This is a genomic window from Fibrella musci (assembly GCF_041321105.1).
In the GTDB taxonomy this organism is placed as follows: Bacteria; Bacteroidota; Bacteroidia; order Cytophagales; family Spirosomataceae; genus Fibrella; species Fibrella musci.
In genome coordinates this window covers 1-115,343 of the sequence record NZ_JBGGWD010000003.1, presented here as the reverse complement: position 1 = coordinate 115,343, position 115,343 = coordinate 1, and the positions used below count along the sequence as shown (strand labels likewise).

Genomic DNA, 115,343 nt, shown 5'->3' with positions numbered 1-115,343 from the left:
GCGAAGCCGTTGGCCTGGGGTCGCTGATGTTTGCGATCATGGGCCTGCTCGATACTACGTTTTCTCAGTTTTACCAGGCGTTTATCGACCCGAACCTGATTGCAAAGACGTTGCAACAAACCCGCGACTTCATGGAGGCGCAGGGTGTTCCCGACGAAGCCCTCGAAAAATTCGACGATCAGATGGGGGAACTGGAAGCGCAGCAGCGTAAAAAAGGGGCGTCGGGTGGCGCTTTCCTGATCAGCATACTCTGGTGGACGTTTGCCGGTACCATTGTAACATTAATTGTGTCGCTCTTTATGCGTCGTCGTAAAGACAATCCGTTTGATTGATGTGGTAGCTATTTTCCGAAAAGAAATCAATCAATTTTTTGGGTCAGCCATCGCCTACATCATCATGGGTACGTTCCTGACGGTGGTGGGGTTGCTGCTGTGGGTGTTTCCGCAAACCAACCTGCTCGACTACGGGTACGCCGATCTGGGGCAGTTTTTCGTGCTGACGCCCTACGTGCTGGTGTTGCTGGCCCCGGCCATTACCATGCGTTCCATTGCCGACGAACGACGGGCCGGTACGCTCGAATGGCTGCTTACCAAACCCGTGGGCCGCTGGGGGATTGTGCTGGGTAAATTCGGAGCCAACTGGCTGCTGGTAGCCTTGACGATCGCTCCCACGCTGCTCTACGCCTATTCGCTTTATCAGCTCGGCAACCCGGTTGGTACAATCGATCTGGCCGTGGTGGCGGGGTCGTATGTGGGGCTACTGCTGCTGGCCGGTGTGTTTGTGGCGGTGGGGCTGTGGGCATCGTCACTCAACGACAATCAGGTCGTGGCGTTTGTAGTCGGGGCGGTGGCCTGCCTGCTGTTGTACGCTGGCTTGAGCACGCTGAGTACTCTGTTCGGTACCACCGATCTGGCCTACTGGCTCGAATACTTCAGCCTCGACCAACAGTACAGCGCGCTGGGACGGGGGCTGCTCGATACGCGCAATATTATCTATCTCGTCTGCCTGGCCGTGCTGTTTCTGGCCCTTGCTGAACGGCGGCTTCAACGGATATAATGCAGTCTCTCGAATCAATGCTGGCTTACCTTGGCCTGAACGGGTATCAGGCAGTAGCAGCAGCCGTCGTTTTTGTTGCGTTTCTGGTTATGTGGCTCGTCGCCCATGTTCGTTGGCAGCGCGCCGCGGCCATTGCCTGGTCGATTGCCATTTTTGCTGGTTTATCCCTGCCCACTGATGTAGCTCCCGACGTCGGGGGAAGCGACAAAAATGTCCACACCATCATCTTCGCTGGCTTTGCGTTTTTGTGGCGCTGGGCGGGCCTCTCGGAGCGCCGCACACTAGCGTGGGGTGTGGCCTACGCCGTACTGTCGGAAGTCTACCAGGCCGTAATGCCGATTGGTCGTTCGGGCGATTGGCAAGACGCGCTGGCCGATATGATTGGGTTGTTGATTGGCTTACTACTCGCTCGTCTGCTGGCTAAGGTGATCACAGTTCCCGCCAGGAAAGACTAGTTCATCTGATCAAACAAAAAGGCCCGGCGCTGAATGAGCCGGGCCTTCTGCAATTGGAACTTGAGGCTAACGTGCGCTCTTATTACACCGTTCGGTGATGATTTTGTAGGCTTGTACATAACCCAGTTCGCCTGAACGGCTCAGGTCGGCGCAGCCGCTCACTTCATCGCCGGTATCGTAGCGAATGAGACCGCGCAGGTAGTAGGCTTCGGCATGGCGTGGGTTCAGCCGGACCGTGCTGTTACAGTCGATCATGGCCCCTTTCTGGTCGCCAAGCGACGAGCGGATAATACCCCGGATGAAGTACGACTCGGCACTCGTTGGGTTCAGTTCGACGGCGCGGTTCAGGTCGAGGAGGGCCGGTTTGCTGTCGCCGTTGGCGTTTTTAAGCATACCCCGGACAATGTAAGCGTCGGCCCGGTCATCGCCGAGTTCAGCCACTTTATACCGCTCCTGCACCACCGTAGCGAAGAGAGGCAGCATGTTTTGGGTGATAAACTCGCTGTAATAGGCTTTGGCCTGGATCGAGCGGTTATCCATTTCGATCGACTTATCGAGGTCGCCGAGTGCCACCTTAGCGTTGCCTGTGCGGCTGCGGCAGAAACCCCGGCTGAAGTAGGCCTTGAAGTGATTGGGGTTCAGTTCAAGTGTTTTGTTGTAATCCACAACGGCATTGTCGAACTCACCCATACGGGTTTTGACCAGACCACGCTTGTAGAACAGGTCGGCATCAGTTGGAGCCAACTCGATTGCCCGCGAGAAATCGGCCAGTGCACCTTTGTAGTCTTCCAGCTTGAAGCGCGAGTACCCCCGACCGGCGAGGGCCGTTGTTTTGTTTGGTGACTTTTCCAGCGCCAGACCAAAATCGGCCAGTGCCCCGCGGAAATCGCTCAGACCATTCTTGCAGTTACCCCGTGCCGTCAGGATGTTGGCATCGTTGGGTGAAAGCGACGACGCCCGGTTAAAGTCGTTCAGCGCCGCTGCCGAGTAACCCAGCTGAAGTTTGCAAAGGCCCCGGTTGTAATACAGGAAACCGTCGTTGGGGCTTAGCTCAACGGCGCGGTTGAAATCCTGCATGGCGCCCCGGTTGTCTTCCAGCTTTGAGCGGCTGATACCCCGGTAAAGATACGCATTCGCTTCCTGCGGATTTAGCTCAATTGCCTGATCGAGATCCGACACGGCTCCTTGTATGTCGTTAAGGCTCGTTTTGGCCAATGCCCGGTTGTAATAACTGGGGGCATTTTCGGGATTCATGATGATGGCAGTAGTGAACGCCTGAAGCGCACCCGTAAAGTCTTTCGCGTTACTCTTCTGGATGCCTTCATTGAAAAAATCAACGGCTGTCTGCTGACTGAAGGCCCCCGTCGACGTCAGCAGGGCCAGGCTGACAGCAAAAAGGGATGCATAAAATTTCTTCATTGAAGCTGATTTATGGTAGTTAAAAGTTCTGTTAGGCACTCAAAACTAGGCCCCTAACTGCTTGTGCGCAAGCCGCTACCTGCAAAAGATGAAAAATGTTTCGTAACCAGTTGTTGACTACTAAATCTATAGGAAATCCACCAAATATTTCTACTTATATGATGCTGTTTTTGTACGATTTGACTGCCAGTCATTTAACAAAGCATTGTGAGGCTTGGGTAAGTGATAAAGTAACTGTTTTTTGAATGTGATTTACCGTAACTATCTACCTACCGCTGCGTAAGCAAAACGCAGGTCAGTATAGCTAACACGGCCATCCAGCTGCTGCACAGCGTCGGTGAGGCTCGCGGGGCGGGTAGGGCCGAGGGTGTTATAAATAAGGGCAAGTTTTTCGGCACTCAACACCGCTTCAACGGGGAGCAGGCCGAGGTTGATGCAGCGGCTGAGGTGGTTCTCGATCGTCTGCTCCGTGACGCCACGTTGCTCGGCAATGGCACCGATTGATTTACCCAGCAGGAATAGCTTTAGCGTTGCTTCATACACCGGTTCCTTATCGGCCTTTGCCGCTTTTTTGGCGGGCGCTTCACTCGCCCGGGCATAGACATTGACCTTAGGCGGCGGTGGTCCGGCCGGGCGGCCGTCGGGTGGGTTTTGTTCGATGATTGCCAGTATCTCGTCGCCGATGCGCTTGGCTTTAGCCTTACCAACGCCTTTGATCTTGGTCAGCGCCTCCATGGTTTCGGGGCGTTTGGTCGCAATGTCCGTCACGGTTTGCTGGCTCATAATAAAATAAGCCGGGCTGTTGTGCTCTTCGGCCATGCGGCTGCGCCATTTCAACAGTTCGAAATACAGGCTGCTGGGCCGGTTACCGCGGTCGCCTGCTTTGGAGGCCTTGTCGGGTTGGCTGGTGGCCGTGGCGCGCTCCACCTTTTTACGGTTGGGCATGAAAGCCAGCTCGGCCTGGTTACGTACCTGCAAATACGCCAGGGCGTCGAACCCCTCGGCGCAACGCGTAAACAGGGCCAGCTTGGTGGCCAGTTCGCGTTCCAGTTCGTCGAGGGCTTCGAGCAAATCGGTACGTACCTGCTTATTGTCGGTATCGGTGGGCGCGTCATATACCAGCGGGAGCAACTCATCGGCGAGCAGGGCCTTGAAATAAGCGCCCGCTTTCTGGATGCGTGGTTGCAGGTCGGTGTTGGCTTCGGGCAGTGGTTCCTGACCGAAGTAGTCGGGCAATTGTTTTCGGAATCGATGCCCCACCACCCGCGCTTTGTCGGTCAGGGTGGTCTGGAGTTCATTTAACTGCTCGATCAAGGGGGCGGGCAGGGTACGGACGTTTTCGTCGACCACTTTGCGCACACGGCTTAGCAGATACGCCGCCCGTTCGAAGGCAAACAGGTCGTGCAGCAACTGCTCCTGATTGGCCCGTTTGGCATCGTGCAGGTGTTGCTCGGTGGGCGTCTTGGTCTGTACATCTTCGTGAAAACGCTCCAGATCGACCTCGGTTTTGATGCTGCTGGCCGGAATGGGCGTGCGCAGCACTAGGCCGTCGAGGGTTTTACAGCGGCTAAGGGCCACATACACCTGCCCATGCGCGAAGGCCCGGCCTGCGTCGATGATGGCCCGCTCGAAGGTGAGCCCCTGGCTTTTATGGATGGTGATGGCCCAGGCTAACCGCAGCGGATACTGCGTGAACGTACCAATCACTTCGCTCAGAATCTCGCCGGTTTTGGCGTCGAGGCTGTAGCGGATGTTCTGCCACTCGACCGGCCCGGTCACGATGGGTACAAACTCGCCCGCGCATTTCACGCTCACGTAGTCGGAGCCCAACTCGGCGATCTGACCAATCTTACCATTGTAATACTGCTTATCGGGCGAGCTATCGTTTTTGACAAACATCACCTGCGCCCCAACCTTCAGCTCCAGCGAAAACTCGGCTGGGTACATGGGCTCGGGAAAATCGTCGGTCACGACGGCTTCGTAGGTGTGCAGGCGGGTGGTCAGGTCGGCGAGTTTCTGGCTGTTGATCTGCTGGGCGGTCTGGTTGTGGGTGGCCAGCGTGATGTAGCCCTCGCGGTCGTCGGGAGTAAAGTCAGGTACGTAGCGCTGGTTGAGGTCGGTGAGACCCTCGGCCGTGATCGTCTTCTCGCGAATGCCGTTGAGCAGGTTGATAAAACGCCGGTCGGCCTGCCGGTAAATGTGCGTCAGTTCGATCGATACATAAGGCGTTTCGCGCAGGGCGTGGCTGCTGAAAAAATAACCCGTTTCGTAGTAGGGGCGGAGCAACGCCCAGTCGTCGTCGCGGATTACGGGCGGCAACTGCTGCATGTCGCCGATGAGCAGCAGTTGCACGCCGCCAAACGGTTCCTGGCTGTAGCGATAACGCCGCAGCACCTCATCGATACCGTCGAGCACATCGGCCCGGACCATGCTGATTTCGTCGATAACGAGCAGATCGAGTGTACGGATCAGGCGAATTTTTTCGCGCGAAAACTTACGATTTTCCTGTTTGGCCCCCGGAATAATGGGGCCGAACGGAAGCTGAAACAGGGAGTGGATGGTGACGCCGCCCGCGTTGATGGCCGCCACGCCCGTTGGGGCCACGACAACCAGCCGTTTGGCTGATAACTGCTTGATCTGGTGGAGAAAGGTGGTCTTGCCCGTACCCGCTTTACCGGTCAGAAACACATTCTGATTCGTATGCAGGACGTAGCTATGCGCCAGTTCAAGGCGTTGGTTGATGGGGGAAGCGGAATTCAACGGACGGCAGGCTCAAATTGCTCCGCAAAGGTACGACGGAATGAGCGACAGGCCACGGCCTTTCAGGCGTTGCGCGGCGGGTTGATGGCCAGCTTGTAGAGGTTTTCCACAAGCCGGAAACAGCACCAGATGGCAATAAGTCCGATGATGATGATGATCAGATCATGCACCAGAAAGCCATACAGCGGATTGGTTGCCAGGGAGCGGTAGAGGAATAACTTCAGGATGGCCAGCCCGGCCCGGTATACAACCCAGATGGCGACGGCCAGGCCCAGCAGGTTGAGCAATAATTTTCCGAGCCAGGTCAGTTGGGCGTTTGTCATGGAAGAATTGGCCAGAACGGACAAAGTTTTACTTTTAGCCGCAAAAATACCGAACCGATGCCTCGCCTGTACTTGCTTCTGTTGCCTTTCTGCCTGTGGTCTGGACTGGTCCGGGCCGATGCTCCACTGAGTCCGCGTATTGCCAGTTACCAAATCGATGTGCGGCTCAATTCGGCAACCAAACGCCTCGACGGGCGGCAGACGCTGACCTGGCGCAACACCTCGACCGACCGAATCAGTGAACTCTGGTTTCATCTGTACCTCAATGCATTTCGCGACGAAAAGTCGACGTTTATGCGCGAATCGGGCGGGCAGCTACGGGGCGATCAGATGGACAAATCGGAGCGCGCCAACTATGGCTGGACGAAGGTGACGGCCCTGACCGACCGCCGCACCGGCGAACGCCTGACGGGCGCGATGCGCTTTGCTCAGCCTGATGACTTCAATTCAGACGACCAGACGGTGATGCGGGTGCCGCTGAGCCGCCCCGTTGGCCCTGGCGAGACCATCGTGCTCGATATGGCCTTCGAGGCCAAGCTGCCGAAGATCTTCGCCCGGACGGGTTTCAGCCGCGATTTCTTTCTGGTTGGGCAGTGGTTTCCCAAGATTGCCGTCTACGAAGCGGCGGGCGTTCGGAGACCCGGCCAAAGCGGGACAGGCTCCCCACAGGGCGGCTGGAACTGCCACCAATTCCACGCGCATTCGGAGTTTTACGCCGACTACGGCAATTACGACGTGTCGATTACGACCGCCAGGAACCTGGAAATTGGCGCGACGGGGCAGTTGCTGCGCGAAACCGTGAACCGCGACGGTACCAAAACCCAGCGCTGGCAGGCTACTGATGTGGTCGATTTTGCCTGGACGGCCTCGCCCCGTTTCGAGGTAGTCACCGATGCCTGGACAGGGCGTTCGGGTCGTCAGGTACGTATCCGGCTGTTGATGCAACCCGAACACAGCGCGCAGGCCCAACGCCACGTCGACGCCGCCAAAACGGCGCTGACCTATTTCGACCGACACCTGGGTACGTATCCCTATAACACGCTGACGATCGTGGACCCGCCCCTGCACGCCTCCGGAGCCGCCGGTATGGAATACCCCACGTTCATCACGGCCGGCACGAGCTGGGGCCTGCCCGACGGGGCGCGTTTTCCGGAACTGGTTACGGTGCACGAGTTTGGCCACCAGTATTTTATGCAACTGCTGGCCAGTAATGAGTTTGAAGAGGCCTGGCTCGATGAGGGTTTCAATCAGTATTACGAGGGCCGGATCATGGACGAATGGTACGGCCCGCGCCAAAGTCAGATCGACTGGTTCGGGTTCCGGATGGGCGATCTGGAAGCGTCGCGCGATGGGTACGCTCATCTCGATAATCCGGCGATTGGTCCGGCCTATGGCAATGTGTGGCAGCTACCGGCGGGCTATTACGGCGCACTGACGTACCAGAAAACGGCCACCTGGCTGCGCACGCTGGAGGGGCTGGTGGGCCGCCCGCTCATGGACGAGATCATGCAGACGTACTTTCTGCGCTGGCGATTCAAACACCCCAATGCGCAGAGCTTCATCGACGTGGTGAATGAACTGGTACCGCGGCGGCTGGGCGCTACCTATGGCCCCGACATGAACTGGTTTTTTGATCAGGTGCTCTTCGGCGATCAGGTTTGCGACTACAAGCTGGCCAATATCCGCAACGGTAGCTCGCCAACGGTGCGCGTCGATCGGCTGGGCGACATGCAACTGCCCGTTGAACTGCTGGTTCACTTCGCCGACGGCAAGGAACAGACCCTGCGCTGGGATGGAAAGGCGCGTACCCACACTTTCGCGGTGTCGGGCAAAGGGCGCATCGAATGGGCCGAAGTCGACCCAAAGCAGAAGCTGTATATGGATACCGATTTTACGAACAACAGCCTCACGTTAAAGCCCTCATCGGCCCCTGCCGCCAAATTTGCCGCCAAATTTCTGTTCTGGCTCGAATGGCTGATGATGGCGTAAAAACAAATTATGAGCTATGAAATATGGAACATGACTTGACCGACCTACCCTTGATCGCTTTCCTAAAAAACTGCGAATTACAAAGCCCCACCCTTGACGCGACTTTGGCTAGCGAAGCCAATTCATACTCCATAATTCCTATTTCATCAGTACGCTATGTTCCGTCTTCCTGCGCCCCGCATCTGGCTACTTCTCTACGGCATTGCTTTGTTGCTGGCTCTACCGGGTACGTATGCCCTGTTTGTAAGCCTGAACGAGGTGGCCGGTAGCTCACGGGCACCGTTGCAGTTGCTCGCTGGCTTCGACTACACCGTTTTCAGCGACTTCATGCAGCATAACGAAAAGGCCATTAGCCCGGCCCTGCGGGCTGGGGTGCTTACATCACTGCTGTTTGTACTGGTCTGGACCTGGGCTTCGGGCGGGCTGATGTACAGCTTTCAGCTAACGGCGCCAATACCGCTGCCGTCGTTCTGGCAGGCGGGGACGCACTACCTGGCCAGGTACGTTCGGCTGCTGGGCGTGACGGCGCTGTTTACGATGGCTGTGTTTCTGGTGCCTTTCCTGATCGGCATTTTGCTGGCTACGGCCTTTTCCGATTCGCTCACCGAGCGGGGGCTGTTCTGGCTCGGCTTCGGCGGGTTTGCCGTGGGCGGGCTGGGTACGTTGCTTATCTGGTGCATCGCCGACTACGCCAAGGTGCATATGTTCCGCACCGACGAGCAGGGTGCCTTCCGGGCATTTGGGCAGGCAGGTCGGTTTGTGCTGAGCCACCTGCGGGCTACGTTTGGCCGCTACCTGCTGCTGGTGGCCCTGGTGGCAGGGCTGATGGGCCTGTACCTGCTGATCGACGACCTGCTCCCGATGCGCAACTGGCCGCTGATTTTGCTGATGGTGGTGGTGCAACAGACCATCATGGTGGGGCGTCTGCTGCTAAAAATTGTGACGCTGCGGGTGGCTTATACGGTGAGCGTTCAACCGATTGGTTCGGTGCGCCTTGCGGGTTAATGGGCTTCTTACTTGTCTGTCTACCAGAAAAGGCCTTTCCTTTGTAAACTTGCCCTATGCAATCCTCCCTTACCTCTAAATCTGTACAGACAACGGGCTTGTTCAGCCTACCCGTTATTGTGGCCGCCCTGGGCTACTTTGTCGATATCTACGATTTACTACTCTTCGGCATCGTGCGGGTGCCCAGCCTGCAATCGCTGGGCCTGACCGCCGAGCAGATTTCGACCGACGGCACGCTCATTTTCAACTGGCAGATGATTGGCCTCCTGCTGGGCGGCATTCTATGGGGGATTCTGGGCGATAAGCGCGGCCGGCTGTCGGTGTTGTTTGGTTCGATTATCACCTATTCGCTGGCCAACATTGCCTGCGGCTTTATCCCGTCGATCACCTTCATGGACAAAGTCACCTACTACGCGCTGATGCGGTTTGTGGCGGGTGTGGGGCTGGCCGGCGAATTGGGCGCGGGTATCACGCTCGTCAGCGAGGTGTTGCCCACGCGGCTGCGGGCCATAGGTACGTCGCTGGTGGCGGGTATCGGCCTGTTTGGAGCGGTAGTGGCCTATTTCACCGTCAAACTTTTCGACTGGAACATCGCCTATTTCATCGGCGGTGGCATGGGCATCGGCTTACTGCTGTTGCGCGTTGGCGTGGTGGAATCGGGCATGTACAAAAACGTGTCGGCGAACCACGCTGTGAACAAGGGGAATTTCTTCGCCTTTTTCACCAACGCCGACCGCTTCAGTCGCTACATGAAATGCATCGGGCTGGGCATTCCCACCTGGTTTGTGATCGGCATTCTGGCGACGTTCTCCAACGAGTTTGGTACGGCGCTCGGCATCACGCAGGAAGTGAAACCGGGGCTGGCCATTATGTGGTGTTACGTAGGCCTGTCGACGGGCGATCTGGCGAGCGGATTCATTAGTCAGGCGCTGGCGTCGCGCCGGAAGGCCGTTCTCGGTCTGATGCTCTTTACGCTGGCCGCCAGCGTGGTGTATCTGTTCGGCGGGCTACAGTCCGACACGGCGCTCTACATGGCGTGTCTGGCGCTGGGCTTCGGTATTGGTTATTGGGCGATGTTCGTAACCATCGGGGCCGAACAGTTTGGTACGAACCTGCGTGCCACGGCTGCCACCACCGTACCCAACATGGTGCGCGGGCTTGTTTTCCCGATGACCACGCTCTACCAGACCGTAAAGCCTACCCAGGGCGTCATCACGGCAGGGGCTATCGTGGGCGTCATCGCCTTTGCCATCGGCATCTACAGCGTGCTGACCATTCCCGAAACCCACGGTAAGGAGATGGATTTCCTGGAAGAGTAGGGGGGAGGAATGAATAATGTACAATGGGCCTTGCGGCGGATCGCTAACGTCAGAGTAAGACGCGCCAGCCATTGTACATCGTACATTATTCATTGTACATTTTCATCCGTATAGCACCATTCATTAGCTGGTAAAAATGCCTCAGCGCCCCTACGTTACCTTGTTTTCGCTGCCCGTGATTGTGTCGGCGCTTGGGTTCTTTGTCGACGTGTACGACATGCTCATTTTCAGCATTGTGCGGGTACCTAGCCTGCAATCGCTGGCGTTGAGCAAAGCCGACGTATCGAGCGTGGGCGCATTCATCCTCAATTGTCAGCAGGCGGGGCTGCTTGTTGGCGGTATCCTGTGGGGCATTGTCGGCGACCGGCGGGGGCGGATGTCGGTGCTGTTCGGCTCGATCATCATGTACTCGCTGGCTAACATTGCCTGCGGATTTGTGCCGGTCGTTCGGTTTATGGCACCCACCGATTATTACGCGCTGATGCGGTTTGTGGCGGGTGTGGGGCTGTCGGGCGAGATTGGCGCGGCGATGGTGCTGGTGTCTGAGATTCTGCCCAAGGCGATTCGCGGGTTTGGTACGTCGGTAGTGGCCGGGACGGGCTATCTGGGCGCCGGGATGGCCTACATCATCAACAGTTTGTTCGATTGGCAAACGGCATTTTTTGTGGGCGGCATCATGGGTCTACTGCTCCTGCTACTGCGGGTCAGCGTGTTTGAATCGGGCCTGTTTACTAATCTGAAGCAGGAGCGCCACGAAGTCGATCGGGGTAATTTTCTGCATTTTTTCAGCAGCAGACGGCAGGCCGTCAAATACTTGCGTTGCGTGGCGTTGGGGCTACCGACCTGGTTTGTGGTGGGTATTCTGGCCACCTTTGCCAACGAATTTGGCGAAGCGATGGCGATTGGCACAACGATTGATCCGGGGCGGTGCGTAATGCTGCTCTACGTGGGGCTGGCCGTGGGCGATCTGTTGTCGGGGCCAATCAGCCAATGGCTTCGGTCGCGCAAACGAGCCGTAACTGGCCTGTTGTTAACCAGTCTGACACTCTGCGGCATCTACCTGTTTGGCGGGCTTAAGACGCCAGGTACGTTGTATGTCGTGATGGCGCTGCTCGGTTTTTGCACGGGGTATATTGCCATGTATCTGACGATGGTGGCCGAGCAATACGGCACTAACCTACGCGCCACCGCCACGACCTCGGTGCCGAGTATTGTGCGGGGTATGCTGATCCCGATGACGCTGGCGTTCAAGGCCATGAAACCAGGCCTGGGTACGTTGGGCGCGGCGGGCGTGCTAGGCGCTGTCATTTTCGCGCTGGCGTTCTGGTCGCTGAGTCGTATGGAAGAAACCTTTGCCAAAGACCTCGATTTTGTGGAAGCCTGACGGAAGAAACTGGACGGTCCAACCTTTTGTGGGCGGCGTGGGTCTTATACGAAAATCAACACATGGCTATGACTCGCTGGATCTTTGTATTTCTCCTGACATCGCTGTTGAGCTGTACCAATAAGACGACACTCAACCCGGAGGGAGGCGACGTGCTGGAAAGTAGCGCTACTCTGCGTGGCGACAACCTGCCCGTTGATGGGTGTAATGCACACCTATGGCTCATGACGGATGGTACCTCCTCTGACTCACGTACCTACATCCGCCTGCCGACGCCAGCTACCCGCCCGTTGATGGATCGGCTAATTCAGGCCGAGGTGGCCGCATCGGGCAATGGCTACTGGATGGGTAGCAAAGACGTGACAATCCGGTATCGTGAAACGGGCCAAACCACCACACTGCAATGCGGCTGGGGTGCTACGCAGCAGGTGAAAACGATTGAGCTGCTTGATATCCGGTAAGAACCAAATTAATTAGTAAGTTGCTGACGATGAGCATAATAGAAGGTTCATTGTCAGCAACTTTTTTTTGCGTCATAGCCACAAGCTTGGGTTTTACATCAGGTCGGGGGCCTTACTACAGACCTACTCGTTGACCTGAATGGAATGAATGCGGTATTTGCCTGGAGCTGTTTGGCGCATCAGCACATTGACGCGAAACGCTTGTGAGCCAGACCAATAGGTGCCGGTGGTATACCGCAGGTGAGGAGTTAGCCCCTGATCTGACGGTTGGAAATGGCGGGGCGGGTATTTTTTGAAAAACGACCGCATGATTAACTCCGCCTGACTGGCCCGAACCGACGGGTAATCAACCCCAAACGGATCAATGCGTAACTCAAGATTTGCGTCAAAATAAGAGGCCAACCGATTGGCTTCGCCCAGCCGCATTGAGTCGCCGATCGCCTGTGTCGGGTTGGCTTCCGACGAAAAACACGACATACTAACCCAGAGCAGACAACTGATGAGCCATAGACAATACGACTTCATAAACGCTTTGGAAAACTGTATTGACTAGGAAGTGAATGGTGATGTACTGACTAGCTAGTAGGCGAAAACTGTGCCAGAATCCTATTACCAATTAGCGGCGATGGTAACATATGAAAACATGTGATAATCGGCGAATACAATCGATATCCTGATCGTAGGGGCGAAATCCAGCGTCTTTATAGTACAATTGCAGCTTAATTCTGGCTTTTGGCCTATCCTTTGTATGGCAGTGACTCCTATTCTGACCGCGACGCAGATTCAACAGAAAATCCGGCGTATTGCCAGTCAGCTTTACGAAACCAATTTTGACGAGAAGGCGCTGGTGTTGGCGGGCGTCGCGGGCGAAGGCTACGAACTGGCCCGGCGGCTGGCCGAAGAACTCCGGCAGATTGCCCCCTTTGCGGTATCGCTGGTGCAACTGACGATCGATAAAACGCAGACGACACAACCCGAGATGACCCTGCCCGACCCGGTAGCGGATTACAGCAATAAAGTAGTGGTGCTGATTGACGACGTGCTCTACTCAGGCCGGACGCTGGCCTTCAGCCTGCAACCGTTCCTGTCGGTGCCGGTTCGGAAAATTCAGGTGGCGGTGCTGGTCAACCGGAACCACCCGCGCTACCCCATTGCCGCCGATTTCATTGGCCTCGAACTGGCCACAACGCTCAACGAACACATCGAAGTGATCCTGAGTGACAAAGAGCGGGAAGGGGTCTATTTGAGGTAATCTAAAGTTCAATGTCCAAGGTTCAAAGTTCAAAGTTGGCTGGCACCAGAGTAGTACGCGCCAGCCAACTTTGAACCTTGGACATTGGACATTGAACCTACTTTACACTTCCTCCAGTAGCGTACGAAAGGAGGTGTAGCGGTTGGTGTAGCGGTCGGCGACTTGTTGTTGCAGGGCGGGCTGGTAGCGGCTCTGGTAAGTCAGGAAGTCTTCCATCGTCTGAAACCAGTACTGGAAGGTGTAGGTTGCGCCGCCATTGTCGATTTCGGTGAGCAGCTTCAGTACGTTGTTGTTGATGGGCAGGCCCGTATTCATGACGTCGGGTACGTGTACGTCTTTCATCCAGCGTAAAAACTCCCGTTCAATCCGCAGATCGACGTTCATTGTGATGTTGTAGAGAATCATTGTCGTTTCTTTGCACCCAGTTCACATTAGCTCACATTACACCATGTATTCTGGATTAGTTCACGCCCATTCCGGGCTTCGCTGGGTAGCCCTGCTGCTGTTGGTGGCGGCCGTTTTTGTATCGGTAAGCCGCTGGATGGGGAATCAGTCGTTTACCGACGGCAACCGGAAATTGTACCTGTTTACCCTCATTTCCGTTCACCTCCAACTGGTATTGGGCCTGATTCTGTACTTCATCAGCCCTAAAGTCAACTTCGACGGCATGAGTGACCGCATCGTACGGTTTTACTCAGTCGAGCACATCACCATCATGCTGCTGGCCATCGCGCTGATCACGGTCGGCTACTCGCGCTCGAAACGCGCCACCAACGACACGCAGAAGCACCGCCTCGTGGGCATCTTCTACGGCATCGGCCTCGCCCTTATTCTGGCCGGTATCCCCTGGGCCTTCCGTAACCTCGGCGCGGGTAATTTTTAATGAATAATGTACGATGTACAATGTACAATGTACAATGGCTGACGCGTCTTACTCTGGCGTTAGCGATCCGCCGCAAGGCCTATTGTACATTGTGCATCGTACATTATTCATCATACATCATACATCATACATCATACATCATACATCATACATCATACATCATTCATTCCTCTTCACCTCATGGCTCGACACCCAGTCGAGGGAGGAGATGGCGGCGGCTAGCGATAGCTCGCCTGCTGCGACGACACCCGCCACGATTTCGGCGAATTTCATGACCTGCCCCGGTCCGTAGCAGTCCATCAGTTCGAGGCATTCGCGCTGAGTGGGCAGCCCCGTACCGCCACCGTGCGTGGCCACAATCAGCGAGGGCAAGGTTACCGACCCATACAGATCGCCGTTGGACAGAATCTCGGAATAGGCGATGGCCGCCGATGATTCGGCCAGACACGCCACATCCTGACCCGTGGCGATAAACAGCGCCGCCAGCCCGTTGACCGAGTGCAGGCCGTTGTTGTTGGTGCCAGCCAGCCACGCACCCACCTGCCCCACGCGGGCGTGCCGGTGGAGCTGCTCCGGTTCAACCTGTAACTCCCGGATCAATAAAGCACGCGGGATCGTGATCTCCGCCGTAACCCGTTTGCCGCGTGTCCGCAGCACGTTGATCTGCGACGGCTTCTTGTCGGTTGCCATGTTCGATTCCAGAAAAAAGTGCTGAATCTGGCCTTCGGGGTACTGCTCCAGAATGTAGTTGCAGGCCGCGAGCGTAGCTTTCGTCACCATATTCTGGCCCGCCGCATCACCGGTGGTGTAGCCAAAGCGCAGAAACGCCAGTTTGCCGTTCAGGTACGTATCTACGTAGCGGAGTTTGGCGTAGCTGGACGTCGTCTGGGCTTCGGCGGCTAGTTGGGGCTGCCGCGCTTCGATCCAGCGCACAAAGTCGCGGGCGGCGCGGGCGTTGGCAAACTCGAAGACGGGTGCCCGTTGCATGGCGTCGTCCTGAACGGTGCAGGTAACGCCGCCGCTGCCGTTGATGAGCTTGATGCCCCGGTTGTAGCTTGCCACCAGGGTGCCTTCGGTTGTCGCCATCGGAATCAGGAAGTCGCCCTGGGCGAATTCGCCGTTCACGCGCAACGGCCCGGCCAGCCCGATGGGCACCTGCGCAACGCCAACAAAATTTTCGATGTTCCGCCGCACGGTGTCGGGCACAAACGATGCCTTGAACAGGTGCTGCGGCTGTGTCTGGGTACGTTCCGCCAGGAATCGTTGCCGCTCGGCGACCGCATCGGGCGTGTAATCGTCGGCCTGCCGGGGAATGCCCAGCGTTGCGGGGGCGGTCGGCGCGTCGGTCTCGCCAAAGAGGCCGGGCTGTAATTCGTCGTCGACGCGCAGCGTAATGGTGCCGAACGGTTTGGTGTGCAGCGTGATTTCGAGTTGATGCCTGCCGGGCGACAGCTGAGCGGCCTGCGCCACCACCCGCACCGATTTGCGCAGTGGAAAGGGGAGGGGTTGAGCTGGGGTAATGGCGGCAACCGGGACGGCCTCACCCGTATCGGGAATGAGCTGGAACGTATCGGCTGGGTAGTCGATGCCGTCGATACGGGCGCGTTGCAGGCCGGTAAACTGGGCGTCGGCCAGTCGGTTTTTAAGGGTGAACGTAAAGCCCGTTGGCGTGTTTTGTAAGCTACTGCGTGTGTACAGCTGTTTAAGCAACACGCCCGGTATAAATTGAAACATGGTGTCTGTATCGATTATCATTCCTACGCTTAATGAGGCGGCCGATTTGCCCCGCACCCTGCGTTTAGTGCGCCAACTCTGCCCCGAGCCCGTCGATGTGTGGGTAGCCGACGGGGGGAGCACCGACCAGACACTGGCGCTTGTCCATGCGGCCCAGGCTGATTGGCCCAACCTGCACCTGCTTTGCTGCGACCGGTTGGGGCGAGCTACGCAGATGAACCAGGCGGCGCAGCGCGCGCAGGGCGATTTACTCTGTTTCCTGCACGCCGACACTACGTTGCCCGACGATGCGCTGGACGTGATTGGACAGACGCTAGCTTGCCCAAAAGTGGCGGCGGGCGGCTTCATCTCCATCATGCGTGGCCCCACGCAAACCCGCTGGCTGACGTCGTTGCACAATTTCCTGAAAACCTACTACGCCCCGCTGCTGTTCAGGCCGCACCTGTTTTTCTTTCGTGGGGCACGGTTGCTCTTCGGCGATCAGGCCATCTTTTGCCGCCGTGCGCAGTTCCTGGCCATCGGGGGCTACGCCGACGATATGCCTATTATGGAGGAGGCCGATCTGCTGCTCAAGCTGGTGCGGTACGGGCGCGTGCGGCAGGTAAGCCGGCTGGTCGAATCGTCGGACCGGCGTGTGGCGAAGTGGGGTTTCTGGAAAGCCAACGCCATCTACCTGACCATCGGCTTTCTGTGGGGCATTGGCTACCCGCCCGCCAAACTAAAGCGCTGGTACGCCGATGTGCGGTGAGGACCACCCCACCCCCTGCCCCTCCCCTTAAAGGAAGGGGAGGGGGGATGCCTGACGGCTACTATGAGATTACTCTACCAGTAGTTTGACTTCGCCGCCGAGTTCGATTTGATCGCCGGGGACGAGCAGGTAGCCGACGCCGGGCATATCGGCCCGTTCGAGGGTATCGTTGGCATGCAGAATCTTGGTTTTGTTGCCGTTGGTGGGTAGCCCGCCGGGGTCGACGTAGAGGCGGTAACGGCGCGCGGTCTCGTCGAATTTGATGGTGGCGTGCTGGCGGCTCACCACCTGATTGACCTCGCCCCGGCGCGGGTCGAAGGCGGGCTCTTCGGGATCGACGAACACAATGTCGTTGGTTCGGATGCGCCCCGATGCGGTCTCAACGGTGGCCCCTCGCCCTACGCAATACGTTAGTTTCTGCGAGGGATCGAGCAGGTAATCGGTCTCGGCGGTTTGGCCCGTGAGGGCGCGTAGCCGAAGCTGGGTAGGATGCACCGCCGTCGCTACGGGTTTGAATACGACCATCAGCCCAAAATTACCCTGATGATAGGTACAGTCGGCGGGGAGTTCGTCGGTGACCAGTTGCCATTCGAAGAGCCAGTTGGGGGCCAGCGCAATGTAGTGGTTGGCCAGGTGGCGGCTCAGTTCTTCCTGAAAGCGGCCCGGCTGATTGGCATACAGCACGACCTGCATGAGCTGCACCTCGTCGGGCGTGGGGCAACGTACCCAGAGTCGCAGGCCCAGCGGTGCGTTATCGGTTTCGTTGGCGTAGGGCGTCAGCTTTTCGATCAGAAACCGGAACAGTTCCTCGCGGCGCTGTGGGGCCGGGGGCGGTTTGGGGGCCGATGTGGTCGCAGGAGCGGGCGGCGGTGTGGCCCGGGGCCGGTTGACAGGCTCGTCGGGCATTGGTGGGGTAGCGGCGGGTGGTGCCCCGAGGCCGAAAAGCTGCTTGAGTTTGTCCGAAAAAGCCATGTTCACATCCGTTGAATCGTTGTTCTGTTTGTCTGCTGACCAAAAATAGGTGCAGCCCGACGAATAGAAAGCGATAACGGCCAAAAGTTAGGCTGCCGGATGGGAGCGTGGTGTCAGCCCGGAACGTCAGACCGTCCCAACCTGACACCACCTATCTAATGACAACTAATTCGTCAGACGTTGACCGTCTTTGAGTAAAACGGCTTTCAGCTTGTCGTATGGCAGGCGCTGCGGCGACACTTTGTTGTCGATAGACAGCACCGCCGCCGTGGCTGCCGACTGCCCCAGAATCATGAAGACCGGCTCCATCCGGATCGACCCGTAGGCGATATGGCTGGCCGACACGCAAACCGGCACTAGCAGGTTGCTGCATTCAGCTTCTTTAGGCAGAATCGACCCGTAAGCGATGGAATAGGGCTTGTCGGGGTGCACGCCGATGTCGCCTTCGTTCTGCACGTACCCGTCGGCTTTTACGTACCGCTGCGCCTGATGTGCATCGAGTGTGTAAGAGCCCATCCCGATGGGGTTGGGTACCTGCGTTTTGCCCAACGCGTCGGCTTCTTTCATCACGAACGTACCCAGCATGCGCCGGGCTTCGCGGATGTAAAGCTGGTGCGGCCAGCCGCCGTTGTCGGTAAACTCGTCTTTCGGCAGGCCCCATTGTTGCATGGCTTCGTGCACATCGGCAGGTACGTGTGGGTCGTTTTGCAGAAAATACATCAGCCCCTTCTGGTACCGTTCATGATCGCGGATGATGGCGCGGCGGCGTTCGTAGGTGGCCTCGGGGTAATCGTAGTTTTTGCCGATGTAATCCGTGCTGAATGGCCCGTGGTTGTTGGTGTCGGTTTTACGGTTCGGAATGGGGTCATACTTGGCAAATGTCTCGCGCCAGCCCGATGCAAACACCCGCGTCAGTAGTTCGTAACGGGCCGGGTCGTAGCCGTCTGGTTTCGGAAAAGGAATGCGGTTGTCGGGGTGATTGCTGAGGCACATCCGGAAGCAATACGCCTGAATGCGCTTGTCGCCTGCGCCTTTTTCGCCCGGTGGGTCTGCCGACACTTCGGGCAGCAGGCCGCTCGTGGGGTCACCCGCGATTTTATACGGGCTGATGTTCATCATGAAATGGTGGCGGTGGTGAAACACCTCGGTTTCAATGCCGTTGTGCTCTTCGCCGTAGACGCTGTTGGCCTCGCGCCCGACGTGGTAGCCTACGCCCGCGGCTGCCATCAGGTCGCCTTCATAGGTGGCGTCGATAAACATCTTACCCCGGTATTCGTGGCCGCTCAGCGTGCGGAACGACTGGATGGCGTTGCCTTTTTTAGATATACCTGTCGCGGCTCGGTCGAGCCATTCGTCGCGGTAGATGGTGAGTTTGTTTTCCCGGACAAAATCCTCAAAGACACGCTCGGCCGCGTGGGGTTCGAAGATCCACATCGTCCGGTTGGTGCCGTCGATGGCGGGGGTTCCCTGCCCTTTGTTGCCATACTCACCTGGCTTTTGCCATCTCCACGAGTCGGCGTTTTGGTAGTGCGTATACAGCCGCTGGTAAAACTGGCGCGACAGCCCGCCGATTACTTCCTTATTGCCCGTATCTGTGAAGCCCAGCCCGCCCGCCGACAGCCCGCCGAGGTGTTTGTCGGGCGAAACGATGATGACCGTTTTGCCCATCTTTTTCACCTGCACCGCTGCCGTGACCGCCGCCGAGGTGCCGCCGTAGATGATGACATCGGCCTGCCGAACAGCCGGTTGCGCCCGTATATGGCTCATAGACAAACTGTAGAAGGCCGCCAGAAGAAAACGCTTACGCGATAAGGAAATCATACGATTGAGTTTAGAGTCAAAACGAAAAGAGAGCGGCCGCCTACCCGGCAATCAGCCGCTGTAGGTAGGCTGGGTACGTTTGGTCGTCGGCATCGCCTTTGGTGATGCTGTCGCCGAAGCACACGATTCGGTTTCTGAGCAATTGCCGTTGGGTCAGGAAGGTGTACACTGTAACGGCCATGAGCCGGTAGCCGTCGGGGGTAGGATGAACGCCGTCGGTTTTGCCGCTGTTGGCCTCGTTCTTCAGCAGGCTGCTCCGGTCGAGGCCGATGTTGCCCACTGTGGCAAAGACACGGTGCATATCGAGGCAGGGCAACCCAAACGACGTGGCCGTGTCGCGGATCAGCTGGTTTAGCTGCTTTGTGCGGGCGGGGTGTCCTTCGGGCTTGTAAAAATTGGGGTCGTGGCGTGTCATCAGGTAAGGTTCGTATACCGGCAAAATGGTCATCAGCACGACCTCGCTGCGGGCGGCTTTGAGTTTGGTGCAGAGCTGCCGTAGGTTTTGCCCGTAGGCGCCGATAGGTACGTGCTTCCGACTGTTGACATCGTTGGTGCCAATCATCAGGATGGTCAGCTCGGGGTGTTGCGCCAGACAGTCGGCATCGATGCGTGCGAGCAGGTCGACGGTGTTGTTGCCGCCCACGCCCGCGTTGAAAACCACCGCGTTATCGGTGGGTTGGTGCGTGAAAGGACCAACTGCCCCGGCACCATACGGCGCCAAGGCGAGGGTGGTTTGTAGAAAAGTCCGGCGTTTCATGAATCAATCCGTGGGTACGTGCGCCCGTCAGTCGCGATTAATAACCCGGGTTCTGGGTCAGGGCGGGGTTGACGTCGCGTTCGGTTTGGGGAATGGGCAGCAGGTAGTGCCGGTCTTCGACCAGAATGCTGGGGTTCTGGGCTTTCATGGCGCTGATGAGCCGTTTGGTCCGGACCAGATCATACCACCGGTGCCCCTCGAAAGCCAGTTCGAGGCGCCGTTCCAGCAGTACGGCCTCGCGGAAATCCGCCTGCGTCAGTCCCGACAGATCGGCTAGCCCGGCCCGGCGGCGAATCCGGTTAAGGGCTGCATAGGCCTCGGCATTGCCCGCGCCCTGCTCGTTCAGCGCTTCGGCATACATCAGCAGCACGTCGGCGTAGCGGATGATGGGGAAGTTGTTGCTGCCTTCGCCGTTGGCCGTGGCCGACGGGTCGAGGTATTTGTAAACGTACCCAGGAAAGAGCACGCTGGCGGGCGCCGCCGGGTTTGTCGTGGCCGAATACAGCTTGATGGTGACGTCGCGGCGTTTGTCGGCGGCGCTGTATGTTTTGTACAGGTTTTCCGTGGCGGGGTCATCGCCAAAACCCGCTACGCCGTTGACTCGGTCGAAATTGGGGCGCATGTAGCCCTGCATCCAACTGCCTTCGCCTACGCCGCCACCGAGTGCCTGCATCTCGAAGACAGCTTCTTTGCCGTTTTTGTTGGCGATCAGAAACGCTTCACCGAAGGTAGCCCACAGATCGTATACACCCAGGTCGATTACCTCCTTGGCTTTGGCCGCGGCGCGGGGCCAATCCTGCCGGGTAAGGTACACTTTGGCCAGAAACGCCTTGGCGGCGCCCTGCGTAGCCCGGCCCCGGTCGGCACCGCTGTAGGTGGTTGGCAACACGGCTTCGGCTTCCGTAAAGTCCTGAACCACCTGCTTATACACATCATCGACGGATGCCCGCGCTACGTTCAGGTTGTCGAGCGAGGTGGTTTCGGTGAGTTGCAGCGGCACGCCGCCAAACAGCCGCACCAGTGTGAAGTAGTAGAAACCCCGCATGAATTTGGCCTCGGCAATAAACCGGTTTTTTAGCGCGTCGTCCATCGGGATGGCGGGCACCCTAGCAATGACCGTGTTGGCCCGGTTGATGGCCTGATACACCGTGCTCCAGACCGACTGAAACGTGCTGGTAGCGGGCGTAAACGTGTATTTGTCGAGGTCGTTCTTCGGCTGGTTGGCCGTCGACCGGCCGTTGCCCCACTCGGCATCGTCGGTCGCCTGGTCCTGGATAATCCACATCACCTGTGCGTACAGGTTCGACGAACCCAACGGGTCGTAGATGGTGCTGACGGCAGCGCGGGCGTCGTCGGCGTTGCGGTAAAAATTGGCGGGCGTGAAGGTGGCTTCAGGGGTTTGTTCCAGTACCTCACAGGCGGTCAGCGAGACCAGCAGACACAGAATAGAGAGAATCTTTTTCATGGTTTTGTGGGGTATTCGTTTAGAATCCGACGTTCAGACCAAACAGAATCGTTTTGGCGGCGGGGTAGCTGGCGTAGTCGAAGCCCTGACTACGGCCGTCTTGCCCAAACCGGTTCACTTCGGGGTCGTAGCCCGAATAGTTTGTGAAGGTCAGGTAGTTCTGGGCGGCCACATACACCCGCAGCGACTGGATACTCAGCGCCCGCAGCGCCGCCGATGGCAGGTTGTAGGCCAGCTGAATGTTCTTCAGCCGCAGGTACGAACCGTCTTCGATCTGCCGGGTCGAGATGCGGTTGGCGGGGCGGGTGGTCGAGGCGCGGGGTACGTCGGTATTCGTGTTGGTAGGTGTCCAGCGGTTCAGGATGTCGCGGGTCTGGTTGGTGGTGGCGTTGAGGTATTCCAACTCGAACCGGTTGGCGTTCAGGATGCTGTTGCCATATACGCCCTGGAAGAAGACGGTCAGTTCGAGTCCCTTATAGCTGAAGGTGTTGTTCAGGCCACCCACCAGCTTGGGTTGCGCCCGGCCAATGATGGTGCGGTCGTTGTCGTCGATCTTTTTGTCGCCGTTCAGGTCGGCGTATTTGCGGTCGCCGGGTTTGCGGGCCTGCGGATCGGCCAGCGCCGTCAGCTCGTCGGGTGTTTGGTAAAGGCCGTCGGTAACGTACCCGAAGAACGACCCCAGTGGCTCGCCGACGCGGATAATGCCCGAGTTAAGGTTTTGCCCGATGTTGGCTACCTGTCCGGCGAAAATCTGCGGCGCTCCGCCAATGTCCAGCACCTTGTTCCGGTTCATGGCCAGGTTCAGGTCGGTATTCCACTTAAACGCCTTGTCGACGTTGCGCGACGAAATGCCCAACTCAAACCCCTTGTTCTCGACCCTGCCCAAGTTCTTGATTGCGCTCGAATAGCCCGACGTGCTTGGGATGGTCACGCTCAGCAGCAGGTTTTTCGTCTGCTTCCAATAAGCATCAGCGGTGATGGTGATGCGGTTATTGAACAACCCCAGATCGATGCCCAGGTCGGCCTGCGTGGTGGTTTCCCAGCCTAGGTCGGGGTTAGCAATCTGCGCCGGTCCAATGCCCGTGGCGACGGCATTGCCGAAAACGTAGTTCTGCGTGCCCAACAGCGAATAGGCCGGGTAGTTGCCAATACCATCCTGGTTGCCGGTTGAGCCGTAGGTGGCCCGGAGCTTCAAATCACTCAGGGCGCGGGCGTTTTTGAGGAAGGCTTCCTCGCTCACCCGCCACGCCAGCGCCGCCGACGGGAAATAGCCGTACCGCTTGTTGGCCCCAAAGCGCGACGACCCATCGGCCCGGATGCTGGCCGTGAGCAGGTATTTGTCTTTATAGCCGTAGTTGACCCGCGCCAGATACGACTGCAACCCCCAGGTGCCGATACCCGACGAGGGCGACAGCGGCACCGCTGCCGAGCCCAGGTTACCCGAACTGAGGTTATCGTTGACGAAGCTCCGTGCCGCCGCCGTGCTGCTCTCCGAGCGGTTGGCCTGCTGCGTGAAACCGACCAGTGCCCCGACGCTGTGCACTGTGTTGATGGTGCGGTTGTAGGTCAGCAGGTTTTCGTTGAGCCAGGTAATGGCCTGCCCGTTGAAGATAGACCCAGACCCGCCCTGCGCCAGCCCACTCGACACCGAGCGGGGCAGGTAGTTGTCCTGTTTCTGCAAAATGGCATCGACACCCAGCAGCACCCGCAGGTTCAGCCCGTCGATGATCTGGTAATCGCCGAAGACATTGCCAAAGGCCCGGAAGGCGGTGTTGCGGTTGCGGCTCTCGCGGGCCAGCGCCACCGGGTTGTCGGCTGTGAAGTTCGACGCTCCGAGCAGGTAGCTGCCATCGGCATTGTAAACGGGCAGGATGGGCGGGAATTGCAGCGCCGCGATGGTTACCAGCCCCGCACTACCCAGGTCACCGTCGGTGCGCGACTGATTCGTGACGGTCCGGTTGATCGTCAGGCTGTTGCCGATCTTGATGCGGTTGGTCAGCTTCCGGTCCAGGTTGACACGAAACGAATACCGGTCGAAATCGGAGTTGACGACCACGCCGCCCTGCCTGAAATAGCCGCCGCCAATGGCATACTGGGTACGTTCGTCGCCCCCGCTGAACGAGAGCTGGTAGTTCTGAATGGGTGCCTGCCTGAATAACTCGTTTTGCCAGTCGGTGCCCTCGCCAAAGGCGTCGACCTGCGCCTGCGTGTAAACCGGCGCGCGCCCTTCATTGGTGTTGGCGTCGTTGACAAACTGAGCGTATTCGCGACCGTTCAATACGGGGTATTTCCGCCGCACGGTCTGAACGCCGTAATAAACGTCGAGGTTAATGGTCGATTTGCCAGCTTTGCCCCGTTTCGTCGTGATGATCACCACGCCGTTGGCCCCGCGCGAGCCGTAGATGGCCGTCGAGGAGGCGTCTTTCAGGACCGAAATGCTTTCGATGTCGTTGGGATTAAGCGTGCTGAGTACGTTGAAGCTGGAGCCGCTGCCCGCCCCGTCGTTTTTGAACGGAATGCCGTCGATCACGTACAGCGGTTCATTGTCGCCCTGAATGGAGTTGCCGCCCCGGATCCGGATGGTGGTTGAGCCGCCCGGCGCGCCCGAATTCTGAGTGATCTGTACCCCGGCGGCCCGGCCCTGCAACGACTGATCGAGCGAGGTAACGGCTACTTTCCGAATTTCATCGACCGGCACCGTCGCCACTGAGCCCGTCAGGTCGCTTTTCTTTACCTGCCCGTAGCCGACTACCACCACTTCATTGAGCGTTTTGTCGCTCACCGCCAGCGCGACGTTGAGGGTCGTCTGGTTACCGACGGCCACTTCCTGGCGCTCGTAGCCTACAAAGCTAAAGACCAGTGTTGTGTTCTGGTCGGGGACGCCGAGCTGAAAAGATCCGTTGCCGTCGGTGGTGGTGCCGCGCAGACTGCCTTTGATGACCACACTGACGCCGGGTAGCGCTTCGCCTTTTTCAGCGTCGGTCACCCGCCCCCGCACGATGATCTCCGCCGCCCGGTCGACCTGTTTGAGGGCCAGCTGACCAATCTCGCCGAAGTTGCTACGCTCCGTTTGGGAAGCTAGTGGGTCGGCTTCGGGCTGCGGTTGGCCGTCGGGAAATCGGGCGCCGACCTTCGGTGTTTTGCGTTCGGTAACCAGGTACGTTCCTGCCTTTACTTTTTTGTACCGCAGCCCCGTTTGTTGCAGGGCCAGATCGAGGTTGCGTTCCAGCGCCGCCGACCAGTCGAGCCGTTGTGACACCGTCAGGCCGTTTACCAGCCGGTCGGCAAAGAGAATATCGACGTTGTAGTGCGATTTCAGTTCGATCAGTACGTCTTTCAACTGGCGGGACGCCGTCATCTGTTGCGCCGAAAACGCCATCGAATTGGCCGATACGGTATGCATGCGGGCCATCGCCTGCGCCATTCCCGGCGACCCGTTCAGGAGCCAGAGCGCAGCCATCGGACAAACCAGCCGGAGTGAGTAAATGAATCGGTTCATGGTACTGGGGTTTATGCGTTGTTATCGTTAAGGACTACCTGCTGGTCGTGGCGCACCACGTTGATACCCAGCACATCGGAAATCGCCTGAAGCAATTCGTCGGCATTTTCGGCGTGGAACGAGCCGGTAATGGTCTGGCGGGCCAGGTCGTCGCCCACGATACGTACCTGGAGGCCGTAATTGTCGGTGAGCAGCTGTCCCACGTCGCGCAGGGAGGTGTTGTTGAAAATGAATTCGTGCCGTTGCCAGGCCGCGTAGTCGCGGGGTTTGGGCGTGGTGGCGCGTTGGAGCCGCCCGCCGCTGTCGAGGGCTACTACGTCGCCGGGCTTGAGCGTCAGCTGTTCCGTTCTCCGGGCCGAGGTGGGGTAGTTCACCAGCACTTTACCCTTGGCCAGCACCACTTTGGTTTCGCGGGGGCGGGCAAACACCGTAAACTCCGTGCCCAGCACCACCACGTCGAGCCCTTTGGCCGTGTGCACCACAAACCGCTGATCGTCGGGTGTGTGGACGACGGCAAAATTGGCTTCGCCCGTCAGCTGAACGTGGCGGCTTTTTTCGCCCCAGATCGCCTTCCCGAACCCAAACCGGGGCACCCGCAACGACGAATTGGCATTGAGCACCACCGTGCTGCCATCGGCCAGTTGCAGCGACCGGGTTTCGCCGTAGGCCGTCTGGATAGTTTGATACAGCAGGTGGTCGCGCAGGAGCCAGCCGCTCGCCAGTAGCACCAGCGTCAGGGAGGCGGCGATGAGGCCGTTGCGGGAAAACCAACTACGCCGAACAGCCTGAAACGGAGCCGTTGGCGCTACAGCCTCCGGGACCACAGCGGCGGCTGGGGGCTGTGTCTGCTCCAGAAAGGCGCGGTAGGTAGGGAGCGCGTCGGTCAGGTTGGCGATGTACTGGGGCTTGCGGCGTTCCCATTCGTCGAGGCAGCGGTAGAAGGTTTCTTCGTTGGCGGGGTCGCGAAGCCAGTCGGCAATCGTTTCCCGTTGCAGGGCCGTCACCCGCCCGGCGAAGTAGTCGAACAGAAGCTCGTGGCTGACAGTCGTGTTCATACAGAGAGCGTTAACAGGGTGAGGATCGACAGCGTCCACTTGGTCCGCAGCAGGTCGCGCAGAAAATGACTGGCTTTCCGAATCTGGGATTCAACCGTTTTGGGGGCCAGGTGCAGCTCATCGGCGATTTCGCCGTACTTCTTCCCCTCGAAGCGGTGCATGAGGTAGATTTTCCGTCGTTGCATCGGCAGCGAATTGATGGCCGCCTCCACGTCCTGATACAATTCTTCGTACTGGGTTACGTTGTCGGGCTGCTGCGATTCACCCGTCGAAAAGCCTTCGGCCGAGGCGAGGTCGGCTTGCCGGCTCACCTCCCAGCGGAGGTAGTTGTAGGCCTGATGCCGAACGGTTTTGTAGAGGTAAGCCCGGTAGGAAGTGGTGATGTTGGCAAACACCTGATTCGTATAAAACCGGCAGAAAACCTCCGACACCAGATCCTGCGCCACGTCGCGCGCGCCCACAAACCGAACGGCGTGGCTGCACAGGGGCTGGTAGTAGAGCCGAAACAGCAACTCGCAGCCCAGGCGAGGGTCGGTGGCAAAGGTGTTTCTGATGAACACCTCTGAGTCTGGCGTACCGGTCGCATCGGAGGCATCCTCCGCTATGCGTATAGGGACCGGTCTGCCCTGTCGATCTGCCTGATTCGTCGCCATCGCCCTCCTGTGAATTGGTCTATTTTTCCATAGACAAGTACTATGGAGCAAAACCATTACTGCTTTGGCCTATTTTTTTCTATTTAGTTAACTGGTGGTTTCGGCGGGCGAGATAGGCGGTTTAATCAATTTTAAACATAGAGAACCAGAAGGATCTAAGGTGGCTATGTAATCGTAGGTTTATTTAGCAGAAACATTTACTCGACTTTAGCAGCCTGAATGAAACAGTTTTATCGTCGGTCGATTATTCAGTTCATATTTTTTTGGTGGGTCGGATTCCTTAGTCTGGCGGCTCAGGCGCAACGCATCGGGCCGGTCACGTTCCACCAACTGCCCCAGCCCTACCAGCTTTACCCGCGCAATGCCCAGAGTATGGCGCTCATTCCCGTAGCGGGGCGAGTCGAAGAAGCGGGTTGGGAAGCCATTTCGGTACGGCTCTTTCGCAACAAGCAACCAATGGCCACCCGGCGGGTGCCGCTGATCTACGCCGGTAACGGCGCGGCGTTCCAGATCGACCCGTTGCCTATCCGGGCCGAAAAAGCCGAGTATGACGTCAGCGTAACGCTGTGGAAAGGGGGCGATTCGCTCAACGTTACGACGCGCGCCAACATCGTGGCAGGTGACGTGTTTGTCCTGGCAGGGCAGTCGAATGCCGGGGCGTTTTTCCGCGATACGCGCACCAACGAGTTCTGCCGCACCTTCGGCGTTATCAGCGAGAACTACGGCAAAGGTGTGTATAACCCGGCCGATACGGCCTGGGCCCTGTCGAATCAGACGCTCTACACGCAGAACGTGGGTAACCTCGGTTTTGGCATTCAGCAATACATTCTGGAGAAATACGGCATTCCCACCTGCCTCATCAACGGAGCCATGCACTGGTCGTCGATGTATGAGCAGGCGCAGCGCACGGCTACGAACCCCGCTGATCTGAACACGGGCTACGGGCGGCTGCTTTACCGGCTGCAAAAAGCGGGCGTGGCCAACGCCGTTACGGCCTGGGTCTACCGGCAGGGCGAAACCGAAGGCTATGGCGAAAGCTCCGATTGGCTCAACTGGTTTGGGCGCTATTACCAACAGCTAAAAACCGATGTGCCCTCGGTGAAGCAGTTTTACGTGTACCAGATCGATATCATCGACCCGGCGGTGGCGGCGGCGCCGTTCGTGCGTGAGTCGCAACGGACGTTACCACGTACCTACCCTGATATTCAGGTGGTGGCCTCGGTGGGCACGGAGGGTTTCGACGGGCTGCATTACTCCGACGCCGGTTACGACCAGAATGCCCAGGAAGTGGCCCGCCTGATTGGCCGCGATTTTTACGGCGATCCCGATCAGGATAACATCGACGCGCCCAACCTGCGGCAGGCTTATTTCTCGACCGCCGCCCGCGACGAAATCACGCTGCAATTCAATCCCGGCCAGCGCATGAACTGGACCGACGCGCGGGGAAGCCTGCAACTAAAGCAGTTTCTGTACCTCGACGGGCAGGCAGGCAGCGTACAGAGCGGCCGGGCCGAAGAGAACCGGATCATCCTGAAACTGAACGGCCCCTCGGGTGCCAGTAAGGTAACGTACCTGCCCGCAACCTACACCAGCCAACAGCCCGATTACCCGTATCGCGGCCCTTACCTGACCAACAAACGGGGTTTGCGGGCGCTGTCGTTTCTGGACATACCTATCGCCGCCAACGGGCCCGCCGACATCTCATCCGTGGCTACACCATCGCTGTCGGCGTCGGTAGTGTCGGCGGCCTCGGTGCGGCTTACCTGGTCGACCGTGGTGGGGGCGACTGGCTACGTGCTCGAAGCAAAAGGCCCCTCGGCCTCTTCATTTGCTGTGCTGGCCCAACTGACCCGCGACCAACAGGCATTTGTGGTAGATGACCTGCCGCCCGGTGCTGCCTATGCGTTTCGCATCAAAGCCATTCGGCGCGACGATGAATCGGCCTACGCGCAGGTCGACGTGCAGACGCCAGCGGTGCTAACAACACCCGAGTTGCAGGCCATTGGCACCTATGCTACCGCCATCCGTATCAACTGGCAAGCCATTGCCGGCGCCCAAAGCTATCGTCTCGAACGGCGGGCCCCGGCCGAAACCAGCTTCACGGCCGTGGCCACGCTCCCGCCCGCGACGCTCTCGTTTTCTGATAGTTTGTTGATGGCTGGGCAGCGCTATACCTACCGGCTCAAAGCAACCGGTCGTTTCACCGACTCACCGTATGCGGAGGTAACGGTGCAAACGCCTGCCTATCTGCCCACCCCCGAACTGGCTGTAGCGCCCCAATTCAACGACGCACTACAGGTAAGCTGGAAGCCCGTTGCCAACGCCACCCGTTACGAGTTGGGGCGCAAAACCGGTACGTCGGCGCTGGTCGCGCTGGGTACGTTCGAGGCGTCGGTAACGGCCGTGAGCGACGCCGGTTTGCAGCCGGGCACTACATATACCTATCAGCTACAGGCCTATGGCGACCGTACCGAATCACCCATTGTGCGCGTCGACGCCCAGACGCCCGGCCTGCTCGCTACGCCAACCATGAGCAGCACGGTTGTGTATACCAACGCCATTCGGCTGGCCTGGACGGCCGTACCCACGGCGACCACCTATCAGCTCGAACGCATGACCGACGGACAGTCCTACCGCGTGATCGGTTCGTATGGCTCCGCCGTGACTACGCTGGTCGATACGGCGCTGGCACCGGGAACGGCCTATGCCTATCGGGTGAAGGCGAAAAGTGCGCTGTCTGAATCGGTCTATGGGGTGACGAGCGCGACGACCACTACGCTGCTGAGCACACCCGTGCTGTCGGTAACGGTGCTGTACAATAATGCCCTGCGTCTGGGGTGGGCGTCGGTGCCCGCGGCGACGGCGTATCAACTCGAGCGCATGGCCGCCGGGCAGTCATTTCAGACGGTAGGTACGTATGGGGCGGGCGTCAGTACCGTTCGCGACACGCTTTTGACACCCGGCACCCGTTACACCTATCGGCTCCGGGCGCTGGGCGACCGTACCGAATCGCCCTACGGCACGCAGACCGCCCAAACGCCTGCGCTGCTCGCCGCCTCCGCGTTGAGTGTCACAGCCGTGGCTTTCGATACGCTGCGGCTGAACTGGGAACCCGTACCCAGTGCGGCCTATTACTGGCTCGAACGCCGCAAAACAGGCGAAGCGACCTATAGTTATACAATACGCTTCGAGGCCGGTATGACGCAGTACGTCGATGCGGGTTTGTCGCCCAGTACCACCTATCAATACCGCCTGACGGCCTTTGGCGACAAAACCCAGTCGGCGGCGGCAACGGCGTCGGGCACCACGCTCGTGTTGTTGGCCACCCACCCCGAACCGGCGGCCAAATTCAGGCTATGGCCCAACCCTGCCCACGGGCAGGTGACGCTTCAGTTTGCCCAGCCTACCACCGGAACCGTGCAACTAATCGACTTGCGGGGGCTTGTTCACAAGCGGCAAACCGTACAACAGGCGACCGAAGCACCGCTGCTATTGCCCGAAGCGCCCACCGGAACGTACCTGATTCGGGTGGAAAGTGGCACCGACGTATACGTGCAGAAACTGTTGATTGAGTAGCTTTGGCCCAGATTCGTCGCTACAGTTTCTCCTCAACCCTTCCACGTCTCGTGACTACGCCTGTAAATACGCCTCTGCGTTTGCTCAGCCTGCTTGGCTGTTGGTTGATCGTTTTGGTTGGCTATGCCCAGCCCGCCACCACCAAAGACCTGTACCAGAAGTACGAATACCAGATTCCCATGCGCGATGGCGTGAAGCTGTTCACGATCGTCTACGTCCCGCGCGACGCCTCGGCTGCCAACACATACCCGATGGTGATGCAACGTACCTGTTACAGCGTGGCCCCCTACGGCCCCGATGCCTACCGTCCGCTCATTAGTCCGTCAGCCACGATGATGCGCGAGAAGTACATTGTGGTGTATCAGGACGTGCGCGGACGCTGGATGAGCGAAGGCACCTGGACCAACATGACGCCCAACGTACCCGACGCGGTGGCGGCCCCAGCTGCTTCCAAAAAGAGAAAAGCGAACAGCAAGACCACTAGTCCGGCGAGTTTGTCGGTAGATGAAAGCTCGGATACCTACGATACCATCGAGTGGCTGCTGAAGAACGTACCCAACAACAACGGGCGTGTAGGTATGTGGGGCATCAGCTATCCCGGTTTCTACACCGCCGCCGCCCTGCCCGATGCCCACCCGGCCCTGAAAGCCTCGTCGCCACAGGCCCCCGTCAGCGACTTTTTCTTCGACGATTTCCACCACAACGGCGCGTTCATTCAGGCCTATCTGTTCACATTCCCGGTTTTTGGTGTGCAGCACCCGGCCCCCACGACCAAATCGTGGTACGACGATCAGATGATCAAAACCGGCACCCGCGATGGCTACCAGTGGCAGCTGGACCTGGGGCCGCTGAAAAACGCCGACCGGTACTACAAAGACAATTTCTACTGGCAGGAAACGATGGCGCATCCCAACTACGATGCGTTCTGGCAGCAACGGAGCATCCTGCCTCATCTGAAAGGGGTAAAACACGCCGTGATGACCGTGGGCGGCTGGTTCGATGCCGAAGACCTCTACGGCCCGCTGAACATCTACAAAACGCTGGAGCGAAACAACCCCACCATGGCCGCCAACACGCTGGTGATGGGGCCTTTCGGGCACGGGCGCTGGTCGGCCGAGACGGGCCACACGCTGCACAGCAACATCTACTTTGGCGATAGCATCGCTACGTTCTACCAGCGAAACATTGAGGCTAAATTCTTCCGGGCGCACCTCAAAGGCGACGGCAAAAGCGACCTGCCCGAAGCCTACCTGTTCGATACGGGCCGGAAAGAGTGGAAAACGTTCGACAAGTGGCCCGCCGCCAATGCCGAGACGCAGACGTTCTACCTCGCCGCCAACGGTAGCCTGACCAAACAGGCCGCTACGCTGGCTGCTTCCGAATTCGTGAGCGACCCCAACAAGCCGGTGCCTTACACGGAAGACAACACCACGACCGCAAACTTTACGCCCTTCAACTATATGTCGGAAGATCAGCGGTTTGCCGGTCGCCGGCCCGACGTGCTGACCTTCCAGACCGACGTACTGACGGAAGACCTGACGCTGGGCGGCGAGATCACGGCCAAGCTGAATGTGAGCACCACCGGTACTGACGCCGACTGGGTTGTCAAACTCATCGACGTGTACCCCGGCGATGAACCCAACCACCCGTACATGCATAACAAAAACATCATTCTGAGCGGCTACCAGCAGATGGTACGTTCGGAAGCCATGCGCGGGCGGTTTCGTAATTCCTTCTCGGCACCCGAGGCGTTCAAGCCCAACGAGCCCACCAGCGTGACCTTCCGGCTACAGGATGTGCTGCACACGTTCAAAAAAGGCCACCGGCTGATGATTCAGGTTCAGAGCACCTGGTTCCCGCTCATCGACCGTAACCCGCAGACCTTCGTACCCAATATATTCCTGGCTAATCCTACTGATTTCCAGAAGCAAACGCACCGGGTCTATGGCAACTCGGCTATTGAGGTGCAGGTGCTAAAGTAAAGCGTCTGCACCCGCCACTCGGCTGTGCTCTCTCGTCGCCTCTTTTCAATTTACCGCTTATCGTTTTCCTATTTTTTATGATCAATCCCAATCAACTCCGCCCCCTTATTTCGGCCCTGTATGGCCTGGTTGCCACTGTTATGCTCATGCTGGCACTCGTTGTCGTGATGGTTTTTCTGATGCCTACTGAGACGCCCGCGATGGCCGACGCCGGTGGGGCGGCTAGTTCGGGCGCAACTGGAGAACCCGCGCCAACCGCGCCTAAAACGATGTCGGCCGATGCCGTGGCGGGTAAGGATATTTTCAACAATAACTGTGCTGCCTGCCACAGCGCCGGGGCTGACAAACTGGTAGGGCCGGGCCTGAAAGGCGTGCGGCAACGTACCCCCGGCGAGGCGTGGCTCCAGAAATGGATTCGTAACTCATCGGCCCTGATTGCCGCCGGCGACGCCTACGCCGTGAAGGTGTTCAACGACAACGGGCAGGTGCAGATGACCTCGTTCGCCAGCCTCACCGATCAGCAGATCAAACAGATTCTGGACTACGTAGACGCCAGCAATTAAATTAGTTGATCGGTTATCTATTTTACTGGGGAATTTGTGACATTTGGTCTGCACAACGGGCGTGCGCTGTTGCCCTTAACCGTTACCAGACCAACTGTCATGAAGAAAGGTTTTTTCGTCCCGCTGATGCTCGGGGCAGCGCTACTGTTTGGCTTCGATCAGCCCATTAAAATTGTACGTACCTCAACCGACGCTGATATTCGGGCTGCGGAACAGGAGGTGGTCAAACGCTACAAAAACAAAGTGGTCGTTACGGTTTTTAATCGCAACGCCCAGCAGGAAATTACGAACATCAAGGCCCAGCGCTACTACCCGGCCGAAAACCAAATCGGCGGCTCCTGCAAGTCAGATAATTTTGGCGAAATGATAATTGGCGCGACCAGTTTTTCGATCAAAGACTACGGCGCGAAGTAAGCTACTATACTGTTAAACAGATTGTAAAATCTTGTACGTATTGCCGATTCTGATTGGCTATGAGTTAACTGCATGTATGGGTTGACTTGTAGCTAATTAGTGTGTTTAGGGGGTAGACGTAGGAAAAGCATTAACCTTTTTTATAAGGGACGTTTTATGACTTTGTCTAGGTTTCGTATTGTCTGACGCTGATTACTTTTCCGTTGCTAAATTCTACTTCCAAAACATCAGGGTCAATATTAGCTAGGCCTGGCTTCATCCCAAGTTGATAGACCCAGTGGTTGCTTTCGTTAGCATTACCTGCGTTACCAAGTAATTGCCTGACTTCTGATTTTGTCTTACCAATGAGCAGCTTACGCTCAATAATATCTTCTGAAAGTTCGTAGCGCTTGTCTTTATTAGTAAACCATTTTTCCTTGTCAAAATCATAGGTCGGATGATAGCTTAAACTGAAAAGCCAAAGCATGACAAGACCAATGTACAATAACGGTGTTGACACAATTGTGGCTACCCATATTGTAATATGTCTTAGTTTATCAGCCTTAATAAACTTGTTAAGAAGCCAACGCCAGACAAAAAAGGTTGGTATGCCAAGAAGTAAGAGGATAAGATAAACCTCAATGCTCAAGCCAAAAAAGGATGGTAAGTAAAGTAGCGTTGTCATTCTGTTTGCCAACCAGTTGCCAGCAGCCCAAGTGCGTCACTAATTGATGAAATATAGACGTACCTGAGGTGCTGTTTTTGCTCTGTCGGGGCGCTACTAGCCTAGTGTATGTGTAATCTACTGCCCACAACAAGCCTGTACGAAGCCGGGCTACGAAAAGAAATAGAGCAGTGTAAAGCCAGCTACGAACGGGCTCCACCAAAGTAACAAACTCAAGGCTGCCCATGCAAAATAGCTACGAGGTATAAACTCGCCTTCTGTTCGTCGCAGACGAAGTCGTAATTCATCGAGGCTCAGTTTATACATTTCCTGCTTGGCTAACCTGCTAGTGAAGGCATTCTTCATGTGTAGTCCTGCCTGAAAAGCCCGGTAACTGTGACGGGGATATAGCATAACGCCAACGGCCATCGCCCACAGCGTTAGCAACCAGGGGAAATACAGCCGTCCCCAGCCACCCGTCGCTATCTCCCAACTTGATACGGAGCTTTCGCCTACCCAAGATACATCATACCCGGTCACTAAATGGCTGATATCGTGCAGGTAAATGTTTGTCCGTCGAGACTCAAGATTTGGTAACGGAAGCGCGATGGGGCCAAATTTGATCATGTCCCATTTCTTATTGATACCGCCCTCCTCGCCGTAGCCGTGTTGGCCGTAAAAGTTGTTTAAGGCTTGTTCAATGTTCATTTTTCGGAAACGAATGTACCAGCGTAAGACCTCCCGTTTTGCCAGAAGTAACGCTGAGTTAGCGCTAATGCCTGTGTCATCTCGGCATTGAAGCCAGGCTCTTTGATTGTTTCTTAACGTTACAAAAGAGATCAGAATAGTTGGGCATACGACGCATGGCAACGTACCTGATTGCTTTCAGTAGCGTACATGCGCCGATTGGAAGGCGTCTGCGCCACTTGCTGATCGGTTCACTTAACCAGCATAAGCAGTGGGATTGGGCGAGGGCTTAATCCAATAAGTACGTACCTGGATATGTACGTACTTATTGGATTTTCTTCTGCCTTTTATCGGGTTGTTCTTACTCCAATAAATTATGTTGTTTGAGGTGATCAAAAATTAATTTATCAACTCCAGCAACTTGATCTTTATCGGCGTAGTTGAACCATTTAATTGCCTCGATTTCAGAACTGGCGCATAGTTCTCCAGAATAACCTCCTGAGTAGCATGTCATTTTTACGAAAACACCTTCTGGTTGTCCGTGGGCCTGAGCCTCGAAGACTCCCATAAATGTTAATGTATTCTTGTCAATACGAACGCTCAGCTCTTCCTCAATTTCTCGGGTTAAGGCTTGCTCGTCTGTTTCGCCAGTCTCTCTTTTGCCACCTGGTATATAATAAATGTCTTTACCGTAACTTTTTGTCAATAGAACCGATTTGTCTTTAAGCTCTATCCAGGCAAGTTTGTCAATTAGTTTCATGCATTGTGCAGTTTAGATGGATCGTTGGTAGGCTATGCTGCTGAGTAGGGCGTCGGTATAGCGCTGATCATACAGCGCTTGGCAAGTAACTGCTTAAATTCAACTTAGCCAATAGCCTGTGATACTGCAAAAGGCTAGTCGTTTCTGGAAGTTGGCGTTTTGATTTCAGCGGCCATTTGCCGGGTACGTGTTATGTTCGGGGCGCACTATGTTTCGTAACGATGATTGACGCTACTGTACTTATCATCCCCGGTTTGGGCAACTCGGGGGAGCAACACTGGCAAACGCGCTGGGAACAGCGCTTTCCCGCCTTTCAACGGGTCAATCAGCAGGATTGGGAAACGCCCGTCCGGCACGACTGGGTCGAGCAGATCGACCGGGCCGTGATGGCACACGATCCGGCCAACGTGATTCTGGTGGGGCACAGTCTTGCCTGCACCACCATTGCGTATTGGGCCGATACCTACGACCGGCGAATCAAAGGCGCTTTGCTTGTGGCGCCCAGCGATTCCGAAGCCCCTACATACCCACCCGGCACTACGGGCTTCGCGCCGATGAAGCTGGTTCCGTTGCCATTCCCCTCTATCGTGGTTACCAGCACTGACGACTACTACGTGACGCTGGAACGGGCCACCGCGTTTGCGAATGCCTGGGGCAGTGAGTTGGTCAACATAGGTCCGGCGGGCCACATCAACGCCGCTTCGAATCTCGGCGATTGGGAGGCGGGTCTGGCGCTGCTGACCCGCTTGGCTAACCGTGACGCTTAGTAAAGCCCATTAGTCGATTTAGGCTTAGGCTGGCGTTTAGCGGGCAGCACGAGCCAGAGCAGGCATGCCCCGGCGATGGTGGCCACGAACAGGCCAATGGTCGGGGCTGATACGTAGCGCTGGGCGTGGCCCGACACAAACGCACCAATGACATCCGACAGGTTGATCAGCGCCATGTAGGTCGTGAACTGCGACCCCTCGACGTCGGGGCGGCAGAGTGCCATCAGAATCGGGATGGCGGCCACGCTCAGGCTGGGGTCCATCATGTTCCAGCAAACGGCACCCAGCGAGGCAACGGTCGGGTTGGTCCAGTAGGGGGCGAGCAGGTTGATCGTCAGCAGGTACGTTACATGGAAACCAACGATGTACGGCAAGAGGCGTCTGGCCCCGACACGGTCGCTTAGCCAGCCGCCGAGCAGAATAACCACCACCACGATGGCCACGCCATAGCTACCCGTTAGACCCGACAGCGCCGTATCGCGCCAGCCTAATTGCTGAATCAGGTGCACGTTGTAGGCGCGAATAAACGCGTTCTGGCACGAATACACCAGCAGGATAGGCAAAAACCAGCGCAGGCTCTCGCGCGAGCTTAATCCCCGAAACAACTCCCGGAACAGCCAACCGAGGCTATGCTGATGTTGCTCATGCGCGCGGACGGCGGTTGTCGACATAGCCTGACCGGGAAAGAGCGCATCGGTGGCTTTTTCACGAATGAAAAAAGTAACCACCGTCAGGGCCAACAGGAAAGCCGATTGGGTCAATACTGCCGTGTGGAAGCCCGCGTGCCGCAGTACGTAGGCTAGTCCTGCTGCGCCCAGTCCCGTCCCGACCAGAAAGCCACCCCGCATGAACGCGTTGATTCGCCCGCGCTCGGCTTCCGGAATGGTCGAGATCGCCATGGCATCCACGCTCGCATCCTGCACCGACGCCACGGTGCTGTGAATAAAAAAGGCAATGCCCAGCAGTGTGACGTTGCTTACGGGATCGTCGACGACCAGCATCCCCAACGACGCGACTACCGCCAGACTCTGTGCGGCCAGTACCCATGGTCGCCGCCGACCCAGCCGCGACCCCTGAAATTTGTCGATAAACGGCCCCCAGACGAACTGGAACGTCCAGGGAAGGCCCTGCATCGCCACGAACGTACCGATGCGATCGGAGCGGAGCCCCTCGGCGGCGAGGTAGTTGGCCAAGGCCGTGGTCGCAAAGCCAGCCGGAACGCCCTGCATCACGTAGAGGTAAAAAAAGGCAACAAAACGCAGCGGCTTATTCTGGCTCAGAATGAGCGTGGGGCCGCCGGGGGGAGTCGACGAGAAAGTCGTCGAAAGCGAATTTTCCATGTTACTGGAAATCTACAGATTGTATAATCGTAGTTTGTCCCACCCGATAAGATGTTATGAGCAGATAAGCATGACTCAGGCTAACTGGTGGTACTAGTTTTTGTTCATATAAGCGTGTTTCGTCATGCAAAATGGCCGTACATTTATCCTGTGAGAAAAGTAAGTAGAAGTGACATTTGTGAATAGCATGTATGGCTACCAAAGGGTTTATTAACTAATGCAGACGGATTCGGTTGAGGAGATTTACTCGCCCTTGTGGGGCAGTGGCGAAATGGCGCAGCTGATGCGGCAGAAAGACTGGTCGCAGTCGTTGTTGGGTCGGCCCGACACGTGGCCGCAGAGTTTGCGCACGGCGCTCACGATTCTGCTGCGCTCACGCTTCCCGATGTTTATTTTCTGGGGGCCAGACCTGCTCTGCTTTTACAACGATGCCTACCGCCCCAGTCTGGGCAATAACGGCAAGCATCCCACCGCACTAGGCGAACCGGCCGAGGAGGTATGGCCTGAAATCTGGGCTGTGATCAAACCCGTGATCGACCAGATCATGACGGGGGGCGATTCGGCCTGGGGCGAAGATCAACTTGTTCCGATCTACCGGAACGGCCAACTCGAAGACGTATACTGGACGTTTAGCTACAGCCCCATTGGCAACGAGGTGGGTCAGATCATCGGCGTATTTGTTACCTGCCTGGAGACCACGAAGGAGATACAGGACCGGCAGCGCATCGCCGAAAACACGATTCGACTCAATCTGGCGCTCGAGGCGGCTAAGCTGGGCGTGTGGGAAGTTGATCTGGTTCGTAACAAAAGCATTCGATCGCTGCGGCACGACGAAATTTTTGGCTACACGCGCCCTCAGACGGCCTGGGAGAAAGAAGAGTTTTTTAGCCACATTCCGGTGGCCGACCACGGCCGCGTAGAAGCGGCTTTCGGGCATGCGTTTCAGGAAGGTATGCTCAACGTACAAACGCGCATCATCAAGGTCGACGGGTCGTTGGCCTGGATTGAGCTGCGGGGCCAGACGATCTTAGGCGAAACTGGCCAACCCATTCGGCTGCTGGGGACCATTGCCGACATTACCGAACAGAAACTGGCTGCCGAACACCTGGAAGCCTTGGTGGCCGAACGGACGGAATCGCTACGACAGGCCAATCAGGCCCTCGAACGCTCGAACCTCGATCTGATGCAGTTTGCGTCGGTAGCGAGCCACGACCTGAAAGAACCCCTGCGCAAGGTGCAGACCTTTGGCACCCGCCTGACCGACTTGATAGCCGACCGCCTGACGGCCACCGAAGCCGACCTGTTTCAGCGCATGATCAGCGCTACGGGGCGCATGCAGACGCTGGTTAACGACGTGTTACAGCTTTCCCAACTGTCGGATCAGACGATTCGCTTCGAACCGGTGCCCCTCAACGACATCATCGACCAGATTCGGGATGACCTGGAACTGGTGATTCAGGAGCAGCAGGCGACCCTGATAGCCACGGATCTGCCGACGGTATGGGGTGCTACCGGGCAAATGCACCAACTGTTTCTGAACCTGATCGGTAATGCGCTCAAATTCCGGGATGGCCGTCCGCCCGTTATCAGCCTGTCGGCAGTGGCGGCGTCGGCAATGCCCGCGCAGCGCTTGCCCTTATGTGCCGATCAGTATGCGGTGATTGCGCTGAGCGACAACGGCATTGGGTTCGACACGAAGCACAAAGACCGCATCTTCGGGATGTTTCAGCGGCTGCATAATCGGGGGCAGTATGCCGGCACGGGCATTGGCCTCACCATCGTCAAGAAGATTATCGATAACCACAAGGGACTGATCGACGTACAGAGCGAACCGGGCGTTGGTACTACGTTCTGGGTGACGCTTCCCCTACAGGCCCCCAATTAACCCGGTATTATTTCCGGCTAACGAACCGATTGCCCTGCACGTAATACCGGTAGGGAAGGTCGACGCCCTGCGTAATACCGATGCGCGTGGTCGTGACCATCTCGAAATCGGTGAGCACCCGGGGGCGAATGTAGACGGAACCGCTGACCAGCGAGGTGCCATTGTGTTCGGTCCGGCTGATTCCCAGTGAAATAACCAGCTTGCCGGGGCCGTTGCAGAGGTTTCGGAAGCCATCGGCCGTGTTGCTGTCGATGGTATTCTGGCGATAGCGGGCAAACCCAGTTTTAAAGGCTTCGTTGCGGCGCAGGGTCATCAGGTCGCTGCCCTCGGTGGGTTGCAGGGCGCGAATCAGTACGGCTTCCCCCACGCCTGCCGGACCCGTCACCACGTTGATGCAGTTGTAGTGGTTGTAAATCTGATAGACATACAACGTACCTGCGGGGCCAAACATGGCGGCATTTCGTTTTGTCTCGCGGCGGTAGGCGTGGCAGGCGGGGTCGCCGGTCAGATAGCCCTCTGTTTCGACGATGATGCCCGCCGTCAACCCGTCGGGCGATTCGTGGACGAGCTCGCAGCCCAGCAGCCCTTGCGACAGTGTAAGGGTGTCGTGGTTTTCGTAGTAGGAGAGAGGCAGTTTGTCGGGCATGGTTGGCTGTTGGTGAGGCATCGCGCCAGGTACGTTGGTTGAGGCTCGTGTTGTGCAATGGACACGGTCTAATTTCCTACCTTCAACCCTATGAAAGCACTATTGTTCTGCCTGCTGCTTGCGCCGATTGTGGCATCGGCACAACGTCACGGTTCGTCCCCGACCCTGACCAACCGCCGGGGTACGTTGCACGTATCGGCCATTTCGCGGGGTGTCTACCAGTATGTGCTCACCGATCTGACCACGAACGTCAGGTACGTACCCACCAACCTGACTGACTCCCTGAAGCAGACGGCGATGGCCTACAACACCGCCCAACGGGCCCCGCTACCGGTTGTGTTCTCGGGCGTTGTGGGGACAAAAAGCAGTTCGATCTATGAACCCGGCCCCACCGACGTACCCAACGCTACCGCTAAAGCCAAATCACTACGACTGACGGCCATACGCAAAGAATAAGCGTTTCGGCCTAACTTGGGCATCAGTTTGCCGATGGCTTTACGCCTGATGAACCGGCAACCAATGTTCTCATGACAGCACTCATTACCGGCGCCTCGTCGGGTATTGGCTGGGCCACCGCCGAAGCGTTTGCCCGCCTGGGCTACCGCCTTATCCTTTGTGGCCGCCGGGCCGATAAACTGGCCGAACTGGTGGCCTCACTGGGCGATCAGGTGGAGACCTATACGCTCACGTTTGATGTCCGCGACAGCCGGGCCGTAGCCGACGCCATTGCCTCGCTGCCCGACGCCTGGCAGGCCATTGATATTCTGATTAACAACGCGGGAAATGCCCACGGCATGTCGGCCATTCAGGACGGTGACTTGGCCGATTGGGACGCCATGATCGACGGCAATGTGCAGGGTGTTCTGTATGTCTCGAAAGCCGTCATGCCCGGTATGGTGGCGCGGCAACGGGGGCATATCGTAAACCTCAGCAGCATCGCCGGTAAGCAGACCTACGCCAACGGGGCCGTTTATTGCGCCAGCAAAGCAGCCGTTGAAGCTCTGAGCACGGGGATGCGCCTCGACCTGACGCAGCACGGCATTAAAGTGACCAACATTGCGCCCGGTGCCGTCGAAACCGATTTTTCGGTGGTCCGCTTTAAGGGCGACGCCAGCCGGGCCGCGCAGGTGTATGCCGGTTTCGATCCCCTACAGGCCGCCGACATTGCCGACACGATCGTGTATGCGGTTACGGCCCCGGCCCACGTAACCATCGCCGACATCACCATTCTAGCCGCCGCCCAGGCCGCCGCCACAACGATTTATCGAAAATGAGTTTTACTGTTCACTGTCCTCAGTTCACTGTTTTCTGTTGGCTGACGCCGGAATAGGTTTGCGTCAGCCAACAGAAAACAGCGAACTGAGGACAGTGAACAGGTAACAGAAGGCACCATCGACTATGAACATAAACGGACCGGGTAAAGCGCAGCAGACCTACGACGCGATCGTGATCGGATCGGGCATTAGTGGTGGCTGGGCGGCCAAAGAGCTTTGTGAAAAAGGCCTGCGAACGCTGGTGCTGGAGCGGGGCCGCGACGTGAAGCACGTGGAAGATTACCCCACGGCGATGAACAATCCCTGGGATTTTGAGCACCGCAACCGCATGCCGCTGGCCTTCGACGAAGCCAACCCCATTGCTACCAAATGCTATGCACTCGACGAAGACACGCAGCATTTTTTCGTCAAAGACGCCCATCACCCCTACGTGCAGGAAAAGCCCTTCGACTGGATTCGGGGTTACCAGGTGGGCGGCAAGTCGCTGATCTGGGCGCGACAAACGCAGCGGTGGAGTACATACGACTTTGAGGCCAACGCCCGCGATGGGGCCGCCATCGACTGGCCCATTCGCTACGACGACATTGCCCCCTGGTATAGCCATGTTGAGCGATTTGCAGGCATCAGCGGCAATAAAGACGGCCTCGACGTGCTGCCCGACGGTGAATTTCTGACGCCCTGGGAACTGAACTGCGTGGAGAAGCAGGTCCAGAAAACGGTGGCGTCGCTCTACAAAGACCGGCACGTGATCATCGGCCGTTGCGCGCACCTGACCTCGCCTAAAGACGTCCACCGGGCGCAGGGGCGGGCGCAGTGTCAGGCGCGGCATCTGTGTTACCGGGGCTGCCCATTCGGGGCTTATTTCAGCAGTAATTCGAGCACGTTGCCCTGGGCAGCCAAAACCGGCAAACTCACGCTGCGGCCCTTCTCGGTGGTGGAGTCGATCCTGTACGACGAGCAGAAAGGCAAGGCCACGGGCGTGCGCGTGATCGACACCAATACCAAGCAGGTGACCGAGTATTTCGCCCGGATCATCTTCGTGAACGCAGCCTGCCTGAATACCAATCTGCTGCTGTTGAACTCTACGTCGCGGCGGTTTCCGAATGGGCTAGGCAACGATAACGGACTGATGGGCAGGTACGTTGCTTTCCACAACTACCGGGGCTCGATCAGCGCTACCTACGAAGGCTTCGAAAACGACTATTACTACGGCCGGCGGCCTACCACGGCCTTTATGCCCAACTTCCGCAACGTGCACCGGCAGGAAATGGATTTTCTGCGCGGGTACATGGTGGCGTTTAGTTCGGGGCGGGGGCAGGGCGTGCCCGGCGAGGCTACGTTTGGCGCTGATTTCAAGGAAAACCTGACCAAGCCCGGCCCGTGGCACACCTACATGATGATGCAGGGCGAAACCGTGCCGCGCTACGAAAATCACGTCCGGCTCAGCCGCGATCAGAAAGATCAGTGGGGTATTCCGCAACTCGTTACGTCGGTCGACTACACGGATAACGACGAGAAAATGAGCCGCGATTTTCTGGAACAGGGGGCATACATGCTCGAAAAGTCAGGGCATACGAACATCCATCCCGACTTCGACAAGCGCAATCCCGGTCTCGACATCCATGAGATGGGCGGCGTCAGGATGGGCCGCGACCCGAAAACGTCGCTACTCAACGCGCACAACCAATTGCATCAGGTCAAGAACGTGTTCGTGACCGACGGCGCCGCCATGACCAGCACCGGCTCGCAAAACCCGTCGATTACGTTCATGGCCCTCACCGCCCGCGCCGTCAGCTTTGCCGTAGCCGAGATGAAGCGGAAGCAGTTATGAATGAATAGTGAATAATGTACGATGCACAATGAACGATCAGCCTGTTGGAATAGAAACGTCGGCAGTTTTAAGAGTTGCAACCGCAACTTGACGGCCCTGAACGGGTTATGTTTAAGTACGAACAGGGTACCGTTTACCCCAGGTCAACATCAAGCAGATGGCCAACGAGGATCAGTACGAGAACACCCATATCCCCTGCTGACTGGCCGTCGGGACAACGCTGACTGATCGATGAACGAAAGAGCGTGATCTTAGTGGAGATGTCCAAAATCAACAAACGCCATCGCCCGTGCCAGCACAAAAAGCTCGATCGTTTCCTGGCCACCTTCCCATCAAATCATCCCTGTGCGGCGTGAAGTTATACCTGTGCGCCAAGGAATTATTACCCGCTAAACGAGGTCGTCTGGAAAAGTGATCTAGCCCTGTAATAGTCAAAAATTGTACCATTGCCATATTAATTTATCTTTATCTTGCTTTAAGTATTTATATTCGCGGTGTTCCCTGAGGTAATAGGTAAAAAATGAGTTCCGTGAATGAACAGGATAAGCTACTTTGGCAGGCATTTCGGGAAGGGGACCGGCAAGCCTTTGAGACGCTTCTGCATAGATACTATAGACCTTTGTTCCAGTATGGAACCAAATTCCTGAAAGACACGGATTTAATAAACGATTGTGTTCAGGATCTATTTGTCGACCTCTGGGAACGCCGGATTTTTTTGAGTGAAGCCCGCGACTTGAAACTTTACCTCTTCTCGGCCTTACGAAACTTAATTTTCAAAGAAAAGAAGCGACTTACCAGTCAGGATGAGTTGCCTGATGAATGGGAAGAAGCAGATACATATGTTGAAAACCGTATTATAGATCAGGAAACAGATCAGGAGAAACAAGTAAGGGTTCAAAAAACGCTCATTCGGTTAACCAAGCGTCAGCAGGAAATTTTGCATCTTAAATTCTATGAGGCATTGACCAATGATCAAATTGCGGAGATACTCAGCATTTCTCGTCCTGCCGTTGCCAACCTGCTGTTTCAGGCTATTCGAGCTTTTCGGACCCAATGGTTCCCTCCTTCTCTGGTCTTATATTGCCTCTTCAGTTAGTTTATTTAGCAATTGCCTTAATTGCCTTGTCATCCGTATATCATAGCGTGAATCAAGAGTAGAAATACGGCAAACGTACCCAGCACTGCCTTTCCAACGCCAGCAGTAATAACTACTGTCTGGACTTCGCTGACCGGGAACTATTGGCGATTCATTTATTCGGTCTACTCTGCAAACGGCCAACGCTTAGGCAGACCTACGACTATATCGTTTGACCGACTGGGTCGGCTCCCCTCGCCAGAGTAAGTGCAGCTCACCGCCTGCCTCGGTCGATGACCTAACCTCCCTGCACCAGCAACCGCCCGTTATGGTCGGCGTGAGCCTAATAGCTGGCTAGGCATCTTAGCCCCTTGATTACAGAAACAACTCACTATTGAGTCGGTTGCTCCGCTACATACACCAATTAAGAAGGCCAAAGGAGCCAAGCAGATAGACGTTGCCGACAAACTCTACTCGACGTGTGTGAATCAGCTTAGACAGCCAGTTAAGCGTCTGTTTAAGTAGTTTATCGATCAGGCTGGCCGACAACATGGCAGCCGGATTGGGCCGGAGAAAGGGATGCCCTACACGACTTGTGTCAATTGGCTGTTGCTCCTTATCGCTTGTTCCTCAGGCCTTTATTCACATATGTTGTAAAAAATGTAAAAATTTATTGATAATTTTTGATTATTCTCTCCCCTTTTTTTGCCCTTCCTTATAGAAGCCGATACAAATGGTGTTTGACCATGGATAAATATAAGGATTACATAGCTGAGGATTTCTTGCTGGACGATGATTTTCTGGATTGGGCAAAAGCGGGCTATCCCCAATCTGGAACGGTATGGAATGATTTTTTGCTAGCGCATCCAGAGAAAAAAGATGACGTCAACCAGGCAAAGGCATTCATAGAATACCAACGGACGGGAGCCAACTTACCTGATTTATCTGACGCTGACTTAAAACAGCACATTGGTAAGATACTAGCCAGAACGAACGTCGATCAGACTCCGGTACGGCGGCTGATTAACGTCTCAACCTGGTGGCGTGTGGCAGCAGCCATTACTCTGCTCATTGGGCTGGGCTGGCGTATTTTTTACTGGAAGCCGACCCCAGCCTTTGCTTACGAGAAGCTCGTCAAGGCCTCTGCTGCTCCCTTAACGGAAATTGTTAATACCAATCAACCAGCTAAATCCGTAACCCTACCCGATGGCAGCCATATCACCTTAACGCGTAACGCCCGAATCAGCTATTCGACTCAGATGGCCAAAGAGCCCTCTCGATCCGTTTATTTAAGTGGTGAAGCGTTTTTTGAGGTGACCAAAGATCCAAACCATCCGTTTTTCGTCTATGCAGATGGGTTAGTGACCCGTGTTGTGGGCACCAGCTTTACCATTAAAACGACTGAAAAGCAGGTATCCGTCGTCGTTCGGTCGGGTCAAGTAGCTGTATATGCGATGAAAGAGGAGGGCGCCGTAGAGCAGGCAGAAGAGAAACTAATGCTGACTCCGAATCAACAGGCGACGTTTGTCGCCGATGAAAATCAACTGACTCGAACCATAGCCAGCCAGCCTGTGAGCCTGAGTATGGCTGATCAGGTAACTACCCAGCGATTTGATAATACGCACATAGCCGATGTATTTGCCCAACTGGAGCAAACATATGGTATACCGATTCAGTATGATGCCGTTAAGATGAAAAACTGTTTTCTGACGTCAACCCTGACGAATGAGTCTTTCTATTCGAAGTTGGCCATTATCTGCCAAACCATCGGTGCCAGTTACAGAGTGCAGGGTACCCAAGTTGTAATTGAAAGCACTGGCTGTGAATAACTGAAAACGCTAAACATTAACCCTCCATTCACTTAATTCTAAACCCATGCATTAATCCCAATCTCCTTTCAAGAAAAAGCCGCCGGGCTTATAAATTGATCATGATTGGCCCCATAATCAATTCTGCCCCGCGGCTTAAGTAATCCCCTACTGTTTTAGCGAACATATCTCCTTCAGAAAGGAGCTAGGGGGGCTTTTGTTTTATTGAAATTTAAACCCGTTGGTAAATTATGAAAAAAAGCACTACCAAACGCAATTGCATTGCGCTGATTATGAAAGCCAGTATTCCCTTAATGCTGACCCTTCTGCTGAGCAGTTTAACGTATGGCCGGGATGGTTTCGCGCAGGAAGTATTAAGCAGACCAGTTACAATCGAAGTTGATCAGCAGGACTTGACTGTTGTTTTGAAACGGATAGAAAAATCAACTAAGGCACGATTCTCCTACGTTCCATCGCTGGTTTTGAACCGTAAAGTGAGTCTGAAGGCGCATAATGAGCGGCTAAACGATGTACTGGAGAAATTACTTAGTCCGTTTCAGATTCAGTTTTCCGTTTCAGGAGAGAACATCATCCTCAATAAACAGCCGGCTCCATCCGAAAAAAATCAAACCAGCCAAGGGTTGATATCGACTACCGAAAGCCTGGCCGAACTCTCCCCGAAAATACAGGACAATACGATTACGGGTACGGTCACCGACGAAAAAGGGGAAGGACTTCCCGGTGTTAGCATCGTATTGAAAGGAACAGCGCGGGGGACCAATACCGACGCTAATGGCCAGTTCAAGCTTACTATTCCGACTGGCAACGCCGTGCTGATTGTCAGCTTTGTGGGCTATGTACGGCAGGAGATCGAGGTAAATAATCGTTCGGCTATTACCGTCCAGCTAAAGAACGACGATAAGGCGTTGGATGAGGTCGTTGTGGTGGGGTATGGTACCCAGAAAAAAGTCAATCTGACGGGTGCCGTATCGACGGTAGATGCCAAAACACTCCAGTACCGGCCAACCGCTACGCTGGCAAACGCTCTTCAAGGCGTTACACCGGGCCTGACGATTACGCGCCAGAGTGGGCAGCCGGGTAGCCAGGGGCTGAGGCTTCAGATTCGTGGGGTTACGTCGGCCAACGGAAACGTTGATCCGCTTGTAATGCTCGATGGGGTTAGCGTACCCATTGAAACCATGACAACCCTGAACCCGAATGATATCGAAAGTATCAGCGTACTGAAAGATGCTGCCGCAGCCGCTATTTACGGTGCTCAGGCCGCGGGTGGGGTTGTGTTGATCACAACCAAAAAAGGGAAGGCAGGAAAAGTCACCTTCGATTATCTGGCACAATACGGAGTTGACTGGGCCATTAACGTACCTGGCCGATTAAGCCTGCTGGATGAAGCGTTGTATTCAAATCTGTCCCGAAAAAATTCGGGAAGTGCGGCAGAATATTCCGAGGACGATCTTCAGCGAATTCGGGATGGTATCCCCTACGTCGTAAATCCGGCCGATACGAGCACGTATCTGTACTACAACCAGCAGTCGCTTACCGACCAGTTGCTCCGCCGGTACACCTCCACTAAAACGCATAATTTTACAGCACGCGGTGGTTCCGATAAGCTGAACTTCCTGCTTTCTGCCGGCTACTACGAAAAGCAGGGCGTGTTCAAGGTTGGTCCCGACAACGCAAAGCGCTATAACCTGCGCTTAAACCTGGGCACTCAGTTAACAAAGCACCTTTCCTTCGACACCCGCCTATCCTACACCCTGGAGCGTATTCAGCAATCCTCGATCGGAACAGACGGGGAGGGGCTGCTGTATCAGGCCTATCGACTACGAACCCGGACCCCGTTCTTTACGCCGGAAGGGCGCTACAACGGGGCGGGGTCAGCCGCTACATCTTATGGCCTTCTTGAATCGGGCGGTTATAATAATTACAACAAGCGGCAGTTTGATGGCGTGGCCAATTTGCAGGCGGCAAATTTCGTGAAAGGATTAACCTTACGGGCGGTGGCTGGGGTACAATACCGGCCGGCCAATCGGGCCCTATTTGCCCGTACCGTACCCCTCTGGGGCAGATCCCGAATACTGAGTTATGCCAATAACCCGAATTATTATGAGGTCCGTAATGATTTGATCCGCAATACCAACCTCCAGTTTCTGGCAACCTATGACCTTACGGTGGGAGACAAACACAATTTTACCCTGCTGGGCGGCTATCAGTGGGAAGACTATCGGGAGGAAGGTGTAACAACAAGATCGACCAATCTGGTCAGTAACGATTTGCCAACGCTAAATCTGGGCGACGACAAAACAAAGAGCAACAGCGAATACGTATATACCCGAGCGTTTCAGTCTGTATTTGCTCGCTTCAACTACAATTATGATGGAAAATACCTCTTCGAAGCCACTGTCCGTCAAGATGAAAGCTCGAAGTTAGCCTCCGGCTTGCGGACCAAGGTATTCCCGTCGGTTTCGGCTGGCTGGAACCTACAGCGCGAAGAGTGGTTTGCACAGGCGTTGCCCATGTTCACCGAGTTTAAACTTCGTGGATCGTGGGGACGCCTGGGTGGTGCCCTGGGCGATAACATCGGCTACTATGATTACCTGAGCCAGTTAAGCCGGGGCTCTGGCTTGGTCCTGGGCGATTCAAGAGCTTCGTATATCTACCAGAATTCAATTCCATCGGCCGCGCTTTCGTGGGAAACCATTGAAACCAGTGACCTGGGCATCGACCTGGGCTTCTTCCAGAACAAGCTTCAGTTTACGGGCGATTATTACGTAAAGTATAATCGCAATATGCTTACGCCGTTGCAGTTGCCTGCTACGATTGGTATCGGTACCCCCAAAAAAAATAACGGCGAACTCAAATCCTGGGGCTGGGAAACCGAAGTTCGATATCGTGGTCAGGTCGGTAAGGACTTCACCTATTCGGTTTCGGCCAACTTTTCCGACAACAACAATAAACTGTTGAGCTACTCAGGTAGTACAATTGTTGGCGCCGGAACGAACAACCTGATCGAAGGTTATCCAATCAATACAATCTGGGGTTACCAGACAGCCGGGTATTTCCAAACGGCCGACGAAGTCAAAAGCTGGGCTTTCCAGGATAATCGGTCTGGGGCAGGCGATGTAAAATACATTGACCAAAACGGCGACGGACGGATTACCGTTGGCAAGGGGTCGGTAGCCGATCACGGCGATCTGCTGCTGCTTGGAACCACTACCCCCCGCTACCAGTACGGGCTTACGTTAAGTGCCCAATGGAAAGGGTTTGACCTGACTGTTTTTGTGCAGGGGGTTGGCAAACGCAACATCCGTCCATTACCGGAATCTGTAGCACCACTGCTCGTTACCTGGAAACAGGCCCTGACCATTCATAGCGATTACTGGACACCCGAAAACCCCGATGCGCTGTTCCCTCGTCCCTATGTAGGGGCGACGCATAACTACCTGGCTTCAGACAAGTGGACGTTCAACGCTAATTACATCCGCATGAAGAACCTTCAGTTTGGCTATACGATTCCCGCTGCCCTGACCCGCAAAGCGCACATCAACCAGGCACGGTTCTTCTTCTCGGGGCAGGATTTATTCACCCTTTCGGGCCTGAAAGCCTTCCAGGGTTACTATGATCCCGAAACACGCGACGGGGTACAGAACGACTATCCGTTTTTTGCTACGGCCTCCATGGGTCTGAACGTCTCATTTTAACCGATTGCTACTCGGAGAACGAAATCGAAAAATCAATGAAAAAAATACTTCAATACACCGCTGTGTCATTGGGCATGCTGGCAGGTTTACCGGCTTGTGAAGTGGAGCGGCTTCCCGAAACAACCATCAGCGATCAGACTTTCTGGCGCTCGGAAAGTGATCTTAAGTTTTCGGCCAATTACCTGTATACGTACCTGCCAACCTACGGGACACTGACTCCACAGGGGTATCCGAACAATGCGTTATACAATGTTACTACCCACGCCATAGAGGATGTGTGGTCGGACGATGCGTTTGGATTGGCTTCCAATAGTATTAGTGATGGTTCCCGTCTGGCACCCGCTACGGATGCCAATTACACGGATAACTATTTATTGATCCGGGCCGCCAACAACATTATCGAAAAAGCACCCCGAACGGCAACGAATACGGCTCCGGCGGTCATTGATCGGTACGTTGCCGAAGCGCGATTTTTTCGGGCCTTTGGGTATTTTAATCTGGTTCAACGATATGGCGAAGTACCACTGATTCTGAAAACCTTGGACGAAACCTCGCCTGAATTAACCGCCCCGGCTAGTTCACGGGCTGCCCTTTTCGATCAGATTTATCAGGATCTGGATTTTGCCGTACAGAAACTGCCAGCACCCAGTGCCATTGCAGCGGCTGATTACGGCCGCATTAGTACTACGGCGGCTCTGGCGTTTAAGGCGCGGGTGGCTTTGTTTGAGGGTACCCGCTCAAAATACCATACTTATGGAGAGCCAATCAAACACCTCAAAGTGGCTGTCGATGCTGCTAAAGCCGTAATCGACAGCAAGCAACACGATCTCTTTACCGGCTCTTACTTCGATTTATGGCAACAGCCAGGCGAAGGGCGGCAGAATCGGGAGAACATTATGGTCAGACAGTTTGGCCTTTCCATCACGGATCGGGTCATAACGCATAATTATTTCCGAGGGTTTTTAGAAACGGGCAGCATGAATCCAACCAAAAGTCTGGCCGATGCCTACCTCTACAAAGATGGACTGCCCATTACCAAATCACCGTTGGCTAAAACGCCGGTTGTCTCGACGGATGTATTTGCGAATCGGGATACACGGATGAGTGATACATTCCTGAAAAAAGGTGATCCCTATATTGCCACCAAGCCAGTCTTCGATATTGCGGCTCTAGCTTTCAACAAAACTGGATTCACGTTCCGCAAATCGGCCAATATCGAAGACTGGAACACGCAGGCCTCCAGCACCGACAGGCCCCTGCTACGGTATGCCGAAGTGCTCATTACCTATGCCGAAGCCTTGTATGAGTTGAACGGTTCTATCAGCGATGCCGATCTGGACCTGACCGTGAATCGACTGCGGCAGCGGGGTGGAGTTGCCAAACTGACGAACGAATTTGCTACGGCAAATGGCCTGAACGTGCGGGATGAAATCCGGCGGGAACGCCGGGTCGAACTGGCGCAGGAGGGCTTCCGGTACTGGGATCTGATTCGCTGGAAAACCGCTGAGGTAGAATTGCCAAAACCCGTGTTGGGCAACTATTTCTTCAAGGCAGAATTCGGAACGGTGGCTGCGGTACGGTTAACACCCGATAATTATATTCTGGTGCAGGAGGCCGCTTTCCGCAAGTTTGACCCGGCCAAAGATTACCTCTGGCCGTTGCCCATCAACGAAGTTGCCCTGAATCCGGCCCTAAAACAGAATCCTGGCTGGTAAATCCTTCAAATGCTTTTCCAACAACCCGGCTCTGGGCGGTTGTAATGGTTTTACGAAATGTCCGGCCCATGTTTTGGCCTTGACATTCATTGTAGGTTGGTTACCTGTTCCCCTGGCGATCCTGTTGCCGGGGGACTTATGCCCTCTATTGACCAGAAAACGCGCTACCGCTCTCTGCTGCTACCTAAGGGGATCATCAATGATCATCAATCCGAATGGCAGCCTGAATCCTTTTCAACTGTATAAACAGAAAAGCTATGAAAAATTTTTTCACGTTGCTCCTTATCCTGCTGGCTAATACGGGACTGGCCCAAACGGATTTTGAAAAGATTATCAGTAATGTAACCGCCGAATTAAAGAAAAATAGTAACGGAACGGCCATCAGCAATACGGCCAGTACCTATATGAGTAACCAAAATGCGAATGGTTCCTGGCCAGATATTGCTTACGCCAGTGGAGCCGCCGGTGATTGGCCGTTTAAGGACCACCTCAATAGGATGTATCTCTATTCGCTGGCCTATACGCTTAGTACCAGTCCGTTGCAGGGCGATACAACGCTCTACAATCACCTTTCGTTAGCCCTTCAGTACTGGAACAGTCATATCCATGATGCGGCTAACTGGTATCAGGACCAGATAGGCTACCCATTAGTTATTGGGCAAACACTGGTGCTGATGCGGGGTGGCAGTCAGCAACTGGCTACCACCGACTATACCAATGCCATGAACTATCTGGCCACACGGCAAAATCCGTCGGCTCAGGCTGGCGCTAACCGAATCGATGTTGCCCTTCACTGGCTCTACCGGGGTGCTCTGACTGCCAATGCCAGTGTAGTTACTACGGCGGTTACCCAGGCAGGTACTACGGTAAATTATGTTTCTAGCGGCAGCGAAGGACTTAACTACGATAATGCCTTTCTACAGCATGGGCCTGAATTATACACCCAGCATTATGGCGCTGTGTGGATATCGGACGTCTATACCATGGCCGCTTACATAAGAGGTACCGCTTATAGCTTTAGTGCCGCGCAATTGCAAAACGCCTATACCATGCTGCACCATAGTTATAATGGGGGATTGAGGGGCCGATATAAGGATTTTAACCTGATTGGAAGAGGGCTTTCCGGTACCAACAATCTGTTGCAGGATGCTAACACTACGGCGTTGGCTATGCAGGCCGATCCGGCTCACTATGCTTCCCTGCGCGATGATTCGTTACGGATTTCTGGGGCACAACCCGCCAGTTACAACATCGCGACGCCTTATAATATCCATTACTGGACGGGCGACTATACGCTTCACAACCGCCCTGATTACGCCTTCTCAGTACGCAACGTATCGACTCGTACCAACAGGTCTGAAGTAGTCAATGGCGAAAATTTGCTGGGCACCTTTCTGACCGATGGCGCTACCGATATTCGGGTAAATGGTAATGAATATTACAATATTTTTCCGGTTTGGGACTGGAACCAAATCCCCGGTGTAACCATGCGCCAGTTTGCCACACCGCAGCAAAACCCCCACAATTGTTGCAGCACAGCCGATAGGGGTAACGAGGGGTATGTGGGAGGGGTATCAGACAGCACTTACGGGTGCTCTGCCAACACGGTAAACTATTACAACGTAGCGGCTAAAAAAGCCTGGTTCTTTTTTGATAAAGAAATCGTTTGCCTGGGCGCTGGCATCACCAGTACATCGGCCGAAAATGTGGGGACCAACGTAAACCAATGCCTGCTCGACGGGACTGTATCGGTTAGCAGTGGTGGCACTCAATCAACCGTAGGTATACATACACAAACAACCTTTAGCGGCAACCTGCAATGGGCACTCCATGATAGTGTTGGTTATTTTTTTCCAGCGGGCGGCAATGTGAAGCTGAGCAATCAGGCCCAGACGGGCAATTGGAAGCTCATAAAATCAACCTCCTCAGCCAGTACCATCACCAAAGATGTTTTCAAGCTCTGGATAGACCACGGTGCAGCGCCAACCAATGGAACCTACGCCTACATTGTTGCCCCAAACCTGACCACTACGGCCCAAATGAACGCCTACAATCAGGCTGCTATTAAAATCCTCAGCAATACGGTTTCCTGCCAGGCTGTAAAGCACGACGGACTCAATATCCTTCAGGTCGTGGCCAGAGCCACGGCAGGGGTGAGTGTCACCGATCCTACCACTGGAATCAAGCTTGACGTAGATAAGCCATGCGCCGTATTGCTGAAAAATATCGGCAGCAGTTCGGTTCGGGTCAGCCTGGCCGATCCAGCCCAATCGACAACCATTATAAGCGTTAGTATTACATTTCCTGGCAGCAATCAGCCTATAGTTACTGCGGTAACCATGCCCACGGGTAATTACAAAGGATCAACCAAAACATTTTTGGTGAGGAATACGCTCCCGGTAAGTATTGCTGCCGTGGCCGATGCGTATGTGCGTGATGGTACCTACGCCAACGCCAACTATGGTACTGATACCATCTTGGTGGTTAAAGGAGATAATTCGGTGAATTACGAGCGGGAAACCTTCCTGAAATTCGATGTATCAGGCATCAATACAAGTATCACGTCGGCCAAGTTGCGGATGAGCATTAAATCGACCAATGTCAATGTGAGCACAGCTCGCTGGCAATTGGCTTACGTACCCACCGATACCTGGACCGAAACGGGGCTGACCTGGAGCAACAAACCCGCCAGCACCAGCATGGCCAGTACCCAGTTAGGTGTCTCGAGCGGGTATGTCGAGTGGGACATAAAAGGCATTCTCCAGCAGGAACTGGCCAGTGGCAATAATCAACTTTCGCTTAGACTCATCAACACCGTCAGTAACGCTCAGGGGGATGTCGCGTTTTATTCCCGAGAAGCCACTACGGCCATCGATCGGCCTACTCTCGTGATCAATGGTAGCGGTTCGGGCGCCCGCCTTGCGGCTGAGGGCAACCGCGAAATCCCATCGGGCGAAGCATCACTGTTGGGCTATCCCAACCCGTTTGATACCGAACTGCTGGTGAAACTGAATGAGGGCGATAGTAGGATTGAAGTATTCAACATCCTAGGCCAGCCTATCCTATCGACTTCGTTGAGTAACCAGTCCAGTATACGGCTCCCGACGAGTTCGTGGGACAGTGGCCGCTATTACCTGCGGGTATGGAACGCCACCGGGGTCCGGGCCAGTAAGCAACTCATCAAGAAGTGATCCCTGGTTTCAGAAAACCTTATTGTTGCGCTATGAGCACAAAGTCCAGCACTGGGTAGCTCTCTACTGGTTGACCTTCAGTGTACAGTTTATCCGACGATTCCATAAGAAAGATTGCTTTAAACAGGCACAATGCATAGTGATGTAGCCTGTAGCGATTTGTGCATCATACATCGTACATTATTCAGTATACAGTGTTCATTATTCAGTCAATCCGCTTTTATTAAACAACACCCCTTCGGTTGCTTGTTAGTAGTTGTACACCTCTTGCCACTCGCATGACAGACTACTCCATTACGCGCCCACAATTGCTCTTCAATACCTTTTGGTGGGCCGGTTACGAGTGCACCGATCAACAGAATGCATTCGGTAACCGCGTCGACTTTCTCCCGCTGACGGGCCACCTCGATCGCCTCGACGACGACTATCGCGATATTGCCGGAGTGAACATCCGTACGGTGCGTGAAGGCATCCGCTGGAGTCAGGTCGAGAAACGGGCCTATACCTACGACTGGTCGGTGGTGCGCCACATGCTGCAACGGGGCAAGGCGCTGGGCATTCAGCAGATCTGGGACATTTGCCATTTTGGCTACCCCGACGACCTGACGCCCCTGCACCCCATGTTTGCCCGCCGGTTTGCGGCGATTTGTCGGGCGTTTGTCCCCATTTACCGCGAGACGTACCCAGACGCCCCGCTGATCGTAACGCCCATCAACGAGGTGAGTTTCATCTCCTGGCTGGGCGGCGACGCCTGCGGTACGTCGCCCTACTGCACCAAACAGGGTGTTGAAGTGAAAATCGGCCTCATGCGTGCCTACATCGAAGGCATAGCGGCCATGCGCGAAATCGATAGCAACGTGGTGGTGCTGACCACCGAGCCGCTGGTGAATATGGTGCCCCTGCTGAACGCCACACGCCGGGAGATCACGGAAGCCCGCACCCGGCATTTTGCGCAGTATCAGGCAGTCGACATCCTGATGGGGCGTGAACATCCCGAACTGGGAGGCGCCCCTCATATGGTCGATATTATTGGCCTGAATTTTTACTACAACAACCAGTGGGTATACCCCACATTTGAACTGCTGCCCTGGGCCAACGAGGGTCGCGACCCGCGCTTCCGCCCATTGCACCGGCTCTTTGCCGAGGTATACGAACGATACAATAAGCCCATCGCCCTCACCGAAACGAGCCATCCCGGCATCGACCGGCCCAATTGGGTCAGGATGGTCGCCCACGAATGCGCCCTGACCCGGCAGATGGGTATTCCGCTGGAAGGCGTTTGTCTGTACCCGATTATCGACCGTCCCGATTGGGATCACCTCACGCCCTGGCATCGTTCGGGGTTATGGGATGCCCGCCCTGAGGGTGTCGACATGGCGACGGGTGACGTACCTGGCCGTTATCTGCATCAGCCCTACGCGCAGGCGTTGCAACAAGCGCAGATGATCGTGGAAGAAACCGTCAGCAGCGAACTGCTCCAGTAAACAACAAGGCCCGAATTCGCTGAAATCGGGCCTTGTTGTGAACCACATTCCAGGTACGTTTAGCGATTGGGGGCGGTGTATAGCCGTTCGCCATTGACCCAGGTTTGCAGCACCTTCGTGTCGCGCAGTTGCTCGGCAGGCGCGGTCATGATGTCGCGGTCGAGCACCACAAAATCAGCAAACTTCCGTTTCTCCAACGTACCCCGCACCAAATCTTCCCGGCAGGCGTAAGCTGCCCAGCGTGTCATGGCCTTCAGCGCGTCGCGGCGCGATACGGCGTTTTCGGGCTGATAACCGCCTTTGGGGAAATTTTTGGCGTCTTGCCGGGCCACCGCCGCGTGAAAGCCATACAACGGATTGACCGCCTCGACAGGAAAATCGCTGCCAAAGGTGATGTAGTGGTTTTGCTTCAGCAGATCGTTGAAGGCGTAAGCACCCTTCACCCGCTCAGAACCGAGCCGCTCGGCGGCCCAGTACATATCAGAGGTGGCGTGGGTGGGTTGTACGGATGGAATGATGCTGTATTTGTAAAACTTCGACAAGTCCTCGGGCGATACCACCTGTGCGTGTTCGATGCGCCAGCGCCGGGTGTTGAGGCCTTTCAGGTATTTGCCATACAGGTCCAGAATGAGGTGATTGGCCGAATCGCCGATGCAGTGCGTGTTGGCCTGAAAGCCGCTGTTGGCCAGTAGTTTGATGACCCGCTCCAGCTCGGCGGGGCTGAGCAGCAGGAACCCGCTGGTTTCGGGGCGGTCGCTGTAAGGTTTGCGCAGGCAGGCTCCGCGAGAACCCAGCGCACCGTCGGCATAGAGCTTAAACGAGGTCACCGACAGGCGGTCGGTCTGGTAGGGGCCACGTTTGAGGTAATACTCCAGATTGGGCTCGCCCAGGCTGATCATGGCGTAATCGCGGATTTTTAGCTTTTTCTCCTGATGCAGCCGGTCAATCAGGTCGATGTCGTCGCGGTTCAGGCCAGCGTCGGAAACGGTAGTCAGACCGAGCGACAGACAAACGCGCTCGGCGGCCTGCAACATGCGGGTTTTGGCGTCGGCGTCGGGCTGTGGAATCACGCGGCGCACCATCTGCATGGCATTATCGACCAGCACGCCCGACGGCTGCCCGCCGTTCAGCACCACCTCACCGCCTGTCATGGCCGTTTTTCCCGAAATCTGCGCCAGCCGAAGCGCTTTATCGTTTACCAGCAGCGCGTGCCCGTCGATCCGCGTCAGGGCGACAGGTACGTTCGGAAAGGCCTCGTTGAGCTGCGCGTTGGTCGGAAAGCCCCGCACGGGCGAGTCGGTGGCGGGCCAGTCGTTCTGATCCCAGCCGCGCCCGATGAGCCACAGGGCGTCGGGGTGTTTCTGCTGGAAGGCCTTCAGGCGGGCAATCACGTCGGCGTAAGATGTAGCCCCCACCAGATCGGCTTGATCGAGCATTTGGCCCAACCCCAGAAAATGGCTGTGTGGATCGTAGAAACCCGGATAAACGGGCTTGCCGTTCAGGTCGATAATGCTGTCGGAACGGTAGTGGTCGAGGATGGTGGCCGTGGAGCCCAGGTCCAGGATGCGGCCTTTCTCGACGGCGAAGGCCTGCACCACCGAGTCGCCCTCATTGACGGTGTAGACGGTGGCATTGGTGATGATATAATCGGCGGGGCGGCGCGTTGAACAGGCTGTTATGGTTAACAGGCCGACCAGCCAAAGGAGGTAATAGTTTCGATGCATAGGGTAAACTTATAGCTAGTTTGTGATTTGTGGAGTAGTGTTTGTGGCCGAGCCGACAGAAGCTGCCGCAACAAATCGCAAACTAACCCTAAGTTTGTTATCCAATTCGTCATTCGTCAATTTATATACCGATGCGTTTTATCGCCGCTTTTCTTTTTCTACTGCCATCAACGTACCTGATTGCCCAACAAAAACCGGCACCGGCGCCTGCCCAGACCCCGGTGCAGCGGGCGCTACGAAACGCCTTCATCGTGCAGCAGGGTGAACAACTCCTGCTTCAGGATGCCATCGCGACGGCTTTGGGCCGCAATTATCAGATCAAAGGCCTGCAAACGCAGGAGCAAATTGCCCGCAACGAACGCATCCCCGCCAACGCCGGTTTCTATCCGCTCATCACCGGCAACGTGAGTACCAACGGCAGTCGGCAATCGGTCAATCAGACCTTCGTCGATAACATTCGTCCACCGCAGGTGCTGAATGGCATCTCTAACCGCACAACACAGGCAGGTGTCAACCTGAACTGGACTGTCTTCAACGGCCTGGCCAACTTTGCCACGTACGAGCGTCTGGGCGAACTGGTACGGCTGAGCCAGGTCAATACCCGGGCCAGCGTTGAGCAGACGATTGCCGACGTTGCAACGGCCTATTATAACGTGGTGCAGCAGTTGCAACAGTTGCTGGCCTTCCGGCAGGCCCTCGACATCTCGCGCGACCGGCTTGAACTGGCCCGTGCCAACTACGAAGTCGGCACCCGCTCGAAAGTCGATTTTCTGACGGCTCAGGTCGATTACAACGCCGATAGCGTGACGCTGCTGACGCAGGAGCAAAATGTGCAACAGGCCAAAATACAGCTGAACACGTTGCTGGTGCGTGATCCGTTTACGCCCTTCGCCATCCGCGATACCATCATCGTGCGGCCCGATCTGAATGTCGACCAACTACGGCAGAGCATGCTCACCAACAGTCCGTTGCTGGCGGCGGCGGTGCTCAACCAGAAGGTGGCCGACATCAATATCCGGCTGGCCCGCGCCCAACGGCAGCCTACCGTCAGCCTGCAAACGGGGTATAACTTCACCTTTATCAATAACGAAGGTGGATTTGGGGTCGCAGATGCGCGTAACCGGGGGCTTACCTACGCCGTAACAGCTTCGGTGCCGATTTTCAACGGGGGTAACATCCGGCGGCTCGAAGCCAACGCCCGGGCCAACGCTCTGGCTGCCGAGTACCAGCGGGCCGATCAGGAAGTGCAACTCCAACAGGCAATTGCCCAGTCGTTTGCCCAGTACCAGAACAGCCTTGCGCTGCTTAACGTGGAGCAACAGAACTACAAGATCGCGCTCGAAAACATCGACATCGCCTACGACCGGTACCGGGTGGGTAACTCCACCGCCGTTGAGTTTCGGGATGTACAACGCAACGCCATTGCCGCACAGGCCCGTTTGTTCAACGCCGAGTTCAACGCTAAAGCTGCTGAGGTTGAACTGCTTCGCCTGAGTAGTACCATCAGCCAGCAGTTTTTGCCCGCCGGCACCGAAACATCGGCGAAGTAGGCCGTTCAGGCGAACAGGAGGTCCGTTTGGGTGCGTCATCAGTTTAGCTGGAAACCAAACGGACAAACCGATGCCTTACTCAAAAACGGATTACCCGGTCTCGCTGAAGAATTTCATGGCGCCCGTTCGGAACAAAGCCATCGAGATCATCAACGCCTTGCTCAACGAAGGCAACGACGAACAGAAAGCCATCGCCATCGGGACGGCACAGGCCGAGAAGTGGGCCGAAAGCCACAACAAGCCGATCAGGAAAAAAGGAAAATAAACCAACCGGAATCAGCCCGCTTTCACAGGCTGATTCCGGTTTTTTGTGTTCATTGGTGCGGAAAAATCCTCGCTATGCACACAATCGACGATGTCATCGATCGCCTGACGGCCATTGTCCATACGGCCGAGCAGCAACAATCGCCGATGGGCTATTTTGCGGCCCTGTATCGGTGCATGACCATCGCCGTCAGAGACGGTATCCGGCAGGGGCGTTTCGATGATGCCCGGCGCATGGAAGCGCTCGACGTGTGCTTCGCCAAACGCTACATCGACGCCTACAATACGTACCTGGCGGGACGAAAACCCACGCAGGCCTGGCAGCAGGCTTTCGCCAGCACCACCAACAGCCAGATCACGGTTATTCAGCACCTGATGCTGGGTATCAATGCCCACATCAATCTGGATCTGGCCATTGCGGCGGCCGAAACCGCCCCCGGCGCGGCCATTCATGGGCTGCAAGCCGATTTCAACCGCATCAACGCCATGATCGCCGAACTGACTGAACAGGTGCAGGATAAACTAGCCGACATCTGGTTGCCGTTTCGCCTGCTCGACGATGCACTTAAAACCGACGACGAAGGGATGATCAACTTCAGCATCCGGGTAGCCCGCACGTTCTCCTGGTCGGCGGCCGTAGCCCTTGCGCCAATGACCGACGTTCAGAAACGCACGAAAATCGGCGAGATGGACCGACAGGTGGCGCTCCTGGCCGAACGCATCATCCGGCCGGGTTGGCTGTTATCGTCGGCTCTGCGCGTGATTCGGCTGGGCGAAAGCGGCAGCGTTACCGAGAAAATCAGGCTGCTGGGTAGCGCCGTGACGCTCGACAAGCTGGTGAATCAGGCCTGACGCCACATTTCCCGGCTCCAGAATCGCCGGTAGGGCCAATGGCGGTTTTGCAGGGCAAAAGGTCGGTAGGCATGCGCTTCCTTGATCGTTTGCTGGAAATACTGATCGTCGTCGGTCAGTACCAGCCCCTCGTAAACCACGGGTTCGTCGCCATGAATGGTAAGGTCGGCAAAGGGGAGTTCGGGGCGCCAGTTGGCGTGGGCCTGCGCCAGTTTATCCTTCAGCAACGTACCTGAGCTGGCCTGTAGGCCCACCACTCGCTTCGGCTGCGGCCTGAACCGCCCTTCCGACACGTCGAGTGCGTAGTGCAGATACTGTTTGAGCAGTTTCGGGCCGTCGTTGGCCGTGGCGTCCACGTTTAGCTGGGCGGGCAACAGGCTCGTGATCACGTAGATGCGCTCGCGGGCGCGGGTGATGGCCACGTTGAGCCGGTTTTCGCCCCCGCCCGCATTCAGGCTGCCAAACTGAGCCGACAGTCGCCCTCGTTCGTCGGGCGCGTAACCAACGGAAAAAATAATGACGTCGCACTCGTCGCCCTGCACGTTCTCGATGTTTTTGACGAAACGTACCGCCGTGGGCAGCGCCTCGCTCTGTTCCTGCCCTAACTCCTGAATCAACTGCTGTTGCTGGAAATTGAAGGTCACGACGCCGATACTGCGGCCCGGCAGCTCGGTCTGCAATTGACTCACCAGCGACAGCACGGCCTGCGCCTCGACTGGGTTGGTGCGGTCGGTCGGTTGCCATTGCCCCGGCACATGGAGGTACCGAATACCCGGTTCGCGGCGGTTGGCTTCGGCAAAATCGGGCAGGAGCGTGAGCGTTTCGTTGTAAAAATGTGCGTTCGAAAAGGCGATCAGGTCGAGGCTACGGCTGCGATAATGCCCCATGAGCGACACCTGCGGCAGGTACTGAGCCGTCAGATCGAGTAGCGATTCAACTTCCAGCGCCACGGCCTCGTCGGCGGTGTCGGCGTTGGTTGCGTCGTCCTCGATACGAGCGCGGTACAAGTCGCTGGGCCGAAGCTGTCTGCTGTCGCCAGCCACCACCGCCTGCTTGCCGCGCAGCAGGGCGGGCAGGCCATTTTCGGCAAAACACTGCGAGGCCTCGTCGAAGATAACGAGGTCAAACAAGCCGCGCTCCATGGGAAACAGTGTCGATACCGATTCGGGCGAGGCCATCCAGCAGGGCATCAATCGGAACACTTCATCGGCATACTGGCTCATGACCTGGCGAATGGGCCACACGTTCCGTTTCTTGGTAACCTGATGCCGTAACTCCCGGAAACTGACCACGTTGTTAAGCCGGTTGATGACCAGATCGCGGTAGGTCTGTTCGCGTAGCTTGAGCAGCAGAATGTCGCGGGTTAGCTGCTGTTGTCGCCGGATACTGTGCTGCAAAGCGGCCTCCTGCTGCTCCATTTTCAACGACGACACGCTCCGCAGTTCGGGATGTAGCTGTTCGAGGTGGTCGATCCAGGCCAGCCGCAGGGCGTTGTCAAACGCGGCCACCGAACGTACCTGATCGGCTACAGTGCGTTCGGGCGTGGTAAAGGTATCGCGCAACCGATCCATCTCGATGAGGTTATCGGCATCGGTTCGCAGGGCCGTTTGCAGCGCGTTGGCCTGCTCAGTAGGGTTAGCCGCCAACGCCGTCAGTTGGCTGGCTGTCAGGTACGTTTGCCAGCGAAGATGGCTCAGGTGCATCTCGTCGAGCAACTGACGTAACCCGGTCAGCACCTGCCCAAACGAGCCGCCGCTAAGTTGTTGCGCAATGACGCCCTCCAGTTCCGGAAACGTACTGCGAATGGTCTGCCAGACTGACTCGGCCCGCGCCACCGTTTGCTGCAACGTACCCAGCATCTGTTTGGTCTGCGCGGGCTGATGGTTCATGTCGGGCGTGCCAGACCACGACGTACCCGCAAACTGCTGCCCCGTCTCCTGAGCCCGCGCCTCCCACGACTGCCGGTTTACCCATCGGCTTTCGAGCGTTCGCAAATCGGCCAGCGACGTACCCAGCCCATTGGTCTGCGCCAGTTCGTTCAGGTAAGCTTTGTCGCTGTAAAAGAGCCACTTCACCATCGATTGCCGCGCGTCGATTCCCTGCCGGAGCCGATCGCTCAATCCGTTGGGCGCATCGCCGACCAGTAAGCCGCGTGCCTCGATAGCGGCCAGGGCGGCGAGGTCGTTGGCCAGTGTGTCGGTGGGCGAGTCGGGCAACGACCCCGCCGCCACCCGGCTCAGTACCGACCAAACCAGTGGGTCAGACACGGTTGCGGCGAGCATATCGAGCGTGGCCCGCTCGGGTACGTATCGGTCGATCACATCGGGCCAGGTGAGCCACGTACCCGGCGCCGGTTCACCCAGCAACGTACCTGCGTGCTGCACGAAAGTCGGCAGGTACGTGGCGGCTTCCGTGATTATCTGACGTAAGCTGGCGATGTCGGTACCTGTAAAATGAGCAAAACTAACCCGGTCGGCAAACGGATGTTCATCGCTCAGCCGCTGTTGGTAAGCCAGATAATTGGTCAGCCGATCCCGAAAATCCGCTACCGTATCGAACTGAAAATGGCGGTAGACTGCACTCAAATCGGTTGCATCGGCTTCGGTTTGAGGCGTGCTGGTGAGGTACAGCTCCTTGGCCGAAACCCCGCAAACCGAGGTGTCGAACAGGGCGGTTTTGAACGCCTGTAACTCGCGCACCAGCCCGTCGATGCGCCGCGATTCGGTAGCAAACTCGCGTTCAAGCAGCACCGCGTCGAGGCTTCGGTTTTGAGCCCGGTAGGCGTCGATGGCGTCGATCTGATCGGCGAGTTGGGCGTAAAGCGGTTTGCGGTCGTCCTGAAAGTCATGGACCAGCGCCACGAAGGGAGCCATGCCTACGTCGGTCAGCCGCTGATGCACCACGTCGAGCGCGGCCCGTTTCTGGCAAACCAGCAACACCCGCTGCCCCCGTGCGGCGGCATCGGCCATGAGGTTGGCAATCAGCTGCGACTTGCCCGTGCCCGGCGGCCCCTGCACCACCACCGACTGCCCCGACCGCACGGCCAGCACGGCTGTCTCCTGCGAGGCATCGATGGGGAGCGGCAGCAGAGCAGGAATCGCCCCCCGGCCCCCTCCTTCCCAAGGAGGGGGAGAGGTCAAGATCAGTTCCTGCTCCCCCTCCTCGGGAAGAAGGGGGCCGGGGGCGGTCCGACGGCTCGGCGGTTCACTCAACAACTCGTCATAGTCGGGTACCAGAAACGAACCCGCCTGTGGAAAAATGCCCAGTACAGCCTCCGAAAGGAGTTTTAACTCGCCAACGCCGTCCAGCTCGGTTATCGATTTCGCCGTTTGCCGGTCGAAGGGTAACAACGTATTGGTAAACGTGTCGGGGTTGAAATTGATGTCCAGCGGGCTGGCTTTCAGCCATTCGTAGAGCTGTGTGCGGAACACCAGCGGATCTTTGTCGAAGCTGTCCAGATCGGGCGAAAGCCAGTCGTCGGGCAGTTTGATCCCGTTGAAATAGCCATACGCCAGCAGCATCGACTGGTTGATGACGGCATTTTCATCGCCCCGACGTACCAGCCGCCACTGGTTGCCTTCAGTAGCCAGATGTACCGGGAAGAAGAGGAGCGGGCCGTGTACGGGCGTGCCGTCGTTGAAGCGGCCGCGTACAAAGGGCCAACCTACGTAGAGGTCTTCGGTGCCGCGCTCGGCTTCGATGAAGGCATCGGTACGTTGCAGGCGGCGCAGGCGTTTGCTCAGCGTATTGCTGCGTTCGTCGCGCGGGTCGGTGATGGCGCAAACAGGTACGTTCGCCTTGCGGGCAATCAGGGCGGCAATTAGGTCAAACGACGCTTTGTTAAGCCGGAAGTCGGCCTCGTGCAGATCGACAAACTGATCGGCGGGCAGGCTACTGAGTAACAACGACCGGTTGCGGCTACTCAGGTTGGTCAGGCGGCGACGGTACGTTTTAAGAACGGTGGCAGAAAACTGCATCGGTAGTTTATAATTTCCAGTTTAACGTCTAACGTTAACGGGTGCGGCCTAAAGCTTGCGCCAGCCAACGTTAGACGTTAAACTGGAAACGTCAAACTACTTAATGTACCGGAAATCTTCATCGCCTTTCAGCGCTAGTAGTACATCGTACATGAGCCGGATGACGCCCTGCACATCTTCCTGATGCACCGTCTCCACGGTGGTATGCATGTATTTCAGCGGCAGCGAAATCAGTGCCGACGCCACACCTTCGGCCGCGTAGGCAAACGAATCGGTGTCGGTACCCGTCGACCGGCTCACGGCCTGCCGCTGAAAGGCAATGCCTTGTTGGTTGGCCACGTCGATCATGAAATCGAGCAGGTTGTTCTGCACGGCGGGGCCGTAGCAGAGTACCGGGCCGTCGCCGCATTTGAGGTCGCCCTGCTCTTTCTTGTCGTACTTCGGCGATTGGGTGTCGTGGGTTACGTCGGTACAAATCGCCAGATCGGGGCGCAGGCGGCGGGCGATCATTTCGGCCCCGCGCAGGCCAATTTCTTCCTGCACCGCATTGACGATATACAGCGTGTAGGGGAGTCGAATGCCGTTTTCTTTGAGCTGTCGCGCTACTTCGGCGATCATGAAGCCACCCATGCGGTTGTCGAGCGCACGGCCCACGAAATAACGCCCGTTCATCTCGGTGAGACCATCGACAAAGGTGCAGACCGTTCCCACGTGAATGCCCATGTCGAGCACTTCCTGCTTGGTAGCGGCACCCACGTCGATGAAAAGGTCGGTTACTTTAGGGGCTGTGTCTTTGGCCAGATCACGCACGTGGATAGCGGGCCAGCCAAAGACGCCTTCAACGACGCCCTGTTTCGTATGCAGGTTGACGCGCATCGAGGGGGCAATGACAGCGTCGGAACCCCCATTGCGGCGAACAAAGAGATAGCCATCGTCGGAGATGTAGTTCACAAACCATGAAATCTCGTCGGAATGGGCTTCGATCACCACTTTATAGGCCTTGTTGGGTGAATCGTCGGCACCGTGAATAATGCCAACGGCAGTACCGTAGGTATCTACGATGTATTCGTCGATGTAGGGCTTCAGGTAATCAAGCCAAATCTGCTGCCCCGACGACTCAAAGCCGGTAGGGGAGGCATTGTTCAGGTATTGATACAAAAAGGTTTTGCTGTGTTCGGTCATAGGATGGATCAATTCATCGGTGATCGTTTATCTGGCCTGATGGCTAGTAGAAGCCATTGGTTGATGGACTACAAATTAAAAATACGGCAAAAGTCATCGGCTCGATTAGCGACCGAAAACTGACTGGCATGCGCCTGACTCGTGGCCGCCGAAACGGGCAGCGAACCATCCATGATGTCCCGCATCAGCCGGGCCAGATCGGCCGGGTTGAAACTGGCTACGACACCACCCATACCCGGCTGCACAAACTCCGTTACGCCACCCGAATCGAAGGCAGCAATGGGCTTACCCAGCGCCGCCGCCTCGATCATCACCACCGGGTGCGGATCTTCGCGCGAGGTCAGCACGAAGCCGTCGGCAATGTTGAGGTAGTCGAAGTAATCGCTGGAATGCTCACCCAGCGCCAGATAGCGCAGGTTTTCGTGCTTAACCCGCTGCTCGACATAGACCCGCAGGGCACTATCGCGGGGTTTGCCCAGCCACACGAGGTACGCGTTAGCGGGTAGATTGGTCAGAATGTCGGGCACCAGATCGTAGCCTTTCCGTAGCGATTCGGTCCCCGACATCAGCCAGACGAAGGCGTCGTCGGGCAGGCCTACTTGCCGTCGTAGCGCCATCCGGTCCTGACGTACCTGAATCTTGCTGTGGTCGACAAAGCTGTTGAGGAGTGCCGCCCCCGGAAATCCAATCTGAGCAATCCGCTGTTGTACTATGTTTGAACAGCCAATGAGCCGGGTCGCGCCCGATAGCATCGCCAGAAATTCGTCGGCTTTCTGTTCGTCGAAGGTAGAGGTAAGCTCCTGGAAGTGAACGACGTAAGGGACACCCAATTTACGGGCGATGCCCGCTACGTCAGCCTGAATAGCAGTGTTCAGGTACCAGAGGTCAGGTTTGATTTCGCGGTGGTAGCGTAGCAGGGCCTCGTAGACCGGAAGCGTACCGGTGGCTTTAACGTAGACACCCTCGTAAAATGAGTTGAGAAACGACTGCTTTTGGGGGAAAAACTGGTTGGGAAAGCTCACTTCCTGCTGTTGCTGCTTCAAGGCACCCGCTTTTCGGGAAAACCAGGCTACGGATTTGCCGCGCTTGTGAAGCTCCTGCATCAATTGCCAGATCAGAATTTCTGAGCCGGTAAAACCACCATGCGGCGTGATAAAAAGTATTTTCATGTAGGACGTTACACTTTGTAAAAGCCGGGGCGGTTGAACAGAATCTTCCAGAAAAAGCGTGAAAAGATCCCCACCTGTTTGGCAAAGGCTGTTTGATTACTTAACTCACTAAAAGGCGGTTTGCGCTGTTTCAGGTTGACGCTAATTTTCCAGATGTACAGAATCGGAACGAGCGTATAGTAATGAGCCATCAACAACAAAAACGAGCCAACGCCATACTGTTTCCGTATCCAAAGTAGATTGGAAAGTTGTAGCTGCGTCTTGAATCGGTTGATATAACTCAGTTCCTGTACCTGGTAGCTTTCCGAACTGCCATACTCCAGGTGCACGAAAAAGCCATCGCGCAGCACCAGCATGCGCCCCTGTTTGCCCAGTCGGTAACTCCATTCCACGTCTTCACCGTAGAGGAAGAAGTTTTCATCCATTTTACCCGCTTTGTCGATGGTACTCCGGCGGGTCATCAGAAAAGCACCGATAATCCAGTCGACCTGGTTGGGATCGTCGAAATGCGGGTCGGGGAGGCGGCGTTTGAGCCAGCCCTGTAGTTTTTGCGGAACGATGTAGCTAAATCGGAGCAGGTCGTTGAACCAGCAGTACATCTGGTCGTGAACCTTTCCCTCCCGGTTGATCTGCATGGCCCCCACTGCGGCTACGTCGGCCTGCTCATCAAGAATGCGCACAGCTCGTCCAATGAGGTTATCGATCAGGAGCGTGTCGGAATTGAGTAACAGGATGTGCCGCCCCCGGGCATTGTCGATGCCTAAGTTGTTGGCCCGGCTGAAACCGGCGTTATAGCCCATGTCAAACCAGCGAATGGCTGGAAACCGTTCGGCTGGGTACGTTGCCCGCACAATCGCTTCACTATTATCCTCCGACTGGTTGTCGATAATCAGCACCTCAAACTGCACGTCACGCGTGTGTTCGTACACCGAACGCAGGCAGTCGACAATAAGATGGGGCGTTTTGTAATTGACAATCAGAATCGACAGGTCGGGAGCGACGTTGGGCATAGCTAGCAACAAATGACCGCAAAAGTAGGTCCATCAGCCGGAAGCGCCAAGTCAGAGTCCGAGGCCCTTACACTTCGCAGGCTACAGTGTTGGTGGCGGTAGGGGCCGTTGACCAGCTTGCCAGAATCTTTTCCTGCCATGGGCCAATCTGCGCGTTGACGCTGTATCCGTCGCTTTGGCTGATGAGCAGTTCCTGATCATAGGCGTCGGGGTGATCCATAACGCGCTGCATGGCCTCAATAAAATGCTGAGGGGTGCTTAATGACACAAGTTCGCCCATACCCGGCTGAATAAACTCAACCGCACCGACTTCTTCGGAGGCCACAATGGGCTTGGCCAGACTGGCAGCCTCAATCATAACAAGGGGGAAGGGGTCTTCGCGAGAGCAAAGCAGAAAGCCATCCGACAACTGAATGTAGTTGTGGTAATCGGTTGTTTGCGGTGTCAGCAGCGTTACGTTAGAAAGTTCGGCCAACTGTTTCTCTACCAGGTACGTAAGCCCCGAATAGCGGGTATAGCCCATCCAGATAAAATGGCAGGGCTGATGCTGAAAATGCCGGGCAATGGTCGGCAGAAAATCGAACCCTTTCCGGTGCGTAGGGGTACCGATCATCAGCCAGACGAACGTGTTGGGGGCTAAGCCGAGGTTGGCTCGTAGCTTATGGGCTCGGTTTAGACTGACGTGTTCGCGACTGGGATTGATAAGGCATTTCTGCCGGACCACGTTGGTGGCCCCCATAGTCCGGGCCAGTTTGCAGATCTTGTCGGTCACGCCAATGACCAGGTCGGCCTGCTGCATGGCCAGGGCCATATCCTCATACGAACTGGCCTCATAGATGGAGTTGAGTTCGTGAATGTGCACCACCGTTTTGACCCCTAACTTTTTAGCCAGCGGGATCAGGTAAAACATCAGGATGGTATTGAGGTACCAGCAATCCGGCTGCACCTGACGGTGCATCTTAAGGATAGCCTGCTCATTGGAATATAAGCCAATCTGCCGGACGGCTTTGTGGGTCAACCCTTTTAATCCACCTTGCAGAAAGGGCGATGTATAACTGGCAATATCGGCAGGAACAGACGACAACAGTGGGCCCGAACGTTCGCAGTAAAGGGCTGCCTTCAACTGCTGACGATCAAAGTTTTTTAAAAAACTCCATAAGAGTACCTCCGAGCCGGTCAGTGTACCATGTGGCGTGAAGAAGAGAATTTTTTTCATAACAGCGATACACGCCAATGTAAATTCAATGCAAAAATATAAGCATAGATAGGCAGAGTATTGATGAAGTAAGCATATAGACGTTCATAAATTTGACTTTTCTTGGTCATATTCACCGTTCCCCAACTGTTCGAGCCATGCACACTCAGCCAATTGCCGACCCACTTGTCCAGTATGATGCCATTGTTGTCGGGTCAGGGATCAGCGGTGGCTGGTCGGCAAAAGAGTTGACTCAGAAGGGATTGCGCGTGCTGATGCTGGAGCGGGGGCGGATGATTGAGCACGTGAAAGATTACCACACGGCGACGATGACGCCCTGGGAGTTTCCGCACCGGGATCGACAGATGCCCGCCGACCTGCTCAAACATTATCCGGTTCAAAACCGCACGGGCTTCACCATTACGGAGTCGACACATCACCATTTCGTCAATGATCTGGAGAATCCATACGTCGAGGAAAAACCCTTCGACTGGATTCGGGGCTATCATGTGGGGGGTAAATCGTTGATGTGGGGGCGGTATTCGTTCCGCTTCTCCGACCTCGATTTTGAAGCCAATCTGCGTGACGGGATTGCGGTCGACTGGCCCATTCGGTACAAAGACCTGGCCCCCTGGTATGATTACGTTGAGCGCTTTGCCGGGATCGCCGGTAACCGCGATGGGCTGCCCCACCTGCCCGATGGTCAGTTTCAACCGCCCTTGCCCGACGCCTGCATCGACGCGCACTTCCGGCAATCGGTCAACAGCCAGTTTTCGGACCGGAAGGTGATTTCAGCGCGGGCGGCTCACCTCACGGCCCCCACCAAAGAGCAGCAGGCACTGGGGCGGGCCAAATGCCAGTTTCGGAATCTATGCATGCGGGGCTGCCCATTCGGCGCCTATTTCAGCACGCAGTCGGCTACGTTGCCCGCCGCTCGAAATACAGGCCGACTCACGGTGCGACCGCATTCGATCGTCAATTCGATCATTTACGACGAACGTACCCGCAAGGCCACCGGGGTACGTGTCATCGACGCGCAGACTAACGAGTGGATCGACTTCAAAGCCAAGCTGATTTTCCTGAACGCGTCGGCACTGGGCTCAACCTTCATTCTTCTTAACTCCAAATCGAACCGGTTTCCCAACGGCATGGACGATAGCGGGCAACTAGGCCACAACCTCATGGATCACCATTTCCATGTGGGGGCGTCGGCGGTCTGGAATGATGCTGCCGACAAAGCCTATTTCGGGCGGCACCCGGCGGGGTTGTACATTCCGCGTTTCCGCAACGTAGGAGCCGACAAACAGGCATTCAAGCGGGGCTATGGCTTCGAGGTCTATACAGGTCGGCAAAATTGGGAGCACAGCTTCGGCGACGAGGGATTTGGGGCCGATTTCAAAGCAAAAGCTACTCAGTTTGGCCCCTGGACCATCACACTCGATGCGTTCGGTGAGTGCATGCCGTATTACGACAACCGAACGTACCTGACCGACGAGGTCAACGACAAATGGGGGCAGCCCGTGCTGAAAATGGATGTGCATTACCGCGACAACGAGCGCCTCATGCGGAAAGACGCCCAGGAACAGGCGTTATTGATGCTCGAAAAAGCGGGTTTTTCCAACATCGAAGGGTTTGATGCGCCTGCGCACCCTGGCCTGAGCATCCATGAGATGGGTACGGCCCGTATGGGGCGTGATCCTAAAACGTCGGTCTTCAACGGGCACAATCAGCATCATGTAGTCAAAAACGTGTTCAATACCGACGGAGCCTGTATGACTTCATCGCCCTGCCAGAACCCATCGCTTACCTACATGGCCATGAGCGCCCGCGCCGCCGATTATGCTGTGCGCGAGTTGAAAGCCGGTCGATTATAGAAGATTGGCTTAAAATCGTCTATTGGCGAGAAGATTTCTCATAAACGGACGATTTTGCGTACTTCTGCGTTACTTGCACACAATCAAGAGCGGAGTTATGCTGATCGAGTTTAGTGTAGGAAATTACTTGTCGATAAAAGACAAGCAGACGTTACGGATGGATGCCTCGTCCATTACGGAATACCAGGACCGCCTGATCGACGCGGGGCGTTACAAACTGTTACGCTCCGCGGTGATTTATGGGGCCAACGCCAGCGGTAAATCAAACGTACTGAAGGCAATGGCGACCATGCGGCAGATCATCACGACCTCCGCTGCTCAATCGTCCACGGCTACGATTCCAGTCGAACCCTTCTTGCTCAGCACAGAAACTGAACACGCCCCTAGTTACTTCGAAATGCTGTTCCTGCTCGACGGGGTACGTTACCGGTATGGGTTTGAAGCCGACGCCGAGCGCGTTCATGCTGAGTGGCTATTCGAACAGAGAAAGCTGAAAGAGAAAGCTTTATTCGTTCGTGAAGGCGAATCAATAGAAGTAAGTACATCTTTCAAGGAAGGTAAAGGGCTAGAAGGGCGTACCCGCGATAATGCTTTATTTCTAGCTATATGCGACCAGTTTAACGGGGAAAAATCTACTGAAATTATCATGTACATATCAATGATTTTTTCTTTGTCCGGAACCAAACATGAACACTACAGAAAACTCCTAGCCAAACTTTTAGAGATCGAAGAATATAAAAAAATATTTATACAAATTATGCAGTATTCTAATTTTGGATTTAAGGGAATGAAGTTTAAGGTTTCCAAAGACAAAATTGAAAGTAAAGTCAAGGTAGATATAGAACGGCAATCTGAAAATAATCCTGATGGGATTGACTTTGATGATTTTATGTCAACTATTGAAACTGTTCATGAGAAATTTGATAACAATAAAGTGAAGATAAGTAGTATATTATTTGATCTACACAATAATGAATCAGAGGGAACAAAAAAGTTTATAGATATATTGTCAAATATAGTAATATGCTTGTTAGATGGATACCTTGCAATCGTAGATGAATTGGATGCCAAAATGCATCCTTTATTGACAAGTAAGATAGTAAACCTATTCAATGATCCTGAAACTAACCCTAAAGGGAGTCAACTTATTTTTGCCACTCATGATACCAATCTGCTGAGTTACGGACAGTTTAGGCGAGATCAGATTTATTTTACGGAAAAAGATAAATACGGGGTGACAAGCCTATATTCATTAGTCGATTACAAAGAAGAAGACGGCTCGACGGTGAGGAAGGATCGGTCCTTTGAGAAGGATTATATTCAGGGTCGTTATGGCGCGATTCCATACATTGGTGATTTCTCAAAACTGTTTTCGTAATGGCTCGGAAATCTACGATCAATACGAGCCGATTCGCCAGGCAGGAAACACCACGTGGGAAAGCAACTAAGTCGATACGAAAGTTTTTCCTGATCGTCTGCGAAGGGGCTAAAACGGAACCTAATTATTTTGAAGGTATCAAGAAAGATCTGCCGCCAAACGTAGTTCGTGTCGCCGATTTCAAAGCAGCCGGAACGGGTAAGAATACGCTGTCAGTCATTGATGAAGCAGAACGACTTTTAGAGCAACATAAAAAATCAGGTTCGACACAGCCGATTGACGAAGTGTGGGTTGTCTTTGATCGGGATAGCTTTCCGAAGCAGCACATAAATGCTGCAATCACACAAGCTGTGCAGAAAGGTATGCACTGTGCCTGGACCAATGAGGCATTTGAGCTTTGGTATATTCTGCATTTCCAGCTTGTTGAGCATGCCATGAGTCGAAATCAGTATCAGAAAGTTATTGAACGAGAGTTGACACGCTGCCTGGGTAAACCTTATAAATACCAGAAAAATAGCGAAGCGATGTTCGCGCTGTTGATGCAACATGGGGACATTGAACAAGCCATCAAGCGGGCGGAACGACTAGCAGAATCATTTGGTGATCGTACCGATTATGCTGACCACAACCCTAGGACAGAGGTGCATCGCCTGATCAAGAAGCTACTTCAGTTTAAGTGATTGGGCCGATTATAGCATGATTGAATGGGGGCGGGTTACTCCCCTTTCCCGGTAAAAATTCGTACCTTTGCGGCCTGAATTCAGCCACAACGTATACGAATGGTATCAGTATCGAACGTCTCGCTGCGCTACGGCAAGCGCGTGCTCTTCGACGACGTCAACATAAAATTTGCCCCCGGCAACTGCTACGGCGTGATCGGGGCCAACGGAGCCGGTAAATCAACCTTTTTGAAAATCCTGTCGGGCGAAATTGAACCGCAGACGGGCAACGTCAGCATTGGCACCGGCGAGCGGATGTCGGTGCTGAAACAGAATCAGTTTGCCTTCGATGAATTCCCCGTGTTACAAACGGTGATCATGGGCAATCAGCGCCTGTACGACATCATGCAGGAGAAAGACGTGCTGTATGCCAAAGCCGATTTCTCCGACGCCGACGGCGAACGGGCGGCCGAGCTGGAAGCCGAATTTGCCGAGATGAACGGCTGGGACGCTGAGTCAGACGCCGCCTCATTGCTGTCGGGACTGGGTATCCGCGAAGACCTGCACTACACGCTCATGGGTGACCTCAACGCCTCCGAAAAGGTGCGCGTGCTGTTGGCGCAGGCCTTGTTTGGCGACCCCGACATTCTGCTGCTCGACGAACCGACCAACAACCTCGACGTTGAATCAAGCATTTGGCTGGAAGGGTTCCTGGCCAATTTCAAGAACACCGTGATCGTGGTATCCCACGACCGTCACTTCCTCGATCAGGTGTGTACGCACATCGTGGACATCGACTTCGCGAAGGTGAAGATGTATGCCGGTAACTACACGTTCTGGTACGAGTCGAGCCAATTGGCCCTGCGTCAGCGTCAGGATCAGAACAAGAAGGTCGAAGACAAGCGGAAAGAACTGGAAGAATTTATCCGGCGCTTCTCGGCCAACGCGTCGAAGTCGAAGCAGGCAACAAGCCGGGCCAAGTTGCTCGAAAAACTCACGATCGACGATATTCAGCCGTCGTCGCGGAAGTACCCGTACATCCACTTCAAACCCGAACGCGAACCAGGCGATCAGATCCTGACGGTTGAAAACCTGACGTATACGGGCGAGGATGGGCAGAAGCTGTTCGAAAACGTGTCGTTCTCGATGGGGCGGCAGGATAAAATCTTCCTGTACAGCCGCGACAGCCTGGCCGTTACGGCCCTGCTCGATATTCTGGCGGGTGTGAAACAGCCCGACTCAGGTACGTTCAAATGGGGCGTTACGATCACGAACTCGTACTTCCCCAACGATACAGGCCGCGATGCCTATTTCCAGGATGTCGACCTGAATCTGGTCGATTGGCTGCGTCAGTTCTCGGTTGAAAAAGACGAGAGCTTCATTCGTGGCTTCCTGGGCCGTATGCTGTTCTCGGGCGAAGAGTCGCTAAAGAAAGCCACGGTACTGTCGGGGGGCGAGAAGGTACGTTGTATGCTGTCGAAAATGATGCTGTCGGGCGCCAACGCCCTGCTGCTCGACGAGCCAACCAACCACCTTGACCTCGAATCGATCGAAGCCGAAAACCGGGGGCTGATCGAGTTCAAAGGCCCAGTGCTGTTCTCGTCGCATGACCATCAGTTTGTGCAGACGATTGCCAACCGCATCATCGAGCTGGCCCCGAACGGTATGCTCGACAAACTTATGACCTACGACGAGTTCATCTCCGACCCGCGTGTAAAACAGCAACGCGAAGAACTCTACGGACAAACTGTTTAACTAAAATTCGTTTGACGTTTCGGGTTTAAGGTCTGATGTTTCTGATACACGAACATGCCGCGTCAGCAACGTCAAACCTTAAACCCGAAACGTCAAACTTCCTTCTATGAAAGCAATAATGAACACCGACCGGGGCTCGATGACCATCGAATTCTTCGAGAAAGATGCACCTGGTACTGTTGCCAACTTTGTTAAGCTAGCCAAGTCGGGCTTTTACGATGGCGTGTTGTTTCACCGCGTCATTCCGAATTTCATGATTCAGGGCGGCGACCCCACCGGTACGGGCGCGGGTGGCCCCGGCTACAGCATTCCTTGTGAACTGACCGGCGACAACCAATACCACGACCGGGGTGTGCTGAGCATGGCGCATCGGGGCCGCAATACGGGTGGCTCGCAGTTTTTCATCTGCCACAACCGTCAGAATACCGCCCACCTCGACCGGAACCACACGGTGTTTGGCAAGGTGACGGACGGTATCGACGTAATTGATCAGATCAAACAGGGCGATAAAATCCAGTCGATCCAGATCACGGAAGAAGCCGCAGCCTAGGTACGTTGTTCTAGCCAATAAAAAAGGGATACAGCCTGGCTGTATCCCTTTTTTATTGCTGGGTACGTTGCCGGTGTGTACCGGTTAGCTGGTTTGGTTTGCCTGCGGCAACGTACCTGAAGTTGCCTATGCAATAAATAGAAAGGGTTCAGTTAAAAAGAAAGAGCCAGATCATTGACCTGGCTCTTTACTGACTATTCCTAAACCCTTAACCTTTTCTACATGAAAAACTAACTTAAACCCTTTCTTGTTCCAAGAACCCAACTAAATCAGTAGAATTTTTAACTACTCATTGTCAGGCAGTTGCGGCTGATCGGCGCTCACTGTCCAGAAATAAGTAAGTATCCGGACGGTATTGTTCGCTTGGGCCAGCCACTGTGTGGCGGTTGCGTCGGTTAGCTTAGCCAACTGACCCGTCACCTTAGACGAAGCTTTCAAAAAGTTGTCACGCTCGGCAGCTGATAAGCTCAGTACCGATACCGGATTCTGGTTGTACATCGACACGACGTTCATGTACGTTTGCCATTCCGGCTGACGAGTAATCCGGTAGGCCTTCTGCTCGATAAACGACGCAAACGACTTTTCCGAACCATTAACTAGCAGCGTTCCCGCCGCCTTGCTAGCAGCTGGGCTATCATCAAAAATGGTGGTAGCCGCGCTTGCCGATGCTGTGATTCCTAATCCTAGAATCAACGATGCAAAGATAACACGCGTTTTCATTGTATTGTTCTATTTTCCTTTTGGTTAAAGAACACACAAAGATCTATCGAAGTTTGAAAATTACAAAATCCCAATAGGTGCGTAGTAGAATATTGTTCTGAAATAAGCTACTGTTCAGGCTGGTAAAGAGTTATTTTTTGTCTAAAATAGCTGTTAAGGTAAAATATTATATGGGTCATTTAAAAATGTTCATGTGGTTTGTACTTTTTCAAGAAAATCGAAAGTTCTTTATTAAGTACAATCATTGGTTGTAATTATTCATCGTCTGCTGTATGCCCATAGTACAAAAACTCACGGCCATTTCGCCAGCTCGGTCCAAAACCGCCGGAAGTTCGCTTAACTCAGGCTCAGGAAACTCCCCCAACACAAAGTCGACCTGGCGGCCACGGGCAAAATCATTGCCGATGCCGAAGCGAAGCCGGGCATATTGTTGGGTGCCCAACACCTCATCGATATGGCGCAGGCCGTTGTGCCCGCCGGGCGAGCCTTTGGGTTTGAGGCGCAGCTTGCCGAAGGGTAAGTCTTTGTCGTCGGTGACGATGAGTACGTTTTCCAGCGGAATGTTTTCCTGTTTCATGTAATAGGAAACCGCCTTGCCGCTGAGGTTCATGAACGTGGTGGGCTTAATCAGGAACAACTGCTTGCCCTTATAACTCCACTTGGCCGTGTAGGCCAGCCGGTTCATGGTAAAGGAAAAACCATGCTGGGCAGCTAGCCGATCCAAAACCATAAAGCCCGCATTGTGCCGGGTAAGTGCATATTCGGGGCCGATGTTGCCCAGGCCCACAATCAGGAATTTCATAGCAGCTTGTCAAAAAAGCGCTGACCGTAGCGTCCTGCGTCTGGCGGCGGACGTTACGGTTAGCGGTCTCTTGGTCTTATTTACCCTGCAAATTTCTACTTTTAAAGCATGAATCAGAAACGTCTTGTACTTGCCAGCCCACTGCTCGAAATTGTTATTAGTCGCCTTAGTCAGGAACTGATTGAAAATCACACCGATTTTGCCAATTCTGTGGTGCTGGGCCTGCAACCGCGTGGTATCTACTTCGCTGAGCGGGTAGTGCGCGAACTGAACCGGACGCTGGGGAAGGACGTACCCCTGGGTTATCTGGATGCGACCTTTTACCGCGATGATTTCCGTCGCCGCGATTCACCGTTGCGGCCTAATACAACGCACGTGCCTTTTTTGCTGGAAGGCAAACGGGTGATTCTGGTCGATGACGTGATGGCGACGGGTCGGATGGTACGCGCTGCGCTTGATGCCATGACGGCCTTCGGACGACCCGCCAAAGTAGAGCTGATGGTCCTGATCGACCGGCAATATAACCGCGACCTACCCATTACACCCGATTACATCGGCCAACGGGTGCACACGCTCGATACGCAGCGGGTGCTGGTGGAATGGACCGAACAGGGCGCCGAGCAGGATCGGATCTGGCTCATCGACCCGCAATAAAAAAGGCAACCGTCAGTCGACGGTTGCCTTGGTTAATAGATCCGGCAACTGATGCCGGATGGGTACTTAGGCAATGGTGATTTGCTTCACCTCGGGTTTCTGCTCTTCCATTTTGGGCAATTCAACCGCCAGAATACCATCGGTATAGGTGGCTTTGATGCCTTCGGCGTTCACCGTTTTGGGCAACCGGAAGCTCCGCTCGAACGACTGGAACGCAAACTCTTTGCGAACGTAATTGTCCTTGGTTTCTTCCGTATTCTGTTCGTGCTTGAAGCTGATCGTCAGAACGTTCTGGTTCAGCGACAAACCGAAGTCTTCTTTTTTAGCACCCGGAGCAGCCACTTCAATCTGATAGGCAGCTTCCGTATCTTTTACGTTAACGGCGGGCGTAGTCAGCGTAGGCTGAGCGTAGCGGGTTACGTAAGGGCGAGTCATCAATGAAGGACCGAAAAAAGTGTCGAGCAAAGTCGGCATATTGTTTACGCGAGCTAAGGTGTTCATAGTTGTGTTGGTTAACTGCATTTAGAAGCAGGATAACCTCCCTTATTCAAATCATATACCATTTGTGTTTGACTGTCAAAATGGCTGTGTTTTTCGTGTTTTAGTCATTATATGAGTCAAAATGGCAGCGTCGGGTATGTCAATTGGATCAGAATAGGCGCTGGAGAAAGAAGATAGACGGATTTGCTGATTACTTATACTTAGAATTACCCGGGGTTTTCCCGCCAAATTATACATGAACCATTTGGGCAACACGGTCGTAACGCGTACTTTTAGAGGTCATTAACTAATAAAAGTCTACCTTCTTCTCAAAGATCTTGTAACCCATGAAAATTTTTACTAGGCTGGTGGCGGGCTTGCTCCTTTGTGTGTCGCTACCAAGCTGGGCACAGCAAACGGCTGTTGATTATTTTGAAAGTGGCGTGACCAAAAGCCGTTCGGGTGATTTCACGGGTGCCTTGCAGGCGTTCAGCATGGCGATTACGATGAATCCCGAGAATTCGGCTAGCTATTACAACCGCGGTTTAGCCAAGGCAAATCTGAAAGACCACCGGGGCGCCGTGCTCGATTATGACCGGGCCATTGACCTGAACCCCAAAGATGCCCTGGCCTTTCTGAGTCGCGGGGTTAGTAAAAGCAAGCAGGACGACCACCGTTCGGCGCTGCTCGACTTCAACCGGGCCATTGAACTCAATCCCGATGATCCGCAGGCGTATTACAACCGGGGCGCTAGCCGCAGCCGGTTGGATCAGAACCGGGGTGCCTTGCAGGACTTCTCCCGCACGCTCGAACTGGACCCCAACAATCAGGCGGCTCTCTATGCGCGGGGCATTACCCGGCAGCGTCTGGCGGAATATACCAGCAGTCTGGCCGATTTCACCCGGCTGATCGAACTGAACCCCAAGCGGGCGCAGGCCTACGCGTCCCGGGCGGCTTCGCGGCTGGAATTGAATGACTTTGCGGGTGTAATTACGGATTGCAATAAAGCCATCGAACTGAACCCCGACGATAGTGAGTCGTTGCTGAACCGGGGCTATGCCAAAAGCAAGTTGGAAGATTATAAGGGAGCCAACGCCGATTACGACAAAGCCGTTACGCTCGATGCGAACAGCTTCCGGGGCTACTACGGCCGTGGTTTTTGCCGCAGCAAACTGGGTGATCAGAAGGGGGCCATTGCCGACTTTAACCAGGCGATTGAGGTGAAAAACAGCAATGTTGAAACGAAGGTGTTTTACACGGGTCGCATCAGCCACGACAAGCTGGACGAATTGCGGGGCGTTGTGCAGGAGAAGAACAAAATCAACGAGCTGTCGGCTGAACGCTCAGAAGCTTACTTTAGCCGCGCCGTGAGCCGTAATAAACAGGGCGACGTGAGAAATGCCATCGCCGACCTGAATCGCTCGATCGAGTTGAACCCGACGTATTCGGAAGCGTATTTTACGCGGGGCATGATCAAATCGGCGCAGAACGATCAGAAAGGTGCCGTGCAGGATTGCAACAGCGCCATCAAGCTGAATCCGCGCTATGCCGAGGCCTATTACATCCGGGGTGTGATTAAGCACGCGCTTGGCGATGAAAACAGCGGTTGTCTCGACCTGTCGAAAGCGGGTGAACTGGGTTATACACCCGCCTATAAGGTGATCAGCGACTTCTGTAATTAATTGGGTTCACCACAGAGCCACGGAGGGCACAAAGAGAAGAAAAGGAGCTGTTGCCTCTTAACTGTTTCTCTTTGTGCCCTCCGTAGTTCTGTGGTGAACTACTCTTTTACTCGAACCGCAAGTGCTTTACCGATTCACCGGATGAGGCCAGTTCGTTGAGAGAGTCGATGCCGATTTGCAGGTGCTTCTCGACGAAATTGGCCGTCACACGCTTGTCGCTTTCTTCGGTTTTCACGCCTTCGGGCACCATGGGGTTGTCGGATACCAGCAGCAAGGCCCCGTGTGGGATGGCGTTGACAAAGCCTACCGAAAAAATGGTGGCCGTCTCCATGTCGATCGCCATTGCCCGGGTTTCGCGCAGGTATTCCTTGAAAGCTTCATCGTGCTCCCAGATGCGCCGGTTGGTGGTGTACACCGTGCCGGTCCAGTAGTCGAGTTCGTGGCGTTTGATCATCGACGACACGGCCCGTTGTAGCCGGAACGAAGGCAGGGCCGGAATCTCGGGTCGCATGTAGTCGTTGCTCGTCCCCTCGCCGCGAATGGCCGCAATGGGCAGGATCAGGTCGCCGAGCTGGGTACGTCGTTTCAGGCCACCACATTTGCCCAAGAAGAGCACGGCCTTGGGGCTAACGGCCGCCAGCAAGTCCATAACAGTAGCCGCCATGGCACTACCCATCCCGAAATTGATGATGGTGATGTTATTGGCCGTTGCCGTTTGCATCGCCCTGCCCATGCCGTAAATCTCGACGTTGTGCATCTGAGCAAACAGCTCGACGTAGTTGATAAAGTTGGTCAGCAGGATATACTCACCAAACTGCTCGATGGGCGTACCCGTATAACGGGGGAGCCAATTCTGAACGATTTCGTCTTTGGTTTTCATGAAGTGGGAGTCAGGGGGTATCTTCGTGTATGGACGCGCTGAACCTGCCCGAATTTGACTGTAAACTTACGCAGATCGACGGCAAACCCTATGTTTTCGATTTGTTACGCCGTAAGTACGTCCGGCTGACGCCCGAAGAATGGGTACGTCAGCACGTCATCAATTTGCTGGTTGTGCACTACCGGTACCCGAAGGCGCTGATCCGGTCGGAGGGGGGGCTGTCGTTGAACGCGACCCAGAAACGCACCGACTTGCTGGCTTTTTCGCGCGATGGTAAACCGTATCTGCTGGTGGAGTGCAAAGCCTCGCATGTTGACCTGACGCAGGCCGTCTTCGATCAGGCAACGCGCTACAACCACGTGCATCAGGCCCCCTACATTGTGGTGACCAACGGCCTGACACACTACTGCTGTCAGGTGTGCCACCAAACGGCTTCGATTAACTTCCTCGACGATTTCCCGTTTTATGATCAGTAGGGTGCAGACCGGGCGGCTGTTTAGTTGCTTGGTCTGGGTCTTGTCCAAAAAAATAGACACAAAATGACAGGACAACCCCTTATTTTACCGATCAACGCATAACCAAAAGAGTATCCGTGGAAGAAAAATACGAATCGCTCGCGCTGGAGCAAGCGGAAGGCGTGCTGACGCTCACGCTGCTGGGACCGGGTAAAGGCAACGCTATGGGCCCGGCATTTTGGGAGGAATTGCCCCGTGCTGTTGATGCCATTTCGGCAATGGACGAGGTTCGGGTGGTGGTCATTCGCGGTAGCGGCGACCATTTCTCATATGGCCTCGATCTGAATCAGATGATGCCGCGCATGGCCGCTATGATCGGCGATCCTGAACAGAAGACCGATCGTCGACAGGAAATAGTGGACATGATCCGGCAGATGCAGTCGGGTTTCCAGAAAATTCACGAGTCGCCGAAGCCGTTCATTGCGGCGGTTCATGGCTGGTGCATCGGTGGTGGACTCAACCTGATTTCGGCGGCCGACATCCGGCTGTGTTCAACTGAAGCCAAATTCAGCCTGCGCGAAGCTAAACTGGCGATCACGCCCGACATTGGCGGGCTGCAATGGCTACCCCGGATTGTGGGCGAAGGTATCACGCGCGAAATGGCCTTCACCGCTGCCGACTACGACGCTGCGTTTGCGTTACGCACGGGGCTGGTCAATCACGTGTTTGATTCGCCGGAGCAACTTTTCCGTGAGGCGCAGACGATGGCGCAAACCATCGCTGAAAACGCCGCCTCAGCCGTACAGGGTGCCAAAAACGTGCTGAACTACGGACTGGGCAAAGGCATTGACGAGGGCCTGCAATACGTGGCCGACCTGAACTCATCGCAACTACAACTGCCTGACTTCTCGGAAGCGATGCAGGCCACCGCCGAACGCCGCAAGGCCGCCTTCAACAAAAAAATTAGCAGAGGGTATTGAATGAATAATGTACAATGAATGATGTATAATGGACAATGCGGTACGCCAACGCAAGCCATTATACATCGTGCATCATACATTATTCATTCAGTATATCCCATACATTCATGAACACGACAGGCATGCTGCGCGACGATGCGCTGAAAGGGAAAACCATTATTGTTACAGGCGGTGGTACGGGCCTGGGTAAATCGATGACCCGCTACTTTTTGCAACTAGGGGCCAACGTCACGATCTGTAGCCGCCGACAGGCTGTACTCGACCAAACGGCTGCGGAGCTGACCGCCGAAATGAGTAACCATGCAGGAGGGGGACAAATCCTAGCGGTGGCCTGCGATGTGCGCGACCCGATGGCGATCGAGAACGTAATCGCCAGGACGGTTGAGCAGTTTGGGCAGATCGATGGGTTGCTCAACAATTCGGCCGGGAATTTTATCAGCCCAACAGAACGGCTATCGTATAAGGCGTTCGACGTGGTGGTCGACATTGTGCTGCGGGGTACGTATTACTTCACGTTGGCCGTTGGCAAATACTGGATCGAAAAAGGCATCAAAGGCACGGTGCTGAACATCTCCACCACCTACGCCACCACCGGATCTGGGTACGTTGTGCCGTCGGCGGTGGCCAAAGGCGGGGCGCTGATCATGATGAAATCGCTGGCTGCCGAGTGGGGCCGCTACGGCATCCGGCTCAACGCCATTGCGCCGGGTCCGTTCCCGACCAAAGGCGCCTGGGAGCGGCTCTTCCCCGAACCGCTGATGAAACTGATGGACCCCACCAGCCGGATTCCGCTGAAGCGCGTGGGCGATCATCAGGAACTGGCCAATCTGGCCGCTTACCTGCTCTCGGATTTCTCTGGGTACGTTACGGGCGAATGCATCACCATCGACGGCGGCGAAGTGCTCTCAGCCGGGGAGTTTAGCCATCTGGAGCAGGTCACGCCCGAACAGTGGGACATGATCGGCGAGAGCATCAAACAGGCCAACCGCGAAAGCAAGAAAGAAGGCCAGAACTCATAGCCATCGTCAGAAAAGCGAAGCGGCGTTGGGCCAACGCAGGTACGTACCTACGTCGGGTCCAGCGCCGCTTTTGCCGTTGAAGCGCTAGGTTAACTTTTCACGCGGCCCTGTTCGGCTTCGGCGCCGCCGGTTTTGCGCGGGGCCAGCGTTTTCCCGTTGTTGAACCGGTAGGAGAGCGCCACCGTCGCCACGCGGCTGTCGAGCAGGCTATACCAGCGGGCGGTTGAGTTGGCGATGCTCAGGATGGTGCCTCCGGGCTGATTGGTGTAGAACAGATCGCTTACCGACATTTTGAGCGTGCCTTTTTCGGCCCACAACCGCTTGGATGCTCCCACCCGAACACTACCCACGGGAATGAGCACAAACTGCCCCGTGTACACTTTTGTCTGATAGGTGCCGGCCACCTCAGCGCTCCACGACTTGCTCAACTGGAAGAGGTTGGTCGGTGCTACGTACCAGTAGGCGCCGGAATTATTGAGAACCTGATTGTAAAGCGTGGCCTGAAATTCGTTGTGCGTCACTTCCGAATACAGTTGCAGCGTCCACCATTTCGCGGGCTGGAAACTACCGTTTACGGCCACACCGTAGCTCGTAAGTTCACCAATATTGCCGGGTCGGCTATAGAAGATGTTGTTCCCCTGCGCGTTGACGCCCTGTTCGATGGTTTCCGTTACCACATCGCGTGTGCGGCTGTAGCGGAGCACCGTCGTCAGCTTGTTGTTATAGGCGTGGTACAGCTCCAGATTGTTGGAAAACGTGGGTCGGAGAAACGGATTGCCGCCGTACAGTGTGAACAGGTCGAGTGGGTACGTAAACGGGTTTAGGCTCTGGTAATCAGGTCGGTCGATGCGCCGCCCGTAGTTGACGCTAATCAGGTGCTTGCCTGCTTTGTCGAGCTTGTAATTGGCATAGAACGTCGGGAACAGGCTGTTGTAGGTACGTGTAAACGACGAGTCGCGGCGAGTGATGTTGCCGGTTTGATCGCCCCGAATGGCCGTGTTCTCGAACCGCAGACCCGCCTGCACCGAAAACCGTCCCTGACTGAGGGCGTAGTTCAGATAGGCGGCATTGATGGTTTCGTGGTAGGCAAAGCTGTTGGTGAAGGTGTAATTGGGCTGTCGGTTGCCGTCGACCACATCGAAGAATTCGGCTACGTTGCTGGTTTCGATCTGACTGCGTTTGGCACCGGCTTCAAACCGTTCGCCCGCCCGGAGTGGGTGCGTGTAATCGAGTTTGGCCGTCTGAATCGTGATGTTGGTCGGCAGAGTCGACTCCAGCAGGCTTTGCCCCACGGGCTGGCCGGGCGTAAAAATCGTGTTGCTCAACGACTGATTGAGCATGGAGCGATACGTAATCAGGTCGACGTTGCCCGACAACTCGCGTCCGGTGCTGTCGAAGCGGTGGGTGAAGTTCAGGTTGACGCTGCCGTTGCGCAGGATCAGATCGCGGTTGGCCAGCGCCTCCACGCGCCCCGTTACGGCATCGGTAGGGCTGGTGATGGTCGCGTTGTTGGTGATGGGCGTCAGGTTGCGGTTGCGGAAACCGCTCAGCACCACACCCAGCGTCGTTTTATCCGATACGTACCAATCGACACCGACCTTCAGATTGGCGCTGTTCTGCTCGCGCTTGAAATACGAATTCTGCGTGAAGTTGGACTGTAACTGACGGGTCGGCGTAAAGTAAGACCGCCAGATGGTCAGGTCCTGATAGGTGCGGTTGGTGTTGACACTGCCGTTGGTAAAAAAATTGACCTTGTTGACACGGTAGTTCAGGTTGGCGCTGTTGTTACTGCGCAGGTAACGCCCCTGCCCGTAGGCCACGCTTGCGCCTCCGTTCAGCCCTTTCACCGTCGTTTTCTTCAGCCGGATATTGATCACCCCCGCGTTGCCGGCTGCGTCGTACCGGGCGGGCGGGTTGGTCATGATTTCGATACTGGCTACCGCCCCCGACGACAGCGAACGCAGGTAATTGGCCAGATCGTCGGCTGATAGGTACGTTGGTTTGTCGTCGATAAAGACCACTACCCCCGACCGGCCCCGCAAACTGATTACGCCATTGGCATCGACCTGGATACCGGGCGATTTTTCAAGCACATCGAGCAGGTTGGTACCGGCATTGGTAATGAGTGCGTCGGGGTTGACAACCAGCCGGTCGAGGCGCTGTTCGACAAACGGTTTCTTCGCCACGATCGTCACCTCGTTCAGCGTTTGGTCGGCGGTGCGGAGCGTGATCGGCGGGAGTGTCTGCGGGCGCAGAGCCGTGTCGATGGTGATTGGCGAACTGCGATACGGCTGGTAACCGACATGGCTAATGGCCAGCCGGAACGTACCTGGCTTCAGTCCCGTGAGCACAAACGTACCGTTGGCTTCCGTAACAGCCGCTTTGACAAAGGTCGAATCGGCGGCGCGCACCATCGTCACAACGGCCCCCTCGAGGGGCTTCTGGTCGGCTGTTTGCAACGTACCTGAGAGGCTGCTTCGCTGGGCCTGCGCCTGCGTCGATAGGCCTACTGCCAGCAGGGCCAGCAAGCTGAGTAAACGGGTGGTCATGAGTTGGCTGGATTTGATAGTCCAGCGAAATACCGTCTTGATTTACACCCGTTTATCGACAGATACGGAAACGGTCAGAATCGGCGATGAATGGCGACCGACCCGATCGCTGCCGTTCTAGAAACGCTCTAGTGTCATGGTGGTGCCGTCGAAAACGCCGTAGGTGCGGGCACTGACCCATTCGCCGAGATTAATGTACCGGCTGCTGGGTGTCACGGCCAGGTCGAGCGGGAGGTGGCGGTGGCCAAAAATGTAATAGTCGTGGTGTTGCTGGCTTTCAACAGCCTGGCAATAATGCCACAGCCACTCACGCTCTTCGCCCAGAAACTGCTCCTCGCCTTTCTTGCTGTTGCTCACCCGGCTTCGGCGCGACCACGCCTGGGCCAGTCCGACGCCCAGATCGGGGTGGAGCCAACGGAACGCCTGCCGGGCCAGCGGGTTCTCAAATACTTTCTTCAACTGCTTATAGACATGATCGCCGGGACCGAGACCGTCGCCATGACCGATCAGAAACCGCTTGTCGCCAAACTGGTAGGAGCGGGGTTGCCGAAACACCGGAATGCCTAGCTCATCGGTAAAATAACGGTTCATCCACATATCGTGGTTGCCGGTAAACAGCGTGATCGGGATGCCCGCGTCGGCCAGTTCGGCCAGCTTGCCCTGAAACCGGATGAATCCCTTGGGGATGGCATGTTTGTATTCAAACCAGAAATCAAACACGTCGCCCACCAGAAAAATGGCGGCGGCATCGGGCCGAATCTGGTCGAGCCAACGCACGATTGCCTGTTCGCGCTCCCGGCTGTGCTCAACAGGAAACGCGCCCAGATGAAAATCCGATGCGAAATAGATGCGCTGTCCCGGCGCAAGTGGAAGATGGTCTACGGCGTTCATGCCCCACAAAGGTAAGCGTCGGGCAGGCCGCATGCAGTAAACTGTAAACAGTAAACGCCCGAATCGGGTTGATAACCCTGTTACAGGTTATGTTATGAAAAACTCCATTCTCCCGCTTTCACTGGCCCTATTGGCCCTGGCTTCGTGCCGCCCCAGTACTCAGGATAACGCCAATGACGCTGGCGGAACAGCCAATGCCAAACTGGCCCGCGAGGTTGTTGGCGTGCGCATGCTCTCCAACGACGCGAACTACGACGAACCCTGCAATTACCTGGCTGAAGAGTTTGTTCGGAACACCTTCAAGCTGGGTGCCACTACGGAAGTGGAAAAAGTAGACGGGCCGCGCGGCTGTACGTTTAGCTGGGAAAACAACCAGGTAACCGTCTCGTTTGGCTCGGTGAAACCCTACCCGTCGATTTATCACGCCGAATATGTATTCAATAAGCTGTATCAGCCCGGCGTAAAACAGCCCATGGCAATGACCGACGAGAAACCCGCCCTGAGCGGCCCCGAACCAGAAGGTACGGCGGCTGAGCAACCGGCCGAATCGGCTACGGGTTCCATCGCCAAGCGCGACACGTCGGCAGCCAACGACACGGCTAATACCACATCGCGGGTGACGGCCGCCGCCGCAAAACTCACAACGCCAGCGGCCAGCACAGGCCGTTTTCTGGCCTATCCGGGGCTGGGCGACAAGGCCGTTTGGGAGCCTACTGCCCGCGTGATGCACGTCTTGCTGAACAACCACATTCTGAACGTACAGGTGAAGAGCAGCGCCAAACCAGCACAGGCGCAGGCCCAGGCCGCGATCCTGGCTAACGTAATTTTCAACGAAGTGGTTGGCGAACATTTTACCGAAGTTGGTCGGTAAACGGCCCTTCTGAAACCATACTTGCCAACGGCTTCGACGCCCCTTCCACACGAAGGGGCGTTTTGTTTATGCATCGATTTAGGTAGGTAATATCAAGTAAAAAATAGAGGTACAGAGGCCGCAAAATCCCTGACTTTGTTGCATTTATGGGGAACAGGCCTATTTTTGGCCGACTAACCTCCTGTCATACGTTGGCACCCTTGTTTAGTGCTGACGGGCGGGGGCACCGGCCCTAATTAACCACCCTTATGTTCACGAACAAAACCCCTTGGATTGTCCTGCTTCTGCTCTGGATGGGCGGTTCGACCTGGTGGCACGTCTGCAAGATCAAGCAGCTATGCGGCGACGCTCCACCCAGTGCTACCGCCCCTGCTTCTCCTGCATCGGCTGTCATGCCGTCGCTGATTGTCGTAGATGGTGATAAACTGAACTGGAACGTACCTGGTAATTTCAGCTTTGCCAAATCAGGTGCCGTAGCCAACGACGCCGCTGTGGGCAATACCCTGCAAACGGTAGCCGATTATCTCAAAGCCAATCCGGGGCGGTTGCTGACCCTGACGGGCTATTACCACGCCGACGAGCAGAACACAACCACCTTTGGCAATCTGGGTATAGCCCGGGCCGAGGGTATCAAAGCCAAACTGGTGGCGCTCGGTGTACCGGCCGCGCAACTGGCAACGCGGGGTGTGCAGGCGGCGGATACCAGTCAAATGCCCTACAACGCGCAGGGCGATTCGCTCTATGGGGGGCTGGCGTTTGCGTTTGATGCCCTGAAAGTCGAGACTGCGGAAGCCGATACGACACAGGCAGAGAAACCCAAAACCGAAGAAGCGCTGGCCGAAGCCCAGAAGTTTACGTCGGTATTTGAACCCATCGACCTGTATTTCAAACTGGGGCAGTCGAACTACATTCAGACCGACGACACTAAAAAGTTCTTCAAAGAAGCCGAAACGTACCTGAAAGAGCATTCCGACAAAAAACTGGTGCTGACCGGCCATACCGACGATCGGGGACCGGAAGGGGTTAACCTGGAACTGTCGAAAGCGCGGGCCAATACTGTGAAAAAACGGCTGACCCAGGCAGGCATCAAAACGGCTCAGATTGAAGTAGCCGCCAAGGGTGAAACCGAACCCAAAGAGTCGAACGCCACTATGGAAGGCCGCAAAGCCAACCGCCGCGTAACCGTTGTCGTTCAATAAGCGCATCCATCACCTCTTTTCTTGTACAGCTATGTTTGAGATGAACCCTTTAAACCTACCCGATGCGACCCTTCAGCACTGGATTATGCTGTTTGTGGCGGGCACGCTCGGGTTTATTATTGGCTATATATCCCGCAAGGGGCTGATTGCCCAACTGGAAGGTGACCTGGCCAACACCGAACGCGAACTGGCCGACTGCCAGCGCGTGCCGGTGGCCCCCACCGATCAGGAGGCCCTGATACTGAGCCGGGTACGAGCGCGGGCCGGTGAGCTCGATTTTGGGCGCATTGGTGTTGCCTCTGCCGCCGAGGCCGATGATCTGAAAGACATTGTGGGCGTGGGGCCGTTTCTGGAAAAGAAACTGCATGCCGTCGGGATCTACACATTCCGGCAGATTGCCAACTTCACCAAAGAAGACGTCGATAAAGTGAACGACATCATCGAGTTCTTCCCCGGTCGGATCGAGCGCGACGATTGGGTGGGCCAATCGGCAGAATTTGAGCGTAAAAAACGAATGTAGACCGCCTAAACCGCACAAGAAACATGTTTGGATTCGATCCGTTTAGCCGCCCCGTTGCCGTTACCGAGATTCTCCTGCTGCTGTCGTTGGCCGCTTTTATTGGCTGGCTATTGGGCCGCCTTGTTCTGAATGGCCGGGTCAACGCCCTTCAGGCCGACATCGCCCAGAAAGAGAGCGAACTCGAGAACTGCCGTCGGCGCAAAGTGAACAAACCCGTCGCCCCGATACAGACCGTTCGCCCCACGCCAACCCCGGTCGATATGCCAGCGGCCATCCCGGTGGTCGATCCCATTACGGCGCCACCCGTGGTGCCCGTCATGGCGGCCCCTGTACTCGACGTGCCGGTTGAGATAGCGCCGGTGGTGGCCGTTTCCGACGTACCCACGGCCAATGTTGCCCCCGTGGTGCCGCCCCCAACAACGGGCAGCAGCGAAGATGCCGTCCTGAATCGCATTGCTGCCCGGGCCAGCGAAATCAACTTCGACCGCATTGGCCGGGCTACCGCTGCCGACGCCGACGATCTGAAAGACATCGTGGGGGTTGGGCCGTTTCTGGAACGCAAACTGCATAGTCTGGGCATCTACACCTTCCGGCAGGTAGCCAACTTTACGAAGGAAGACATCGACAAGGTCAACGAAATTATCGAGTTTTTCCCCGGCCGTATTGAGCGCGACAATTGGGTGAGCCAGTCGCAGGTCTTCTACGAAAAAAAATACGGCGGCAAAGCTTAGAACGTACCTGAGCAGGACCGAAGGGGTAGCAACGAGCGTTGTTACCCCTTCGGTTTTTTTAGGGGTGTACTGGCTAGAAGCATCGTCTTCCCCGATTTCAGGTAATCGCACTCAGAGGCAAGCACGCACGCTTCGCAACGCGGATTATACCAGGTGCAGACGCGTTGACCATGCCAGTAAAAATGCTTGTGAAAATTGAACAGCACCCCCGCGTCGGCGGGCAGGTAACTGAGCAGCAGCTCATGCGCTTTGGCGGCACTGACTTTCGGGCCGATAGCGCCGATGCGCTGCGTCACCCGATGTACGTGCGTATCAACGGGCAGCACGGGTTTCTGAAACGTGAATAGGAGCAGTAAGGTGGCCGTTTTCGGGCCAATGCCGGGCAAATTCGTGAGCCACTGCATCGCCTCGTCGGTCGACAGGTCGCGCAGAAAGTCGATGTTGGCGGTGCCTCGTTCAGCAATCAGCACCCGCAGCACATTCTGAATATAGGGCGCTTTTATCTCGGGATAATTGGCCGTCTGGATGGCGTCGATCAGGTCGGACAGCGGCGCATCCCGAACGGCCTCCCAGGTGGGAAATCGCTCGCGCATGGTGCGGTAGGCCGTCACTTCGTTAGCGTGCGTGGTCCGGTGCGACAGAATCGTGCCAATCAGCTCGTGCATCGGGTCTTTACGTCCGCGAACCGGCTGAATACCGTAGGCTTCGTTGAGCCGTTCGTGCGCCACTACCGTTTTCTCCTGTTGGGTCATGTAGGCTATAACCTCAACACGCCAGCGAAGGGTTTAAAATGTCGCTGTCAGGCCAAACATCGGCGCCTGCTCCCCTCTGATTCGGGTGTAACGGCGGCTATTTGACAGCCGTATGAGACCGCTACCAGCCGCTTTCTTTTTCATGGCAAAAAAAGGCGACAAGAGACTATCGGTTCTCTTTTTTCCCGAGCTCAGCCGCCCAAACTGGTTGTCTTCGAGTTGATGGAAACGCCCTGCTGGGTCAACGTACCCAATTAGCTCGATAGCCACCCAGGCACCTGTTTCGGGAAAGGCAACCAACTGACCCGGGCTGGCCGTAATTGCGCGAGCATTGGGTGCGATCATCACCACCGTATTCGTCAGCAGGAGGTCACGGCCGGGATAGTGTTCGCTCGATTGCGTAAGACTATCCGCAAAAATGTGTAAACGACCCACGTAGGCTGTCAGGATGGCCGATCGGTTCGGCGCCAGCCTACAGCTGATGGTCTGAATCGTACCCACCTGCCCGCTGGAATTAGCCACGTAAGCGGCAATCGTACAGGCCGTGTTCGGACTAAAATTAAAGATTGGGGGTATACGTACCGACCGGTAAAAGCCAAAAGACTGAGTACGGCCGGTTGCCTTGCCACGTACAACCACCTCGGAAAGCTCAATCGGCTGGGGAGCTAGTGTAAGCCGCATTGAGGTGGCGCGGGTTTTGGCCCGCAGAGAACGAAACCCCAGCGCCGAGACTTGCACACTGTCAGCGCAAAAGGGGAGTTCAAAGGTGCCGTTCTGGTCGGCGTATCGCCCATGCTGCCCATCGACCGATGTAATTGTGGCGAAGGGAACGGGCGTACCATCGGCGGAAACGATCTGCCCACTGTATCGACAGTTCTGGGCGTGAGCAACACCAAAGACAATTGATAACCAAAAAAAGCAGAACGACGCTTTCCGATGATCAAACATGGGGGAGAGTAAACAAGCTGATAAACGCAACGACGACCTTAATGTACGTCAGAATGTCGTTGCTTCCGCCAAAAGCTGATCGGCCAGTTGGGTAAGGCCCGTGCTCGCGGGTTCACCAATGAGGGTCAGGTTCGGTCGGCGACGTACCTCCGGCAAATTCGGGTCGACGACGTAAATGGGTACGGTATTCGGGATATAATCAACCAAGCCGGCTGCCGGGTACACCACCAGCGACGTACCCACGACGATAAATATGTCGGCGGCAATCGCAATGTCGACGGCTTCTTCCATCATCGGCACAGCCTCGCCAAACCACACAATGTGCGGGCGCAGTTGTGAGCCTTTGTCACACGTGTCGCCCAGTTTAATCTCCCAACCGTCGATTTCGTAGATAAGCGATTCATCCACCGAACTCCGCGCTTTCGACAATTCGCCGTGCAGGTGCAGCACATGCGACGAACCGGCCTTTTCGTGGAGCCCGTCGACGTTCTGGGTAATGATGGTCACGTCGTAAGCCTCTTCCAGTCTGACCAAGGCGTAATGCCCGGCGTTCGGCTCGACGGTCAGGGCCTGTTTACGGCGTTGGTTATAAAAATCGAGCACCAGCTCCCGGTTCCGTCGCCAGGCTTCGGGCGTGGCTACGTCTTCGATGCGGTGATTTTCCCAGAGTCCGTTTGAGTCACGGAAGGTGGCGATACCGCTTTCGGCACTGATGCCCGCTCCCGACAAGACGACGATTTTTTTACGCGTTTTCATACAAACAAGATACGCAGTTTCAGGGTCGCCTGTAATGCCGAAGCTCCCGTTTCGGCAGGCTTGGGGCACCAATCGTATCCCATTCAGCCTACCGAAGCTGGAGCTTCGGTATTACGATTAACCTTATTTTTTCTTGGCAACAGCTTTCTTCGCCGGCGCTTTGGCGGCGGGTTTAGCCGCTGCTTTCTTGGCCGGAGCCGCTTTCTTAGCTGCCGGTTCTGCCTTGGGATCTTCGCCCGCCAGTTCGAGGCATTTTTCCAGCGTCAGTTCGGCGGGGTCGATGTCTTTCGGCAGGCGCACGTTGCGTTTGCCCACTGCCAGATACGGCCCATACATCCCGTTGACTACCTTCACCTCCGGACGTTCGGGGAACTCCTTGATGTATTTATTGGCCTCGGCGTTGCGCTTCTGCTGAATCAGTTCGATAGCCCGTTCGAGCGTCAGACCCGCCAACTGTTCGCCTTTGGCCAACGAAATGTATTTGTCTTCGAACTTCACATATGGGCCAAAACGACCTTTGCCCGTAACAACGGGTTTGCCTTCAAACTCACCCAGCGTGTCGCTGACGGCTTCGGCCCGTTTCTGCTGAATCAGTTCGATAGCTCGCTCCGCCGTGATGGTATACGGGTCATCTTCCTTCGTGAGCGACACGTACTTGCCGTCGTGCTTCACGTAGGGGCCAAATTTACCGATGCCGATGGTGAGCGCCTGATCTTCGAAGAAACCCACTTCACGTGGCAGGGCAAACAGGCTTAGCGCGTCGTCGATCGAGATGGTCTCAATCAGCTGACCATCGCGCAGGTTGGCGTACTGCGGTTTTTCGTCGTCGGTCGATTCGCCAATCTGCACGTAGGCGCCGTATTTACCCAACCGGGCCGATACCCTCTTGCCTGTTTTGGGGTCGATACCCAGCTCGCGCGCACCCGTCTTGAACGAGGCCACGTTGGAACCCTGTATCTCTTCGACGTTCTTGTGGAAATCACCGTAAAAGGCTTCCAGCATCCGCTGCCACTCGAGCTTGCCACCTGCCACCAGGTCAAATTCCTGCTCGACGTTGGCCGTAAACTTATAATCGACAATGTCGGGGAAATATTCGACCAGGAAGTCGTTCACCACGATACCCGTATTAGTTGGGAAGAGTTTAGCTTTCTCGGAACCGTAGGTTTCTTTGCCAACCTTCTCCGTCAGGGCGTCGCGTTCCAGCGTGATTTCGCGGAAAGCGCGTTCCTGACCGGGTTTATCCTGTTTGGTAACGTACCCACGGTTAATGATCGTCGAAATGGTCGGGGCGTAGGTCGACGGGCGACCAATGCCCATTTCTTCCAGTTTCTTCACCAGCGAGGCTTCGGCGTAGCGGGGCTGCGGGCGCGTAAATTTCTCCGCCGCTTTCATCTGGCTCAAGTCCAGTTCCTGCCCAATCGTGAGCGGCGGCAACATCCCCTTGGCATCTTCGTCGTCCTCATCATCTTTCGATTCGAGGTATACTTTCAGGAACCCGTCGAATTTGATCACTTCGCCCTGCGCGATGAGGTCGCTGGGGAAGTTCTCTGTCGGGCGGCCGGTTGTGCGGATATTGATCGTAACGGTGGTGCGTTCGAGCTGGGCGTCGGCCATCTGCGAGGCAATGGCCCGTTTCCAGATCAGCTCATACAGCCGCTTCTGATCACGATCGGCACCCGCGCTATGGTCGCTGAAATTGGTCGGCCTGATGGCTTCGTGGGCTTCCTGTGCCGACTCATTTTTATTCTTGAAATGCCGTTGATGGACGTATCGCTCGTCGAACGCAGCTCTGATCTCAGTGGTCGCTTTCTCAACGGCTTCCTCCGAAAGATTCAGCGAATCGGTCCGCATGTAGGAGATCTTACCGGCTTCATACAGGTTCTGGGCGATCCGCATCGTGCGGTCAACCGAATAACCGAGTTTGCGGGAAGCTTCCTGTTGAAGGGTAGAGGTCGTAAACGGGGGAGCCGGTGATTTTTTGGCCGGTTTGACTTCCAGATTACTGATCGTAAAGGTGGCGCCAATGCACTGCTGCAAAAAACTGCGGGCTTCCTCAATCGTAGCGAAGTTTTTGGGTAGTTCGGCGTTCAGGATCTTACCCCCATCGACCAGAAACTGCGCCGTCACCTTATAGCTCGATTTGGCGTTGTGCTTATCGATTTCGCGCTCGCGTTCAACCACGAGCCGTAATGCTACCGACTGTACCCGCCCCGCCGACAGGCCCGTACTGCCGCCTTTGATCTTACGCCACAGCACCGGCGAGAGCTCATACCCCACCAGCCGGTCGAGCACCCGGCGCGCCTGTTGGGCGTTTACCAGATCGAGGTCAATGGTGCGGGGTTGCTGGATGGCTTTCTGGATCGCGTTTTTCGTGATCTCGCGAAAGACGATCCGCTTGGTATTGGATTTCAGGCCCAGCGCTTCCTTCAAATGCCACGAAATGGCTTCGCCTTCGCGGTCATCATCCGTTGCGAGCCATACTTCGTCGGCGTCTTTGGCCAATCGTTTTAATTCGCTCACCAACTGCTTTTTGTCGGGCGAAATCTGGTAAGAAGGGGCAAAGCCGTTCTTTACGTCGACGGCAAGGCCATCTTTGGGCAGGTCACGAATATGACCAAAACTCGACCGCACAGTAAAGTCGTGGCCCAGGTAGCCCTCGATTGTTTTTGCCTTCGCGGGCGATTCGACAATGACTAGGTTCTTCGACATAAAGTGTCTTTCAGTTGATGATATGGAGTACAACTTCGCGTTTCATACGTCGGGTAAATACAGGCCAAAAGGGTAGGTTGCGGCCAAATATAGACGCAAACCGAGCATATCGCGCCAACGACGCAAGCAGTGATGGGCAGTAAAACGGTAGGAGGTGGTATATATAGCCAACAACCAGATGCCACCGAACGTTCGGTTTGGCGCGATTACAGACCCGGTCTATGTGCCTGTTTTGTAGTGAACTATGGCCAGCTAGCGCCGCGAATATTGCTTATAACGTTGCAAGAGCGCAAACGTCAAATCGTACTCGCTGGATTGCAACACAAAGTCGTCGTTGAAGTTGCAATAATCGCGAAACTGTTCGATGGCTTCGCCCTGCAGGTCGGTGGCGCGCTGCGCAATCAACTCCACGCGGTAGTTGGCCAGCATCCGTTTGCGATGTTGCTGACTGATCACGGCGGCTTTCCGGCTGGCCCGCGCCTGCTTGCTGAACAGTTCGTAGAGCAACGTGATAGGCGATTGCGCCAGACTAAACGCCTCCTCAACCGACAGGTTTTTGCGCGCCTCGGGTTCCCGAAGAATCTGTTCTAGCTCTTTGCGTACTTCGGCCTCCCGCTTACCCCGCACGGTCAGGGTCGGCAGGTTCACCACGTCGTCGGAGAGCTGCCGTTTCATAGCGAGTTGTGGCTCTTTTGTCAGGCCGTCCCATTTGAGGCCCGCCCGCCCGTGGCTGGGACTGGTCACGATCACCGAGTCGCCGGGTTTCACTTCGAGATAAAAAGCCCCCAACGCATTGGTGCGCCCGATGGCCTGGGTACGTGGGTTGATCACCGTCGCGTTGTTGACGCCTTTCCCGTTTTCCTGATCGAATACTTTCCCAATAATGAACCGGGGCGTCTGGGCCAGGGCCGTTAGTTGAGTAAGCAGGAAGAGGCAGGCGACAAGAAGAAAACGAATGCTCACGGTTACGAAAGATGGATGGCTAGGTAACGAAGGCCGGATAGGGTTGGTGCTGTCTTTAGGATTTTTTAAGACGAACCGGGAAGGAAACGGTCATAGCCGGTTTGGATTAATCACACGTAGCCCTTTTATGCTACTGAAGTCCCGCTCGTTATCGGTAATCAACTGAAAACCGTTGACGAGCGCGGTAGCAGCTATAATCGCGTCAGGGGTTTTAATCCGATGCTTGCGCCGCAACCGAATGGTTTCTGCGACCACAGAAGGGGTTAGTTCAAACACCGTTGAATCGTCGATGTAGATAGTAATCTTCTCTCCCAATTCAGCGGCGGGCGGTTGCCATGTCAGCAACTCAATCTGTGTGATTACAGAAATGTTGCTCTCAATGGCAAACACGTTGTCCATAAACAGTAATCCGCTTTCAGGCATTCGCGCTTCGAGATACTGGCTAACGGCCGAACTATCAATCAGATAGCGATTTACCATTCGTTGCGAACTGTCTGTAAATGGGCATTCAGACTATTGGCAGCGGCCCCTTTCAAGCTACCCCGCAAGGATTGAATTCGGTTTTTCTTGGGAGACTCGTTTTCTAGTCTGTCGGCGGGCAGAATAATCAGTTGTACCCGCCGTGCCTCAAATCCTTCGGGCAGGGTGTAGTGCAGTTCTGGACCGTCAAGATCGATAATTTCACTGATTGCCTGCATATGATTAGGATTTACGAATCGGGAAGCTGCTCAAAAGTACGAATAGATAACGCAGAATGAGACCGATCCGTTGCTCATGGCTAGTCAACGCTTTCCCCATTGTTGCTGCTCGGTTTCGGTCCAGAGATTGGGGAAGAAGCGGCGTTGCTGCTGAACAGGCGGCAGGTACGTTTGCCAGTTGGTGCCGCCCGTAGCTTTGATCTGTTCCGGCTCCTTATGCAGGTACGTTACCGCCGACCGTAGATGCGCCAGTTTCCAGCGCACATTTACCCGATCGTCATAGTCGCGTAGTTGCGCTGTGAGCTTATCCAACGGTTGCCCGGTTGCCACCAGGCGCTGATAACATTGCCAGAGGTTGGCGGTTTGGGCATGCTGCGCCAGCCGAATCAGCGCGTCGCCGTATTCCTGCTCAAATTGCCGGAGCGTCAGCGTTTTCTGGTTGGTAGCCAGTTCGGTAGCTCCCTGTTTCCAGTATAACCAATCGTACTGCGCAGCGATCGGGGCGTCGGGTGGGAGCGGGTGGTTTGGAGCCAGCAGGTTCACGAAATCCGTAGACAGAATTTCGATCTGTCGAAACTGCACCGACTGAAAGCCGCTCGACGGGAGCAGGGCCATACGAAATTTCAAAAACTGCTCACGATCCATGCCTTCGATCATGACCGCAAACGATCGTTCGAGAATATCGAAGTACCGGTTGACGCGCACCATGCGCTGCTCGAAAAAGTCGGGCGTCAGCGCCGGGTGGTCGATGATCTGCCGGACCTCGTGCTGAACGAGCTTGAAATACAGCTCGGTGATCTGATGATAGGTGATGAAAATCAGCTCGTCGGGGTAGGCGGTGCGGGGGTGTTGCAACGACAGCAACGTGTCGAGGTGCACATAATCCCAATACGTCAGGTAGTCGGCCTGAAGTAACCCGTCGAGATACGAGGCCATATCCTGCCCCATGGCGGCATATTTCTGCTCGAGCCGTTTGAGTTTGTCGCTTAAATCCGTTGATGAAGTGGTATGCATACGCTTATGAATCGGACTGTTCTTAAAGCATTCGAACAAAACAATCAGGAGCGGGCAGGCAGCTTCGCCAGGGCCCAGGCCAGGAACACTACCAGCAGACAACCCAGCACGTTGAGCCAGAGGAACGCGATCAGGTCGAACCAGTAGAACGCCACCACCACGGCCTCGGCAATCACGGCCGCCCAGAATGTGGCGCGCCCGCCTACCGATTTAACGTAGAAAGCGACGCAGAAAACGCCCAGAATGACGCCGTAAAATAATGAGCCGAGAATATTGACGGCCTCGATCATGCTGCCCAGTCGGTTGGCAAATTGCGCGACCACGATGCAAAACACACCCCAGCCAACGGTAATCCAGCGCGACAGGGCCACGTCGTCCAACGTACCCACGGGCCAGATGCGTTTGTACACGTCGACCACCGTGGTCGAGGCCAGTGAACTGTAGGCCGAGGCAATCGACCCCATCGACGCCACAAACATGACGGCGATGAGCAGGCCAATCAGGCCATGGGGCAGGTAGTCGAGCACAAAGCGCAGAAAGACGTAGTTGACCTCTTTCGTGTCGGCAGCCGGGTTATGTTGTTTAATCAGATCACCCACCTTGCTGTGCAGATCGGCAATGGCTTTGTCGGTCGTTTTCAGCTTCGCCCCCGCTTTGTCGGTCTGCGCATCGTCGTCGCCTTGCAGGGCGGTGTGCAGGGCTTCTACATCGGTGCGCCGCTGAATGGTGAGCGCCTCATGCTGCGTTTCGAGTTGTTGGAACGTACCTGCCAGCGGACTGTTCCGCAGGGCGTCGGCTTCCTGTTTGTTGAAAAAGATAGGCGAGGCGTTGTATTGGTAAAAGACAAACACCAGTACTCCCACCAGCACGATCAGGAACTGCATGGGCACTTTCAGCAGCCCGTTCATCAGCAGGCCCATTCGGCTTTGCGCCACCGTATCGCCAGTGAGATAGCGCCCCACCTGCGACTGGTCCGTCCCGAAATACGATAGTTGCAGGAAGAACCCGCCGATCAGCCCCGACCAGATGTTGTAGCGGTTCTGAATGTCGAATTTGGTGTCGATGAGGTTCATCCGGCCTGCTTTGCCGGCGACGTGCAGGGCTTCGCTGAGACCCACCGAATCGGGGAGAAGCCTGACCGTGAGCCAGCCCGCCAGTCCCATCGCCACCGTCACGATGAGCATCTGGGTCAGGTGCGTGTGCGAGATGGCTTTGGTGCCACCCGTGACTGTGTAGAGCAGTACCAGCCCGCCCATGATGGTGTTGGTCCAGTAGATGTTCCAGCCTAGAATCGTCGACAGGATAATCGACGGAGCGTAGATGGAGAGTCCTGTCGACAGCCCTCGTTGCAGCAAAAACAGCCCCGCCGTGAGCGAACGTACCCGGCCATCGAAGCGGTTTTCAAGAAATTCGTAGGCGGTATAAACCTTTAATCGGTGAAAAATAGGCACGAACGTGACCGATAACACGATCATCGCCAGCGGCAGCCCGAAGTAAAACTGTACGAACCGCATGCCATCGGAAAAGCCTTGTCCGGGCGCCGACAGAAAGGTGATGGCACTTGCCTGCGTGGCCATCACCGACAGCCCGACGTGATACCAGGGCAGCGATTGCCCGGCCAGCATATAATCGTCGAAGTTCTGTTTGCCCCAGCTCCGATACAGGCCATACACCACCAGTACGACCAACGTACCTGCCAGCACCCACCAGTCCAGCTCACTCATGAAAACCAGCGCATTAGGCCGTAGAACAGCACAATTTCGAGCAGCAACGCACCCAGCACGACGGCGTAGGCGCGGTTCCAGGAGCCAAAAAGCGGCGAGTCGGGGGTTTGAGGCATAGGGTGAGGGCTTAGGACAACGGGCATGGGGTGGGCAATCTTATGTCACGCCCCTTGTTCCAGGCCCTTTGTTTTTACTACTATCTTTCGTCAAAACTACGAGTCTACAAAACCAGAACAAACCAATGACATCCCCCCAACCTGAAAAGGCTATTTTCGACCTGACCAATAAAGTGGCCATCATCACCGGTGCCAGCAAAGGTATTGGCGAAGACATCGCCCGTATGTACGCCAAATTTGGTGCCAAAGTGGTCGTGAGCAGCCGCAAGCAGGAGGCCTGCGATGCCCTCGCCGCCGAGATCAACGCCGACGGGGGCGAGGCTACCGGCATTGCGGCGCACGTGGGTGATATGGCACAGCTGCAACAGCTTGTCGACAAAACGCTGGCAACCTATGGCGGGGTGGATATTCTGGTAAATAACGCGGCCTCGAACCCTGTATTCGGGCCATCGCTGGAGGCCGATGGCGGCGCTTTCGACAAAATCATGCAGGCCAACGTAAAAGCACCTTTCGAGTTGAGCAAACTCGTGTATCCCAGCATGAAGGAGCGGGGCGGCGGTAGCATCATCATGATGAGCAGCATCGCCGGCCACACACCCGACCCGGGCCTGGGCCTCTACAGCGTGAGCAAAGCGGCGATGAACATGCTCACGAAAGTGCTGGCGAAGGAATGGGGTCCCGATGGTATCCGCGTCAATGCCATCTGCCCCGGCCTCATCAAAACCAAATTCAGTCAGGCCCTGTGGCAGGACGAGAAAATCCTGGCGCACTTCACCAAACGCCTCCCGATTGCCCGCATGGGCACTACCGACGAAATCAGTCCAATGGCCCTGTTCTTGGCGTCGTCAGCCTCCTCATACTGCACCGGCAGCCTCTTCTACGCCGACGGCGGAACGGTGATCTGAATGAATAATGAATGATGCACAATGTACAATGACTTCGTAGCTTGATGGCATTGTGCATCATTCATTATTCATTCAAAAAGCCCATCAGCGCGTCGACGAAGGCGGCGGGTTGTTCGGCCTGCACCCAATGGCCCGCGTCTGGTATGCTGATAAGCTGGGCGTTGGGGAAAAGGCGCAGAATGGCGGGCCAATCGCTGTCAAGGATATAAGGCGACCGTTCACCACGGATAAACAGCGTTGGGGCCGTAACAGCATGCGTGTCAGTCAGTTCTTCGCCCACGCCGTGAATCTCCCGGCTGATAACCGGCAAGTTGAGCCGCCACGCAAACTGCGACGTGCCGTTGACCGTTTCGCGATACAGGTTCTTGAGCAAGAATTGCCGCACCGTTGGCGATGGCTCGTAGGCGCTCAATATGTCGTCGGCTTCATTGCGAGTGCGGATGGCGGTCAGGTCGATCGCCGCCAGACCGCGCAAAATGTCGCTGTGGTGTACGGGGTAAAATTTGGGTGCAATATCCACAACAACCAGCGCCCGGAACGTACCCGGATACCGCATGACATACTGCATCATGGTTTTGCCACCCATCGAATGCCCCACCAGAATGGGGTTATCCAGCTTCAGGTCCTGAATCAGTTCGTGGATGTCGTCGGCCAGGTACGTATACGAAAAGTCATCGCTGCGGGGCGATTGGCCGTGGTTGCGCTGATCGGGCAGAATGACGCGGTAGCCCCGCTCGGCAATGGTTTTGCTGATCGTCAGCCAGTTATCCGACGAGCCAAAAATGCCGTGGACGATGAGAAGAGGGGTAGCGGATGGGTCGCCCACCTCACGGTAATAAAGCTTCATGATAGTTTCGAACGCAAAGGCGCAAAGGGATCGCGAAGAACGCAATGTATCTGAAAAACTTTGCGCTCTTTGCGATCCCTTTGCGCCTTTGCGTTCACCGTTTAGTTCACATACACGACTTTGTCCCGCTTTGTTACCAGCTCCCCGAATGATTGCAGCGTAAAACCGTTCTCGGCTGCTACGCGCTCAAATTCGGTTGTGCTGTTGGGATCAACGGCGATCAGCAGCCCGCCCGACGTTTGTGGGTCGGCCAGCACGAAGCGTTGCTGATCGGTCAGGTCGGCAATTTTGTGGCCATAGCTGTCCCAGTTTCGGTGCGTACCGCCGGGAATGCTATTCTGCGCCAGGTACGTGTCGATAACGGCCAGTCTGGGTACGTCGTCGAAGGCGACCGTAGCGCTCAACCCACTTCCCTCGGCCATCTCGACCAGGTGCCCCAGCAGGCCAAAACCTGTCACATCGGTGAGGGCTTTCACGTAGGGCAACGTACCCAGCACGGCCCCAAACGAATTGAGTTGAGCCATTTGGCGAGGAGCCAGATCGGCATGTTCGGGTTGAAGAATCCCTTTTTTCTGAGCCGTCGTCAGGATACCCACGCCCAGTGGCTTGGTCAGATAGAGGCGGCAGCCTTCAGTGGCCGTATTGTTCTGCTTCAGCTGATCGATTCGCACCCGACCCGTTACGGCCAGCCCGAATACCGGTTCGGGGCAATCGATACTGTGCCCACCAGCCAGCGGAATACCCGCTTCGGCGCAAATTGCCCGGCTGCCTGCAATCACCTGCCCGGCTATTTCGGGAGCTAGTTTGTCAATGGGCCAGCCGAGAATAGCAATAGCCATAATCGGCTGCCCGCCCATGGCATACACATCGCTGATCGCATTGGCTGAGGCGATACGCCCGAAATCGAACGCATCGTCAACAATCGGCATAAAAAAATCGGTGGTGCTGATGATGGCGTCCCCGTTGCCAATATCCATCACGGCGGCATCGTCGCGGGCGTCGTTACCCACCAGCAGCGTGCTAAAAGCCTGATTGTGGGAAGCTGGCCCCGCTGTCTGAGCGTGTAGAATTCGGTCGAGCACTTTGGGGGCAATTTTACAGCCACAGCCCGCGCCATGGCTATACTGGGTTAGTCGTATTGGATGAGTTGTCGTCATAAACTAGCGTTGGGCTCCTGGCTGAGCAAAAGCGGGTCAGGAGAGGTTTTGGGTACTTAACAAAAACATAACAATGGCCAACCTGCCTGATTGGAAGAGGAATATGGAATTTTTAAAGAAAATAGCCGTATGCTAACACTTTTATATGACTTTTTGGAGAATCGCCACTTGGCGGTCCCGAAAAGTTGTGTGACATTTGTATTGGAAACAACCTAGTGTCCAGTTGTATGGACCAGACTGCATTAACAATCAAACCAAACACTTCTATGTTTAAAAAGCTACTGCACTTCCGGGCAGCCTTCTTACTGCTTGGCAGTATGTTGTTGTCTGTGGGTTTCGGCAGTGAAGCCCTAGCACAGGTAACCAGCGGTGCCATCAATGGTATCGTAACCGATGCGAAGGGAGAGGGTCTTCCGGGCGCAACTGTTGTCGCGGTTCATGAACCTTCAGGAACGCGCTACGGTATAACGACGAATGCTTCAGGTCGCTACACGTTGCCAACCGTACGTGTTGGTGGGCCATATACCATTACGGCTACGTTTGTAGGTTATCAGGAGCAGAAACTGTCTGATATTGCTGTAAACCTCGGTACGGCAACCAATGCCAATTTCCGATTAGCAGATGTAAGCACTAGCTTAAATGAAGTGGTAATCACCACCAACCGCTCTGATATCTTCAGCTCAGACCGTACGGGGGCTGCTTCTTCATTTGGTCGTGAAACCATCAACACGACTCCCACAATCGGTCGGACGATTAATGACATTACCAAATACAATCCGTATGGTAATGGACAGTCATTTGCTGGTCAGGATAGCCGTTTCAACAACATCACCATTGATGGTGCCGTATTCAACAACGGCTTTGGCCTAGGCTCATCAGCATCTGCGGGTGGTCGTACGGGTACAACGGCCGTATCGCTCGATGCCTTGGATCAGGTACAGGTTAACGTTGCTCCTTACGATGTTCGTCAGTCAGGCTTTACTGGAGCCGGTATTAACGCTGTAACCCGTTCAGGTACGAACGAATTTTCGGGGTCTGCTTACACCCTGTTCCGTTCTGATAAAATTGTCGGCAAAACGGTAGACGGCGTAACGATCACACCGGCTCCTAACTTGAGTGAAACAACGTATGGCTTCCGGTTGGGTGGCCCGATCATCAAAAATAAACTGTTCTTCTTCGTCAATGGTGAGCAATTCACTAGCAGCACACCTGCCTTGACGTTTTCACTGAACAGAGGAACAGCTGGTAGCAACGTCTCTCGTCTGACGCTGGAACAAGCTAATGACCTGACACAGTTTATGCAAACAAACTTCAACCGGACATTGGGGCCATTCGATGGTTTCAATAACCAGGTTAAGAGTTTAAAGGGGTTGGCGCGTATCGATTATAACATCAATGACAATCACAAATTGTCAGTACGTTACTCGCACCACGATTCACAGTCGGATCAAATCATCAGCAACAGTAGTAGCAGTAACACGGCTGGTAACGGCAACCGGACTAACCTGCGCGATGCCTTATCGCCTGAAAGTTCTGGCTATATCATTGCCGATAACACACGTTCTATTGCGGCGGAATTGACGTCGACGTTTAGCAATAAAATGTCGAATGATCTGATCGTTACATACAACAAGCAGATTGAAGACAGAACGTACAAGACTGGGTTGTTCCCAACGATCGATATTCTGAATGGTGTTGGTGGCAGCACGTTGACCTCGATTGGTTTTGATCCGTTTACCCCCAACAACAAGCTGAATTACTCGACCTTTAATATTACCGACAATTTCAGCTACTATGCGGGTAAGCATACGGTGACAGCTGGCCTGGTTTACGAACACTTCACGTCGAACAACGTGTTCTTCCCGGCATCAAACGGTGTGTATGTCTACAACTCGATTGCTGATTTCCAAACAGCTGCGTTGGCGTCAATCACGAATCCAAACAGCACAACTTCACCTGTGGTAGTTCCACGTTATAACCTGCGTTATTCGTTGGTTGATGGAGGGGCTGAGCCACTGCAACGCCTGGATCGTGATCTGTATAGTGCCTACATCCAGGATGAATTTCAGGTAGCGCCGAATTTCAAACTGACACTTGGCTTACGTGGCGACGTATTTGCTTATGATGATTCAAATGCCGCTTCGTTCAATAACCAACGGGTAGCGGATCTCACATTCCGTGATGAAAATGGCAATCCGTACAGAATCACGACAGGATCGTTCCCCAAGCCGCGTTTGCTGCTTTCTCCCCGTGTTGGATTTAACTGGGATGTAAAAGGCGATAAGACAACACAAATTCGGGGTGGTACTGGCTTCTTTGTATCGCGTATTCCAGAGGTATTGATCTCTAACCAGTTAGGTAACAATGGTATCAACACGGCTGTCTTTAACTTGATTGATCAACGGGTTCCTTTCGTGACTGACCCTAGCAAGCTACCTGCTGGTATTTTGCCTGATCGGCAAGACCCCTCTAAGCTGACAGGTTATACCATTAACGCTTCAGATCAGGAACTCAAATACCCGCAGATATGGAAAACAAACATCGCTGTCGATCAGCGTTTGCCCCTGGGCTTAATTGGTACGGTTGAGTTTATCTACAACAAAACGTTGAATGGTCTGCGGTATATCGATGCCAACCTGGCTGCCCCGACCAGTACATTAACTGGTGCCGACAATCGCCCACGTTTTCCTGCTTCAGGTTTGTCAGGTTCAGCAGCTACCAATGCTCGTTTCATCAACCCGACGATTGGTAATGCATTTGTGTTGAAAAATACGAATCAAGGTAACTCATATATCGCAACGGTTAAGTTGGAAAAACCCGCTACTCGTGGCTTTGGTGGGTTTATTTCCTACACATATGGTGAAGCGCGCGACATCGCCTTTGTCGGTAGCACCGTGCAAGCTAACGTTCCTACGGTAGTGGGTCAGAACTATCTGCCCCTGACGTATTCGGATAACGACCTGCGTCACCGGATTGTAGGCTTCCTGAACTATCGGTTGAACTACGGTGGGAAAATCGGTGGTTCCTCAACGTTCTCACTGGGCTTAGTATCGAACAGTGGTTCGAAGATATCATACACCTATGCTCAGGATGTAAACGGCGATGGCCAGACCAACCAAGATCTGATTTTTGTACCCAACCGGGCATCGGATCTGACATTCCTGCCGCTGGTAGTTAATACGCCAGCAGCAGGGACTACACCTGCCTCATCAGTTACCTACTCGCCTGCTCAGCAACAGGCAGCTTTTGATGCATACATCGACGGCAACGACTACCTGAAGACACGGCGGGGGCAATACGCTGAGCGCAATGGTGGTGCGTTCCCTTGGTTAACTCGGGTTGACTTCACGTTCATCCAAGAGTTTTACATAGCTGTAGGGCAGAAGAATAAAAGAAATACACTTCAACTGCGTGCAGACGTTTTAAACGTTGGCAATTTCTTCAATGATAAATGGGGGGTAGGCAACGTGACGACGACGTTTAACCCGCTTGCCGCTACTGTGAACTCGAACGGTACGCTATCATACCGCTTGGCAACTCAGTCGATCACCGAGGGAAATGCGCAGAGAACAATCTTACTGCGTGATTCATTTACACCGAACTCGTCGCTGAACGCGGTGTGGCAGGCGCAATTTGGTGTGCGTTACATCTTCAACTAAGGCGTAACCAACGTACCTGCAAAAATCCCCGGCCAATTGGTCGGGGATTTTTTTATGCCTTGGCGGGCTGCTTCAACACCGCCGTAGCGGCTTCGTAGCCCTGCACAATGAGCTTGCTAATGTCGTTGGAGTCGAACTGCTGGAGATTCAGCGTCAGCGGCACGGTTGGGCGGATGACGGTGAGGCTGAACGAATGGCCCCGCAGTTTTTCCCGCTCCACAAAGCGTTCAGCCCAGGCAATGTCGTTGTTGACGATCTGATTGACGGTGATGTCTTTCACCCGTTCCATCAGGCTGAGCAGATTGCGGTAGTTGAACGCTTCGTTAAACACCCGCTTCGCATGGCAGGCAATGCACACGATCTCGGTGGCACCGTCGTCGATGGCTTCCCGTACGGGCGCCACTTCGCGCAGACCGCCGTCGAGAAACGCTTTACGATGGTCACCACCGATCTGTACGGCCGGCATCAGAAAGGGAAGCGAACTGCTGGCGAAGACATACTCCAGAAAGTGCTCATCGCTGGGGTCTACATAGACCATGTCGCCTTCAATGATGTTCACGGCCCCCACTTTCAATTTGATCGGCCCCTGCCGCAAAACAGCCACATCGACATGTTGCCGAATCAGGTTCTGGAGCGGTGTATTATCGAGATACCCATCGAACCGACTCATCAGTGTGTTGTAGCCCGTCAGGAAACGCGATCGGATCACGGCAACATCATCGGGCTTTGTAATGTTACGTACCCAGAACTCCAGTAGTGCCCGGCCCGCTTTAGGCCAATCGATCTGACCCGTTTGGGCAAACTGCCGGTTAGCTTCGTGAGTCAGGAAGGTGGCGTTCAGGCTACCTACCGAGATACCGTAGATTGACTCAGGTTTGAACCCCTTTTCCAATACGGCCAGAATGGCGCCGCATTGAAAGGCACCTTTCAGCGAGCCGCCCCCGAGTACGAGGGTTCGGCCACAGGAAGTAGGTAGGGGAGATGAGTGAACTTCGGCGGCAGGAATGGTCGGTTGGTCAAGCATTGCGTTTGGTATTAGTACATAAGGAATTGGTACGGCCTACGCTATACCCGGATGGCCGTTTTGTGACGTAACCCAAAACCACAAAATGACCCGTCACAAACCAGTTCAAGATTGCAATTTTTACGTACAGTTCATCATTTCATGGCTACTTTTGCCGCGTTTACACGATTGCTCCCGCCTGCTAAGACGCGGCAACGCGCCCCGATAACGTATCCGAATGGCTCTTTCTATTGCTGACATACAGGCTCCCATTGCTGCCGAAATGGACCGTTTCGAGCAAACATTCAAAGACCTGATGAAAAGCGATGTAATGCTGCTCGATCAGATCATGACGTACATCGTGCGGCGAAAAGGCAAACAACTCCGTCCCATGTTTGTCTTCCTGACGGCGGGGGTGTGCGGGCAGATCAATGACTCGACCTACCGGGGGGCCGCGCTCATCGAACTCCTGCATACCGCTTCACTCGTGCACGACGACGTAGTCGACGATTCGAACTACCGACGCGGCTTCTTCTCGGTAAACGCCCTTTGGAAAAACAAAATTGCGGTACTCGTCGGCGATTATTTGCTGTCGAGGGGCCTGTTGCTATCGGTCGACAACCACGACTTTGAACTGTTGGGCATTGCGTCGAAAGCGGTCCGCGATCTGTCGGAGGGTGAGCTGTTGCAGATTGAGAAAGCGCGCCGCCTCGACATTACCGAGGATGTCTATTACGAGATTATTCGGCAGAAAACGGCATCGCTCATCTCGGCCTGTTGCGCGATGGGCGCCCGGTCGGCCAATGCGCCGGCCGACGTATTGGGAACAGCCCGGCTTTTTGGCGAAAAGGTCGGCATCGCCTTTCAGATCAAAGATGACCTTTTCGATTACGGAACCGCCGAAGTCGGTAAACCGCTGGGTATTGACATCAAAGAGAAGAAAATGACGCTGCCACTGATTTACGCGCTGAGTCAGGCGGGATCAGGCGAGAAACGACGCATTATCAATACCATCAAAAACCACAGCGACGAGCCCAAACGGGTCAATGAGGTGATCAGCTTTGTGAAGCAGTCGGGTGGTCTCGACTACGCCACGCGGGCCATGGAAGACTACGTTCGGCAGGCCCAAACGTTGCTGCATACGCTTCCTTCTTCGACCTACCGCGATTCACTGGATGGTTTGATTCAATACACTATCGAGCGAAGCAAGTAGAGACGGAATTCTACAGAACCATGCGTTTCTCAATCATACTCACGGCTCTTCTTGGAATTGTATTTTTTGTAGCCAAACAATATTTCAACGCGGCCTGGGTACATCCCTACTGGACGTACCTGCTGCTTTTTTATGTGGCTATATCGGCGTTATTGCACCGACTCATGTCGTTTGTAAAAGACCCTAAATCAGCGCAATTCACCTCATTTTATATGTCGTTCATTGCAGCTAAGCTCATTTTGAGCTTATCGTTCATGGGCGTGCTGCTTTATTACGGCGTACCGGATCGCCGGACCTTCGTGATTACCTTTCTTGTACTGTATTTAGTTTATACGAGCTTTGAAATCTACGGCCTTACGCGTAAATTGCGGCGCGATTCGTAGAAACGCCTACTTATTTCATATGATGTGCTCGTCAATTAATAAATTGGTTTTAGCCTTCGCGCTGATCATCAGTACGGTAGCTGGTGCCTTCGCGCAGGAACACACCCTCGACGGTCAGGAGACTCACGAAGAACAGAAAAAAGGGTTCAACGTCGGTGAAATGATCACCCACCACATCAGCGATGATCGCGGCTGGGAGTTTGCGCATGGCGTTACGTTGCCGTTGCCGGTTATTCTGTATTCAGCCGATCGTGGCCTGGAAGTGTTCTCGTCGTCGCGCCTGAACCACGGGGCTGTCTACAACGGCTACAAATCAGAGCACGGCCATATTCACCGCGTCGATGAAGCGGGCAAACCCGTTGAAGAAGCCCACGTTCGTGATTTCTCGATCACTAAAAACGTGGCCTCGTTGCTGCTGAGCGCCATTATCCTGCTGGTGGTATTTACCTCGATTGCCGGTGCCTATGGTAAAAATAAGGGCAAAGCACCGAAAGGTCTGCAATCGTTCCTGGAGCCGATCGTCGTGTTTGTGCGTGACGAAATCGCCAAACCGAACCTCGGTCCCAAATACGAAAAATACCTGCCTTATCTGCTGACGTTGTTCTTCTTCATCCTCGTCAACAACCTGCTTGGCCTGCTGCCGGGCGGTGCCAACCTCACGGGTAACATCGCCGTAACGCTGGTGCTGGCGGTTATCACCTTCCTAGTCACCAACTTCAGCGGCAACAAACACTATTGGTTGCACCTGGTGAAACCGACGGGCGTACCGGTTGCGCTGCTGCCCATCATGATTCCGGTCGAAATTGTCGGTCTGTTCATGAAACCGCTGTCGCTGATGATCCGGTTGTTTGCCAACATCACGGCAGGTCACATCATCATCCTGAGCCTGCTGTCGCTGATCTTCATTGCGGGTCAGGCAGGTGCTGGTACGGGTTGGGGCGTCAGCGCCATCGTGGTGCCGTTTACTCTCTTCATGAACCTGATCGAATTGCTGGTAGCGTTCCTACAGGCGTTCATCTTCACGCTGCTCACGTCGATGTATATCGGCAGCGCGATCGAAGATCACCACGAAGCCGATCATGGCATTGGCTACGAAGGTCCCGGCGAAGAGATCGGTTAATCAATCTTGCATTCTTTTGTTTTCTTTTTCACATATAAATCTGTTTTAAGATGTTAGCGTATCTGCTCTCAATCTTGTTGGAAGTTGCTGGTAACGTAGGTGTCATGGGTGCCGCTGTTGGCGCTGGCCTGGCTGCTATCGGTGCTGGTCTGGGTATCGGTCGTATCGGTGGTAGCGCGATGGAGGGCATTGCCCGTCAGCCCGAAGCCGCTGGTCGTATCCAAACCGCCATGCTGATCATCGCCGCCCTCATCGAGGCCGTGGCCCTGTTCGCTGCCGTTATCTGTCTGCTGGTTGCCCTGGGTTAATCAGTCACTGTCGACACGTACCCCGCCAACGCAGTAGGCAATGGCACACGGGGTGCACCGCATTCGGAAACGTACCTGATCATTGGGGTTGCCGTGGTCAGGTACGTTCCATCAAAAACAAAAGAAGACGTACCGTTTTATACATCATTTTATCGTTCATAACTGACTATGGAACTGCTCACCCCCGATCTTGGCCTATTGTTCTGGCAGGTGGTCATCTTTGGCGCTTTGTTTTTCCTGCTGAGCAAATTTGCCTGGAAGCCCATCACGCAGAGCCTGAAAGAGCGTGAAGACAACATTCAGGGCGCGCTTGATCTGGCCGAGAAAACGCGCGGCGAAATGGCCAAGCTGAAAGCCGAAAACGAACAGATTCTGGCGCAGGCCCGCATCGAGCGTGACACGATCCTGCGTGGTGCCAAAGAAACCGCCGACAAAATGGTGGCTGATGCCCGCGATAAAGCGGCCGTGGAAGGACAGCGGATGCTGGAACAGGCCCGCGAAGCCATGCAGAATGAGCGGCAGGCTTTGGTATCGTCTATGAAAAAAGAAGTGGTGAATCTGTCGATTGAAGTGGCCGAGAAAGTGCTCCGCCGCGAACTGACCGACAAATCATCACAGGAGAAACTGGTTCAGGATCTGGTGGCTTCGTCACGCTTAAACTAAGCACGAAATCATGGCCGTAGGAACCGTTGCTACCCGCTATGCCAAGTCGTTGATCGACCTGGCGCAGGAGAAAGGAATTGTACAGGAGTTGTCGGGCGACATGCAGTTCTTTCAGAAGACACTGGCCGAAAACCGGCAGTTGGGTGTGTTGCTGAAGAACCCTATCGTGCGCAACGCGAAGAAATGGAGCATCATCAACGCGGTATTTGGCAGTCGGCTGAATCCCATGACGCTGTCCTTCTTTCAGATTGTGGCGCAGAAAGGCCGCGATAACATTCTCGAAGATATTGCCGTTGCATTTAATCAGCAGGTCGACGTAATGAAGGGTGTTGAGCGGGCCACGGTGATCACCACCACCCCGCTGACCGATGAACTGCGCACCCAGCTAAAGGCGAAAGTACAGTCGCTCACGAATGCGAAACTGGTTGAGCTGGAAGAAAAAATCGACCCGAAACTGATCGGCGGCTACGTATTGCGCGTCGGTGATCAGCAAGTCGATGCGTCGATCAAGAACCAACTGAACGAGCTTCGGCTGAAGTTTTTGAACTAAGCACAAATAGGTTCAACGTTTAAGGTCTAACGTTTAAGGTTGGCTGGCGCCCGGGTAAAGCGCGTCAGCAACGTTGAACGTTAGACCTTAAACGTTGAACCATTTTTTTATGATTATCCCTCTCGCCCACCGGGCCAATCAGGCACAGGAGTATTACTTTTCCATCAAACTGGCCGAAGTGCGAAAGCTACAGGCGGCGGGTCATGATGTCATCAATATGGGCATCGGAAATCCCGACATGATGCCGTCTGATGCCACGTTGAAAGCCCTCACGCAATCGGCCTATCAGCCGGGTGCGCACGGCTATCAGTCGTATAAAGGGATTCCGGCCCTGCGGCAGTCGATTGCCGGGTTTTATCAACGTACCTACGGCGTTACGCTTGACCCGGAGACCGAACTGCTACCGCTGATTGGCTCGAAGGAAGGCATTACGCACCTGTCGCTGACGTTCCTGAACGAGGGCGATGAAGTGCTGGTGCCCGAACTGGGTTATCCGGCTTATCGGGCGGTGAGTCAGATGGTGGGCGCGAAGGTGCTCGAATACGTGCTTCAGGAGGATAACAACTGGCAACCAGACTGGGCGCAACTGGCCGATCTGGTTACTGAACGTACCCGGATTGTCTGGCTCAATTACCCGCACATGCCCACGGGCGCGCCAGCTACCAAAGCGCTGTTCGAGCGTGCCGTTCGGTTTGCGCACGACCACCGGGTGCTGCTTTGCCACGACAATCCCTACAGCCTGATTCTGAATAAGAAAGCGCCCATCAGCCTGCTGTCGGTCGATGGAGCGAAAGACGTGGCCGTCGAACTCAACTCAATGAGCAAATCGCATAATATGGCGGGCTGGCGAATTGGTTGGCTGGCGGCGGCTAAGTCCTATATCGATTCTGTACTGACCATTAAAAGCAACGTCGATTCGGGTATGTTTCTGGCGCTACAGACGGCAGCAGCAACGGCGCTGGCTAACACCGACGAGTGGCATGCTGAGCGAAATGCCGTTTACGAAGGGCGTCTTGAAGCCGCCTACGCCTTTCTGGATGCACTTCAATGCACCTACGCCCGCGATCAGGAAGGCCTGTTTTTGTGGGCGAAACTGCCCGAACACATTCAATCGGCCGACGCGCTGGTTGATGATCTGCTCTATAACAAACACGTCTTCATTGCGCCGGGCTTTATCTTTGGCCCCAAAGGCGAACGCTACATTCGCGTATCGCTCTGCATGCCGAAAGAGCGCATCTGGGAGGCCGTAAGCCGGCTGACAACTAACGCTTGATCCGCCACGTACCATCAAACGTCAGACGTTACACAACATGACTATCAGCATCATTGGTATTGGCTTGCTGGGCGGCTCGTTTGCGCTCGCTGTCCGGGAAAAATACCCCAAAGCCACGTTTGTGGGCGTCGATGCGTCGGCCGTGCACGGGCAACTGGCACTGGCGAAAGGCATTGTCGATACGATCCTGCCGCTAGACGAAGCCCTCGCCCAAAGTACGCTGGTGGTGCTGGCCACGCCGGTCAATACCATTCTGTCGTTGTTGCCGACGGTGTTGGATCAACTGCCCACTGGGGCGACGGTTCTTGACCTGGGCTCAACCAAAGAAAGCATTTGTGCGCTGGCCGACGCGCACGCCAAACGCCCACAGTTTGTGGCCGCGCACCCGATGGCCGGTACCGAAAACTCGGGACCGGGCGCAGCGTTTAAAGAACTGCTGCCGGGTAAAAACCTGATCATCTGCGACCGCGAGAAAAGCCATCCTGACAGCCTGAAACTGGCCGAAGCGCTGTTTTCTGACATCGGGATGAAGCTCTTCTACATGACCCCACAGGAGCACGACCTGCATCTGGCCTATGTATCGCATCTGAGCCACGTGAGTGCCTTTGCGCTGGGCCTGACGGTGCTGGAAAAAGAGAAAGACGAGCAGGCCATCTTCGATATGGCGAGCACAGGTTTTGGGAGTACTGTACGGCTGGCGAAAAGCTCGCCACAGATGTGGGCGCCTATCTTCGATCAGAACCGCGATAACGTCTCGCAGGCGCTGGCCGATTATATCGACCTGTTGCAACGGTTCAAGGCCCTGATCGACGACCGCGACGTACCGGCCTCGCTTGATTTCATGGCCCGCGCCAACGTCATCCGCCGTGTGCTGGAAGGAATCGAGAAACGGTAGTACAATCAGACCCATAAGGTTTTTGAAACCTGATAGGTCTAGCTTTAGGTACGTACCTGAGCAAAGAAAAAACGGTTTGCACCAAACAGTTGCTGGCAAGGTTTAGTAGAAGGATAGGAGACAGGCACTGACTGCCTCAATTCATTTTTCAACAAGTATTACCCATGCAGTCAACAACAGAAAAACCGGCCGTCGCGTCGGGAACGATTACACTTGGCGGTGATTTGACCGTCAACCGGATGGGCTATGGCGCCATGCGCATTACCGGTGAAGGGATCTGGGGACCACCCAAAGACCGCGACGAAGCCCTGCGCGTGCTGAAACGCTGCCTCGACCTCGGCATTAATTTTATTGACACCGCCGACAGCTACGGTCCATTTGTATCGGAAGAGCTGATTGCCGAAGCGCTACATCCCTATGCCAGCGATCTGGTGATTGGTACAAAAGGGGCGTTGCTACGTACCGGGCCAAATCAGTGGCCTGTCGATGGTAGTCGTAAGCACCTGGAAGAAGCCTTGAATGGCAGCCTGAAACGGCTGAAACTGGAGCAGATTCAGTTATACCAACTCCACCGCTTCGACGATAAAGTACCGTCTGAAGAATACCTTGGCTTTTTGAAAGAAGCGCAGCAGCAGGGCAAGATCAAGCATATTGGTCTCTCGGAAGTGACCGTTGATCAGATCAAAGAAGCCCAGCAGTATTTCGAAGTGGTGTCGGTACAGAATATGTACAGCTTCGGGCAACAGAAGTGGAATGACGTGCTGGCTTATTGCGAAGTGCAAAACATCGCCTTCATTCCCTGGTATCCGTTGGGTGGTGGCGATCTGGGTAACGCGGCCGCCATCAAACGCGTTGCCGAACGCCACGATGCTACCGAGCATCAGATTGCCCTGGCGTGGCTGCTGGCGGCGTCTCCCGTTATGCTACTGATTCCAGGTACGTCGTCGGTGAAGCACTTGGAAGAGAACACCGCCGCGGCCGAAATCAAACTGACCGACGAAGATTTGCAGGATATGCCTTTGCCAGGTGGCAAGTAAGCAATAGGAGATAAAGGATGAGCGGTGAGTTGGCCGACGCAAGAGTAACTCTTGAAGCGTCGGTCAATTCACCGCTCATCGTTTATCTCCTATTGCTTACTTCGTTTTCAGCGCGTCCATCTTCTCCCGGGCGGCTTTGAGCTGCGAGAGTTGGCTGGTCAGGTCTTCTTTGATGTAAGCAGGCAGCTTATCGTTTTCGATGGCGCTTTCGTAGGCTTCTACGGCGGCGTTCTCGCCAAACGTTACTGAACTCAGCACAGTGTCACGGTCTTTGCCGGTCAGGGCCGACTTAATGTCGATCCAGGCACGGTGAATTTTGCTGCTCACATCGGTCGTCGTAGCATCTGAAACGGCTGAACCGTCGATGCGAACGATGTGGTCGGCAAGCTGACTGCGGAAGTTCTGGCTTTGCACGATCATCTCGTTGAAAAGGTGATCGAGTTGGGTGTCTTCTGTGTCTTCGACCGCCTTCATATAGCCTTGAATCCGGTCGTTGTTGATTTTTACCAGTTCGTTGAGATCCTCAACAATATCCTCATTCTTAATCATGACTAACGTTGGTTGAATGGTTTAACAATCCGTATTTACAACTACAGCCATAAGTGAATGTTTGAAAGACTTTTTGAAAGCGAAGGCGCAACGGGAATCGCAAAGGCCGCGAAGTGTTCTTCTTTTTGTAAGAAGGAAATACTTCGCGGCCTTTGCGAT

The 115,343-nt window shown here is 55.2% G+C and carries 97 protein-coding genes (1 of these 97 running past the window's edge); 54 read left to right on the top strand and 43 right to left on the bottom strand.

Annotated elements, in window-relative coordinates:
• The 3 genes in view from ACAW74_RS10365 to ACAW74_RS10355 are tightly spaced (at most 1 nt apart) and all read left to right on the top strand, a layout consistent with a single transcriptional unit that may run on beyond the window.
• On the top strand, positions 1 to 332 hold the 3' portion of the coding sequence (locus tag ACAW74_RS10365; RefSeq protein WP_370698126.1) for a DUF4199 domain-containing protein. Its footprint begins 217 nt before the window's first position; 332 of the gene's 549 nt are visible here — the last part of the coding sequence; its start codon lies beyond the left edge, outside the window; it ends in the stop codon at positions 330 to 332.
• 1 nt (position 333) lies between these two features.
• Positions 334 to 1,056 carry a gliding motility-associated ABC transporter permease subunit GldF gene (gene gldF / locus ACAW74_RS10360; RefSeq protein WP_370698653.1) on the top strand — a complete coding sequence of 241 codons (723 nt, stop codon included), beginning with the start codon at positions 334 to 336 and terminating at the stop codon, positions 1,054 to 1,056.
• On the top strand, positions 1,056 to 1,511 hold the full coding sequence (locus ACAW74_RS10355) for a VanZ family protein (RefSeq protein ID WP_370698125.1): 456 nt from the start codon (positions 1,056 to 1,058) through the stop codon (positions 1,509 to 1,511). The genes gldF and ACAW74_RS10355 overlap by 1 nt, the downstream gene beginning before the upstream one ends.
• Before the next feature lie 66 nt (positions 1,512 to 1,577).
• Here the strand turns inward: ACAW74_RS10355 and ACAW74_RS10350 are convergent, their stop codons facing one another.
• From ACAW74_RS10350 to ACAW74_RS10340, 3 genes are all read right to left on the bottom strand, one after another.
• Positions 1,578 to 2,930 (bottom strand): tetratricopeptide repeat protein, encoded by a 1,353-nt coding sequence (locus tag ACAW74_RS10350; RefSeq protein ID WP_370698124.1) that lies wholly within the window; start codon positions 2,928 to 2,930, stop codon positions 1,578 to 1,580.
• Positions 2,931 to 3,191: 261 nt separating this feature from the next.
• The gene (locus tag ACAW74_RS10345) at positions 3,192 to 5,690 is read right to left on the bottom strand and encodes an HRDC domain-containing protein (protein WP_370698123.1); all 2,499 of its coding nucleotides are present in this window, start codon (positions 5,688 to 5,690) and stop codon (positions 3,192 to 3,194) included.
• A gap of 62 nt (positions 5,691 to 5,752) precedes the next feature.
• On the bottom strand, positions 5,753 to 6,013 hold the full coding sequence (locus tag ACAW74_RS10340) for a hypothetical protein (RefSeq protein ID WP_370698122.1): 261 nt from the start codon (positions 6,011 to 6,013) through the stop codon (positions 5,753 to 5,755).
• Positions 6,014 to 6,070: 57 nt separating this feature from the next.
• On the opposite strand from ACAW74_RS10340, the gene ACAW74_RS10335 reads away from it, so the two are divergent.
• From ACAW74_RS10335 to ACAW74_RS10315, 5 genes are all read left to right on the top strand, one after another.
• Positions 6,071 to 8,002 (top strand): M1 family metallopeptidase, encoded by a 1,932-nt coding sequence (locus ACAW74_RS10335; protein ID WP_370698121.1) that lies wholly within the window; start codon positions 6,071 to 6,073, stop codon positions 8,000 to 8,002.
• Between the two features lie 156 nt (positions 8,003 to 8,158).
• Positions 8,159 to 9,007: a hypothetical protein gene (locus ACAW74_RS10330; protein ID WP_370698120.1), complete on the top strand. Its 849-nt coding sequence runs from the start codon at positions 8,159 to 8,161 to the stop codon at positions 9,005 to 9,007.
• A gap of 56 nt (positions 9,008 to 9,063) precedes the next feature.
• Positions 9,064 to 10,326, top strand: coding sequence for an MFS transporter (locus ACAW74_RS10325; RefSeq protein ID WP_370698119.1), 1,263 nt, complete (start codon positions 9,064 to 9,066; stop codon positions 10,324 to 10,326).
• Between the two features lie 136 nt (positions 10,327 to 10,462).
• A complete protein-coding gene (locus ACAW74_RS10320; protein ID WP_370698118.1) occupies positions 10,463 to 11,710 on the top strand; it encodes an MFS transporter in 1,248 nt (415 codons plus the stop codon).
• 68 nt (positions 11,711 to 11,778) lie between these two features.
• Positions 11,779 to 12,171 (top strand): hypothetical protein, encoded by a 393-nt coding sequence (locus tag ACAW74_RS10315; RefSeq protein ID WP_370698117.1) that lies wholly within the window; start codon positions 11,779 to 11,781, stop codon positions 12,169 to 12,171.
• 123 nt (positions 12,172 to 12,294) lie between these two features.
• Here the strand turns inward: ACAW74_RS10315 and ACAW74_RS10310 are convergent, their stop codons facing one another.
• The gene (locus ACAW74_RS10310) at positions 12,295 to 12,696 is read right to left on the bottom strand and encodes a DUF4783 domain-containing protein (RefSeq protein ID WP_370698116.1); all 402 of its coding nucleotides are present in this window, start codon (positions 12,694 to 12,696) and stop codon (positions 12,295 to 12,297) included.
• Positions 12,697 to 12,919: 223 nt separating this feature from the next.
• Here ACAW74_RS10310 and ACAW74_RS10305 point away from each other — a divergent pair, with 223 nt between their 5' ends.
• Complete coding sequence (locus tag ACAW74_RS10305; protein WP_370698115.1) at positions 12,920 to 13,423, top strand: phosphoribosyltransferase family protein; 504 nt, start codon at positions 12,920 to 12,922, stop codon at positions 13,421 to 13,423.
• A gap of 102 nt (positions 13,424 to 13,525) precedes the next feature.
• On the opposite strand, the gene ACAW74_RS10300 is transcribed toward ACAW74_RS10305, so the two are convergent.
• The gene (locus ACAW74_RS10300) at positions 13,526 to 13,828 is read right to left on the bottom strand and encodes a DUF4286 family protein (protein WP_370698114.1); all 303 of its coding nucleotides are present in this window, start codon (positions 13,826 to 13,828) and stop codon (positions 13,526 to 13,528) included.
• A 43-nt stretch (positions 13,829 to 13,871) separates the two neighbouring features.
• Between ACAW74_RS10300 and ACAW74_RS10295 the strand changes: the two genes are divergently transcribed.
• Positions 13,872 to 14,306: a cytochrome B gene (locus tag ACAW74_RS10295; protein ID WP_370698113.1), complete on the top strand. Its 435-nt coding sequence runs from the start codon at positions 13,872 to 13,874 to the stop codon at positions 14,304 to 14,306.
• A 159-nt stretch (positions 14,307 to 14,465) separates the two neighbouring features.
• Here ACAW74_RS10295 and ACAW74_RS10290 read toward each other — a convergent pair whose 3' ends face one another.
• Complete coding sequence (locus tag ACAW74_RS10290) at positions 14,466 to 16,040, bottom strand: hydroxymethylglutaryl-CoA reductase (RefSeq protein WP_370698112.1); 1,575 nt, start codon at positions 16,038 to 16,040, stop codon at positions 14,466 to 14,468.
• Between ACAW74_RS10290 and ACAW74_RS10285 the strand changes: the two genes are divergently transcribed.
• Positions 16,039 to 16,788, top strand: a complete 750-nt coding sequence (locus ACAW74_RS10285) for a TIGR04283 family arsenosugar biosynthesis glycosyltransferase (RefSeq protein WP_370698111.1) — start codon at positions 16,039 to 16,041, stop codon at positions 16,786 to 16,788. The genes ACAW74_RS10290 and ACAW74_RS10285 overlap by 2 nt on opposite strands.
• A gap of 69 nt (positions 16,789 to 16,857) precedes the next feature.
• Here the strand turns inward: ACAW74_RS10285 and ACAW74_RS10280 are convergent, their stop codons facing one another.
• The 7 genes from ACAW74_RS10280 to ACAW74_RS10250 all read right to left on the bottom strand — a co-directional run bounded on the left by ACAW74_RS10280 (position 16,858) and on the right by ACAW74_RS10250 (position 27,010).
• Positions 16,858 to 17,760 (bottom strand): FHA domain-containing protein, encoded by a 903-nt coding sequence (locus ACAW74_RS10280; protein WP_370698110.1) that lies wholly within the window; start codon positions 17,758 to 17,760, stop codon positions 16,858 to 16,860.
• A gap of 165 nt (positions 17,761 to 17,925) precedes the next feature.
• Positions 17,926 to 19,527 carry an FAD-dependent oxidoreductase gene (locus tag ACAW74_RS10275; protein WP_370698109.1) on the bottom strand — a complete coding sequence of 534 codons (1,602 nt, stop codon included), beginning with the start codon at positions 19,525 to 19,527 and terminating at the stop codon, positions 17,926 to 17,928.
• A gap of 94 nt (positions 19,528 to 19,621) precedes the next feature.
• On the bottom strand, positions 19,622 to 20,338 hold the full coding sequence (locus ACAW74_RS10270; RefSeq protein WP_370698108.1) for an SGNH/GDSL hydrolase family protein: 717 nt from the start codon (positions 20,336 to 20,338) through the stop codon (positions 19,622 to 19,624).
• A 37-nt stretch (positions 20,339 to 20,375) separates the two neighbouring features.
• The gene (locus ACAW74_RS10265) at positions 20,376 to 21,803 is read right to left on the bottom strand and encodes a RagB/SusD family nutrient uptake outer membrane protein (protein ID WP_370698107.1); all 1,428 of its coding nucleotides are present in this window, start codon (positions 21,801 to 21,803) and stop codon (positions 20,376 to 20,378) included.
• A gap of 19 nt (positions 21,804 to 21,822) precedes the next feature.
• Positions 21,823 to 25,302: a SusC/RagA family TonB-linked outer membrane protein gene (locus ACAW74_RS10260; RefSeq protein WP_370698106.1), complete on the bottom strand. Its 3,480-nt coding sequence runs from the start codon at positions 25,300 to 25,302 to the stop codon at positions 21,823 to 21,825.
• Between the two features lie 11 nt (positions 25,303 to 25,313).
• Complete coding sequence (locus tag ACAW74_RS10255) at positions 25,314 to 26,357, bottom strand: FecR family protein (protein ID WP_370698105.1); 1,044 nt, start codon at positions 26,355 to 26,357, stop codon at positions 25,314 to 25,316.
• On the bottom strand, positions 26,354 to 27,010 hold the full coding sequence (locus ACAW74_RS10250; protein WP_370698104.1) for an RNA polymerase sigma-70 factor: 657 nt from the start codon (positions 27,008 to 27,010) through the stop codon (positions 26,354 to 26,356). Before ACAW74_RS10250 ends, ACAW74_RS10255 begins: the two co-directional genes overlap by 4 nt.
• A gap of 219 nt (positions 27,011 to 27,229) precedes the next feature.
• On the opposite strand from ACAW74_RS10250, the gene ACAW74_RS10245 reads away from it, so the two are divergent.
• From ACAW74_RS10245 to ACAW74_RS10230, 4 genes are all read left to right on the top strand, one after another.
• Positions 27,230 to 30,586 (top strand): T9SS type A sorting domain-containing protein, encoded by a 3,357-nt coding sequence (locus ACAW74_RS10245; RefSeq protein ID WP_370698103.1) that lies wholly within the window; start codon positions 27,230 to 27,232, stop codon positions 30,584 to 30,586.
• Positions 30,587 to 30,636: 50 nt separating this feature from the next.
• Positions 30,637 to 32,568: a CocE/NonD family hydrolase gene (locus ACAW74_RS10240; protein ID WP_370698102.1), complete on the top strand. Its 1,932-nt coding sequence runs from the start codon at positions 30,637 to 30,639 to the stop codon at positions 32,566 to 32,568.
• A gap of 77 nt (positions 32,569 to 32,645) precedes the next feature.
• On the top strand, positions 32,646 to 33,131 hold the full coding sequence (locus tag ACAW74_RS10235; RefSeq protein ID WP_370698101.1) for a c-type cytochrome: 486 nt from the start codon (positions 32,646 to 32,648) through the stop codon (positions 33,129 to 33,131).
• Positions 33,132 to 33,230: 99 nt separating this feature from the next.
• Positions 33,231 to 33,545 (top strand): hypothetical protein, encoded by a 315-nt coding sequence (locus ACAW74_RS10230; RefSeq protein ID WP_370698100.1) that lies wholly within the window; start codon positions 33,231 to 33,233, stop codon positions 33,543 to 33,545.
• Positions 33,546 to 33,711: 166 nt separating this feature from the next.
• Here ACAW74_RS10230 and ACAW74_RS10225 read toward each other — a convergent pair whose 3' ends face one another.
• The 3 genes from ACAW74_RS10225 to ACAW74_RS10215 form a co-directional block, all read right to left on the bottom strand.
• Positions 33,712 to 34,209, bottom strand: a complete 498-nt coding sequence (locus ACAW74_RS10225; protein ID WP_370698099.1) for a hypothetical protein — start codon at positions 34,207 to 34,209, stop codon at positions 33,712 to 33,714.
• A 150-nt stretch (positions 34,210 to 34,359) separates the two neighbouring features.
• The gene (locus ACAW74_RS10220) at positions 34,360 to 34,896 is read right to left on the bottom strand and encodes a hypothetical protein (protein ID WP_370698098.1); all 537 of its coding nucleotides are present in this window, start codon (positions 34,894 to 34,896) and stop codon (positions 34,360 to 34,362) included.
• A 340-nt stretch (positions 34,897 to 35,236) separates the two neighbouring features.
• Positions 35,237 to 35,635 carry an NUDIX hydrolase gene (locus ACAW74_RS10215; protein ID WP_370698097.1) on the bottom strand — a complete coding sequence of 133 codons (399 nt, stop codon included), beginning with the start codon at positions 35,633 to 35,635 and terminating at the stop codon, positions 35,237 to 35,239.
• Between the two features lie 221 nt (positions 35,636 to 35,856).
• Here ACAW74_RS10215 and ACAW74_RS10210 point away from each other — a divergent pair, with 221 nt between their 5' ends.
• A complete protein-coding gene (locus ACAW74_RS10210; RefSeq protein WP_370698096.1) occupies positions 35,857 to 36,402 on the top strand; it encodes an RBBP9/YdeN family alpha/beta hydrolase in 546 nt (181 codons plus the stop codon).
• On the opposite strand, the gene ACAW74_RS10205 is transcribed toward ACAW74_RS10210, so the two are convergent.
• Positions 36,399 to 37,742: an MFS transporter gene (locus ACAW74_RS10205; RefSeq protein WP_370698095.1), complete on the bottom strand. Its 1,344-nt coding sequence runs from the start codon at positions 37,740 to 37,742 to the stop codon at positions 36,399 to 36,401. The genes ACAW74_RS10210 and ACAW74_RS10205 overlap by 4 nt on opposite strands.
• A gap of 217 nt (positions 37,743 to 37,959) precedes the next feature.
• Here ACAW74_RS10205 and ACAW74_RS10200 point away from each other — a divergent pair, with 217 nt between their 5' ends.
• Positions 37,960 to 39,627 carry a sensor histidine kinase gene (locus ACAW74_RS10200; protein ID WP_370698094.1) on the top strand — a complete coding sequence of 556 codons (1,668 nt, stop codon included), beginning with the start codon at positions 37,960 to 37,962 and terminating at the stop codon, positions 39,625 to 39,627.
• A 7-nt stretch (positions 39,628 to 39,634) separates the two neighbouring features.
• On the opposite strand, the gene ACAW74_RS10195 is transcribed toward ACAW74_RS10200, so the two are convergent.
• Positions 39,635 to 40,294: a DNA-3-methyladenine glycosylase gene (locus tag ACAW74_RS10195; protein WP_370698093.1), complete on the bottom strand. Its 660-nt coding sequence runs from the start codon at positions 40,292 to 40,294 to the stop codon at positions 39,635 to 39,637.
• A gap of 69 nt (positions 40,295 to 40,363) precedes the next feature.
• Here ACAW74_RS10195 and ACAW74_RS10190 point away from each other — a divergent pair, with 69 nt between their 5' ends.
• The 9 genes from ACAW74_RS10190 to ACAW74_RS10150 all read left to right on the top strand — a co-directional run bounded on the left by ACAW74_RS10190 (position 40,364) and on the right by ACAW74_RS10150 (position 56,370).
• Positions 40,364 to 40,729, top strand: coding sequence for a hypothetical protein (locus ACAW74_RS10190; RefSeq protein WP_370698092.1), 366 nt, complete (start codon positions 40,364 to 40,366; stop codon positions 40,727 to 40,729).
• 71 nt (positions 40,730 to 40,800) lie between these two features.
• Positions 40,801 to 41,547, top strand: coding sequence for an SDR family NAD(P)-dependent oxidoreductase (locus tag ACAW74_RS10185; RefSeq protein ID WP_370698091.1), 747 nt, complete (start codon positions 40,801 to 40,803; stop codon positions 41,545 to 41,547).
• A gap of 124 nt (positions 41,548 to 41,671) precedes the next feature.
• The gene (locus tag ACAW74_RS10180) at positions 41,672 to 43,378 is read left to right on the top strand and encodes a GMC oxidoreductase (RefSeq protein ID WP_370698090.1); all 1,707 of its coding nucleotides are present in this window, start codon (positions 41,672 to 41,674) and stop codon (positions 43,376 to 43,378) included.
• Between the two features lie 529 nt (positions 43,379 to 43,907).
• Positions 43,908 to 44,474 (top strand): RNA polymerase sigma factor, encoded by a 567-nt coding sequence (locus tag ACAW74_RS10175; RefSeq protein WP_370698089.1) that lies wholly within the window; start codon positions 43,908 to 43,910, stop codon positions 44,472 to 44,474.
• A 662-nt stretch (positions 44,475 to 45,136) separates the two neighbouring features.
• The gene (locus tag ACAW74_RS10170) at positions 45,137 to 46,282 is read left to right on the top strand and encodes a FecR family protein (protein WP_370698088.1); all 1,146 of its coding nucleotides are present in this window, start codon (positions 45,137 to 45,139) and stop codon (positions 46,280 to 46,282) included.
• 230 nt (positions 46,283 to 46,512) lie between these two features.
• Positions 46,513 to 49,980 (top strand): SusC/RagA family TonB-linked outer membrane protein, encoded by a 3,468-nt coding sequence (locus tag ACAW74_RS10165; RefSeq protein WP_370698087.1) that lies wholly within the window; start codon positions 46,513 to 46,515, stop codon positions 49,978 to 49,980.
• A gap of 35 nt (positions 49,981 to 50,015) precedes the next feature.
• Positions 50,016 to 51,695 (top strand): RagB/SusD family nutrient uptake outer membrane protein, encoded by a 1,680-nt coding sequence (locus ACAW74_RS10160; RefSeq protein WP_370698086.1) that lies wholly within the window; start codon positions 50,016 to 50,018, stop codon positions 51,693 to 51,695.
• 257 nt (positions 51,696 to 51,952) lie between these two features.
• On the top strand, positions 51,953 to 54,886 hold the full coding sequence (locus ACAW74_RS10155) for a polysaccharide lyase family 8 super-sandwich domain-containing protein (protein WP_370698085.1): 2,934 nt from the start codon (positions 51,953 to 51,955) through the stop codon (positions 54,884 to 54,886).
• 278 nt (positions 54,887 to 55,164) lie between these two features.
• Positions 55,165 to 56,370, top strand: coding sequence for an amine oxidase (locus ACAW74_RS10150; RefSeq protein WP_370698084.1), 1,206 nt, complete (start codon positions 55,165 to 55,167; stop codon positions 56,368 to 56,370).
• A gap of 59 nt (positions 56,371 to 56,429) precedes the next feature.
• On the opposite strand, the gene ACAW74_RS10145 is transcribed toward ACAW74_RS10150, so the two are convergent.
• Positions 56,430 to 58,094 (bottom strand): amidohydrolase, encoded by a 1,665-nt coding sequence (locus ACAW74_RS10145; RefSeq protein ID WP_370698083.1) that lies wholly within the window; start codon positions 58,092 to 58,094, stop codon positions 56,430 to 56,432.
• Positions 58,095 to 58,225: 131 nt separating this feature from the next.
• Here ACAW74_RS10145 and ACAW74_RS10140 point away from each other — a divergent pair, with 131 nt between their 5' ends.
• The 3 genes from ACAW74_RS10140 to ACAW74_RS10130 all read left to right on the top strand — a co-directional run bounded on the left by ACAW74_RS10140 (position 58,226) and on the right by ACAW74_RS10130 (position 60,760).
• Positions 58,226 to 59,644 (top strand): TolC family protein, encoded by a 1,419-nt coding sequence (locus tag ACAW74_RS10140; protein WP_370698082.1) that lies wholly within the window; start codon positions 58,226 to 58,228, stop codon positions 59,642 to 59,644.
• A 70-nt stretch (positions 59,645 to 59,714) separates the two neighbouring features.
• A complete protein-coding gene (locus tag ACAW74_RS10135) occupies positions 59,715 to 59,909 on the top strand; it encodes a DUF2188 domain-containing protein (protein ID WP_370698081.1) in 195 nt (64 codons plus the stop codon).
• A gap of 74 nt (positions 59,910 to 59,983) precedes the next feature.
• On the top strand, positions 59,984 to 60,760 hold the full coding sequence (locus ACAW74_RS10130; RefSeq protein WP_370698080.1) for a DUF5995 family protein: 777 nt from the start codon (positions 59,984 to 59,986) through the stop codon (positions 60,758 to 60,760).
• On the opposite strand, the gene ACAW74_RS10125 is transcribed toward ACAW74_RS10130, so the two are convergent.
• From ACAW74_RS10125 to ACAW74_RS10105, 5 genes are all read right to left on the bottom strand, one after another.
• Positions 60,751 to 64,737 (bottom strand): DEAD/DEAH box helicase, encoded by a 3,987-nt coding sequence (locus ACAW74_RS10125; RefSeq protein WP_370698079.1) that lies wholly within the window; start codon positions 64,735 to 64,737, stop codon positions 60,751 to 60,753. The two genes, ACAW74_RS10130 and ACAW74_RS10125, sit on opposite strands and share 10 nt — an antisense overlap.
• Before the next feature lie 96 nt (positions 64,738 to 64,833).
• On the bottom strand, positions 64,834 to 65,919 hold the full coding sequence (locus ACAW74_RS10120; RefSeq protein WP_370698078.1) for a M20/M25/M40 family metallo-hydrolase: 1,086 nt from the start codon (positions 65,917 to 65,919) through the stop codon (positions 64,834 to 64,836).
• A 68-nt stretch (positions 65,920 to 65,987) separates the two neighbouring features.
• Complete coding sequence (locus tag ACAW74_RS10115) at positions 65,988 to 67,088, bottom strand: glycosyltransferase family 4 protein (protein WP_370698077.1); 1,101 nt, start codon at positions 67,086 to 67,088, stop codon at positions 65,988 to 65,990.
• A gap of 8 nt (positions 67,089 to 67,096) precedes the next feature.
• Positions 67,097 to 68,098 (bottom strand): glycosyltransferase family 2 protein, encoded by a 1,002-nt coding sequence (locus ACAW74_RS10110; RefSeq protein ID WP_370698076.1) that lies wholly within the window; start codon positions 68,096 to 68,098, stop codon positions 67,097 to 67,099.
• Positions 68,099 to 68,165: 67 nt separating this feature from the next.
• The gene (locus tag ACAW74_RS10105) at positions 68,166 to 69,314 is read right to left on the bottom strand and encodes a glycosyltransferase (RefSeq protein ID WP_370698075.1); all 1,149 of its coding nucleotides are present in this window, start codon (positions 69,312 to 69,314) and stop codon (positions 68,166 to 68,168) included.
• A gap of 137 nt (positions 69,315 to 69,451) precedes the next feature.
• On the opposite strand from ACAW74_RS10105, the gene ACAW74_RS10100 reads away from it, so the two are divergent.
• The 5 genes from ACAW74_RS10100 to ACAW74_RS10080 all read left to right on the top strand — a co-directional run bounded on the left by ACAW74_RS10100 (position 69,452) and on the right by ACAW74_RS10080 (position 75,509).
• Positions 69,452 to 71,167: a GMC oxidoreductase gene (locus ACAW74_RS10100; RefSeq protein WP_370698074.1), complete on the top strand. Its 1,716-nt coding sequence runs from the start codon at positions 69,452 to 69,454 to the stop codon at positions 71,165 to 71,167.
• 97 nt (positions 71,168 to 71,264) lie between these two features.
• The gene (locus tag ACAW74_RS10095) at positions 71,265 to 72,545 is read left to right on the top strand and encodes an AAA family ATPase (RefSeq protein WP_370698073.1); all 1,281 of its coding nucleotides are present in this window, start codon (positions 71,265 to 71,267) and stop codon (positions 72,543 to 72,545) included.
• Positions 72,545 to 73,225: an RloB family protein gene (locus tag ACAW74_RS10090; protein ID WP_370698072.1), complete on the top strand. Its 681-nt coding sequence runs from the start codon at positions 72,545 to 72,547 to the stop codon at positions 73,223 to 73,225. The genes ACAW74_RS10095 and ACAW74_RS10090 overlap by 1 nt, the downstream gene beginning before the upstream one ends.
• A 99-nt stretch (positions 73,226 to 73,324) precedes the next feature.
• Positions 73,325 to 74,959, top strand: a complete 1,635-nt coding sequence (locus ACAW74_RS10085) for an ABC-F family ATP-binding cassette domain-containing protein (RefSeq protein WP_370698071.1) — start codon at positions 73,325 to 73,327, stop codon at positions 74,957 to 74,959.
• A 106-nt stretch (positions 74,960 to 75,065) separates the two neighbouring features.
• A complete protein-coding gene (locus ACAW74_RS10080) occupies positions 75,066 to 75,509 on the top strand; it encodes a peptidylprolyl isomerase (protein WP_370698070.1) in 444 nt (147 codons plus the stop codon).
• Between the two features lie 285 nt (positions 75,510 to 75,794).
• On the opposite strand, the gene ACAW74_RS10075 is transcribed toward ACAW74_RS10080, so the two are convergent.
• Together ACAW74_RS10075 and pth are read right to left on the bottom strand one after the other, a co-directional pair.
• Positions 75,795 to 76,229, bottom strand: a complete 435-nt coding sequence (locus tag ACAW74_RS10075; RefSeq protein WP_370698069.1) for a hypothetical protein — start codon at positions 76,227 to 76,229, stop codon at positions 75,795 to 75,797.
• Between the two features lie 241 nt (positions 76,230 to 76,470).
• A complete protein-coding gene (gene pth, locus ACAW74_RS10070) occupies positions 76,471 to 77,031 on the bottom strand; it encodes an aminoacyl-tRNA hydrolase (protein WP_370698068.1) in 561 nt (186 codons plus the stop codon).
• A gap of 108 nt (positions 77,032 to 77,139) precedes the next feature.
• Between pth and pyrR the strand changes: the two genes are divergently transcribed.
• Positions 77,140 to 77,685, top strand: a complete 546-nt coding sequence (gene pyrR, locus ACAW74_RS10065) for a bifunctional pyr operon transcriptional regulator/uracil phosphoribosyltransferase PyrR (RefSeq protein ID WP_370698067.1) — start codon at positions 77,140 to 77,142, stop codon at positions 77,683 to 77,685.
• A 66-nt stretch (positions 77,686 to 77,751) separates the two neighbouring features.
• On the opposite strand, the gene ACAW74_RS10060 is transcribed toward pyrR, so the two are convergent.
• Complete coding sequence (locus ACAW74_RS10060) at positions 77,752 to 78,186, bottom strand: Hsp20/alpha crystallin family protein (RefSeq protein WP_370698066.1); 435 nt, start codon at positions 78,184 to 78,186, stop codon at positions 77,752 to 77,754.
• 326 nt (positions 78,187 to 78,512) lie between these two features.
• Between ACAW74_RS10060 and ACAW74_RS10055 the strand changes: the two genes are divergently transcribed.
• Positions 78,513 to 79,847: a tetratricopeptide repeat protein gene (locus tag ACAW74_RS10055; protein ID WP_370698065.1), complete on the top strand. Its 1,335-nt coding sequence runs from the start codon at positions 78,513 to 78,515 to the stop codon at positions 79,845 to 79,847.
• Between the two features lie 106 nt (positions 79,848 to 79,953).
• On the opposite strand, the gene ACAW74_RS10050 is transcribed toward ACAW74_RS10055, so the two are convergent.
• Positions 79,954 to 80,727: an AMP nucleosidase gene (locus tag ACAW74_RS10050; RefSeq protein WP_370698064.1), complete on the bottom strand. Its 774-nt coding sequence runs from the start codon at positions 80,725 to 80,727 to the stop codon at positions 79,954 to 79,956.
• A 29-nt stretch (positions 80,728 to 80,756) separates the two neighbouring features.
• Between ACAW74_RS10050 and ACAW74_RS10045 the strand changes: the two genes are divergently transcribed.
• From ACAW74_RS10045 to ACAW74_RS10035, 3 genes are all read left to right on the top strand, one after another.
• Complete coding sequence (locus ACAW74_RS10045; protein ID WP_370698063.1) at positions 80,757 to 81,203, top strand: type I restriction enzyme HsdR N-terminal domain-containing protein; 447 nt, start codon at positions 80,757 to 80,759, stop codon at positions 81,201 to 81,203.
• A 116-nt stretch (positions 81,204 to 81,319) separates the two neighbouring features.
• Positions 81,320 to 82,162, top strand: a complete 843-nt coding sequence (locus ACAW74_RS10040; protein WP_370698062.1) for an enoyl-CoA hydratase-related protein — start codon at positions 81,320 to 81,322, stop codon at positions 82,160 to 82,162.
• A gap of 107 nt (positions 82,163 to 82,269) precedes the next feature.
• Positions 82,270 to 83,181 carry an SDR family oxidoreductase gene (locus ACAW74_RS10035; RefSeq protein WP_370698061.1) on the top strand — a complete coding sequence of 304 codons (912 nt, stop codon included), beginning with the start codon at positions 82,270 to 82,272 and terminating at the stop codon, positions 83,179 to 83,181.
• An 89-nt stretch (positions 83,182 to 83,270) separates the two neighbouring features.
• Here the strand turns inward: ACAW74_RS10035 and ACAW74_RS10030 are convergent, their stop codons facing one another.
• Positions 83,271 to 85,730 (bottom strand): outer membrane beta-barrel protein, encoded by a 2,460-nt coding sequence (locus tag ACAW74_RS10030; protein ID WP_370698060.1) that lies wholly within the window; start codon positions 85,728 to 85,730, stop codon positions 83,271 to 83,273.
• A 117-nt stretch (positions 85,731 to 85,847) separates the two neighbouring features.
• Positions 85,848 to 86,621 (bottom strand): UDP-2,3-diacylglucosamine diphosphatase, encoded by a 774-nt coding sequence (locus tag ACAW74_RS10025; RefSeq protein ID WP_370698059.1) that lies wholly within the window; start codon positions 86,619 to 86,621, stop codon positions 85,848 to 85,850.
• A 94-nt stretch (positions 86,622 to 86,715) separates the two neighbouring features.
• Here ACAW74_RS10025 and ACAW74_RS10020 point away from each other — a divergent pair, with 94 nt between their 5' ends.
• From ACAW74_RS10020 to ACAW74_RS10005, 4 genes are all read left to right on the top strand, one after another.
• Positions 86,716 to 87,492, top strand: a complete 777-nt coding sequence (locus ACAW74_RS10020; protein ID WP_370698058.1) for a hypothetical protein — start codon at positions 86,716 to 86,718, stop codon at positions 87,490 to 87,492.
• Positions 87,493 to 87,740: 248 nt separating this feature from the next.
• Positions 87,741 to 88,691 (top strand): OmpA family protein, encoded by a 951-nt coding sequence (locus tag ACAW74_RS10015; RefSeq protein WP_370698057.1) that lies wholly within the window; start codon positions 87,741 to 87,743, stop codon positions 88,689 to 88,691.
• Between the two features lie 31 nt (positions 88,692 to 88,722).
• Positions 88,723 to 89,211: a helix-hairpin-helix domain-containing protein gene (locus tag ACAW74_RS10010; protein WP_370698056.1), complete on the top strand. Its 489-nt coding sequence runs from the start codon at positions 88,723 to 88,725 to the stop codon at positions 89,209 to 89,211.
• 23 nt (positions 89,212 to 89,234) lie between these two features.
• Positions 89,235 to 89,942 (top strand): helix-hairpin-helix domain-containing protein, encoded by a 708-nt coding sequence (locus ACAW74_RS10005; protein WP_370698055.1) that lies wholly within the window; start codon positions 89,235 to 89,237, stop codon positions 89,940 to 89,942.
• A 41-nt stretch (positions 89,943 to 89,983) separates the two neighbouring features.
• On the opposite strand, the gene ACAW74_RS10000 is transcribed toward ACAW74_RS10005, so the two are convergent.
• The 9 genes from ACAW74_RS10000 to ACAW74_RS09960 form a co-directional block, all read right to left on the bottom strand.
• Complete coding sequence (locus ACAW74_RS10000; protein ID WP_370698054.1) at positions 89,984 to 90,694, bottom strand: endonuclease III domain-containing protein; 711 nt, start codon at positions 90,692 to 90,694, stop codon at positions 89,984 to 89,986.
• Between the two features lie 33 nt (positions 90,695 to 90,727).
• Complete coding sequence (locus tag ACAW74_RS09995; RefSeq protein ID WP_370698053.1) at positions 90,728 to 91,642, bottom strand: carboxypeptidase-like regulatory domain-containing protein; 915 nt, start codon at positions 91,640 to 91,642, stop codon at positions 90,728 to 90,730.
• Positions 91,643 to 91,690: 48 nt separating this feature from the next.
• Entirely contained in the window at positions 91,691 to 92,398 is a 708-nt protein-coding gene (locus tag ACAW74_RS09990; RefSeq protein ID WP_370698052.1) for an SIR2 family NAD-dependent protein deacylase, read from the bottom strand.
• A gap of 123 nt (positions 92,399 to 92,521) precedes the next feature.
• The gene (topA, locus tag ACAW74_RS09985) at positions 92,522 to 95,107 is read right to left on the bottom strand and encodes a type I DNA topoisomerase (protein WP_370698051.1); all 2,586 of its coding nucleotides are present in this window, start codon (positions 95,105 to 95,107) and stop codon (positions 92,522 to 92,524) included.
• 252 nt (positions 95,108 to 95,359) lie between these two features.
• Entirely contained in the window at positions 95,360 to 96,070 is a 711-nt protein-coding gene (locus ACAW74_RS09980) for a hypothetical protein (RefSeq protein ID WP_370698050.1), read from the bottom strand.
• A 90-nt stretch (positions 96,071 to 96,160) separates the two neighbouring features.
• Positions 96,161 to 96,550 carry a type II toxin-antitoxin system VapC family toxin gene (locus ACAW74_RS09975; protein ID WP_370698049.1) on the bottom strand — a complete coding sequence of 130 codons (390 nt, stop codon included), beginning with the start codon at positions 96,548 to 96,550 and terminating at the stop codon, positions 96,161 to 96,163.
• Positions 96,544 to 96,768 (bottom strand): hypothetical protein, encoded by a 225-nt coding sequence (locus ACAW74_RS09970; RefSeq protein ID WP_370698048.1) that lies wholly within the window; start codon positions 96,766 to 96,768, stop codon positions 96,544 to 96,546. The genes ACAW74_RS09975 and ACAW74_RS09970 overlap by 7 nt, the downstream gene beginning before the upstream one ends.
• An 84-nt stretch (positions 96,769 to 96,852) precedes the next feature.
• Positions 96,853 to 97,782 carry a tryptophan 2,3-dioxygenase family protein gene (locus ACAW74_RS09965; RefSeq protein ID WP_370698047.1) on the bottom strand — a complete coding sequence of 310 codons (930 nt, stop codon included), beginning with the start codon at positions 97,780 to 97,782 and terminating at the stop codon, positions 96,853 to 96,855.
• A 44-nt stretch (positions 97,783 to 97,826) separates the two neighbouring features.
• Positions 97,827 to 99,506: a sodium:solute symporter family protein gene (locus ACAW74_RS09960; RefSeq protein WP_370698046.1), complete on the bottom strand. Its 1,680-nt coding sequence runs from the start codon at positions 99,504 to 99,506 to the stop codon at positions 97,827 to 97,829.
• Positions 99,507 to 99,747: 241 nt separating this feature from the next.
• Here ACAW74_RS09960 and ACAW74_RS09955 point away from each other — a divergent pair, with 241 nt between their 5' ends.
• Positions 99,748 to 100,527 (top strand): SDR family NAD(P)-dependent oxidoreductase, encoded by a 780-nt coding sequence (locus ACAW74_RS09955; RefSeq protein WP_370698045.1) that lies wholly within the window; start codon positions 99,748 to 99,750, stop codon positions 100,525 to 100,527.
• Positions 100,528 to 100,591: 64 nt separating this feature from the next.
• Here the strand turns inward: ACAW74_RS09955 and ACAW74_RS09950 are convergent, their stop codons facing one another.
• Complete coding sequence (locus ACAW74_RS09950; RefSeq protein WP_370698044.1) at positions 100,592 to 101,374, bottom strand: alpha/beta fold hydrolase; 783 nt, start codon at positions 101,372 to 101,374, stop codon at positions 100,592 to 100,594.
• 101 nt (positions 101,375 to 101,475) lie between these two features.
• Positions 101,476 to 102,531 carry a selenide, water dikinase SelD gene (gene selD / locus ACAW74_RS09945; protein ID WP_370698043.1) on the bottom strand — a complete coding sequence of 352 codons (1,056 nt, stop codon included), beginning with the start codon at positions 102,529 to 102,531 and terminating at the stop codon, positions 101,476 to 101,478.
• 266 nt (positions 102,532 to 102,797) lie between these two features.
• On the opposite strand from selD, the gene ACAW74_RS09940 reads away from it, so the two are divergent.
• Positions 102,798 to 106,190 carry a TonB-dependent receptor gene (locus tag ACAW74_RS09940; protein WP_370698652.1) on the top strand — a complete coding sequence of 1,131 codons (3,393 nt, stop codon included), beginning with the start codon at positions 102,798 to 102,800 and terminating at the stop codon, positions 106,188 to 106,190.
• A 52-nt stretch (positions 106,191 to 106,242) separates the two neighbouring features.
• On the opposite strand, the gene ACAW74_RS09935 is transcribed toward ACAW74_RS09940, so the two are convergent.
• On the bottom strand, positions 106,243 to 107,214 hold the full coding sequence (locus ACAW74_RS09935; protein WP_370698042.1) for a patatin-like phospholipase family protein: 972 nt from the start codon (positions 107,212 to 107,214) through the stop codon (positions 106,243 to 106,245).
• A 217-nt stretch (positions 107,215 to 107,431) separates the two neighbouring features.
• On the opposite strand from ACAW74_RS09935, the gene ACAW74_RS09930 reads away from it, so the two are divergent.
• The 9 genes from ACAW74_RS09930 (at position 107,432) to ACAW74_RS09890 (ending at position 114,635) form a co-directional block, all read left to right on the top strand.
• Positions 107,432 to 108,406, top strand: coding sequence for a polyprenyl synthetase family protein (locus ACAW74_RS09930; RefSeq protein ID WP_370698041.1), 975 nt, complete (start codon positions 107,432 to 107,434; stop codon positions 108,404 to 108,406).
• 20 nt (positions 108,407 to 108,426) lie between these two features.
• Positions 108,427 to 108,789: a hypothetical protein gene (locus tag ACAW74_RS09925; RefSeq protein ID WP_370698040.1), complete on the top strand. Its 363-nt coding sequence runs from the start codon at positions 108,427 to 108,429 to the stop codon at positions 108,787 to 108,789.
• A gap of 19 nt (positions 108,790 to 108,808) precedes the next feature.
• The gene (gene atpB / locus ACAW74_RS09920) at positions 108,809 to 109,909 is read left to right on the top strand and encodes a F0F1 ATP synthase subunit A (RefSeq protein ID WP_370698039.1); all 1,101 of its coding nucleotides are present in this window, start codon (positions 108,809 to 108,811) and stop codon (positions 109,907 to 109,909) included.
• A gap of 50 nt (positions 109,910 to 109,959) precedes the next feature.
• A complete protein-coding gene (gene atpE, locus ACAW74_RS09915; protein ID WP_015333580.1) occupies positions 109,960 to 110,217 on the top strand; it encodes an ATP synthase F0 subunit C in 258 nt (85 codons plus the stop codon).
• Between the two features lie 168 nt (positions 110,218 to 110,385).
• Positions 110,386 to 110,880 carry a F0F1 ATP synthase subunit B gene (gene atpF, locus ACAW74_RS09910; protein ID WP_370698038.1) on the top strand — a complete coding sequence of 165 codons (495 nt, stop codon included), beginning with the start codon at positions 110,386 to 110,388 and terminating at the stop codon, positions 110,878 to 110,880.
• Positions 110,881 to 110,890: 10 nt separating this feature from the next.
• Positions 110,891 to 111,430: an ATP synthase F1 subunit delta gene (gene atpH, locus ACAW74_RS09905; RefSeq protein WP_370698037.1), complete on the top strand. Its 540-nt coding sequence runs from the start codon at positions 110,891 to 110,893 to the stop codon at positions 111,428 to 111,430.
• A gap of 109 nt (positions 111,431 to 111,539) precedes the next feature.
• A complete protein-coding gene (locus ACAW74_RS09900) occupies positions 111,540 to 112,703 on the top strand; it encodes a pyridoxal phosphate-dependent aminotransferase (RefSeq protein ID WP_370698036.1) in 1,164 nt (387 codons plus the stop codon).
• Positions 112,704 to 112,740: 37 nt separating this feature from the next.
• A complete protein-coding gene (locus ACAW74_RS09895; protein WP_370698035.1) occupies positions 112,741 to 113,598 on the top strand; it encodes a prephenate dehydrogenase in 858 nt (285 codons plus the stop codon).
• 164 nt (positions 113,599 to 113,762) lie between these two features.
• Positions 113,763 to 114,635 (top strand): aldo/keto reductase, encoded by an 873-nt coding sequence (locus ACAW74_RS09890; RefSeq protein WP_370698034.1) that lies wholly within the window; start codon positions 113,763 to 113,765, stop codon positions 114,633 to 114,635.
• A gap of 96 nt (positions 114,636 to 114,731) precedes the next feature.
• Here ACAW74_RS09890 and ACAW74_RS09885 read toward each other — a convergent pair whose 3' ends face one another.
• Complete coding sequence (locus ACAW74_RS09885; RefSeq protein ID WP_370698033.1) at positions 114,732 to 115,184, bottom strand: ferritin-like domain-containing protein; 453 nt, start codon at positions 115,182 to 115,184, stop codon at positions 114,732 to 114,734.
• Between the last annotated feature and the right edge of the window lie 159 nt (positions 115,185 to 115,343).

What these genes read in the sequence shown, in the direction of transcription:
- ACAW74_RS09935 (WP_370698042.1), bottom strand. Translation starts at nt 107,214, where the DNA reads ATGCTTGACCAACCGACCATTCCTGCCGCCGAAGTTCACTCATCTCCC.
- ACAW74_RS10105 (WP_370698075.1), bottom strand. Translation starts at nt 69,314, where the DNA reads ATGAAAAAAATTCTCTTCTTCACGCCACATGGTACACTGACCGGCTCG.
- ACAW74_RS10060 (WP_370698066.1), bottom strand. Translation starts at nt 78,186, where the DNA reads ATGAACACCTTAGCTCGCGTAAACAATATGCCGACTTTGCTCGACACT.
- ACAW74_RS10130 (WP_370698080.1), top strand. Translation starts at nt 59,984, where the DNA reads ATGCACACAATCGACGATGTCATCGATCGCCTGACGGCCATTGTCCAT.
- ACAW74_RS09970 (WP_370698048.1), bottom strand. Translation starts at nt 96,768, where the DNA reads ATGCAGGCAATCAGTGAAATTATCGATCTTGACGGTCCAGAACTGCAC.
- ACAW74_RS10220 (WP_370698098.1), bottom strand. Translation starts at nt 34,896, where the DNA reads ATGAACATTGAACAAGCCTTAAACAACTTTTACGGCCAACACGGCTAC.
- pyrR (WP_370698067.1), top strand. Translation starts at nt 77,140, where the DNA reads ATGAATCAGAAACGTCTTGTACTTGCCAGCCCACTGCTCGAAATTGTT.
- ACAW74_RS10045 (WP_370698063.1), top strand. Translation starts at nt 80,757, where the DNA reads ATGGACGCGCTGAACCTGCCCGAATTTGACTGTAAACTTACGCAGATC.
- ACAW74_RS10165 (WP_370698087.1), top strand. Translation starts at nt 46,513, where the DNA reads ATGAAAAAAAGCACTACCAAACGCAATTGCATTGCGCTGATTATGAAA.
- ACAW74_RS09950 (WP_370698044.1), bottom strand. Translation starts at nt 101,374, where the DNA reads ATGAAGCTTTATTACCGTGAGGTGGGCGACCCATCCGCTACCCCTCTT.
- ACAW74_RS10025 (WP_370698059.1), bottom strand. Translation starts at nt 86,621, where the DNA reads ATGAACGCCGTAGACCATCTTCCACTTGCGCCGGGACAGCGCATCTAT.
- ACAW74_RS09895 (WP_370698035.1), top strand. Translation starts at nt 112,741, where the DNA reads ATGACTATCAGCATCATTGGTATTGGCTTGCTGGGCGGCTCGTTTGCG.
- ACAW74_RS09930 (WP_370698041.1), top strand. Translation starts at nt 107,432, where the DNA reads ATGGCTCTTTCTATTGCTGACATACAGGCTCCCATTGCTGCCGAAATG.
- ACAW74_RS10250 (WP_370698104.1), bottom strand. Translation starts at nt 27,010, where the DNA reads ATGGCGACGAATCAGGCAGATCGACAGGGCAGACCGGTCCCTATACGC.
- ACAW74_RS10075 (WP_370698069.1), bottom strand. Translation starts at nt 76,229, where the DNA reads ATGAAAACGCGTGTTATCTTTGCATCGTTGATTCTAGGATTAGGAATC.
- ACAW74_RS10205 (WP_370698095.1), bottom strand. Translation starts at nt 37,742, where the DNA reads ATGGAAAATTCGCTTTCGACGACTTTCTCGTCGACTCCCCCCGGCGGC.
- ACAW74_RS10085 (WP_370698071.1), top strand. Translation starts at nt 73,325, where the DNA reads ATGGTATCAGTATCGAACGTCTCGCTGCGCTACGGCAAGCGCGTGCTC.
- ACAW74_RS10155 (WP_370698085.1), top strand. Translation starts at nt 51,953, where the DNA reads ATGAAAAATTTTTTCACGTTGCTCCTTATCCTGCTGGCTAATACGGGA.
- ACAW74_RS10000 (WP_370698054.1), bottom strand. Translation starts at nt 90,694, where the DNA reads ATGACCCAACAGGAGAAAACGGTAGTGGCGCACGAACGGCTCAACGAA.
- atpE (WP_015333580.1), top strand. Translation starts at nt 109,960, where the DNA reads ATGTTAGCGTATCTGCTCTCAATCTTGTTGGAAGTTGCTGGTAACGTA.
- ACAW74_RS10350 (WP_370698124.1), bottom strand. Translation starts at nt 2,930, where the DNA reads ATGAAGAAATTTTATGCATCCCTTTTTGCTGTCAGCCTGGCCCTGCTG.
- ACAW74_RS09965 (WP_370698047.1), bottom strand. Translation starts at nt 97,782, where the DNA reads ATGCATACCACTTCATCAACGGATTTAAGCGACAAACTCAAACGGCTC.
- selD (WP_370698043.1), bottom strand. Translation starts at nt 102,531, where the DNA reads ATGACGACAACTCATCCAATACGACTAACCCAGTATAGCCATGGCGCG.
- ACAW74_RS10090 (WP_370698072.1), top strand. Translation starts at nt 72,545, where the DNA reads ATGGCTCGGAAATCTACGATCAATACGAGCCGATTCGCCAGGCAGGAA.
- ACAW74_RS10285 (WP_370698111.1), top strand. Translation starts at nt 16,039, where the DNA reads ATGGTGTCTGTATCGATTATCATTCCTACGCTTAATGAGGCGGCCGAT.
- ACAW74_RS10300 (WP_370698114.1), bottom strand. Translation starts at nt 13,828, where the DNA reads ATGATTCTCTACAACATCACAATGAACGTCGATCTGCGGATTGAACGG.
- ACAW74_RS10320 (WP_370698118.1), top strand. Translation starts at nt 10,463, where the DNA reads ATGCCTCAGCGCCCCTACGTTACCTTGTTTTCGCTGCCCGTGATTGTG.
- ACAW74_RS10270 (WP_370698108.1), bottom strand. Translation starts at nt 20,338, where the DNA reads ATGAAACGCCGGACTTTTCTACAAACCACCCTCGCCTTGGCGCCGTAT.
- ACAW74_RS10210 (WP_370698096.1), top strand. Translation starts at nt 35,857, where the DNA reads ATGATTGACGCTACTGTACTTATCATCCCCGGTTTGGGCAACTCGGGG.
- ACAW74_RS10260 (WP_370698106.1), bottom strand. Translation starts at nt 25,302, where the DNA reads ATGAACCGATTCATTTACTCACTCCGGCTGGTTTGTCCGATGGCTGCG.
- ACAW74_RS10015 (WP_370698057.1), top strand. Translation starts at nt 87,741, where the DNA reads ATGTTCACGAACAAAACCCCTTGGATTGTCCTGCTTCTGCTCTGGATG.
- ACAW74_RS10120 (WP_370698078.1), bottom strand. Translation starts at nt 65,919, where the DNA reads ATGACCGAACACAGCAAAACCTTTTTGTATCAATACCTGAACAATGCC.
- ACAW74_RS09975 (WP_370698049.1), bottom strand. Translation starts at nt 96,550, where the DNA reads ATGGTAAATCGCTATCTGATTGATAGTTCGGCCGTTAGCCAGTATCTC.
- ACAW74_RS10255 (WP_370698105.1), bottom strand. Translation starts at nt 26,357, where the DNA reads ATGAACACGACTGTCAGCCACGAGCTTCTGTTCGACTACTTCGCCGGG.
- ACAW74_RS10080 (WP_370698070.1), top strand. Translation starts at nt 75,066, where the DNA reads ATGAAAGCAATAATGAACACCGACCGGGGCTCGATGACCATCGAATTC.
- ACAW74_RS10200 (WP_370698094.1), top strand. Translation starts at nt 37,960, where the DNA reads ATGCAGACGGATTCGGTTGAGGAGATTTACTCGCCCTTGTGGGGCAGT.
- ACAW74_RS10150 (WP_370698084.1), top strand. Translation starts at nt 55,165, where the DNA reads ATGACAGACTACTCCATTACGCGCCCACAATTGCTCTTCAATACCTTT.
- ACAW74_RS10180 (WP_370698090.1), top strand. Translation starts at nt 41,672, where the DNA reads ATGAACATAAACGGACCGGGTAAAGCGCAGCAGACCTACGACGCGATC.
- ACAW74_RS10235 (WP_370698101.1), top strand. Translation starts at nt 32,646, where the DNA reads ATGATCAATCCCAATCAACTCCGCCCCCTTATTTCGGCCCTGTATGGC.
- topA (WP_370698051.1), bottom strand. Translation starts at nt 95,107, where the DNA reads ATGTCGAAGAACCTAGTCATTGTCGAATCGCCCGCGAAGGCAAAAACA.
- ACAW74_RS10265 (WP_370698107.1), bottom strand. Translation starts at nt 21,803, where the DNA reads ATGAAAAAGATTCTCTCTATTCTGTGTCTGCTGGTCTCGCTGACCGCC.
- ACAW74_RS10185 (WP_370698091.1), top strand. Translation starts at nt 40,801, where the DNA reads ATGACAGCACTCATTACCGGCGCCTCGTCGGGTATTGGCTGGGCCACC.
- ACAW74_RS10335 (WP_370698121.1), top strand. Translation starts at nt 6,071, where the DNA reads ATGCCTCGCCTGTACTTGCTTCTGTTGCCTTTCTGCCTGTGGTCTGGA.
- ACAW74_RS10055 (WP_370698065.1), top strand. Translation starts at nt 78,513, where the DNA reads ATGAAAATTTTTACTAGGCTGGTGGCGGGCTTGCTCCTTTGTGTGTCG.
- ACAW74_RS10095 (WP_370698073.1), top strand. Translation starts at nt 71,265, where the DNA reads ATGCTGATCGAGTTTAGTGTAGGAAATTACTTGTCGATAAAAGACAAG.
- ACAW74_RS10190 (WP_370698092.1), top strand. Translation starts at nt 40,364, where the DNA reads ATGAAAGCACTATTGTTCTGCCTGCTGCTTGCGCCGATTGTGGCATCG.
- ACAW74_RS10005 (WP_370698055.1), top strand. Translation starts at nt 89,235, where the DNA reads ATGTTTGGATTCGATCCGTTTAGCCGCCCCGTTGCCGTTACCGAGATT.
- ACAW74_RS10325 (WP_370698119.1), top strand. Translation starts at nt 9,064, where the DNA reads ATGCAATCCTCCCTTACCTCTAAATCTGTACAGACAACGGGCTTGTTC.
- ACAW74_RS10310 (WP_370698116.1), bottom strand. Translation starts at nt 12,696, where the DNA reads ATGAAGTCGTATTGTCTATGGCTCATCAGTTGTCTGCTCTGGGTTAGT.
- ACAW74_RS10340 (WP_370698122.1), bottom strand. Translation starts at nt 6,013, where the DNA reads ATGACAAACGCCCAACTGACCTGGCTCGGAAAATTATTGCTCAACCTG.
- atpB (WP_370698039.1), top strand. Translation starts at nt 108,809, where the DNA reads ATGATGTGCTCGTCAATTAATAAATTGGTTTTAGCCTTCGCGCTGATC.
- ACAW74_RS10295 (WP_370698113.1), top strand. Translation starts at nt 13,872, where the DNA reads ATGTATTCTGGATTAGTTCACGCCCATTCCGGGCTTCGCTGGGTAGCC.
- ACAW74_RS10145 (WP_370698083.1), bottom strand. Translation starts at nt 58,094, where the DNA reads ATGCATCGAAACTATTACCTCCTTTGGCTGGTCGGCCTGTTAACCATA.
- ACAW74_RS09900 (WP_370698036.1), top strand. Translation starts at nt 111,540, where the DNA reads ATGATTATCCCTCTCGCCCACCGGGCCAATCAGGCACAGGAGTATTAC.
- ACAW74_RS10100 (WP_370698074.1), top strand. Translation starts at nt 69,452, where the DNA reads ATGCACACTCAGCCAATTGCCGACCCACTTGTCCAGTATGATGCCATT.
- ACAW74_RS09990 (WP_370698052.1), bottom strand. Translation starts at nt 92,398, where the DNA reads ATGAAAACGCGTAAAAAAATCGTCGTCTTGTCGGGAGCGGGCATCAGT.
- ACAW74_RS10195 (WP_370698093.1), bottom strand. Translation starts at nt 40,294, where the DNA reads ATGCCTCACCAACAGCCAACCATGCCCGACAAACTGCCTCTCTCCTAC.
- pth (WP_370698068.1), bottom strand. Translation starts at nt 77,031, where the DNA reads ATGAAATTCCTGATTGTGGGCCTGGGCAACATCGGCCCCGAATATGCA.
- ACAW74_RS10245 (WP_370698103.1), top strand. Translation starts at nt 27,230, where the DNA reads ATGAAACAGTTTTATCGTCGGTCGATTATTCAGTTCATATTTTTTTGG.
- ACAW74_RS10140 (WP_370698082.1), top strand. Translation starts at nt 58,226, where the DNA reads ATGCGTTTTATCGCCGCTTTTCTTTTTCTACTGCCATCAACGTACCTG.
- atpF (WP_370698038.1), top strand. Translation starts at nt 110,386, where the DNA reads ATGGAACTGCTCACCCCCGATCTTGGCCTATTGTTCTGGCAGGTGGTC.
- ACAW74_RS10010 (WP_370698056.1), top strand. Translation starts at nt 88,723, where the DNA reads ATGTTTGAGATGAACCCTTTAAACCTACCCGATGCGACCCTTCAGCAC.
- ACAW74_RS09890 (WP_370698034.1), top strand. Translation starts at nt 113,763, where the DNA reads ATGCAGTCAACAACAGAAAAACCGGCCGTCGCGTCGGGAACGATTACA.
- ACAW74_RS10330 (WP_370698120.1), top strand. Translation starts at nt 8,159, where the DNA reads ATGTTCCGTCTTCCTGCGCCCCGCATCTGGCTACTTCTCTACGGCATT.
- ACAW74_RS10305 (WP_370698115.1), top strand. Translation starts at nt 12,920, where the DNA reads ATGGCAGTGACTCCTATTCTGACCGCGACGCAGATTCAACAGAAAATC.
- ACAW74_RS10355 (WP_370698125.1), top strand. Translation starts at nt 1,056, where the DNA reads ATGCAGTCTCTCGAATCAATGCTGGCTTACCTTGGCCTGAACGGGTAT.
- ACAW74_RS10030 (WP_370698060.1), bottom strand. Translation starts at nt 85,730, where the DNA reads ATGACCACCCGTTTACTCAGCTTGCTGGCCCTGCTGGCAGTAGGCCTA.
- ACAW74_RS10020 (WP_370698058.1), top strand. Translation starts at nt 86,716, where the DNA reads ATGAAAAACTCCATTCTCCCGCTTTCACTGGCCCTATTGGCCCTGGCT.
- ACAW74_RS10290 (WP_370698112.1), bottom strand. Translation starts at nt 16,040, where the DNA reads ATGTTTCAATTTATACCGGGCGTGTTGCTTAAACAGCTGTACACACGC.
- ACAW74_RS10135 (WP_370698081.1), top strand. Translation starts at nt 59,715, where the DNA reads ATGCCTTACTCAAAAACGGATTACCCGGTCTCGCTGAAGAATTTCATG.
- ACAW74_RS10115 (WP_370698077.1), bottom strand. Translation starts at nt 67,088, where the DNA reads ATGAAAATACTTTTTATCACGCCGCATGGTGGTTTTACCGGCTCAGAA.
- ACAW74_RS09940 (WP_370698652.1), top strand. Translation starts at nt 102,798, where the DNA reads ATGTTTAAAAAGCTACTGCACTTCCGGGCAGCCTTCTTACTGCTTGGC.
- ACAW74_RS10035 (WP_370698061.1), top strand. Translation starts at nt 82,270, where the DNA reads ATGAACACGACAGGCATGCTGCGCGACGATGCGCTGAAAGGGAAAACC.
- ACAW74_RS10215 (WP_370698097.1), bottom strand. Translation starts at nt 35,635, where the DNA reads ATGAAACTAATTGACAAACTTGCCTGGATAGAGCTTAAAGACAAATCG.
- ACAW74_RS09925 (WP_370698040.1), top strand. Translation starts at nt 108,427, where the DNA reads ATGCGTTTCTCAATCATACTCACGGCTCTTCTTGGAATTGTATTTTTT.
- ACAW74_RS10280 (WP_370698110.1), bottom strand. Translation starts at nt 17,760, where the DNA reads ATGGCTTTTTCGGACAAACTCAAGCAGCTTTTCGGCCTCGGGGCACCA.
- ACAW74_RS10160 (WP_370698086.1), top strand. Translation starts at nt 50,016, where the DNA reads ATGAAAAAAATACTTCAATACACCGCTGTGTCATTGGGCATGCTGGCA.
- ACAW74_RS10230 (WP_370698100.1), top strand. Translation starts at nt 33,231, where the DNA reads ATGAAGAAAGGTTTTTTCGTCCCGCTGATGCTCGGGGCAGCGCTACTG.
- ACAW74_RS10225 (WP_370698099.1), bottom strand. Translation starts at nt 34,209, where the DNA reads ATGACAACGCTACTTTACTTACCATCCTTTTTTGGCTTGAGCATTGAG.
- ACAW74_RS10275 (WP_370698109.1), bottom strand. Translation starts at nt 19,527, where the DNA reads ATGAGCCATATACGGGCGCAACCGGCTGTTCGGCAGGCCGATGTCATC.
- ACAW74_RS09960 (WP_370698046.1), bottom strand. Translation starts at nt 99,506, where the DNA reads ATGAGTGAGCTGGACTGGTGGGTGCTGGCAGGTACGTTGGTCGTACTG.
- ACAW74_RS09955 (WP_370698045.1), top strand. Translation starts at nt 99,748, where the DNA reads ATGACATCCCCCCAACCTGAAAAGGCTATTTTCGACCTGACCAATAAA.
- ACAW74_RS10125 (WP_370698079.1), bottom strand. Translation starts at nt 64,737, where the DNA reads ATGCAGTTTTCTGCCACCGTTCTTAAAACGTACCGTCGCCGCCTGACC.
- ACAW74_RS10315 (WP_370698117.1), top strand. Translation starts at nt 11,779, where the DNA reads ATGACTCGCTGGATCTTTGTATTTCTCCTGACATCGCTGTTGAGCTGT.
- ACAW74_RS09885 (WP_370698033.1), bottom strand. Translation starts at nt 115,184, where the DNA reads ATGATTAAGAATGAGGATATTGTTGAGGATCTCAACGAACTGGTAAAA.
- ACAW74_RS10050 (WP_370698064.1), bottom strand. Translation starts at nt 80,727, where the DNA reads ATGAAAACCAAAGACGAAATCGTTCAGAATTGGCTCCCCCGTTATACG.
- ACAW74_RS09995 (WP_370698053.1), bottom strand. Translation starts at nt 91,642, where the DNA reads ATGTTTGATCATCGGAAAGCGTCGTTCTGCTTTTTTTGGTTATCAATT.
- ACAW74_RS10110 (WP_370698076.1), bottom strand. Translation starts at nt 68,098, where the DNA reads ATGCCCAACGTCGCTCCCGACCTGTCGATTCTGATTGTCAATTACAAA.
- atpH (WP_370698037.1), top strand. Translation starts at nt 110,891, where the DNA reads ATGGCCGTAGGAACCGTTGCTACCCGCTATGCCAAGTCGTTGATCGAC.